The sequence below is a fragment of the Sphingomonas sp. genome, assembly GCF_019746665.1.
GTDB lineage: Bacteria > Pseudomonadota > Alphaproteobacteria > Sphingomonadales > Sphingomonadaceae > Sphingomonas.
Window position 1 is genome coordinate 1 of record NZ_JAIERS010000004.1, and the last position, 100,528, is coordinate 100,528.

Annotated in this window: 102 protein-coding genes and 3 tRNA genes; 43 read left to right on the forward strand and 62 right to left on the reverse strand. The window is 68.0% G+C overall.

What is annotated here, in order from left to right; translation table 11 throughout:
• From rplB to rpsL, 10 genes are all read right to left on the reverse strand, one after another.
• On the reverse strand, positions 1-566 hold a 566-nt coding region (rplB, locus tag K2X73_RS02330), incomplete at its 3' end, for a 50S ribosomal protein L2 (RefSeq protein ID WP_294108218.1).
• 4 nt (positions 567-570) lie between these two features.
• Positions 571-882, reverse strand: coding sequence for a 50S ribosomal protein L23 (locus K2X73_RS02335; RefSeq protein WP_294108219.1), 312 nt, complete (start codon positions 880-882; stop codon positions 571-573).
• Positions 875-1,507 (reverse strand): 50S ribosomal protein L4, encoded by a 633-nt coding sequence (rplD, locus tag K2X73_RS02340; RefSeq protein ID WP_294108220.1) that lies wholly within the window; start codon positions 1,505-1,507, stop codon positions 875-877. Before rplD ends, K2X73_RS02335 begins: the two co-directional genes overlap by 8 nt.
• A gap of 2 nt (positions 1,508-1,509) precedes the next feature.
• The gene (rplC, locus tag K2X73_RS02345; protein ID WP_294108221.1) at positions 1,510-2,259 is read right to left on the reverse strand and encodes a 50S ribosomal protein L3; all 750 of its coding nucleotides are present in this window, start codon (positions 2,257-2,259) and stop codon (positions 1,510-1,512) included.
• A gap of 295 nt (positions 2,260-2,554) precedes the next feature.
• Positions 2,555-2,863 carry a 30S ribosomal protein S10 gene (gene rpsJ, locus K2X73_RS02350; RefSeq protein ID WP_007406109.1) on the reverse strand — a complete coding sequence of 103 codons (309 nt, stop codon included), beginning with the start codon at positions 2,861-2,863 and terminating at the stop codon, positions 2,555-2,557.
• A gap of 162 nt (positions 2,864-3,025) precedes the next feature.
• Positions 3,026-4,216: an elongation factor Tu gene (gene tuf, locus K2X73_RS02355; protein ID WP_294108222.1), complete on the reverse strand. Its 1,191-nt coding sequence runs from the start codon at positions 4,214-4,216 to the stop codon at positions 3,026-3,028.
• Between the two features lie 262 nt (positions 4,217-4,478).
• A complete protein-coding gene (locus K2X73_RS02360) occupies positions 4,479-4,982 on the reverse strand; it encodes a hypothetical protein (protein WP_294108223.1) in 504 nt (167 codons plus the stop codon).
• An 86-nt stretch (positions 4,983-5,068) separates the two neighbouring features.
• Positions 5,069-7,165, reverse strand: coding sequence for an elongation factor G (gene fusA, locus K2X73_RS02365; protein ID WP_294108224.1), 2,097 nt, complete (start codon positions 7,163-7,165; stop codon positions 5,069-5,071).
• A 121-nt stretch (positions 7,166-7,286) separates the two neighbouring features.
• Complete coding sequence (gene rpsG / locus K2X73_RS02370) at positions 7,287-7,757, reverse strand: 30S ribosomal protein S7 (RefSeq protein WP_294108225.1); 471 nt, start codon at positions 7,755-7,757, stop codon at positions 7,287-7,289.
• A gap of 56 nt (positions 7,758-7,813) precedes the next feature.
• On the reverse strand, positions 7,814-8,185 hold the full coding sequence (gene rpsL / locus K2X73_RS02375; protein ID WP_010545715.1) for a 30S ribosomal protein S12: 372 nt from the start codon (positions 8,183-8,185) through the stop codon (positions 7,814-7,816).
• A 275-nt stretch (positions 8,186-8,460) separates the two neighbouring features.
• Here rpsL and K2X73_RS02380 point away from each other — a divergent pair, with 275 nt between their 5' ends.
• Positions 8,461-8,892, forward strand: a complete 432-nt coding sequence (locus tag K2X73_RS02380; RefSeq protein WP_294108226.1) for a polymer-forming cytoskeletal protein — start codon at positions 8,461-8,463, stop codon at positions 8,890-8,892.
• Between the two features lie 12 nt (positions 8,893-8,904).
• Here the strand turns inward: K2X73_RS02380 and hflX are convergent, their stop codons facing one another.
• From hflX to K2X73_RS02400, 4 genes are all read right to left on the reverse strand, one after another.
• Complete coding sequence (hflX, locus tag K2X73_RS02385) at positions 8,905-10,218, reverse strand: GTPase HflX (RefSeq protein WP_294108227.1); 1,314 nt, start codon at positions 10,216-10,218, stop codon at positions 8,905-8,907.
• Complete coding sequence (hfq, locus tag K2X73_RS02390) at positions 10,215-10,706, reverse strand: RNA chaperone Hfq (protein ID WP_294108355.1); 492 nt, start codon at positions 10,704-10,706, stop codon at positions 10,215-10,217. Before hfq ends, hflX begins: the two co-directional genes overlap by 4 nt.
• Before the next feature lie 97 nt (positions 10,707-10,803).
• Positions 10,804-12,186 (reverse strand): sigma-54 dependent transcriptional regulator, encoded by a 1,383-nt coding sequence (locus K2X73_RS02395; RefSeq protein ID WP_294108228.1) that lies wholly within the window; start codon positions 12,184-12,186, stop codon positions 10,804-10,806.
• 2 nt (positions 12,187-12,188) lie between these two features.
• Positions 12,189-14,354 (reverse strand): ATP-binding protein, encoded by a 2,166-nt coding sequence (locus K2X73_RS02400; RefSeq protein WP_294108229.1) that lies wholly within the window; start codon positions 14,352-14,354, stop codon positions 12,189-12,191.
• Between the two features lie 419 nt (positions 14,355-14,773).
• Between K2X73_RS02400 and K2X73_RS02405 the strand changes: the two genes are divergently transcribed.
• Positions 14,774-16,138 (forward strand): insulinase family protein, encoded by a 1,365-nt coding sequence (locus K2X73_RS02405; protein ID WP_294108230.1) that lies wholly within the window; start codon positions 14,774-14,776, stop codon positions 16,136-16,138.
• Here K2X73_RS02405 and ntrC read toward each other — a convergent pair.
• From ntrC to dusB, 3 genes are read right to left on the reverse strand one after another with little or no spacing between them, the layout of a single operon-like run.
• Positions 16,104-17,525, reverse strand: coding sequence for a nitrogen regulation protein NR(I) (ntrC, locus tag K2X73_RS02410; protein ID WP_294108231.1), 1,422 nt, complete (start codon positions 17,523-17,525; stop codon positions 16,104-16,106). The two genes, K2X73_RS02405 and ntrC, sit on opposite strands and share 35 nt — an antisense overlap.
• The gene (locus K2X73_RS02415) at positions 17,522-18,589 is read right to left on the reverse strand and encodes an ATP-binding protein (protein WP_365980216.1); all 1,068 of its coding nucleotides are present in this window, start codon (positions 18,587-18,589) and stop codon (positions 17,522-17,524) included. Before K2X73_RS02415 ends, ntrC begins: the two co-directional genes overlap by 4 nt.
• Positions 18,565-19,563, reverse strand: a complete 999-nt coding sequence (dusB, locus tag K2X73_RS02420; RefSeq protein WP_294108232.1) for a tRNA dihydrouridine synthase DusB — start codon at positions 19,561-19,563, stop codon at positions 18,565-18,567. Before dusB ends, K2X73_RS02415 begins: the two co-directional genes overlap by 25 nt.
• 406 nt (positions 19,564-19,969) lie before the next feature.
• On the opposite strand from dusB, the gene K2X73_RS02425 reads away from it, so the two are divergent.
• Genes K2X73_RS02425 through K2X73_RS02435 form a run of 3 tightly spaced genes read left to right on the forward strand, consistent with a single transcriptional unit; the run spans position 19,970 to position 22,181 of the window.
• On the forward strand, positions 19,970-21,130 hold the full coding sequence (locus K2X73_RS02425) for a bifunctional 2-C-methyl-D-erythritol 4-phosphate cytidylyltransferase/2-C-methyl-D-erythritol 2,4-cyclodiphosphate synthase (RefSeq protein WP_294108233.1): 1,161 nt from the start codon (positions 19,970-19,972) through the stop codon (positions 21,128-21,130).
• Entirely contained in the window at positions 21,127-21,660 is a 534-nt protein-coding gene (locus K2X73_RS02430) for a hypothetical protein (protein WP_294108234.1), read from the forward strand. The genes K2X73_RS02425 and K2X73_RS02430 overlap by 4 nt, the downstream gene beginning before the upstream one ends.
• Entirely contained in the window at positions 21,657-22,181 is a 525-nt protein-coding gene (locus tag K2X73_RS02435; protein WP_294108235.1) for a CinA family protein, read from the forward strand. Before K2X73_RS02430 ends, K2X73_RS02435 begins: the two co-directional genes overlap by 4 nt.
• On the opposite strand, the gene K2X73_RS02440 is transcribed toward K2X73_RS02435, so the two are convergent.
• Both K2X73_RS02440 and lipA read right to left on the reverse strand, forming a co-directional pair.
• Positions 22,121-22,603, reverse strand: a complete 483-nt coding sequence (locus K2X73_RS02440; protein WP_294108236.1) for a type II toxin-antitoxin system RatA family toxin — start codon at positions 22,601-22,603, stop codon at positions 22,121-22,123. The genes K2X73_RS02435 and K2X73_RS02440 overlap by 61 nt on opposite strands.
• A 4-nt stretch (positions 22,604-22,607) precedes the next feature.
• The gene (gene lipA / locus K2X73_RS02445; protein WP_294108237.1) at positions 22,608-23,534 is read right to left on the reverse strand and encodes a lipoyl synthase; all 927 of its coding nucleotides are present in this window, start codon (positions 23,532-23,534) and stop codon (positions 22,608-22,610) included.
• A 92-nt stretch (positions 23,535-23,626) separates the two neighbouring features.
• On the opposite strand from lipA, the gene K2X73_RS02450 reads away from it, so the two are divergent.
• From K2X73_RS02450 to K2X73_RS02460, 3 genes are all read left to right on the forward strand, one after another.
• Positions 23,627-24,256 (forward strand): carbonic anhydrase, encoded by a 630-nt coding sequence (locus tag K2X73_RS02450; RefSeq protein ID WP_294108238.1) that lies wholly within the window; start codon positions 23,627-23,629, stop codon positions 24,254-24,256.
• Between the two features lie 137 nt (positions 24,257-24,393).
• Positions 24,394-25,377 (forward strand): aspartate carbamoyltransferase catalytic subunit, encoded by a 984-nt coding sequence (locus tag K2X73_RS02455; RefSeq protein WP_294108239.1) that lies wholly within the window; start codon positions 24,394-24,396, stop codon positions 25,375-25,377.
• On the forward strand, positions 25,374-26,588 hold the full coding sequence (locus K2X73_RS02460) for an amidohydrolase family protein (protein WP_294108240.1): 1,215 nt from the start codon (positions 25,374-25,376) through the stop codon (positions 26,586-26,588). The genes K2X73_RS02455 and K2X73_RS02460 overlap by 4 nt, the downstream gene beginning before the upstream one ends.
• Positions 26,589-26,600: 12 nt before the next feature.
• Here the strand turns inward: K2X73_RS02460 and K2X73_RS02465 are convergent, their stop codons facing one another.
• The 3 genes from K2X73_RS02465 to K2X73_RS02475 are packed head-to-tail and all read right to left on the reverse strand — an operon-like array spanning position 26,601 to position 29,186.
• Complete coding sequence (locus K2X73_RS02465) at positions 26,601-27,947, reverse strand: tetratricopeptide repeat protein (protein ID WP_294108241.1); 1,347 nt, start codon at positions 27,945-27,947, stop codon at positions 26,601-26,603.
• Positions 27,944-28,471 (reverse strand): hypothetical protein, encoded by a 528-nt coding sequence (locus tag K2X73_RS02470; RefSeq protein ID WP_365980220.1) that lies wholly within the window; start codon positions 28,469-28,471, stop codon positions 27,944-27,946. Before K2X73_RS02470 ends, K2X73_RS02465 begins: the two co-directional genes overlap by 4 nt.
• A 1-nt stretch (position 28,472) precedes the next feature.
• Complete coding sequence (locus K2X73_RS02475; protein WP_294108242.1) at positions 28,473-29,186, reverse strand: ParA family protein; 714 nt, start codon at positions 29,184-29,186, stop codon at positions 28,473-28,475.
• Between the two features lie 138 nt (positions 29,187-29,324).
• Here K2X73_RS02475 and K2X73_RS02480 point away from each other — a divergent pair, with 138 nt between their 5' ends.
• Entirely contained in the window at positions 29,325-30,308 is a 984-nt protein-coding gene (locus K2X73_RS02480; protein ID WP_294108243.1) for an SPOR domain-containing protein, read from the forward strand.
• Here K2X73_RS02480 and serB read toward each other — a convergent pair.
• Positions 30,305-31,174, reverse strand: coding sequence for a phosphoserine phosphatase SerB (gene serB, locus K2X73_RS02485; protein WP_294108244.1), 870 nt, complete (start codon positions 31,172-31,174; stop codon positions 30,305-30,307). The genes K2X73_RS02480 and serB overlap by 4 nt on opposite strands.
• On the opposite strand from serB, the gene miaA reads away from it, so the two are divergent.
• Positions 31,167-32,135, forward strand: coding sequence for a tRNA (adenosine(37)-N6)-dimethylallyltransferase MiaA (gene miaA / locus K2X73_RS02490; RefSeq protein ID WP_294108245.1), 969 nt, complete (start codon positions 31,167-31,169; stop codon positions 32,133-32,135). The two genes, serB and miaA, sit on opposite strands and share 8 nt — an antisense overlap.
• Before the next feature lie 175 nt (positions 32,136-32,310).
• Here miaA and K2X73_RS02495 read toward each other — a convergent pair whose 3' ends face one another.
• Positions 32,311-33,090, reverse strand: coding sequence for a queuosine precursor transporter (locus K2X73_RS02495; RefSeq protein ID WP_294108360.1), 780 nt, complete (start codon positions 33,088-33,090; stop codon positions 32,311-32,313).
• A gap of 69 nt (positions 33,091-33,159) precedes the next feature.
• On the opposite strand from K2X73_RS02495, the gene K2X73_RS02500 reads away from it, so the two are divergent.
• Positions 33,160-33,236 (forward strand) — tRNA-Arg (locus K2X73_RS02500).
• Positions 33,237-33,257: 21 nt separating this feature from the next.
• Here K2X73_RS02500 and K2X73_RS02505 read toward each other — a convergent pair.
• From K2X73_RS02505 to K2X73_RS02535, 7 genes are all read right to left on the reverse strand, one after another.
• Complete coding sequence (locus K2X73_RS02505) at positions 33,258-34,010, reverse strand: pyrroline-5-carboxylate reductase dimerization domain-containing protein (protein ID WP_294108361.1); 753 nt, start codon at positions 34,008-34,010, stop codon at positions 33,258-33,260.
• A gap of 32 nt (positions 34,011-34,042) precedes the next feature.
• Positions 34,043-34,546, reverse strand: a complete 504-nt coding sequence (locus K2X73_RS02510; RefSeq protein ID WP_294108246.1) for a YbjN domain-containing protein — start codon at positions 34,544-34,546, stop codon at positions 34,043-34,045.
• A gap of 105 nt (positions 34,547-34,651) precedes the next feature.
• Entirely contained in the window at positions 34,652-34,909 is a 258-nt protein-coding gene (locus K2X73_RS02515) for an accessory factor UbiK family protein (RefSeq protein ID WP_294108247.1), read from the reverse strand.
• 11 nt (positions 34,910-34,920) lie between these two features.
• The gene (locus tag K2X73_RS02520) at positions 34,921-35,475 is read right to left on the reverse strand and encodes a TspO/MBR family protein (RefSeq protein ID WP_294108248.1); all 555 of its coding nucleotides are present in this window, start codon (positions 35,473-35,475) and stop codon (positions 34,921-34,923) included.
• 70 nt (positions 35,476-35,545) lie between these two features.
• Positions 35,546-36,280 carry a TlyA family RNA methyltransferase gene (locus K2X73_RS02525; RefSeq protein WP_294108249.1) on the reverse strand — a complete coding sequence of 245 codons (735 nt, stop codon included), beginning with the start codon at positions 36,278-36,280 and terminating at the stop codon, positions 35,546-35,548.
• Positions 36,281-36,739, reverse strand: a complete 459-nt coding sequence (locus K2X73_RS02530; RefSeq protein WP_294108250.1) for a transcriptional repressor — start codon at positions 36,737-36,739, stop codon at positions 36,281-36,283.
• 38 nt (positions 36,740-36,777) lie between these two features.
• Entirely contained in the window at positions 36,778-37,104 is a 327-nt protein-coding gene (locus tag K2X73_RS02535; protein WP_294108362.1) for a MerC domain-containing protein, read from the reverse strand.
• A gap of 247 nt (positions 37,105-37,351) precedes the next feature.
• Between K2X73_RS02535 and K2X73_RS02540 the strand changes: the two genes are divergently transcribed.
• From K2X73_RS02540 to rpsI, 4 genes are all read left to right on the forward strand, one after another.
• Entirely contained in the window at positions 37,352-38,347 is a 996-nt protein-coding gene (locus K2X73_RS02540; protein WP_294108251.1) for a COX15/CtaA family protein, read from the forward strand.
• Positions 38,322-39,122, forward strand: coding sequence for a hypothetical protein (locus K2X73_RS02545; RefSeq protein ID WP_294108252.1), 801 nt, complete (start codon positions 38,322-38,324; stop codon positions 39,120-39,122). Before K2X73_RS02540 ends, K2X73_RS02545 begins: the two co-directional genes overlap by 26 nt.
• 114 nt (positions 39,123-39,236) lie before the next feature.
• Positions 39,237-39,716, forward strand: coding sequence for a 50S ribosomal protein L13 (gene rplM, locus K2X73_RS02550; RefSeq protein ID WP_294108253.1), 480 nt, complete (start codon positions 39,237-39,239; stop codon positions 39,714-39,716).
• A complete protein-coding gene (gene rpsI / locus K2X73_RS02555; protein ID WP_294108254.1) occupies positions 39,716-40,249 on the forward strand; it encodes a 30S ribosomal protein S9 in 534 nt (177 codons plus the stop codon). Before rplM ends, rpsI begins: the two co-directional genes overlap by 1 nt.
• A gap of 65 nt (positions 40,250-40,314) precedes the next feature.
• Here the strand turns inward: rpsI and K2X73_RS02560 are convergent, their stop codons facing one another.
• The 8 genes from K2X73_RS02560 to K2X73_RS02595 form a co-directional block, all read right to left on the reverse strand.
• Positions 40,315-41,043, reverse strand: a complete 729-nt coding sequence (locus K2X73_RS02560) for a metallophosphoesterase (protein ID WP_294108255.1) — start codon at positions 41,041-41,043, stop codon at positions 40,315-40,317.
• Positions 41,043-41,864: a diacylglycerol kinase family protein gene (locus K2X73_RS02565; protein WP_294108256.1), complete on the reverse strand. Its 822-nt coding sequence runs from the start codon at positions 41,862-41,864 to the stop codon at positions 41,043-41,045. The genes K2X73_RS02560 and K2X73_RS02565 overlap by 1 nt, the downstream gene beginning before the upstream one ends.
• A 48-nt stretch (positions 41,865-41,912) precedes the next feature.
• Entirely contained in the window at positions 41,913-42,365 is a 453-nt protein-coding gene (locus K2X73_RS02570) for a TspO/MBR family protein (RefSeq protein WP_294108257.1), read from the reverse strand.
• Between the two features lie 31 nt (positions 42,366-42,396).
• Positions 42,397-43,566 (reverse strand): geranylgeranyl diphosphate reductase, encoded by a 1,170-nt coding sequence (locus tag K2X73_RS02575; protein ID WP_294108258.1) that lies wholly within the window; start codon positions 43,564-43,566, stop codon positions 42,397-42,399.
• Positions 43,563-44,867, reverse strand: a complete 1,305-nt coding sequence (locus tag K2X73_RS02580) for a BCD family MFS transporter (RefSeq protein ID WP_294108259.1) — start codon at positions 44,865-44,867, stop codon at positions 43,563-43,565. Before K2X73_RS02580 ends, K2X73_RS02575 begins: the two co-directional genes overlap by 4 nt.
• Positions 44,864-45,808, reverse strand: coding sequence for a chlorophyll synthase ChlG (gene chlG, locus K2X73_RS02585; RefSeq protein ID WP_294108260.1), 945 nt, complete (start codon positions 45,806-45,808; stop codon positions 44,864-44,866). The genes K2X73_RS02580 and chlG overlap by 4 nt, the downstream gene beginning before the upstream one ends.
• A 61-nt stretch (positions 45,809-45,869) precedes the next feature.
• Positions 45,870-47,294 carry a transcriptional regulator PpsR gene (gene ppsR, locus K2X73_RS02590; protein ID WP_294108261.1) on the reverse strand — a complete coding sequence of 475 codons (1,425 nt, stop codon included), beginning with the start codon at positions 47,292-47,294 and terminating at the stop codon, positions 45,870-45,872.
• 59 nt (positions 47,295-47,353) lie between these two features.
• A complete protein-coding gene (locus K2X73_RS02595) occupies positions 47,354-48,085 on the reverse strand; it encodes a cobalamin B12-binding protein (RefSeq protein ID WP_294108262.1) in 732 nt (243 codons plus the stop codon).
• A gap of 406 nt (positions 48,086-48,491) precedes the next feature.
• Between K2X73_RS02595 and bchF the strand changes: the two genes are divergently transcribed.
• From bchF to hemA, 14 genes are read left to right on the forward strand one after another with little or no spacing between them, the layout of a single operon-like run.
• A complete protein-coding gene (bchF, locus tag K2X73_RS02600; RefSeq protein ID WP_294108263.1) occupies positions 48,492-49,025 on the forward strand; it encodes a 2-vinyl bacteriochlorophyllide hydratase in 534 nt (177 codons plus the stop codon).
• On the forward strand, positions 49,022-50,281 hold the full coding sequence (locus K2X73_RS02605) for a ferredoxin:protochlorophyllide reductase (ATP-dependent) subunit N (RefSeq protein WP_294108264.1): 1,260 nt from the start codon (positions 49,022-49,024) through the stop codon (positions 50,279-50,281). Before bchF ends, K2X73_RS02605 begins: the two co-directional genes overlap by 4 nt.
• Positions 50,282-50,294: 13 nt before the next feature.
• The gene (bchB, locus tag K2X73_RS02610) at positions 50,295-51,812 is read left to right on the forward strand and encodes a ferredoxin:protochlorophyllide reductase (ATP-dependent) subunit B (RefSeq protein WP_294108265.1); all 1,518 of its coding nucleotides are present in this window, start codon (positions 50,295-50,297) and stop codon (positions 51,810-51,812) included.
• Positions 51,802-55,374 carry a magnesium chelatase subunit H gene (locus K2X73_RS02615; RefSeq protein WP_294108266.1) on the forward strand — a complete coding sequence of 1,191 codons (3,573 nt, stop codon included), beginning with the start codon at positions 51,802-51,804 and terminating at the stop codon, positions 55,372-55,374. Before bchB ends, K2X73_RS02615 begins: the two co-directional genes overlap by 11 nt.
• A 10-nt stretch (positions 55,375-55,384) precedes the next feature.
• Positions 55,385-56,275, forward strand: a complete 891-nt coding sequence (gene bchL, locus K2X73_RS02620) for a ferredoxin:protochlorophyllide reductase (ATP-dependent) iron-sulfur ATP-binding protein (RefSeq protein WP_294108267.1) — start codon at positions 55,385-55,387, stop codon at positions 56,273-56,275.
• Positions 56,275-56,937, forward strand: coding sequence for a magnesium protoporphyrin IX methyltransferase (gene bchM / locus K2X73_RS02625; protein ID WP_294108268.1), 663 nt, complete (start codon positions 56,275-56,277; stop codon positions 56,935-56,937). The genes bchL and bchM overlap by 1 nt, the downstream gene beginning before the upstream one ends.
• Positions 56,934-58,364: a BCD family MFS transporter gene (locus K2X73_RS02630; protein WP_294108270.1), complete on the forward strand. Its 1,431-nt coding sequence runs from the start codon at positions 56,934-56,936 to the stop codon at positions 58,362-58,364. Before bchM ends, K2X73_RS02630 begins: the two co-directional genes overlap by 4 nt.
• A 4-nt stretch (positions 58,365-58,368) precedes the next feature.
• Positions 58,369-59,139, forward strand: a complete 771-nt coding sequence (gene puhA, locus K2X73_RS02635) for a photosynthetic reaction center subunit H (protein ID WP_294108272.1) — start codon at positions 58,369-58,371, stop codon at positions 59,137-59,139.
• On the forward strand, positions 59,136-59,756 hold the full coding sequence (puhB, locus tag K2X73_RS02640) for a photosynthetic complex putative assembly protein PuhB (RefSeq protein ID WP_294108276.1): 621 nt from the start codon (positions 59,136-59,138) through the stop codon (positions 59,754-59,756). The genes puhA and puhB overlap by 4 nt, the downstream gene beginning before the upstream one ends.
• Positions 59,753-60,232, forward strand: coding sequence for a photosynthetic complex assembly protein PuhC (gene puhC / locus K2X73_RS02645; RefSeq protein WP_294108278.1), 480 nt, complete (start codon positions 59,753-59,755; stop codon positions 60,230-60,232). The genes puhB and puhC overlap by 4 nt, the downstream gene beginning before the upstream one ends.
• On the forward strand, positions 60,232-60,522 hold the full coding sequence (locus K2X73_RS02650; protein ID WP_294108283.1) for a hypothetical protein: 291 nt from the start codon (positions 60,232-60,234) through the stop codon (positions 60,520-60,522). The genes puhC and K2X73_RS02650 overlap by 1 nt, the downstream gene beginning before the upstream one ends.
• Positions 60,519-61,586 (forward strand): magnesium-protoporphyrin IX monomethyl ester (oxidative) cyclase, encoded by a 1,068-nt coding sequence (gene acsF / locus K2X73_RS02655; protein WP_294108285.1) that lies wholly within the window; start codon positions 60,519-60,521, stop codon positions 61,584-61,586. The genes K2X73_RS02650 and acsF overlap by 4 nt, the downstream gene beginning before the upstream one ends.
• Positions 61,586-62,368, forward strand: a complete 783-nt coding sequence (gene puhE, locus K2X73_RS02660; RefSeq protein ID WP_294108287.1) for a putative photosynthetic complex assembly protein PuhE — start codon at positions 61,586-61,588, stop codon at positions 62,366-62,368. The genes acsF and puhE overlap by 1 nt, the downstream gene beginning before the upstream one ends.
• A gap of 2 nt (positions 62,369-62,370) precedes the next feature.
• Entirely contained in the window at positions 62,371-63,591 is a 1,221-nt protein-coding gene (hemA, locus tag K2X73_RS02665) for a 5-aminolevulinate synthase (RefSeq protein ID WP_294108289.1), read from the forward strand.
• Between the two features lie 301 nt (positions 63,592-63,892).
• On the opposite strand, the gene alaS is transcribed toward hemA, so the two are convergent.
• The 3 genes from alaS to K2X73_RS02680 form a co-directional block, all read right to left on the reverse strand.
• A complete protein-coding gene (gene alaS, locus K2X73_RS02670) occupies positions 63,893-66,544 on the reverse strand; it encodes an alanine--tRNA ligase (RefSeq protein ID WP_294108291.1) in 2,652 nt (883 codons plus the stop codon).
• A gap of 69 nt (positions 66,545-66,613) precedes the next feature.
• The gene (locus tag K2X73_RS02675) at positions 66,614-67,021 is read right to left on the reverse strand and encodes a hypothetical protein (RefSeq protein WP_294108293.1); all 408 of its coding nucleotides are present in this window, start codon (positions 67,019-67,021) and stop codon (positions 66,614-66,616) included.
• Positions 67,022-67,122: 101 nt separating this feature from the next.
• Entirely contained in the window at positions 67,123-68,352 is a 1,230-nt protein-coding gene (locus K2X73_RS02680; RefSeq protein ID WP_294108364.1) for a Xaa-Pro peptidase family protein, read from the reverse strand.
• Between the two features lie 86 nt (positions 68,353-68,438).
• Here K2X73_RS02680 and K2X73_RS02685 point away from each other — a divergent pair, with 86 nt between their 5' ends.
• Complete coding sequence (locus tag K2X73_RS02685; protein ID WP_294108295.1) at positions 68,439-69,698, forward strand: dicarboxylate/amino acid:cation symporter; 1,260 nt, start codon at positions 68,439-68,441, stop codon at positions 69,696-69,698.
• Here the strand turns inward: K2X73_RS02685 and K2X73_RS02690 are convergent.
• From K2X73_RS02690 to K2X73_RS02760, 15 genes are all read right to left on the reverse strand, one after another.
• Complete coding sequence (locus K2X73_RS02690; RefSeq protein ID WP_294108297.1) at positions 69,695-70,480, reverse strand: APH(3') family aminoglycoside O-phosphotransferase; 786 nt, start codon at positions 70,478-70,480, stop codon at positions 69,695-69,697. The genes K2X73_RS02685 and K2X73_RS02690 overlap by 4 nt on opposite strands.
• Positions 70,480-71,526 carry a Glu/Leu/Phe/Val dehydrogenase dimerization domain-containing protein gene (locus tag K2X73_RS02695; RefSeq protein WP_294108299.1) on the reverse strand — a complete coding sequence of 349 codons (1,047 nt, stop codon included), beginning with the start codon at positions 71,524-71,526 and terminating at the stop codon, positions 70,480-70,482. The genes K2X73_RS02690 and K2X73_RS02695 overlap by 1 nt, the downstream gene beginning before the upstream one ends.
• Before the next feature lie 29 nt (positions 71,527-71,555).
• Positions 71,556-71,632 (reverse strand) — tRNA-His (locus K2X73_RS02700).
• A 46-nt stretch (positions 71,633-71,678) separates the two neighbouring features.
• Entirely contained in the window at positions 71,679-72,401 is a 723-nt protein-coding gene (gspN, locus tag K2X73_RS02705; RefSeq protein WP_294108301.1) for a type II secretion system protein N, read from the reverse strand.
• Complete coding sequence (gene gspM / locus K2X73_RS02710; protein ID WP_294108303.1) at positions 72,401-72,877, reverse strand: type II secretion system protein GspM; 477 nt, start codon at positions 72,875-72,877, stop codon at positions 72,401-72,403. The genes gspN and gspM overlap by 1 nt, the downstream gene beginning before the upstream one ends.
• Positions 72,874-73,953, reverse strand: coding sequence for a type II secretion system protein GspL (gspL, locus tag K2X73_RS02715; RefSeq protein ID WP_294108305.1), 1,080 nt, complete (start codon positions 73,951-73,953; stop codon positions 72,874-72,876). The genes gspM and gspL overlap by 4 nt, the downstream gene beginning before the upstream one ends.
• Complete coding sequence (gene gspK / locus K2X73_RS02720; RefSeq protein WP_365980231.1) at positions 73,950-75,164, reverse strand: type II secretion system minor pseudopilin GspK; 1,215 nt, start codon at positions 75,162-75,164, stop codon at positions 73,950-73,952. The genes gspL and gspK overlap by 4 nt, the downstream gene beginning before the upstream one ends.
• Entirely contained in the window at positions 75,076-75,714 is a 639-nt protein-coding gene (gene gspJ, locus K2X73_RS02725; protein ID WP_294108307.1) for a type II secretion system minor pseudopilin GspJ, read from the reverse strand. The genes gspK and gspJ overlap by 89 nt, the downstream gene beginning before the upstream one ends.
• Positions 75,715-75,854: 140 nt before the next feature.
• The gene (gene gspI, locus K2X73_RS02730) at positions 75,855-76,331 is read right to left on the reverse strand and encodes a type II secretion system minor pseudopilin GspI (RefSeq protein WP_365980232.1); all 477 of its coding nucleotides are present in this window, start codon (positions 76,329-76,331) and stop codon (positions 75,855-75,857) included.
• 10 nt (positions 76,332-76,341) lie between these two features.
• Positions 76,342-76,800: a GspH/FimT family pseudopilin gene (locus K2X73_RS02735; protein ID WP_294108311.1), complete on the reverse strand. Its 459-nt coding sequence runs from the start codon at positions 76,798-76,800 to the stop codon at positions 76,342-76,344.
• Between the two features lies 1 nt (position 76,801).
• The gene (gspG, locus tag K2X73_RS02740) at positions 76,802-77,260 is read right to left on the reverse strand and encodes a type II secretion system major pseudopilin GspG (protein WP_294108313.1); all 459 of its coding nucleotides are present in this window, start codon (positions 77,258-77,260) and stop codon (positions 76,802-76,804) included.
• An 8-nt stretch (positions 77,261-77,268) separates the two neighbouring features.
• On the reverse strand, positions 77,269-78,495 hold the full coding sequence (gene gspF / locus K2X73_RS02745) for a type II secretion system inner membrane protein GspF (protein ID WP_294108315.1): 1,227 nt from the start codon (positions 78,493-78,495) through the stop codon (positions 77,269-77,271).
• Between the two features lie 3 nt (positions 78,496-78,498).
• Positions 78,499-80,037: an ATPase, T2SS/T4P/T4SS family gene (locus K2X73_RS02750; protein ID WP_294108318.1), complete on the reverse strand. Its 1,539-nt coding sequence runs from the start codon at positions 80,035-80,037 to the stop codon at positions 78,499-78,501.
• Positions 80,034-82,265: a type II secretion system secretin GspD gene (gene gspD, locus K2X73_RS02755; RefSeq protein ID WP_294108323.1), complete on the reverse strand. Its 2,232-nt coding sequence runs from the start codon at positions 82,263-82,265 to the stop codon at positions 80,034-80,036. Before gspD ends, K2X73_RS02750 begins: the two co-directional genes overlap by 4 nt.
• Complete coding sequence (locus tag K2X73_RS02760; protein ID WP_294108325.1) at positions 82,262-83,095, reverse strand: type II secretion system protein N; 834 nt, start codon at positions 83,093-83,095, stop codon at positions 82,262-82,264. Before K2X73_RS02760 ends, gspD begins: the two co-directional genes overlap by 4 nt.
• 141 nt (positions 83,096-83,236) lie before the next feature.
• Here K2X73_RS02760 and K2X73_RS02765 point away from each other — a divergent pair, with 141 nt between their 5' ends.
• The 4 genes from K2X73_RS02765 (at position 83,237) to K2X73_RS02780 (ending at position 89,550) form a co-directional block, all read left to right on the forward strand.
• Entirely contained in the window at positions 83,237-83,896 is a 660-nt protein-coding gene (locus tag K2X73_RS02765; RefSeq protein WP_294108327.1) for a 2OG-Fe(II) oxygenase, read from the forward strand.
• Between the two features lie 283 nt (positions 83,897-84,179).
• The gene (locus K2X73_RS02770) at positions 84,180-85,850 is read left to right on the forward strand and encodes a hypothetical protein (protein WP_294108329.1); all 1,671 of its coding nucleotides are present in this window, start codon (positions 84,180-84,182) and stop codon (positions 85,848-85,850) included.
• A gap of 84 nt (positions 85,851-85,934) precedes the next feature.
• A complete protein-coding gene (locus K2X73_RS02775; protein ID WP_294108331.1) occupies positions 85,935-88,679 on the forward strand; it encodes a TonB-dependent receptor in 2,745 nt (914 codons plus the stop codon).
• A gap of 493 nt (positions 88,680-89,172) precedes the next feature.
• On the forward strand, positions 89,173-89,550 hold the full coding sequence (locus K2X73_RS02780) for a hypothetical protein (RefSeq protein WP_294108333.1): 378 nt from the start codon (positions 89,173-89,175) through the stop codon (positions 89,548-89,550).
• Positions 89,551-89,717: 167 nt separating this feature from the next.
• On the opposite strand, the gene K2X73_RS02785 is transcribed toward K2X73_RS02780, so the two are convergent.
• The 4 genes from K2X73_RS02785 to lon all read right to left on the reverse strand — a co-directional run bounded on the left by K2X73_RS02785 (position 89,718) and on the right by lon (position 93,360).
• Positions 89,718-90,221 (reverse strand): hypothetical protein, encoded by a 504-nt coding sequence (locus tag K2X73_RS02785; RefSeq protein ID WP_294108335.1) that lies wholly within the window; start codon positions 90,219-90,221, stop codon positions 89,718-89,720.
• A 111-nt stretch (positions 90,222-90,332) separates the two neighbouring features.
• Positions 90,333-90,407, reverse strand: a tRNA-Val gene (locus K2X73_RS02790).
• A gap of 74 nt (positions 90,408-90,481) precedes the next feature.
• Positions 90,482-90,754: an HU family DNA-binding protein gene (locus tag K2X73_RS02795; RefSeq protein WP_294108337.1), complete on the reverse strand. Its 273-nt coding sequence runs from the start codon at positions 90,752-90,754 to the stop codon at positions 90,482-90,484.
• Positions 90,755-90,948: 194 nt separating this feature from the next.
• On the reverse strand, positions 90,949-93,360 hold the full coding sequence (gene lon, locus K2X73_RS02800) for an endopeptidase La (protein ID WP_294108339.1): 2,412 nt from the start codon (positions 93,358-93,360) through the stop codon (positions 90,949-90,951).
• Between the two features lie 97 nt (positions 93,361-93,457).
• Between lon and K2X73_RS02805 the strand changes: the two genes are divergently transcribed.
• Together K2X73_RS02805 and K2X73_RS02810 are read left to right on the forward strand one after the other, a co-directional pair.
• A complete protein-coding gene (locus K2X73_RS02805) occupies positions 93,458-95,146 on the forward strand; it encodes a M1 family metallopeptidase (protein WP_294108341.1) in 1,689 nt (562 codons plus the stop codon).
• 53 nt (positions 95,147-95,199) lie between these two features.
• Complete coding sequence (locus K2X73_RS02810; protein ID WP_294108342.1) at positions 95,200-95,784, forward strand: isoprenylcysteine carboxylmethyltransferase family protein; 585 nt, start codon at positions 95,200-95,202, stop codon at positions 95,782-95,784.
• Here K2X73_RS02810 and K2X73_RS02815 read toward each other — a convergent pair.
• Positions 95,742-96,311, reverse strand: a complete 570-nt coding sequence (locus K2X73_RS02815) for a topology modulation protein (protein ID WP_294108343.1) — start codon at positions 96,309-96,311, stop codon at positions 95,742-95,744. The genes K2X73_RS02810 and K2X73_RS02815 overlap by 43 nt on opposite strands.
• A 22-nt stretch (positions 96,312-96,333) precedes the next feature.
• On the opposite strand from K2X73_RS02815, the gene K2X73_RS02820 reads away from it, so the two are divergent.
• From K2X73_RS02820 to accD, 7 genes are read left to right on the forward strand one after another with little or no spacing between them, the layout of a single operon-like run.
• Positions 96,334-96,969 (forward strand): phosphoribosylanthranilate isomerase, encoded by a 636-nt coding sequence (locus K2X73_RS02820; RefSeq protein ID WP_294108366.1) that lies wholly within the window; start codon positions 96,334-96,336, stop codon positions 96,967-96,969.
• Positions 96,966-98,195 (forward strand): tryptophan synthase subunit beta, encoded by a 1,230-nt coding sequence (gene trpB, locus K2X73_RS02825; protein WP_294108345.1) that lies wholly within the window; start codon positions 96,966-96,968, stop codon positions 98,193-98,195. The genes K2X73_RS02820 and trpB overlap by 4 nt, the downstream gene beginning before the upstream one ends.
• Entirely contained in the window at positions 98,195-98,437 is a 243-nt protein-coding gene (locus tag K2X73_RS02830; protein ID WP_294108347.1) for a hypothetical protein, read from the forward strand. The genes trpB and K2X73_RS02830 overlap by 1 nt, the downstream gene beginning before the upstream one ends.
• Positions 98,434-98,589 (forward strand): hypothetical protein, encoded by a 156-nt coding sequence (locus tag K2X73_RS02835; RefSeq protein WP_294108349.1) that lies wholly within the window; start codon positions 98,434-98,436, stop codon positions 98,587-98,589. Before K2X73_RS02830 ends, K2X73_RS02835 begins: the two co-directional genes overlap by 4 nt.
• The gene (locus K2X73_RS02840) at positions 98,586-98,789 is read left to right on the forward strand and encodes a hypothetical protein (RefSeq protein ID WP_294108350.1); all 204 of its coding nucleotides are present in this window, start codon (positions 98,586-98,588) and stop codon (positions 98,787-98,789) included. Before K2X73_RS02835 ends, K2X73_RS02840 begins: the two co-directional genes overlap by 4 nt.
• The gene (trpA, locus tag K2X73_RS02845) at positions 98,782-99,573 is read left to right on the forward strand and encodes a tryptophan synthase subunit alpha (protein ID WP_294108352.1); all 792 of its coding nucleotides are present in this window, start codon (positions 98,782-98,784) and stop codon (positions 99,571-99,573) included. The genes K2X73_RS02840 and trpA overlap by 8 nt, the downstream gene beginning before the upstream one ends.
• Complete coding sequence (gene accD / locus K2X73_RS02850; protein WP_294108353.1) at positions 99,570-100,424, forward strand: acetyl-CoA carboxylase, carboxyltransferase subunit beta; 855 nt, start codon at positions 99,570-99,572, stop codon at positions 100,422-100,424. The genes trpA and accD overlap by 4 nt, the downstream gene beginning before the upstream one ends.
• Positions 100,425-100,528: the final 104 nt, after the last annotated feature.

A 100,528-nucleotide genomic window follows, 5' to 3' on the forward strand; every position in this document is an offset into this window, starting at 1 on the left:
ATATAGCGCTGCTCGCCCGAGTTCAGGCGGATCATCACCATGCCCTTGTCGCGGCCGACGATCTGCACATAGGTGCCGGCCGAGCGCGCGAGCTGGCCGCCCTTGCCCGGCTTCATCTCCACATTGTGGCAGATGGTGCCGACCGGCATCTGGCCAAGTTCCATCGCATTGCCCGGCTTCACGTCGGTCTTCTTGCCGGCGATCACCTTGTCGCCGACGGCAAGACGCTGCGGCGCGATGATGTAGGCCAGACGCTCCTTGCCGGCTTCGTCCGCGCCATAATTCACCAGCGCGATGAAGGCGGTGCGGTTGGGATCATATTCGATCCGCTCCACCGTGCCTTCCACGTCCCACAGACAGCGCTTGAAATCGATGAGGCGATAGCGCTGCTTGTGCCCGCCGCCGATGCCGCGCGAGGTGACATGGCCCTTGTTGTTGCGGCCACCGGTCTTGCGCTTGCCCTCGGTCAGCGCCTTTACCGGCGCGCCCTTGTGCAGCCCGGCGCGATCCACCAGGATCAGGCCGCGCCGCGCGGGGCTCGTCGGGTTATAATGCTTGAGTGCCATCGCCTCAGATCCCCGTCGTCACATCGATCGACTGGCCCTCTTGCAGGGTGACGATCGCTTTTTTCACGTCAGACCGCGTGTAGGGCGCGCCCTTCCACTTCTTGGTCTTGCCCTTCTGGACGATGGTGTTCACCCCCGTCACCGACACATCGAACAGAGCCTCGACCGCGGCCTTGATCTCGGGCTTGGTCGCGTCGCGCGCGACCTTGAAGACGACCGCGTTATGCTCGCTGAGCAGCGTCGCCTTTTCGGTGATGTGCGGGGCGACGATCACGTCATAATGACGCGCGTCGACCGCCTTGCCCTTCTTAGCCATTGAAGCGCGCCTCCAGCTTTTCGACCGCGGCGCGGCTGAGCACCAGCGTATCGGCCTTCAAAATGTCGTACACATTGGCACCCATCGCCGGCAGCACGTCGATCGCGTGGATATTGCCGGCGGCCAGCGCGAAGCTGGGCTCGACCACATCACCGTCGATCACCAACGCGTGCTTGGCGCCGATCGACTGAAAGCTCTTGGCGAGCGCAGCGGTCTTGCCGCCATCGATCGCGAGCGAGTCCATCACGATCAGTTTGCCGTCCTTGGCCTTCGCCGAAAGTGCCATCTTCAGGCCAAGCGCTCGGATCTTCTTGTTGAGCGACGGGTTGAAATCGCGGACGCGGGCGCCGTGCGCCTTACCGCCACCGATGAATACCGGGGCGCGGCGATCGCCGTGGCGGGCGGTACCGCCGCCCTTCTGGCGACCGAACTTCTTACCGGTGCGCGCGACATCGGCACGCTCCCGCGTGCCGCGCGCGGTACCTCGGCGCTTCTCGAGCTGCCAGGTGATGACGCGGTGCAGAATGTCGGCGCGCGGCTCGAGCCCGAAAACATCATCCCGAAGTTCGATCTCGGCGGCGCCGTTCGCGCAATCGCCTTCGAAAGTGGAGACCTGGATTTTCATGTTCAGCCCTCCTGGCCGTCGGTGGCGTCCGCCGCCGGCGCTGCTTCAGCGGGCGTATCGGCTGCCTGGTTGCTGTTGGCGGCCTTGATCGCGGCCGGATAAGGTACACCCTCGGGCGCCTTCACCTTCACCGCGTCCTTCACGATCAGCCAGCCGCCCTTCGAGCCCGGCACCGAACCCTTCAGGAAAATCAGCCCGCGCTCGACATCGGTCGAGACGACTTCGAGATTTTGCTGGGTGCGCTGACGGTCGCCCATATGGCCGGCCATCTTCTTGTTCTTGAAGACCTTGCCGGGATCCTGACGGTTACCGGTCGAGCCGTGCGAGCGGTGCGAGACGGAAACACCGTGCGTCGCGCGCAGACCACCGAAGCCCCAGCGCTTCATCGCGCCGGCGAAACCCTTACCCTGGGTATAGCCCTGCACGTCGACCAGCTGCCCCGGGACGAAATGGTCGGCAGCGATTTCCGCGCCAACATCAAGCAGCGCGTCCTCGCTCACGCGGAATTCGCGGACGATCGCCTTGGGCTCGACTTCGGCCTTGCCGAAATGGCCACGCTGCGGCTTGGCGACATTCTTCGCCTTGGCGGTGCCGGCACCGAGCTGGACCGCGACATAACCGTCACGATCGGTCTCGCGGCGCGCGACCACCTGAAGCTTCTCAAGCTGGAGAACGGTTACCGGCACGTGCCGGCCGTCCTCCTGAAACAAACGGGTCATCCCCATTTTCTTCGCGATCACGCCAGTGCGCATGATCTCACCTCCAAATGCAGAGGCCCGCCCGGAACCATTTCCCGGCGGGCATACCAGCCCAAAATTCTAAGCGAGCCCCGTCCCGGGCTGGTGCCCGGTTGCCCGGGCGCGACGGGGGACGCTGTCCCGGTGCCCAGGGGCGCCGGCGGTATCCCGAATAAAGCCTTGGTTCGTCCCCCCGCTGGCGGGGTCTCTTGAAGCCGGGCGAACCCGGAGGCTAGAGGCCCTGGCTTTCGCCGGGGCGACGCGCGCCATACATGGCGCGAATCCTTGTTCCCGTAGGAGAGCGGCGCGCTTACGCCAGCTTGATCTCCACGTCAACGCCTGCCGCGAGATCAAGCTTCATCAGAGCGTCGACCGTTTGCGGCGTCGGCTGTACGATGTCGAGCATGCGCTTATAGGTGCGCACCTCAAACTGCTCGCGCGACTTCTTGTCGATGTGCGGGCCACGGTTGACCGTGAACTTCTCAATGCGCGTCGGCAGCGGGATCGGACCGCGAATGAGCGCGCCGGTGCGTCGCGCGGTGTCGGCGATGTCGCCGGTCGCTTGATCGAGCACGCGATGATCGAACGCCTTCAGGCGAATGCGAATATTCGAGTCCATTGTCCCTACCGATGCGAAAGAGCAGCGGAGCTAAGCGTCACAAGCGTCACATGGGCATGCGGCCCGGCGACGGAGTGGGCTCCACTCCAAAAAAATAAGCCTTACACAAATAGCAACCGCCCGACTCCCCTGCCGGGGAATCGGGCGGTGCGATGCGCTATATTACTTCGTGATGCCGCTGACAACACCCGCGCCGACGGTCCGGCCGCCTTCGCGAATGGTGAAGCGCTGGCCGACGTCCATCGCGATCGGCGCGATCAGCTTCACGCCGAGTGCAACGTTGTCGCCGGGCATGACCATCTCGGTGCCCGCGGGCAGCTCGACGGTGCCGGTCACGTCGGTCGTGCGGAAGTAGAACTGCGGACGATAGTTGGCGAAGAACGGCGTGTGACGGCCACCTTCGTCCTTCGACAGCACGTAAACTTCCGACGAGAACTCGGTGTGCGGGGTGATGGAGCCGGGCTTCGCGAGCACCTGGCCGCGCTCGACTTCGTCACGCGCCACGCCGCGCAGCAGCGCACCGATATTGTCGCCGGCCTGACCCTGATCGAGCAGCTTGCGGAACATTTCGACGCCGGTGACGGTCGTCTTGCGCGTGTCGTGGATGCCGACGATTTCGACTTCCTCGCCCACCTTGATGATGCCGGTCTCAACACGGCCGGTCACCACGGTGCCGCGGCCGGAGATCGAGAACACGTCTTCGATCGGCATCATGAACGGCTTGTCGAGCGGACGCTCGGGCTGCGGAATATAATCGTCGACCGCGCGCATCAGCTCGAGCACGGCGTCGTGGCCAAGCTTGGTGTCGCTGCCGTCGAGCGCCTTAACCGCCGACCCCTTGATGATCGGAATATCGTCACCCGGGAAGTCGTAGCTGCTCAGCAGTTCGCGGATTTCCAGCTCGACGAGCTCGAGGATTTCCTCGTCATCAACCAGATCAACCTTGTTCATGAACACGACCATCGCCGGCACGCCGACCTGGCGGGCGAGCAGGATGTGCTCGCGGGTCTGCGGCATCGGGCCGTCGGTCGCCGACACGACCAGGATCGCGCCATCCATCTGCGCGGCGCCGGTGATCATGTTCTTCACATAATCGGCGTGGCCGGGGCAATCAACGTGCGCATAGTGGCGCGCCGAGGTCTCGTACTCGACGTGCGCGGTCGAGATGGTGATGCCGCGCTCGCGCTCTTCCGGGGCCTTGTCGATGTTCGCATAGTCGACGAACGTCGCGCCGCCGGTTTCAGCGAGAACCTTCGTGATCGCCGCCGTCAGCGAGGTCTTGCCGTGGTCGACGTGGCCGATCGTCCCAATGTTCAGGTGCGGCTTGGTCCGCTCGAACTTTGCTTTCGCCATTTCTTCCTCTGTCTATCAAACCGAACCGCCGCCGGGCGAACGGCCTTTTGAACCCGTCTTCATCTCTGGATCAGGGCTTGGCGGCCCCAAACGACAAGCACCGGCCAAACCCAGGCCGGCGATGAAGGCGCGCCTTTAGCCCAAGCGCGCCGGGATGGCTAGAGCGAATTTCGCCTTCGACTCCACAGCGCGCGAGGCGGCGATATGGAGGGCGGAACGGCACTTGTCCAGCGGCAGACCACCAGTCTTGGCGGGTAGGAGCTCATTGCTTCATCCCCGCGACGACGGCGACTTGAGTCGCACCGTCCTCGCTCGTCGCCGAAACGCTGAGCGAGCGCTTGCTGGTGTCATCTGTCGCGCTGAACTGACGGCTGCCGCCCGCCTCGGTCGTGGTGACGACCCTGATCCCGGCGGCTTCGGCCCGCGCCCGGTAGAACGCGATCACCTTTTCCGCCGAATCACCGGTGGTGAAGCTCACCATCCCGCCCTTCCCGTCTTTGCTGGTCCCGCCCATGCTGGCCTGTACCTTGGCGCCAGGATAAGCCGGCGCGAAATCGGGCCAGTCATTCGGCCAGCGAGCGCTGTCGCCTGCGGTGAAGCTCGCCTGCTCGCCATTGGCGCCGGTGAGGTTAAGCGTCGCCGCGCCGCCATCGTCGTGCGTCGTCACCTCGGCTCGACCGCCATCGGCCGTCACCACCGTCTGCCGCCGCTCCTCGCCACCGCACGCGCCGAGCGCCATTAGGCCAATCAGCACCAGTTTGCGCATCGTCCGCTCCCCAAGACGCAGAAACGGGCGTGGATCGCTCCACGCCCGTCCTCAACGTCTCACGATGCCCCGAAGGGGTCAACGCATCAGGCGAACTTCGCCTTCACCTCGTCGGCGACATTCTGCGGCACTTCGTCATAGTGCGAGAACTGCATCGTGTACTGCGCGCGGCCCTGGGTGAACGAGCGCAGCTGGTTCACATAGCCAAACATGTTGGCAAGCGGCACCATCGCTTCAACCGCCTGCGCGTTGCCGCGCGTATCGGTGCCCTGGATTTGGCCGCGACGACTGTTCAGGTCGCCGATCACGTCGCCCAGATAATCTTCGGGCGTGACCACTTCCACGCGCATAATCGGCTCAAGCAGCTTGATGCCCGCCTTCGCCGCCGCTTCGCGCATCGCGCCGCGACCGGTGATTTCGAACGCCAGCGCCGACGAGTCGACGTCGTGATACTTGCCGTCGACCAGATGCACTTCGAAGTCGATGATCGGGAAGCCGATCAGATGGCCGCTCTCGGCCGATTCGCGCATCCCCTTCTCGACCGAGGGGATATATTCCTTGGGAATATTGCCGCCCTTCACTTCGTCGAAGAACTGATAGCCCGAACCGCGCTCGCCCGGCTTCAGCTGGACGCGCACTTCACCGAACTGGCCCGAACCGCCCGACTGCTTCTTGTGAGTGTAGGTCAGCTCGACTGGCTTGGCGAGGTACTCGCGATACGCCACCTGCGGCGCACCGACATTGGCCTCCACCTTGAACTCACGCTTCATGCGATCGACGATGATTTCGAGGTGGAGTTCGCCCATCCCCTTGATGATCGTCTGGCCGCTTTCCGGGTCCGAGCTCACGCGGAACGACGGGTCTTCGCGGGCGAGGCGGTTGAGCGCGACGCCCATCTTCTCCTGGTCGGCCTTGGTCTTGGGCTCGACCGAGAGCTCGATCACCGGCTCGGGGAATTCCATCCGCTCCAGGATGATCGGCGCCGCTGGCGTACAGAGCGTGTCGCCAGTGGTCGTGTCCTTCAGCCCCGCGAGCGCAACGATGTCGCCGGCATAGGCCGCCTGGATGTCCTCGCGGCTGTTCGCATGCATCAGCAGCATGCGGCCGACCTTTTCCTTCTTGTCCTTGACCGAGTTGGTCACGGTCGAGGCGCCTTCGAGCTTGCCCGAATAGATGCGCACGAAGGTAAGCGTGCCGACGAACGGGTCGTTCATGATCTTGAACGCGAGACCCGAGAAGGGCGCTTCGTCCGAGGCCGGGCGCTCGTCCGGGGTTTCGCCATCGAGCTTCAAGCCCTGCACCGGCGGAATGTCCAGCGGGCTCGGCAGATAATCGATTACCGCGTCGAGCAGCGGCTGGACGCCCTTGTTCTTGAACGCCGAGCCGCACAGCACCGGCACGAAAGCGAATTCGAGCGTGCCCTTGCGGATCAAGCGCTTCAGGGTGGCGGTGTCGGGCTCATTGCCCTCCAGATACGCCTCCATAATTTCGTCGTCCTGCTCGACCGCCATTTCGATCAGCTCGGCGCGCGCCGCTGCAGCGGCATCCGCCAGCTCGGCCGGAATCGCCTGATATTCGAACTTCGCGCCGAGGCTTTCTTCGAGCCAGATGATCGCGCGATTCTCGACGAGATCGACAAGGCCCTTGAAATCGCTCTCAAGACCGATCGGGAGGTACAGCACCAGCGGCCGCGCGCCGAGCCGGTCCTTGATCATCTGCACGCAGCGGTCAAAGCTCGCGCCGGTCCGGTCGAGCTTGTTGACGAAGCACATGCGCGGCACGCGGTACTTTTCCGCCTGGCGCCATACCGTCTCCGACTGCGGCTCAACGCCCGCGACGCCGTCGAAGCACGCGATCGCGCCGTCGAGCACGCGCAGCGAACGCTCGACTTCGATGGTGAAGTCAACGTGGCCAGGGGTGTCGATGATGTTGATGCGGTGCTCTTCGCCCTTGCCGTCCTCGGCCCGCCAGAAGCAGGTGGTGGCGGCCGACGTGATCGTGATCCCGCGCTCCTGCTCCTGCTCCATCCAGTCCATCGTCGCGGTGCCTTCATGCACCTCGCCGATCTTGTACGACTTGCCGGTGTAATAAAGGATACGCTCGGTCGTCGTCGTCTTGCCGGCGTCGATATGCGCCATGATGCCGATGTTGCGATAGCGTTCGAGCGGATGGCTGCGGGCCATGACAGGTCTTCCTTGGATGTGCGGACACCCCAGGGCGACCCCCGGGGCGCGCGCGATATAGAGGCGATGCGCGAGTTACGAAAGCCAAAAGGCGACGCTGGTCCGCGTCGCCTTTCGACCTTTACCAGCGATAGTGCGAGAAGGCGCGGTTGGCCTCGGCCATGCGGTGCGTGTCTTCGCGCTTCTTGACGGCGTTGCCGCGGTTGTTCGCGGCGTCCATCAGCTCGCCCGACAGCCGGGCGGCCATCGTCTTTTCGGCGCGCGCGCGCGCGGCCGAGATCAGCCAGCGGATCGCGAGCGCCTGAGCGCGCTCGGGGCGGACTTCGACCGGCACCTGGTAAGTCGCGCCACCGACGCGGCGGCTGCGGACTTCGATACCCGGCTTCACATTGGTGAGCGCATCGTGGAACACGCCGAGCGGCTCGCGCTTCGCGCGCGCCTCGATCGTGTCGAGCGCACCATAGACGATCGCTTCGGCAACCGATTTCTTGCCATCGAGCATGACCGAATTCATGAACTTCGACAGCACCACATCCCCGAACTTCGGATCGGGCAGAATTTCCCGCTTTTCGGGACGACGACGACGCGACATTGCTTGTTTCCTTTATGCTTCAGCCGGTCCGGAACCTGTCCGGGGCTTACTGTGGATCACTTCGGACGCTTGGCGCCGTACTTCGAACGCGACTGCTTGCGGTCCTTCACGCCCTGCGTGTCGAGCACGCCGCGCAGCACGTGATAGCGCACGCCGGGAAGGTCGCGCACACGGCCGCCGCGAATCAGCACCACCGAGTGCTCCTGCAGGTTGTGCCCTTCACCGGGGATGTAGCTGATCACTTCGCGGCTGTTGGTCAGGCGAACCTTCGCCACCTTGCGCAGCGCCGAATTCGGCTTCTTCGGGGTCGTCGTGTAGACGCGGGTGCAGACGCCACGCTTTTGCGGGTTCTGCTCCATCGCAGGGACCTTCGACTTGGCCTTCTGCGGCTCGCGGCCCTTGCGGACCAATTGGTTGATTGTCGGCATGAAGCCCTTCACCTTATGTTACCGGCAAACCCGGCGGTTACTTTGCTCGCGGTTCCACGAAAAATAGGCCCGACGGGCGATCGCACGCGATCCCCTGGGCCTGTTCGCTTGCCGCTGGCAATGTTCAAGCACCCCGACGATGGATATCCGTCGGAGCAGCGGGCGCCTATACGGGGCGCCGGGTGCCCCGTCAACTGCCCTGCTACGCCGAACGCGGGGTTGCGCCACCGTCCCCCTTCCGGGCTAGAAGGCGACCGAGAGCGAAAGGATCGGCGATGTTTAGCAACAACCGGCAACGCGAGGCGAGTTCCCTGGCGACCACCAATGGCGGCGGCAAGCGTCAATTCTCGGTATTAGGGCCGGATGTACGAATCATCGGGAACCTGAGCGCCACCGCCGACCTTCATCTCGACGGCACGATCGAGGGTGATCTCGCCTGCGCGACCCTGGTTCAAGGCACCGAGGGTCGGGTGATCGGCAATGTCCGCGCGGAAACCGCGCGCATCGCCGGCACGATCGAGGGCGGCGTTTCGGCGCGCAACATTACGATCGAGCGCAGCGCCCGGATCACTGGTGATGTCGAGTACGAGACGATCGAGATCGAGAACGGCGCGCAGGTCGACGGTCGGCTGACGCATCGCGACGCGACCGCCGCGAGCAAGCCGGTACTGGTTGAGGTTCTGCCGCCGATCAACCAGAGCGAATAGCGAAATCGCCGATCAAACGGGAGAGGACGGACCGCGCTCCATCAGCTGTTCAAACCGCTCGTGATCGGCAGGCGACAGGCGTACCTCGTACAGAGCGCGCGCCTCCTCCAACCAATGATCGAGCACCTCACCGTGCTGATGAAGCCACGCCGCCCCCGCGCCATCCGCCAAATCAAGCGCAATTGTGTAGCGGCGATGGCCAGCGGTAAGCTTTTCCGCGACCGAGCGGAGTAACGCGTCCGCCCCCTCCCCCGTAAGCGCCGACAGCGGCATCACATCTTCGCGCTTGGCCGCATCGGCAAGCAAGGCCTCGCGCGCATCCGTGTCGAGCAAATCCAGCTTGTTCCACGCCTCGAAGCGCGGAGTCGCCTCGGCGACGCCAAGCTCGAGCAGCACTGCCTCGACATCGGCGCGCTGCGCCTCGCTATCGGGGTGAGCGATGTCACGGACATGGATCAGGATGTCGGCCGAGACGACCTCCTCCAAAGTCGCGCGGAAGGCAGCGACCAGCTGCGTCGGCAGGTCCGACACGAAGCCCACCGTGTCGGACAGGATCGCCTTGTCGATCCCCGGCAGCGCGATCTGGCGCAACGTCGGGTCGAGCGTGGCGAACAGCATGTTCTCCGCCATAACCTGCGCGCCGGTCAAACGGTTGAACAGCGTCGACTTGCCGGCGTTGGTATAGCCAACCAACGCGATCACCGGCCAGGGCGCGCGCTGTCGGCGGTCCCGATGAAGCGTGCGGGTGCGGCGCACCTGATCGAGCTCGCGGCGCAGCTTCGCCATGCGGTCGCGGATCAAGCGCCGATCGGCCTCGATCTGGGTTTCGCCCGGGCCGCCCAGAAAGCCGTAGCCGCCGCGCTGGCGCTCAAGGTGGGTCCAGCTGCGCACCAGCCGCCCGGCCTGATAGTCGAGATGGGCGAGCTCCACCTGCAACCGCCCTTCGGCTGTCGCCGCGCGCTCACCGAAAATCTCCAGGATCAGCCCGGTGCGATCGATTACCTTGGCTTCTAGCGCGGTCTCCAGATTGCGCTGCTGGACCGGGGTGAGGCTGGCGTCGAAGATCACCAGCTGGGCGTCTTCCATCCGCGCCGTGGCGGCAATCTGCTCGATCTGCCCTTGGCCGATCAAGGTTGCCGGGCGGGGCGTCCGCAGCCGCAGCGCGACCTTATCGGTGACGACCAGACCGATAGCCTCGGCAAGGCCCGCCGTCTCCGCCAAGCGCGCCTCGCTGTCCCGCGCGGCGCCGCCCTGATCGGGCAGCACCACCACCGCCTTGCCGCCGCGAGCGAACTCGCCGCGATCGCGCTCGAACCCGCTACTCAATCGGCTTCCGCCTCATCCGCCAAGTTGAGCGGGTGCGCCGGCTGCACGGTGGAAACGGCGTGCTTATAGACAAGCTGCGCCAGCCCATCGCGTTGCAGCAACATGCAGAACAGATCGAACGCCGAGATATAGCCCTGAAGCATGACGCCATTGACGAGGAACATCGTCACGGGTTCCTCGGACTTGCGCACCGCGTTCAAAAAAATCTCCTGGAGCAGCGGCGCTTTCTTCTGCGCCTCACCGATCGTCTCCAGGATCGAGTCGAGGTCGATCGGCTGGGCGGGCATGATCGTGGAGATGGCGTGCTTGTAGATCAGCTGCGACTGACCGTCGCGACGCAGCAGCACCGAAAAGTTATCGAACCAGGTGACGATGCCCTGCAGCTTCACGCCCTTAACCAGGAACATGGTGACCGGGGTTTTCGAGCGGCGGAGCGAATTGAGAAACAGATCCTGAAGCGAGGGCTGTTTGTCGGCCATGATCGGTATCCTTGTTCTTGGCGGGGTTTGCCCGCGATGCGCCGTATTGTTTCAGCGTCGAATTGAAGTGGCTCGTCTCCAATGTAGGAACCGATAGGCCAAGCGTCTACTCCTCGCTTCGGGTGTCGGTGATGCCGAGCAGCTTCAGCTTGCGGTGCAGCGCCGAACGCTCCATCCCGATGAAGCTCGCGGTTCGCGAGATATTGCCCGAGAAGCGCCGGATCTGCACCCGCAGATATTCGCGTTCGAACGATTCGCGCGCCTCGCGAAGCGGCGCCCCCATGATCGCCTGTGTCGCCGCCCCCAGCCCCGCGTCCCGCGGATCACCAAGAACTTCGGCGGGCAGCAGATCGAGATCGATCCGACCGATCCGGTCACCCGGTGCGAGGATCACCGTCCGTTCGACCACGTTGCGCAGTTCGCGCACATTTCCCGGCCAGTCATAGCTTTGCAGCGCAACCATCGCCTCTGGCGCGATTTCCGGCGTGGGCACGCGGCGCTGCGCGGCATAATGCGCGACGAACTGCTCGACCAGCGGCGGAATATCCTCCCGGCGTTCGGTCAACGCTGGCATCGTTACTGGCACCACGTTCAGCCGATAGTAGAGGTCTTCGCGGAACCGACCCTCGGCGATCTCGGCGGTCAGGTCCCGCGCCGTCGCCGAGACGACTCGGACATCGACGCGTACCTGGCGCTGGCCGCCGACCCGCACGAAGCTCTGGTCGGTCAGCACTCGAAGAATGCGCGCCTGGGTCGCCACCGGCATGTCGGCGATTTCGTCAAGGAACAGCGTGCCGCCATGCGCCTGTTCAAGCAGCCCAGGCCGCGCGACCTGCCCGCCCTCCTCCACGCCGAACAATTCTTCCTCGACGCGCTCGGGCGTCATCCGCGCGGCGCTCACCACGACGAACGGCGCGCCGGCGCGCGTGCTCCAGCCGTGGAGCAGCCGGGCGGCCACCTCCTTGCCGGTACCGGCGCCGCCCATGATCATCACCCGGCTGCCGGTCGCCGCTACCCGTTTCAGGGTGGCGCGCACGCCGTTGATCGGCGCGGAGTTGCCCGTCAGTTCATCCTCGCGCCCGGCGGCGGCACGGAGCGAGGCGATCTCGCGCTTCAGCCGCTCGGTCTCGGTCGCACGCTCGACAAGCAGCAGCAAACGCTCGGCCTCGAACGGCTTCTCGATGAAATCGGCCGCGCCCCGCCGGATCGCCGCGACCGCGGTATCAAGGTTGCCGTGCCCTGAGATCACGATGACAGGTAGACTGGGATCGCGACGCTTGAGCTCATCGAGCAGATCGAGCCCGTCGAGCCGCGAACCCTGCAGCCACACATCGAGCAGGACGAGCGATGGGCGCCGCGCGGTGAAGGCTTCGAGCGCGGCGTCGCTGTCGGCGGCGAGGCGGGCCTCATAGCCTTCATCCTCCAGCACGCCGGCCACCAATTCGCGAATGTCGCGTTCGTCGTCGACGACCAGGATATCGAGAGTCATAGCTACTTTCGAAGGCGGGTGAGCTGTGGCGGGGTTGCCTCCTCCGCGACACAGGGTTGTTCAGGCGTGCCGCAGGCGAGGGCGGCGAGCGCGACGGTATCGAAAGCGAGCGTTACGATCGTGCCCCCCTCCGACCGATCGGCGAACGTCATCGCGCCGCCATGCTCCTCGACAATCTTCTTCACGATAGCGAGGCCAAGCCCCGTGCCGCGCGCCCGCGTCGTCATATAGGGTTCAACGATGCGATCGCGTTCGATCGGCAACCCAACGCCGCTGTCCGCGATCGTAATTGTAATCGCACCGGGAGTTTCGTCGAGCCGCATCTCGACCAGCTTCTCGCCATTATCATTTTTAGCTTCAATGGCTTCCACAGCGTTCTTGACCAGGTTTGTCAGCGCTTGACCCAGTTGGCGACGGTCGCAGCGCATTACCGGCGGCGGCTCGTCGTACTGCAGTCGGAAAGCGATGGCGCCATGCGCGACTTCATGGAGGAACATCACCTGACGCGCGATGTCCAGCAACGACTCGTCACGGAACACCGGCTTGGGCATCCGAGCAAAGGACGAGAATTCATCGACCATCCGCCGCAAATCGCCGACCTGGCGGACAATCGTCTCGGTCAGCCGGGCAAAGGTGCCGTCGTCCGCCGGCACGCTCTTGCCATAGCGCCGCTGCAGCCGTTCGGCCGCGAGCTGGATCGGGGTGAGCGGATTCTTGATCTCATGCGCGATCCGCCGCGCCACATCGGCCCAGGCGGCGCGGCGCTGGTCGAGCAATTGCTGGGTGATGTCGTCGAATGTCAGGATCGGTCCGGCATTGGCGCTTGCGACCTTTACCGCCAGCGTACGCGCCTCGCCACGGACGACGATCTGCACCACCGCCTCACGCGCGTCCCCATCAAGCAGCGCGTCGAGCTCGGGCGATAACGCCGCCAGCGGCCGTCCCACCGCGCCGCCCTGCACCGCGAGCAATGCTTCGGCCGAATCGTTGATCAACCGCACCTGGCGAGCGCGATCGATCGATATCACCCCGGCGGACACGCCGGACATCACCGCCTCGATCAGCGCGCGGCGGCTTTCGAGCTGATCATTGGCTGCAACCAGCGCCCCGGTCTGCGTCTCCAGCTGGCCGGTCATCGCATTGAACGCCCGCGCGAGCGTGCCGATCTCGTCGCGGCGGCGCGGCTGGCGCACCCGCGCCGACAAATCGCCCTCGGCAACCGCCCGCGCGGCCGCGACAAGCTCGCCCACGGGCCGCACCAGTCGATCCGCGACAGCGAGCGCCACCCAAACCGCGATACCCACGATCAGAAGCGAAATCAGCAGCAGCGCCGCGTTGAACTGCAGCTGCAGCGAGCGCGACCGGCCGATCAGCGTGCGATAGTCAGACACGACACGCTCACTGCGCCGCAACTGCGCGTTGATCTGCGGATCGAACACGCGCGCGGCATAAAGATAACTGCCCGCGCGCGCATCGAACACGGTCAGCAGGCCGATTCGGTCGCGCTCGGGGATCAGCACAGCGGGCGCTCCGGCGCGGAGTTTGGCGACTAGCGCTGGGGTGATCAAACGCTCGATATCGTTGCGCTCATAGGGATTGACCATGATCAGCCGACGCGCAGGCTGACCAGGTGCTACCTGCACAATCATGCTTTCGGAAAGCTCGCGGCGCAGCACCTGCACAGCATAACCCTCTTGGAATTCACGGCTTTCCATTGGAACGAGGCGCAAATAGCCGCGCAAATCATCGCGCATCGTTAGCGTCTCGCGGGTGTAATGATCTACTTCGGTCTGATAGACGTAGCGCGCGATCGCATAGCTGTTCTCGAGCACGCCACGTGCCCGGTCCGAGAACCAAAATTCGACGCCATATTGGAACAGCAGCGAGGCGAAGATCACGACCAGCAAGGTCGGCACCGCCGCCACCGCCGAGAACAGCGCGACGAGGCGCACATGTAGCCGCCCCTCGCCCCCGATTGGCGAGGCGGCCGCGCGCCGCATCGCGATCCGGCGTCCGAGCAGCACCAGCAATGCCATGCCCGGCAGCAGGTTGGCGACGAGCATCAGCGCGACGAGCGGCGGCGTGAGCAGAACCACCGAATTCGCGCCGCGCGAAATGATCCACCAGCTGGCAAGCGGCACCGCCAGGCCGAGCGCTAGCACGGCCATCTCTACCCAGCGGACGAACGCTTGACGCGCGGGCGCTCCCAACGGGCTAGCAGTCAGAGTCGCGGGCGCGTCCATCGTGGCACCAATACAACAGTCAAGCTGCAGCCGGTAGCCAAGAGTGACATAAAAGCCGCATAGCTCTTCTATCGCGTGCCGAGATGGCAGGAAAAAGGCCGGGTAGAGCAACGACGCCAAGGCGCCCCGCTTTCGCCTTAATGCTTGGTGAGGCTGCCGCTTGCTAGAGGGCTCCCGGCTCTCGGGGAGAGCGAACGGTGCGTGCGATTATAGCCCTGCCCCTTCTCGCACTGTTGCTGGGTGGCGCCGGCGTTCCGCGCGAGGGCGCGCTGCGCCATGGGCCAGCCGGAAGTTGGCGACCGATCCTCCAGGGTCGATTGGCCAACGGCCTTCGCTACGCGATCTTGCCACGCCCCACCAAGGAGCCCGGCATCGCCCTGCTGATGCGCGTCGAAGGCGGTTTCATCGCTGAACGACGCCCCGGTGAGCGGGGCCTCGCGCATCTGATCGAACATCTGGTATTTGACAGTCCCACGCACCGAGCGCCAGGCGAACGCGCGCATTTCGTCAAGGTCGGCCTGCCCCTTACTTTTCCCGCGCCACGCGCCGGCACGACAGATTGGCGCGAGAGCCGTTATTTTGTCAGCACCCGCACCCGCCGCGTCGCCGATATCGATCGGCTGCTCGCCCTGTTCCGGGAAGGCGCGCAAGACCTGACCTTCCGCGCAGACGCGGTCGACGCGCAGCGCGCGGATGTGATGCGCGAAATGGCGGACAAACGGCCCGGCAACATCATTTACGCACGCTATATCGCCGCCGTCGCGCCGGGCACGCCAACCGACGTGATCGACGCACAAAATTCCGACGACGTCCCAAACGCCAGCATCGCGACCATCCGCGCGCTCTACAGCCGACTCTATCGCCCCGAGCATGTGACGATCGTGATCGTGGGGAACGTCGATCCCGCGGAGATAGCCACCCTGATACGCCGCCATTTCGGTAATTGGCGCGGCACAGGGCCTGCCACGAGGCCTTGGCCAATTCCCCCGCTCCGCCCGGCCCGCATTGCCCCGCTCAGCTTCGCCGCTGAGGCACCCGGACGCCGCGGTGCCATCGTCACGGTCGCTCCGGCGCCGCCACTGCCCGCGCGGAGCGCTGCCGAACAGATCGAACGCGACCTGATCGATCGGCTGATAACCCGGATCGTCACCAGGCGGCTGACGCGTCTTCAGGGCGAAAGGCCGCCTGGCCAATTTGGCATGTTCATCGAGACGGGCGCCCACGGCCAGACCGGCGGCCGGCGGTTGGCGCTGTGGGATAACTTCGAACCCGGCCAATGGCGCATGGCGACCGCGCGGCTCGTTCAGACGGTTTGCACAATCAGCGGCAGCGGCTTCGCCTCGGACGAGATCGCTGCCGCGAAAACCGCGTTGATCGAGGAGTTGGCGAGGGCTGATGCCGATGCTCCCGCCGAGGAGAATGTCGCCATCGCGCAGCGGCTTGCGGATGCGGTTGCGAATGGCGCGCTCCTCCCCGCGCCTGGCGCCCTGCTCCGCCATGCCCGCATCTGGCTCCCTATGGTAGACACGCCGATGCTCGATCGCTGGTGGCAGGCGCAGTGGCGATCGGGCCTGCCGCATGTGCGCGTGGAAACGTCCGAGCTTCAGGAAATAGCGTCGCCGGCGACCGCGATCGGCGAGGTGATCAAGGAATGGGGCGCGCCTGGCTGCCCGCTCACCCCCGACCCGGCACCATCCCCAGATCGTTGAGCCGCTTGCGCAGCGTATTGCGGTTCAACCCCAAGGCACGCGCCGCCCGCAACTGATTGCCGCCATGGCGGGCGAGCATCGCCGCGATCAGCGGGCGTTCGACTTCGGCGATCACCCGACCGTACAGGCTGCCATCATCAAGCGCGTGCGGATTTTCGCGGGCAAGGCGCTCGACCAGCGCTTCGACGGCGACGGTGAGATCGGGCGCTTTACCATCTTGCGGCGGAGACGCGCTCGGCGCGCCCAGCAGCGCCGCCATCTCATCGCCCGAGATCACCGCATCCCGCCCCAGCGCGGCCGCGCGGCGCATCGCATTTTCCAGCTCGCGGACGTTGCCAGGCCAGTCATACGCCTCCAGCACGCCCGCCGCTTCGTCGCTAAGCGCCTTAGCCGGCAAGCCCTCCGCCGCAGCGCGATCGAGGAAATGGCGCGCGAGCAGTGGCACGTCCGTGCGGCGCTGGCGAAGGGGGGGCAGCGCGATCGGCACGACGTTCAGTCGGTAGAACAAATCCTCGCGGAACAGCCCGGCGCGCACCTGCGCCTGGAGGTCGCGATTGGTCGCCGCCACGATGCGGACATCGGCACGGATCGGGCGTGCACCGCCAACACTGGTGAACTCGCCCGATTGCAGCACGCGCAGCAGCCGGGTCTGCGCTTCCATGGGCATGTCGCCGATCTCGTCGAGAAAGAGCGTGCCGCCATGCGCCTGCTCGAACCGTCCCGCCATCCGCGCCTGCGCACCGGTAAAGGCGCCGCGTTCGTGGCCGAACAGCTCGGCCTCGATCAGCTCGCGCGGAATCGCCGCCATGTTGAGCGCGACGAATGGCCCATGCGCCCGCGCGCCCAGCTCGTGCAGCGCGCGCGCGACGAGTTCCTTGCCGGTCCCCGATTCGCCCGTCACCAGCACGGTCAGGTCGTTACCAACGACCCGCGCGATCAGCCGGTACACCTCCTGCATCGCCGGCGAGCGGCCGATCAGGGGCAGCTCGGGCTCCACCTCGGACACCGACGACGGCGCCGCCGGGCGCCGGGCCAGCGCCGCGCGCACCGCCGCGTCGAGTGTCGCCAGGTCGAACGGTTTGGGCAGATAGTCGAACGCACCGACCTCGGCTGCCTTGACGGCCGTCGACAGCGTATTGCGCGCCGACAGAATGATCACGGGCAGCTCTGGTCGTTCTTGACGGAGCGCGGCCGCGCGCTCGATCCCATCACCATCGGGGAGCACGACATCGGTGATCAGCACGTCCGGCACCGCCGCGGCGAGCGCGCGGTCGAGCTCGGCGAGGCTGGCGGCGGTGCGCACCTCGTGCCCGGCGCGGCGCAGCGCGGCAGCGACGACCGTGCGGATCGCCGCATCGTCATCCACCATCAATACCCGCGCGCTCATGCCGCCCTCGGCAGCAGCAGGCGGAATACGGTCTGACCGCCTTCGCGCGCATATTGGGCGATGCCGCCCATGTCGCGCATCAGCTTATCGACCAATGCAAGGCCCAGCCCCTGCCCTTCGGGCTTGCCGGAGACGAAGGGATCGAACAGGTGATCCGCAATGTCGGCGGGGGCGCCGGGGCCGTTATCGATCACGCTTAGCTCGATGGGTAGTGGCTGTCGTGGCCGCCCAGGTGCAACGCTCGCCGCCATGCCGTGGCGATAGGCGGTGGCGAGCGTCACCCGTCGATCGGCCTGGTCGGCGGTCGCCTCGACCGCGTTCTTGACGAGGTTCAGCACAACCTGCACCAGCGCGCCCCGGTCCGCGCGCACGGGAGGTAGCGAGGGATCGAAGCGCTCCTCCAGGCGCACCCCGCGCGCGAAACCCGCGAGCGCCACACGGCGAACATCGTCGAGCAGCGGATAGATGTTGAGCGCCTCAGGCGTGAGCGGGCGCGTGTCGGTGAAGCCCTCCATCCGGTCAATCAGCGCGGCGACGCGGTCGACCTCTCGCACGATTAGCGCGGCGAGCGCCGCCTCCTCGCCCGCGACCGCGCCCTGCAGCAACTGCGCGGCACCGCGGATGCCGGAGAGTGGGTTCTTGATTTCATGCGCGAGCATCGCCGCCGCGCCGATGGCCGCGCGCGCCCCGCCGCCCGGGGGCGTCGCGATCCGGCGCGCGGCGGTCTCGGCCAGCGTCACCAGCCGCCACCCGGGCTGATCGGGCACCGGCGTCTCGGCGAAATCGACCCGCAGTGTCCCGCCGCGCGGCGCCCGAAGTTCGGTATCGAACGCGGCAAAGCCCCGCCCCGCGCGCGGCCGGGCATAATCATCGGGCAATTGGATCACCTGCGGCAGCTCGGCCCCCAGCATCGCGCGTTCCGATTGGTTAAGCAGCCGCTCCGCGGCGGCATTGGCATAGGCGATCCGGTCATCGGGGCCGAGCAGCAGCACCGCCATGGGCATCGCGCCGATCAGCTCGGCGAAGCCCGGCGGCGCGCTCAGGCCGCCGCTTTCGTCCGCCACGGCGCATAGAATTCGGCAAGCATCGCCTGCACCCGAACCGGATCGGGCTCCGCATTCACCCGGTTGCGGAATTCAGCCGAGCCGTGCAGCCCGCGCGTGTACCAACCAATATGCTTGCGCGCGAGATTGACGCCGGTGTCCTTGCCATAAAGGCTGAGCATCGCCTGATAATGTTCTATGATCAGGCGATATTGTTCCTCGATCGAGGGATCGGGCAGGCGTCGGCCGGTGCGGAACCACTCCATCACCTGCCCGAGCAGCCAGGGCCGGCCATAGGCGCCGCGCCCAATCATCACCCCGTCCGCACCCGAAAGTTCGAGCGCGCGCTCGGCATGCTCGATCCCGCAGATATCGCCGTTGACGATCACCGGCAGCGAGACCGCCGCCTTCACGCGGGCGACGAATGCCCAATCGGCGCTGCCCTTATACATTTGGTTGCGGGTGCGGCCGTGGACGGTGATCAGTTTCACGCCCAAATCTTCGGCGATGCGCGCGAGCTCGGGAGCGTTGAGGCTCGCATGGTCCCACCCCATCCGCATCTTGAGCGTGACGGGCACTTTCACCGCCTTGACCGTCGCGTCGATCAGCGACGCGGCGTGCTGCAGGTCACGCATCAGCGCCGAGCCCGCGAAGCCGTTGACGATCTTCTTCACCGGACAGCCCATGTTGATGTCGATGATCGCCGCGCCGCGATCCTCGTTCAATTTGGCGGCCTCGGCCATTTCGTGCGGGCTGCAGCCGGCAAGCTGCATGGAGATCGGCTCCTCCGCCGCGTCCCACGCCGCCTTTTGCAGCGACTGGCGGGTCTCCCGGATCATCGCCTGGCTCGCGATCATCTCGGTGACGTTGAGCCCTGAGCCATACCGGCGGACGATGCGACGAAACGGCATGTCGGTGACGCCGGTCATCGGCGCCAGAATTACCGGCGTTTCGATCCGCACCGGACCGATCTGGATGGGGGCGAGCTTGGTCATCATCTGCCTAAAAAGTGGGCAGCATCTAGAGGGGGTGGGGCGGGAGCGCAAGAGAGAGCACGGGCAATGTTCTTTGTTCGCGCAGACACACAGCGGGCGCAGCGATACGTGTTTGAATTACCCTTGTCGCCCCCGCGAAAGCCGGGGCTCTGCTTTTTTCGGTCCCACGTGGACGGCCTCGTGCCTAGCCCAAAAAGTTGCACGACAACCCCTTTCCTTCCCGCGCGAAGGCAGGCGACTAGTTGCGCCGCCGCCGATATCTATCCGCAGCAAATAGGCGCCCCAGCGAATCTGGACCCCGGCCCGCGCCGGGACAGGGTTGGATGAAGGCCGGAAAAGGATTGGAGGAAAGGAGCAAGCTTGCGACCACTGGCGAACGCCAAAACCATCGGCTAGGCGCCCGCCCATGAGCAAGACCATCGCGCTGATCGTCGCCGCGGGAAGCGGCACGCGGATCGGCGGTATCATCCCCAAGCAGTTCGCCCTCCTTGCCGGCAAGCCTATGCTCGCGCACAGCCTTGCGGCGCTGCGCGCGCATCCGGAGATCAATGAGGTCGTCGTCGTCATCGGCGCCGGGCAGGAAGCGCTGCTCGCGGCTGCGGTAGGCGAGGTTCGCCATGTCACCGGCGGCGCCACCCGCCGCGAGTCGGCGCGCAACGGACTGGAGGCGATCGTCGGAGAGGCGCCGGCGCGCGTCCTAATCCACGACGCCGCCCGCCCCTTCCTGCCGCACGCCGTAATCGACCGGCTGCTCGCCGCGCTTGAAAGTATGCCCGGTGCGATCCCCGCCCTGCCCGTCGCCGACACGCTCGCGCGCGGCGGAGGCGAACTCGGCGACATCGTGCCGCGCGACGGCCTGTGGCGGGTGCAGACGCCGCAGGCGTTCCGCTATGACGCCATCCTCGACGCGCACCGCCGCTGGCCGGCCGATGACGAAGCAACCGATGACGCACAGATGCTTCGCCGTTTCGGCGGCGCCGTGACGCTGGTAGAAGGCGATATCATGCTCGACAAAGTGACCTACCCCGCCGACATCGCCGCCGCCGAGGCGCGCCAGGCCGCAACGCTGATCAGCCGCAGCGCGACCGGCTTCGACGTCCACCGGCTGGAGGCGGGCGAGGAGCTTTGGCTCGGTGGCGTGCTGATCCCGCACGACAAGGGCCTGTCGGGCCACAGCGACGCCGATGTCGCGCTCCACGCGCTCACCGACGCGCTGCTCGGCTGCACCGGCGAGGGCGATATCGGCACCCACTTCCCGCCGAGCGATCCGCAATGGAAGGGCGCGGCCTCTTACAAATTCCTCCAGCACGCCGCGCGCATCATCGCCGAGAAGGGCGGCTTGATCGATTTCGTCGACCTGACGATCATCTGCGAGGCACCGAAGATCGGCCCCCACCGCGCCGCGATCCGCGCGCGGATCGCCGAGCTGCTGAACCTCGCGCCCGAACAAGTGAGCATCAAGGCAACCACCACCGAGCGGCTGGGGTTTACCGGACGCGGCGAGGGCATCGCGACGCAAGCCTGCGCCACGGTGCGTCTGCCGCTCGCCGCAAAGGGTGCCGCATGAAGAAGCTGATCGCCGCCGCCTTGCTCTGCATGGGATCGGGCGCGAACGCCGCGCAGACGATCACGATGCAGCTCCCTTGCGTCTCGGCACCCGAGGCGGAGGCGTTGATCACCTCGATCCTGCCCGAGACGATTGAGCAACTGGGCACCAGCTGCGCCGGTCAGTTGCCGCCCGGCGCCCTGCTGCGCCAGCCGCCCACGGCGCTGATCGCGCGCTATCGTGCCGATGCTGACGCCGCTTGGCCCGGTGCGCAAAAAGCGGTGCAACGGCTGGCGGGCGATAACATCGGCGGCCTGCTTTCGGGCAGCCTCGCGCGGCCGCTCATCGCCTCCTTGCTCGCGCCCGCCATCACCCGCGCGGTGCAGCCGGCGGACTGCCCGGCCTACGACCGAATCGTGACGCTCGCCCAGCCGCTGCCGCCGCGCAATCTCGCCGGGCTGCTCGTCGCCGCCTGGGAACTCGCCGACGCGCGCAAGAAGCCCGACACGACCGCGCCGGTGCGCGGCGGCCTGTCGATCTGCAAGCCATGACCGACACCATCCTGCTCCCCGAACTGGTCGACGCCGCGCGCCGCGTGCTTCACGCCAACCGAGCCGCAGGCCGCAAGGTCGCGGTGGCGGAAAGCTGCACCGGCGGGCTCGTTGCCGCCGCGCTCACGGAATTGGGCGGAGCGTCGGACGTGTTCCACGCGGGCTTCGTCACCTATTCCAACGAAGCCAAGATGCGGACCTTAGGCGTCTCCGCCGACATCATCGAAACCTTCGGCGCGGTGTCGGTGGCGACCGCCTGGGCAATGGCACAGGGCGTGCTGGAGGTGAGCGACGCCGATGTCGCGGTGGCCATTACCGGCGTCGCCGGGCCGGGCGGCGGATCGGTCAAGAAGCCTGTGGGCACGGTCGTGTTCGCACGCGCGATCCGCGGCGAAGATCCTGCGCAGGTCGTGGCCGACAAGCGCCACTTTGGCGATCTGGGGCGCGGCGGGGTGCGGCTTCAGGCGGCGCTATGCGCGCTAGAACTGTTGCTGCCCGGCGCGACCTTGGGCGCGCCGTAAAGCGTCGCCGCGCGTGCCTCGAAGGCCCCGATCATCTTCTTCAGCGCCCGATCGAAAACCTGGCCCGCGATCATCTCGAACACCCGGTTCTTGAAGGCGAAATCCACCGAGAAATCGACCAGGCACCCGCCTTGACCGTCGTCGCGGAAACCCCAGTCGTTGTTGAGATATTTCAGCGGGCCGTCGAGATAATCGACATGGATCTTGCTCGGCGCTTGCTTGGTGACGCGCGAGGTGAAGGTTTCGCGCAGCCCTTTGAAGCCCACCACCATGTCCGCGACCATCAGCGTCGGGTTGTCCGATCGCACCCGAATGGCGGAGACCCAGGGTAGGAAGTCGGGATAGCGCGCAACATCGGCAACCATCGCATACATTTGTTCGGGCGCGTAGGGGAGCGCGCGCGTCTCGCTATGCTTGGGCATCGGCTCAGGCCGGACGCCCGGCGGCAAGCTGCATTTCGCGTGCCGCGCGCAGCTTCGCGAAATCGTCCCCGGCGTGATAGCTGGAACGGGTGAGCGGCGAGCTCGCGACGAGCAAGAACCCCTTCGCGCGAGCGATCTGCGCATAGGCGCCGAACGCCTGCGGCGTGACGAACTCGGCGACCTTCGCATGGCGCGGGGTCGGCTGGAGATATTGCCCCATCGTCAGGAAATCGATGTCGGCGGAGCGCATATCGTCCATCACCTGATGGACCTCCAGCCGCTCCTCGCCCAACCCGAGCATAATCCCCGATTTGGTGAAGATCGAGGGATCAAGCCGCTTCACGCTCTCCAGCAGGCGCAGCGAGGCATAATAGCGGGCGCCGGGGCGAATTGTCGGGTAGAGCCGCGGAACGGTTTCGAGGTTGTGATTGTAAACATCGGGCCGCGCAGCGACGATCGCCTCGACCGCCGCCTCATGTTTGTTGCGGAAATCAGGCGTAAGAATTTCGATCGTGGTGGCAGGCGTGGTGCGGCGCAGCGCTTCGATCACCTTGACGAACTGCTTCGCCCCGCCATCGGGTAGATCGTCGCGATCGACCGAGGTGATGACGATATGTTCAAGGCCCAGCTCGGCGGCGGCATCGGCGACGTGCTGCGGTTCGAAGGGATCGACCGCGCGCGGCATCCCGGTCTTCACATTGCAGAAGGCGCAGGCGCGGGTGCAGGTGTCGCCCAGGATCATCACCGTCGCGTGCTTCTTGGTCCAGCATTCGCCGATGTTCGGACAGGCGGCCTCCTCGCAAACGGTGGCGAGGTTAAGGCGGCGCATCAGCGCCTTGGTTTCGGCGAAGCCGGTGCTGGTCGGCGCCTTCACCCGGATCCAATCGGGCTTGCGCGTCCGCGGCCGGGCGAGCGGAGCAATCTCGGTCATAGCCCGCGAGATAGCGACCGCTCCGCCACCGCACAACCTTCCGTCGCCGGCCGCGCTTGCCCGCGCCGCGCCCCTCCCCTAGGCGATCCATGATGAGCGCGTTCGACGATCTGATGGCGGGCTATCGCCGCTTCCGTAAAGCCGGCTGGGCCGGCCAACGCAGCCGCTGGGCGGAACTTTCGCAAGGCCAAGCCCCCAAGGTGATGGTGATTGCCTGCTCCGACAGTCGGGTCGACCCCGCACAGATTTTCGATGTCTCGCCGGGCGAGATTTTCGTCGTGCGCAACGTCGCCAATTTGGTGCCGCCGTTCGAGCCGGACACTGCTCGCCACGGCGTTTCCGCCGCGCTGGAATTCGCGGTAACGCAGCTCGAAGTCGCCGAGATCGTGGTGATGGGGCATGGCGCGTGCGGCGGCGTCGCGGCGGCGCTTACCCGCCGGTTCGAAGGCGCAGCGCCGGGCGCGGGCGGCTTCATCGCGCATTGGATCGACCTGCTCGACGACGCCCGCGATCGGGTGATCGCCAAGCATGGCACCGGACCGGAAGCGGTACGCGCGCTGGAGCTGGAGGCGGTTCGCGTCAGCCTCGCCAACCTGCGCACCTTCCCGCCGATCGCTACTCGCGAGACGGCGGGGAAGCTCACCTTGCGCGGCGCCTATTTCGCGATCGCCGACGGCGTTCTGCACGTGCTGGGGGCGGATGGGCGGTTCGTGGCGGGTTAGGCTTTCGGCGGCGCCAAGCACCTGAAGCCCTCTCCCCTGAAGGTGAGAGGGCTACGATTAACCGGCCACGTCCTCGGCGTCTCCGCGTGAACCAAAACCTTGCGCCGTCTCCCGCCCCGGTCTAGCCAGCCGCTTTAATGCCAGCATCCGATCACCGCCCCGCGACTCTCCTACCCGGTCGCGCCGTTTTCCCGCACCCGCATCTGACCGGGATCGCCGGGCTACAGCCGCACGAGATCATGTTCCTGCTCGACGAGGCCGAGCAGTGGATCGACGCCAACCGCGCGCGCCGCAAGAGCGACAAACTGGCCGGGCTCACCGTGATCAATGCCTTTTTCGAGAACAGCACCCGCACGCTGCTGTCGTTCGAGATCGCCGGCAAGCGGCTTGGCGCCGATGTCGTCAACATGCACGCGGCGCAATCGAGCGTGAAGAAGGGCGAGACGCTGCTCGACACCGCGATGACGCTGAACGCGATGCGGGCGGACGCGATCGTCATTCGCCACCAAAGCTCGGGCGCGGTGCAGCTGATCGCGGACAAGGTCGATTGCCCGGTGCTCAACGCGGGCGATGGGCGGCATGAGCACCCGACCCAGGCGCTGCTTGACGCGCTCACCATCCGGCGGCGGCGTGGCGACATCGCCGGGCAACGGGTGGTGATCTGCGGCGACTTGCTCCACAGCCGGGTCGCACGCTCGAACATTCTGGCGCTCACCGCGCTCGCCGCCGAGGTGCGCGTCGTCGCGCCCTCCACATTGATGCCGGCGGCGATCGAGGCAATGCACGTGACCCCCTTTACCGACTTCGACGCGGCGCTGGAGGGCGCTGACGTCGTGATGATGCTGCGGCTGCAGAATGAACGGATGGACGGCGCCTTCATCCCTTCCACTCGCGAATTCCATGCCCGCTACGGCCTCACCCCCGAACGCCTCGCGCTCGCGAAACCCGACGCGCTGGTGATGCACCCGGGGCCGATGAACCGCGGGGTGGAGATCACCTCCTCGGTCGCCGATCATGAACGTTCGGCGATCACCGAGCAGGTGGAAATGGGGGTCGCCGTGCGCATGGCCTGTCTCGATGTGCTGACGCGACAGGCGCGCGCCGTGGAGGGCTGGGCATGATCGCCTTCACCAACGCTCGCTTGGTGACGCCTGAGGGAGAGCGGCCCGGCGCGCTGCTGATCGAGGGGGACCGGATCGCCGCGCTCGGCACCGTCGCGCTGCCCGAGGGGGCGGAGGTGATCGATCTGGGCGGGCAACTGCTTGCACCCGCGATTGTCGATCTGGGGGTATTCGCGGTGGATGTGGCCGCGTGCCATGCCGGTGGCATCGCCCGGATTGCGCTGATGCCCGATCAGTCGCCGGTGCTCGACGATCCGGGCGTGGTGCAGCGCGCGGCGCTGATCGGGCGGCCCAAATTGTGGATTCACCCGATCGCCGCGGCGACGCGCGGGCTCGCCGGGCGCGAGCTGGCCGAAATGGCGATCTGCGCGGAAGCCGGCGCCAAGGCGGTTGGCACCGGGCGCGGCTGGATCGCGGATGCTGGCGCGATGCGCAAGGTGCTCGGCTATGCGCGCGACCTTGGGCTCACGGTGATCGCCCACGCCGAAGACGGGGGCCTCGCCGCTGGTGCGCTCGCCACCGAGGGCGAAACCGCGACCCGGCTCGGCATCCCCGCCGCGCCCGCCATCGCCGAAGCCTTGGCGGTCGCGCGCGATGTGATGCTGGCGGAGGAAACCGGCGCGCGGCTGCACTTCCGCCAGCTGACCACGGCGGCCGCGTTCGATCTGGTGCGCGCGGCAAAGCGCCGCGGCGTCGCGGTGACGTGCGGGATCACGCCCGCGCATCTGCTGCTGTCAGACATCGCGATGGCCGATTTCCGGACCTTCGCGCACCTCTCCCCGCCGCTTCGCGCCGAGGCCGACCGTCAGGCGGCGCTCGCGGCATTGGCGGATGGGACGATCGATGTGCTCTGCTCGGGCCACGATCCGCGCGGGCCGGAGGAGAAGCGGCTGCCTTTCGCCGATTCGAGCCCGGGCGCGGCGGGGGCGGAGACGTTGCTGGCGCTCGCGCTCGGCTTGGTGCGTGATGATGTGATCACGCTGCCCCGCTTGTTCAACCTGCTCAGCGCCAATCCAGCGCTGTTGCTGGGAGTGGACGCCGGCGTGCTCGCACCCGGTATGCCCGCCGATCTTGTCGCAATCGATCCCGAAACGCCCTGGCGGATCAGCGCCGATCAATATCTCGGCAAGGCGGGAAACACACCGTTCGATGGGCTTCCCGTGCAGGGAAAAGTAACGGGGCTGTGGAAGGGGGGAACGCGGCTGCTATAGGGCCAGCCAGGCTCAGCGCGAGGCTAGTTCTCGCCCCGGCTTGACCCAGCTCGCCAGCTGGTCGCCCGCGCCCAGGCGTACGAAGCAGCTGCCGCCCTTGGCACGATAGGCGGTGCACAGCGCGACCGCTTCGCTCCGAGCAAACCCGCCGAGCGACAGGCGGTAGAAGCTGCCACCGGCCGTCTTCACCGCCATGCCCGAAGGCGTATGGCCGCTGAAACCGGCGAAGCGGCGCGTCGCTCGCAGCCAGCCGTCGCGGGCGACGGCCGCATTCTCGTAAGCGCCGAGCTGGAGGTAGAAATTCCCCGAAGCTGGCGCCTTGGCCGGCGCCGGTTCGGCCTTGGTAGCGACCACCGCCACCACCGGCTTGCTCGCCACGGGCGTTGCGATCCCCTTGGCGGCGACCGCCTTGGCGCGCTTGCCGACGGGGAGCGGCTGGACGACCTCCTGGCGCGGCGCGAACACGATCGCCGGGCGCGCATCGGCCTGGGCGACGACCGGCGCCGCGGCGGGCGCGACTTCGGCCACGGTAACCGGCGCAGCTTCGGCGGCCGCGACGACGGGCGGCGTTGGTTCGGCCGTGGGGGTTTCAACGGTGGCAACCGCCGGCACATCGGCCTTGGGCGCGAGCGCCAGCGCGACCGGCATCCCGGCATCGACCACGGGCACTACTCCGAGCAGGCTTGCGACCTGATCGGCGGCGCCCTGGGGCCGGGCAAACTGCGCCCACTGCGCGATCCGCGCATCAAGATCCTGCGGCGCGACATCGAGCGAGGCGACCGCGCGTGCCTGCGGCCAATTGCCGGCAAGCGCCAGCGCCAGCGCGAGATTCTGACGGGTCTTGGCGTCTGCCCCCGGCGCACGTGCCGCCGTCGAAAGCAGCTCGACCGCGCTCACCGGATCGCCCGCAAGCGCGATCGCGAGGCCGCGATCGGCAGCCGGGATCAGCGCCTCATGCGCCGCCAGCGTCTCGCGCGCGCCGCTCCAGTCGCCCGCCGCGATCTGCGCGAGCGAAAGCGCCAGCGCCGAGCGCGCGTCGTTGGGGGCGAGCGTCAGCGCATCGCGGAGCGCGTCACGCGCCGACACGAAGCGACCCGCCATCAGATAAGCCTGCCCGAGCAGCGCGCGATAGCCTGCATCCTGAGGCGCCGCCTTCACCGCTTGCTCGGCGAATTCCGCCGCGCGGGCATCCCGCTTGGCGAGCGCCTGCCGGGCCTTGGTCGCATAGCTCGCGGCGGTCTTCGCCGCCTGGGTTTCGGTTGGCGCACCGGCATAGGCGGTGCCCTTGATCGTCACCACCGCGCCCGCGCCCATCAGCAATGCCGATGCGCTAAGCATCAAATAAACCCGGCCGTTCATGCCGCATCCCCCTGTACGTCGTCCGGTTGTTCGATCTGCCGCGCCATCGCCTCGACTTCGGGCATGGTGCTGAGAAACTGGTCGAGCGCCTCGGTCACCAGCCGCTGCGACGAATGGCGCTTGAGCGCGCTCGCCAGCCGCAGCCGCAGATGGCGCGCCGGATCGAGCCGCAACGTGAACGCCGCCTTGGTCTTCGCCGTACCCGCCACGACGGGGTTGGCCTCCGTCTCGGCGGCGACAGGCTCCGGCGTGGCCGGCATTTCGACCTCGGCCTGCAACCGGGCGCGCTGGCGCAGCACCGGCGGCGTCTCGACGGGCGGGGCCATTTCGGCGACCGGCGCGGTGAGCGGAACCACGGGCGCAGGCGCCGTGGGATCACCCATGTCGTTCCAGCCGAGATCCTCCAGGCTCGTGCCACCGGTGCCGAAGGCGAGACTTTGCGGGCGCATCGCCGGGCGCGCATGGCCCTTGCGCGCGAGTAGCCCCGAAGAGAGCGAGGCGAAGGGCTTGGGGGTGCTCATCATCTCAGCTCACCACCCGGCGGCCGAAACCGCCTGCCTGACGATTGGGCACGAAGCCCCCCGGCGCGCTGGGCGCACTGAACACGGTGCGGCGGAAATTCTTCTCCAGCCGATCGGAGATATAGGTCCACAGCGCGGTGACCTCGGCGGCGGATTTGCCGTTGGGGTCGACCTCCATGACCGTCCGCCCGTCGATCATCGACGCGGCGAAATCGGTGCGGTGGTGGATGGTGACGGGCGCGACAGTGCCGTGCTGCGACAGCGCGACAGCCGCTTCCGAGGTGATCTTGGCCTTGGGAGTCGCGGCGTTCACCACGAAGATCAGCGGCTTGCCGGCGCGGTCGCACAGATCGACCGTGGCGCCCACCGCGCGCAGATCGTGCGGGCTGGGGCGGGTCGGGATCACGATCAGCTCGGCGACGGCGATAACGCTCTGGATCGCCATGGTAATCGCGGGCGGCGTGTCGATCACCGCCAACCGGAAGCCCTGCTGGCGCAAAATCTCCAGATCGGCGGCGAGCCGCGCGACGGTGGTTTGGGCGAAGGCCGGATAATCGCCGTCGCGCTCGTTCCACCAATCGGAGAGCGATCCTTGCGGGTCGATATCGATCAGCACTACGGGCCCTGCGCCCGCGAGCTGCGCTTGCACCGCGAGATGGCCGGACAAGGTCGTCTTGCCCGATCCGCCTTTCTGCGATGCCATTGCCAAAACGCGCATCATGCCCCCTGGGTGGATTTCCGATTGGGGTGATCGCATGGCGAGTGATAAGAACTGGTAAACGCAGCGGAACGATCCTGCGCTGCGTTAACCATCAAGTGAACGGCGGGGCCGATAGTTAAGGGCGGAGGACAGCGGGTGAAGCTAGGATTTGGGGCGGCGGTGGTGGCGCTGGCGGGGCTGCTGGCGGCGGGCGGCGCGATGGCGCAGAGCAAGCAAAGCGTGAAGGACGGGGTCGATGCCTATCAACGCGGCGAATTCCGTCGCGCGGTCGACATCTGGCGCCCCTTCGCGATCAAGGGTGATGCCGATGCCCAGTTCAACCTGGGCCAAGCCTATAATTTCGGGCGCGGCGTGCCGGTCGATCTGGGGCTCGCCGAGCAATGGTATGGGCGCGCCGCCGCGCAGGGGCATGAAGCGGCGACGCTGAACTACGGGTTGATCCTGCTACGCAACGGCAAGCGCGACGAGGCGGTGCCGTGGCTGGAAAAGGCGGCGAGCCGTGGCCAACCGATCGCGCAACTTCAACTCGGCACGATGCTGTTCAATGGCGATTCGGTGCCGAAGGACTGGGTGCGTGCCTATGCGCTCGTCACCCGCGCCGAGGCGGCCAAGGCGCCCAAGGCGAGCGAAACGCGGGCGCAGATGGATCAGTATATCCCGGCCGATGTCCGTCAGCGCGGACTGGCGCTCGCCAAGCAATATGAAACCCAAGCGGGCACCCCCGCGCTTGCCGCCGCGCCCGTCGAAGCCGCGCCGGGCGACACGGCGCCGACGATCCAGGCGACCGACCTCCCGCCGTCACGCCCAGCCCTTGCCGCGACGCCGGCAGCCCCGCCCGCGCACGCCAAACCCGCGCCGCGCCAAGCCGCGGCAGCACCGGGCGGCGCCTGGCGCGTCCAATTCGGGGCGTTTCAGGACGAGGGCAACGCCAGGCGGCTCTGGCAAAGCCTCCAGCCGCGCGTCGGCGGCCTCGCGGGCTTGCAGCCGTTCCTGGTTAAGGCCGGGGGCTTCACCCGGCTCCAGGCCGGGCCGCTCGCAAGCCCCGCCGCCGCGCAACGCCTTTGCGCCGAGGTGCGGGGCAAGCAGCCCGGCCAGGCCTGCGTGCCGCTAAAGCCCTAAACGGTCCAATCGCGCCGGGCGATGCCCTGGGCGTAGAGCAACGCCGTCAGGTCGCCTCGCTCCACGCGCATATCGGCCTCCGCCGCGACTTTGGGCTTGGCGCGATAGGCGACGCCGAGCCCGGCCGCGCGCAGCATTGGCAGGTCATTCGCGCCATCACCAACCGCCAGCGTCTCGGCGAGCGGCAGGCCGAGCGCCGCGGCGGCGGCGCGAAGTTCCCGTTCCTTGGTAGCGGCATCGACGATCGGCGGCATCACCCGACCCGTCAGCCGCCCGTCCGCCACGTCCAGGCGATTGGCGACGATGCGTGAAAAACCGATCTTGGCGCCGACCGGCTCGGCAAAGGCGGTGAACCCGCCCGAGACCAGCACCGCCTCCGCCCCCCTCGCCCGCATCGTTCGCACCAGCGTACGCGCGCCGGGGCTCAGCCGCACGCGCTCGGCCAGGCACCGCGCGATCACCGCCTGATCAAGCCCCGCGAGCAACGTCACCCGCGCCGCGAGCGCGCCCGCGAAATCGAGCTCGCCGCGCATCGCCGCTTCGGTGACCGCCGCGACCTGGGGCTTGATCCCGGCATAATCGGCCAGCTCGTCGATGCATTCGACCGTGATCATCGTCGAATCCATGTCGGCGACGAGCAACCGCTTCTCGCGCCCCGCCGCCGGCTGGACGACCCAATCGAACGGCGCGCCGCCCAGTGCTGCTTTCGCCGCTTCGGGGTGGCGCGCGAAGGGCAGATCGGCGGCGGCGCCCCGGTCGAGCCAAGCAGGCGCATCGGGCAAGCACCCCGCCGCCGCCAGCGCGTCCTGCGCGGCGGCCACCTGCCCTTCGCCAATACCTTCAGCTATGAGCGTCGCGATGAACATGCTTCCTCCGCTCGCGCTCATCGCAGGGCCTACCGCGAGCGGCAAGTCCGCGCTGGCGATGGCACTGGCCGAAACCACTGGCGGGACGATCATCAACGCCGATTCGGCGCAGGTTTATGCCGAGCTGCGCCTGCTCACCGCGCGCCCCAGCCCGGCAGAGGAAGCGCGGGCACCGCATCACTTGTTCGGTCATGTCGCCGGAGGTGACGACTATTCCGCCGCGCGCTGGGCGGCGGAGGCGCGCGCGGTGATCGCCGAAGCACATCGGGAAGGTCGGTTGCCGATCCTCGTCGGCGGCACCGGGCTTTACCTGCGCACGTTGCTCGACGGGATCGCGCCGGTGCCCGCGATCGACCCGGCGATCCGCGGCGAGATCCGCGCGCTGCCCGTCGCCGAGGCGCACCGCGCGCTCGCCCTGCTCGATCCGGCGGCGGCTGCGAAACTCAACCCCGCCGACACCACCCGCGTCGCCCGCGCGCTCGAAGTGGTGCGATCGACCGGGCGGCCGCTCGCCGAGTGGCAGCGCGCGCGCGCGGGCGGCATCGGCGACGCGGTGAGCCTCCACGCGCTGGTGCTGCTCCCGCCGCGCGACTGGCTCTCCGAACGCATCGACGCCCGGCTCGAGGCGATGGTCGCGGCGGGCGCGGGCGAGGAAGTGCGCGCCCTGCTCGCTCGCCACGATATCCCCTCCAACGCACCCGTGCGCCGGGCGATCGGCGTCGCCGAACTCGCTGGCTGGATCGAGGGACGTTGGTCGCGCGGCGAGGCGATCGCACGGGCGCAGCTCGCCACCCGGCAATATGCCAAGCGCCAATACACCTGGTTCCGCAACCAGCCCCCGCCAGCATGGCACCGCTGCGAGACGACCGAAACCGCCGCGCGGCTCGCGATGCTAAAGTCGTTCTCAGCTTCGCTGAATCGGCGCCAGCCCACGCCTCCACCCGGCCTCCCAACAGCGTAATCCATGGGAGGTCGGGTGGAGGCGTGGGCTGGCGCCGCTCCTGTTTCAGCTCTGCCGAAGCAGACGCTAGAGCGGTTTTCGATCCGATAAAATCGGATCGCCGCTCCAGGCCTTTGTTTATCCGCGATTTCCGAGCCGGCAGGTGATTCCACCTGCCTGGAAATCGCTTTAGCCCTCAAACGTCCGCGCTGAACGGGGTGAAGTTGGTGCCCTCGTCATACACGTCCACGCCCTCGGCGCGTTTCAGGAAGCCGACCACGGCATAGGTGACGGGCGTCAGCACCACTTCCCAGCCCACTTTCAGCAGGAACTGGCTGAGCATCACCGCGAGCAGCGCCTGCACCGGCCAATCGGGCAGGCCGTAGAATGCGAGCGGGTAGAAGACGAGGCTGTCCGCCCCCTCGCCCACGATCGTCGAGCCGATCGTGCGGGTCCACAGCATCTTGCCGTTCGTCCAAATCTTCATCTTGGCGAGCACGACCGAGTTCAGAATGTCGCCAACCCAGAAGGCGCAGAGCGAGGCGAAGGCGATCCGTCCGCCGATCCCGACGCTGACATAGGGAAATTGTTCGACGCGGTGCGGCGGCAAGCCGAAAACATATTCGTAAGCCGCTTGCCCACCCCAATCCTTGGCCGGCGGCAGCGCGACCGTGACCCACTCCATCAGCACCAGGAAGACGAGCGCCGCGAAACCCGCCCAGATCACGCGCCGCGCCCGGGCATAACCGTAAACCTCGGTCAGCACGTCATCCAGCAGATAGGAAAGCGGGAAGAACAGGATGCCGGCCCCGAACGGCCACAGCCCGACGAACGGCAACTCCACCGCCGCGCGCTTGCCCGCGCCAACGACGTTCGACAGCACCAGGATGACGACGAACGCCGCCATCACGAAATCATAGTAACGGAAATGCGCGCCATGAACGTCGCGCGCGATCACCTTCTTAAGCAAAGCGATTCCCCCGCTTGGGCTCTGCCGTCTTATCGCTGTTTCGCGGCCGCGCAATCCGCGCTATCGCACGCGCGGGCGCCCGTAGCTCAGCTGGATAGAGCACGAGCCTTCTAAGCTTGGGGTCGCAGGTTCGAACCCTGCCGGGCGCGCCAATCTAATGCTCGAGGATGGCGCTACCCGCGCGCGGCCGCCGCCATCTCGCGGTTGCGGGCCTCGGAAGCGCGCAGCGTCACGACCAAAAGTTCAACCAACGCCTGGTCATCATCCAGCACATCCAGCCCCTTGCGGGTCGAGCCGCCGGGGCTGGCGACCTGATCGGCGAGCGCGCCGGGCGATACCGGGGCAGCCGCCGCCAGCGCCGCCGCGCCCTCGACCGTCGCCAGGGCGAGCCGCGACGCTTGTCCGGCCGGTAGCCCGAGCCGGGTGCCGGCGACGGAAAGCGCATCGATGAAGCGATAGAGAAAGGCCGGCCCGGAGCCGGCGAGCGCGGTCACCAGATCGAACCGTTCGACCCATTCGACCAGCCCGAGAGGCCGCATCAATGCCTCGACCGCCCCGCGCGCCGCGTCCGACACCGCGCCGTCGAGCGCGACCACGCCCTTGCCCAGCGCCACGGGCAGATTGGGCATTGCCCGCACCACCGCCCCGGCCGCGAAGCGCGCCGCGACCGCATCGGTCTCGACCCCCGCCAGGATCGAGATCAGCAGCGGCACGCCCGTCAGCCTCGCGGCATGGGCCTCCGCCGCCGCATCCAGCTGCTGCGGCTTTATTCCCAGCAGCACCGCGTCGGGCGGCGGCCCTTCCGGCAGCGCGCGTCCCTGCGCCACGCCCTCGGGCAGCGCGCGATCACCACGGTTGGCGACGAATACATCGCCCGGCGCGAGCGCGCCGCTCTCGATCCAGCGCCGCAGCATCGCCCCGGCCATCGTGCCGCACCCGACGAGCCAGAGGCGGCGGATCACGCCTCGCCCTGGGTCTCGGTGAGCGAGGCATCGAGCGCCTCGCGCGGGGTCTTGCCGCCCCACAGCACGAACTGGAACACGGGGTAGAAGCGCTCGCACTCGTCGATCGCCGATTCGACGATCATCTCGGCCTGTTCGAGCGCCAGCGTGCCGCCCTCGCTCGGATCGAGCATCGCCGCGTGGCGATAGAGCAGGATGCCGCTCGACGACCACAGCTCGAAATGGCCGAGCCATAGCTGCTCGTTCACCAGCCCGATCGCCTCATAGACACTGGCGCGGCGTTCCTCGGTCACGCGGATGTCGGGGAAGGCGAGGAACTGGAGCACGCCATCATCCTCGCGCCACAGCGCGCGCAGCTCATACTCGGTCCAGCTGCCCTTTACCTGCGCGACGATCTCATCGTCGGTGCGCTCATGGTTCCAGCCATGCGCCGCGTAGTAATTTTCGAGCATGTCGATCGGGGCGGCATCCTCGCGCTCGTCATCCTGTTCGTGGAGCATGGTCAATTCCCCTCGGCGAGCGTGGCGCCGGACATGGCGTGCCAAGCAACGCGCGAACCGGCAAGAGCGGGTCCGCGGTGCGGCGCACAAAATTGTGGACAAGCCTCAGGCGTCGCTGTTGCCCTGCGCTCTTTCCAGCGCGTCGAGCCGGGCGCGCAACGTCTCGGCCTCGTCGCGCGCAGCGGCCGCCATCGCCTTCACCGCCTCGAACTCGTCGCGCGAGACGAAATCGAGCCCGCCCAGCCACTCCTTGGTACGCGCGCGAAACCCCGCCTCGGCCTCGCGGCCCATGCCGGCCAGGGTGCCGGCGGCGCCGTTCACCAGCTTGGCAAGATCATCGAACAGGCGGTTTTCGCTTTGCATGGGCAGGTCCTTCACAGCCCTATCTGGGCACTCGATCCGGGCGCGACAAGCGCCTCGGCATTGGGATTGAGCCGATCGATCTTGTAGGTCAACAGCCCCGCGAAGCCGATCCAGGCGAGATAGGGCAGCATCAGCAGCGCGGCCGTGGCGCGGATGCGCGCGAAGACGATCGTGGCGGCAAGCGCCAGCACGAACATCACGCCGATCGTCACCAGCGACCAGAACACCAGATGCGCGCCGAAAAAGATCGGCGACCAGGCGAGATTCACGGCGAGTTGCGCCGCGAACAGGCCGATCGCCAGCCCGCGCGCCCGCGCGCCTCGCGCGTTGACGATCACCGCGATCGCGAGCCCCATCAGGATGTAAAGCGTCGTCCAGGCGACCGGGAACACCCAGTTGGGCGGCGTTTCCGCGGGCTTGACCAGCGCCTGATACCAGGCGTTCTCGCCGCCCGTCGGCACCAGGCGTGCGGCAGTGAACCCCAGCAACAGCACCAGCGGCACCGTGACCAGCGCCACCCGCATGAATTCCAACCACAATTGCCGCTTGGAGGCGACTTCGCGCACCGGCTGCTCCCGCTTCAGACCGCCGGGCTCCTAGTCTAATTGCCGGGGATCGTGAAGGCACCTTGATGGTTTACCGCCGCACCGCCGCGAGCAGGAACTCGACATTACCCTCGGGGCCGGTGATCGGGCTGGGGGTGATCCCCTCCACCAACCAGCCCTGCGCCGTGAACCACGCGGCCGCCTCGGCGCAGACCCGGGCATGAACGGCGGAATCGCGGACCACCCCGCCCTTCCCCACTTCCGCGCGGCCCGCCTCGAACTGCGGCTTCACCAGCACGAGCGCGCGCGCCGCCGGCTTGGCGAAGGCGATCGGGCGTTCAAGCACCTTGGCGAGGGCGATGAAACTCGCATCGCACACGATCAGGTCCACGGGCTCAGGGATATGCGCCTCGCTCAGCAGCCGGGCGCTGGTCTGTTCATGGACAATCACGCGCGCATCCTGGCGCAGTTTCCAAGCGAGCTGGTTGGTGCCGCTGTCGACCGCATAGACCCTGGCGGCGCCGCGGGTGAGCAACACATCGGTGAAGCCCCCGGTCGAGCTGCCGACGTCGATCGCGACCGCACTTGTCACGTCCCAGCCAAAATGATCGAGGCCATGCGCGAGCTTGATCCCGCCGCGTGATACCCAGGGATGATCGCGCCCGCGCACATCGAGAGGCGCGTCCTCGGCGAGTTGCACGCCCGGCTTGTCGAGCTTGCGTTCGGCGGAGAACACCAGCCCCGCCATCACCAGCGCGGCGGCGCGCGTCCGGCTTTCGGCGAGCCCGCGATCGACGAGCAGCTGGTCGAGTCGGCGCTTGGCCAATCAGGCGCAGGCGGCGCAGCGGCCGCGTACTTCGATCACCGGGCGTTCGGCGATGAAGCCGGCACGGCTGGCGGCGGCACGCACGCCGCTCGTCAGCGCGTCATCGTCAAGATGCTGGCTGCGACCGCACTGGTCGCATACCAGGAAGATGCAATCGTGCCGGCAGCCGGGATGGGTGTTGGCGACATAGGCGTTCGCGCTTTCCACCCGTCGCGCCAGATTGGCGCCCACGAACAGGTCCAGGATGCGGTAAACGCTATTGGCCGCCACCCGCCGCCCCTCTCGCTGGGAGACGGCATCGGCAATGTCATAGGCCGAGGCCGGCCGATCGAAGCCCTGCAGCGCCTCGAACACGCTGCCCCGCATCGCCGTCCATTGCTCGCCCGATCGTTCGAGCGTCGCCTGCGCGGCCTGGCGGAGCGCGCTGCTATCGGGTTCGTGATGATCGTGCTTAGCCATGGGTGGAGGCTATCGCCGGCAGCACGTGCCGGCAAGGCTTAGGCGACGGCGCGCCGGTTGAGATCGTGCCCCAAAGCGAGGATCGCGACGCCGATCAATGTCCACAATGTCTCGCCGCTACCGTCATGCGGCAGGCTGATCGCCCCGGCCATGATGCCGAGCCCCAGCCCGCCCATCGCCGCCGGCTGAATGAACCGATGGCGCAGCCCACCCAGCACCAGCGCCACCGCGCCAAGGACGATGGCGATCGCCAGCCCGACCTCATGAATCAGCGGATTGAGCAACAGACCGCCCACCGACGCCGCGAGCGCGACCAGCACCGCGGTCGTCAGGCAATGAATCGCGCACAGACCAGACAGCGCCATCGCCGCCCAATCGGCATGGGCTAGGCGAAGCTCGGGCACGCGCCAAATCGGTTGCCAGGTCCGTTCCATGGCCGGCTATATGCGCCGGTCCAAGCTAAGTTACAACATAACATCAGCGTTAAATTTCGCCTACGCGCATTTTTGCCCTGTGCGCGGTCGACGACGTGACGAACGCGATGCACGCTAGTAAAGGCCAACCATGCTTATGGATTCTCCAGCCCGGCTCCGCACCCGGCCGGGCGCGTTGATGTGGTGGCTTTACAGCGTGGCCGCGCTGATCGTGCTGATGGTCGCGGTCGGCGGCATCACCCGGCTTACCGAATCAGGCCTGTCGATCACCGAGTGGAAGCCGGTGACCGGCACCCTGCCGCCCCTCACCGAACAGGCCTGGGCGACCGAGTTCGCCAAGTATCAGCGCATCCCCCAATTCCGCGCGCACAACGCGGCGATGACGCTGGCCGGCTTCAAGGCCATCTATTTCTGGGAATATGTCCACCGCCTGCTGGGGCGGGCGATCGGCATGGCGTTTGCGCTGCCGCTGCTGTGGTTCGCGCTGCGCCGGCAGATCCCGGCGGGCTATGGCTGGCGACTGGTCGCGCTGCTGGCGCTGGGCGGGCTGCAAGGCGTGTTCGGCTGGCTGATGGTGCGATCGGGTCTCACCACGCGAACCGAGGTCGCGCCGCTTTGGCTCGCGACGCATCTGCTCACCGCCCTGTTCACGCTCGGCGGCATCATCTGGACCGCGCTCGACCTGCGCGCGCTGAAACAAACGCCATTCGCCCGGCCCGCGCGGCTGACGCCGCTCGGTGCAGGCGCGCTGGTGCTGCTCGGCATCCAGCTATTCTATGGCGCGCTGATGGCGGGCCTGCGCGCAGGCCATGCCGCCGCCGACTGGCCCTTGATGAACGGCCGCTTTTTCCCGAGCGAGGTGTTGGGCACGAAGCCGCTTGGCGCCCTGCTCGTCGACGATCCCTTCCTCGTCCATTTCATCCATCGGTGGTGGGCCTGGGTCGCGGTGGCGGGGCTGATCCTGCTCGCGCGCGGCGCGCGGCGCGCCGGCAGCCGCGCCGCCTCGGTCGCGGTGCATAGCGCGTTCGGGGTGCAAATCCTGCTCGGCATCGCGACGGTGATGACCGGGGTGAGCCTGTGGCTCGCGGCGCTGCACCAATTGGTCGGCGCGTTGCTGGTGGTGATGACGGTTTGGGCGGCCCATGTTAATGGCATACGCACCCGCACCAGCTGAACGGGCGTTGCTCGCGCTCGCCGCGCCGCTGCTCGTTGCCGCGTTCGCGCCCGCCGAGGGCGTCACCTATCAGCTGCGCCTGACCGAGCAGCGGATCACCGCGCGTGGCCAAACCGAGTTCGTCGCCGAGCGGCGGCTGCAATTCACCCGGGAGGGTGACGGTTATCGGGCCGTGGTGACGATCGGCCCCGCGCGCGCCGCGGGCGGCCCGCTCGCAGGGCTGTTTCTGCGCGGCGCCCAGGGGCTCGTGGGGCGAACGCTGGTGATGCATCTGGACGCGAACGGCACGGTGACCGCGATCGACGATCTGGCTGATCACTGGCGCACTTATTGCGATGCCCTCGCCGCGCCAGGCACCGACGCGCCGTTGCCCGCAGCGGTGACGGCGATGATCGCCGGGCTACGTCAGGCGAGCGAGCCTCAGCAGCTCCGCACGTTGGGTACGCTCGTCACCAGCGTGATCGCCGGCGCGCGTGAAACCGCCCTGGACGGCGATCGCCCGGTCCGCCTGCCGGCGCGGGACGGGGCGGGTATGCTCGACGGCCAGGAAAGCGTGACGCGCGATCCGAGAGGGCTGACCATCCTCACCAGCGCTACTGGTCCGCTCGCCCGCGGCGACGCCCAAGGCCGCGTCGCCTTGGAGCGCGAGGAGCGCATCGAGCGCGGCCTCGTCGTCCGTACCCGCGAGACGCGTCGGCTATGGCCGCAGGGTGGCGACGCCGAACCGAGCCTGACGATCATCAGCGGCGGCGAGCTGAGCCTTGCGGTAAAATAATACCCGTCAGCAAAGCCGCGCGTTACTTGACTTTCTGGACACCCTCCGTAGAGAGGCCGGCGTTCCGCCGCCCCTCATCCGGGCGGCGCTTCGTATTTTGAAAGGGTCTGCCCGATGAAGGCGCTGATGAAGACCACCAAGGCGATCAAGCCCGCCGAGGTGGAAAAGAAGTGGCATATCGTCGATGCCGACGGCCTGGTGGTCGGTCGCGCGGCGACGATCATCGCCAATGTCCTGCGCGGCAAGCACAAGCCGAGCTTCACCCCGCACGTCGATTGCGGTGATAACGTGATCGTGATCAACGCCGACAAGGTGCGCTTCACCGGCCGCAAGCTGGGCCAGAAGGTCTATTACAAGCACACCGGCTATGCCGGCGGCATCAAGGGCATCACCGCCGCCAAGGTGCTGGAAGGCCGTTTCCCCGAGCGTGTGCTGGAAAAGGCGATCGAGCGCATGATCTCGCGCGGGCCGCTGGGCCGCCAGCAGATGCGCAACCTGCGCATCTATGCCGGCGCGACGCATCCGCACGAAGCGCAGAACCCCGAAGTCCTCGACATCGCGGGCATGAACCGCAAGAACAAGGTGGGCCAGTAATGTCCGACAATCGCCAGTCGCTTTCCGATCTCGCCGCGCTCGCGAGCGCGCCGCGCCCGGCCGCCGCGCCCGTCGCCGGTGAAACCGTGGCGGCCGCCCCGGTGCAGGCCGAACCCACGCCGCTCCGCCCGCAGCAGCTCGACAAATACGGCCGCGCTTACGCCACCGGCCGCCGCAAGGACGCGGTCGCGCGCGTGTGGCTGAAGCCCGGCAGCGGCAAGATCGTGATCAATGGGCGCGATCAGGAAATCTATTTTGCGCGCCCCACGCTGCGCCTCGTCATCAACCAGCCGTTCGGCGTCGCCGAGCGCGAGGGGCAGTATGACGTGATCTGCACCGTGAAGGGTGGCGGGCTTTCGGGCCAGGCGGGCGCCGTGAAGCACGGAATCGCCCAGGCGCTGACTCGGTTCGAGCCGGCGCTGCGCTCGCCGGTGAAGGCCGCGGGCTTCCTGACGCGTGACAGCCGTACCGTGGAGCGCAAGAAGTACGGTCGCGCCAAGGCACGCCGCAGCTTCCAGTTCTCGAAGCGCTAAGACGCTCTTCGTCGCAAGGCAAAACCGGGGGGCGGTGCTGGCAACGGCGCCGCCCTTCGCTTTGGTCAACGCATCTCCCGCACACGCACATCCAGCCGATCCCCCGCGATCACCAGCTCGTTGAACGAGGGCCGCGTCGCGCGTACGCGCTCCGAAAGGGTGCCCGCCCCGATCAGCCGTACCGTGCCCGCCGCCACCTCGTGCGCCACGTCATAAGGGTCATGGACATGCCCCGTGAGCACCGCCCGCGCGCCGGCGGCGGCGAGTTCGACCAAGGCGCCCGCCCCGCCCCGCGTCCGCGCGGTACTGTGCGTTCCCGCCTCGACCAGCGGATGGTGGCAGGCGACCAGCATGAACGCATCCTCGGGTACCGCCTCGGCGAGCGCCAGCGCCGCCGCCAGCTGCGCGCGGCTGATATGGCCTTTTGACCAGTTGATCCGCCACTGGAAGCGCGCAGTCGTCCGCAACGGAACGATCGCGACGCCCTTTACCGCGAGTGGCCGCTCAACCAGCCGTTCGAGCCGGGAATAGCGCGCATAAGGCTGGGCGAAGCGCGCCCAAGGGTTGAAATAAGGCAGATCGTGATTGCCGGGCTCGACCGTGACCGGCACGCCAAGCCCTTCGAGCCAGCGCGCCGCCGCTTCGAACTCATGGCGGCGGGCGCGCATGGTGAGATCTCCGGTCATGATGACGGCATCGGGCCGTTCGGCGCGGACGGTGTCGGCGAACCAGGCGACGGCGGCCTTGTCCTCGGCACCGAAATGCACGTCGCTCACATGGAACAGCCGCGCCATCAGGCGGTCTTCAGGAACTGCGGCCGGGTCTCCCCCGCGCGGATCACGAGATCGGGCTCGATCATCACCGGCTCGCCATCGAACAGCGCCAGCACGGGCCGGCGTTCGGCGGTGCGGAGTTCGGGTGCCTTGATTTCGGTGACGGCCGCGGCGTTCACCCAATCGCCGGTGAGAAATTCCCAGCCGAGCGCGAGGATCGATCCCCAGTCGCGCGCATCGATCGCGGCAATCCGCAAACGCCCCCCGACCGCCTGGACGAATACCGCCTGCACGCGGCGCGGCAGGCCCGCGAGCCCGCGCAACCGCAGCCCCTGGCCAAAGGTCCGTCCCCACGCGCCCCGCGCGGCGCGCAGCATCTGGCGCAGCTTGCCGGCGCGCGCCGCCTCCCGCGCGCGGACCCAGCTCGCGGCAGGCCCCAGAATAAGCCCGACAAACGCGCGGTGCTGTCCTGCCTCGACATAAGGCAGCGCGATACGTTCGGCACCCTGGTGCGCCGCATGGATGATGTCGGCGGGCTCGGCCTCGCCATGGAGCAGCTTGGCGAGCAGGTTCATCGTACCCCCGGGTAGGATCAGCAGATCGCCCCGCCAGTCCGCGAGCGCGCAGGCCGCCGCGTTGATCGTGCCGTCGCCAGCGAACAGCACCACCGTGTCGATCCCGGCGGAATCGAGCGTGCCCGGCTGCGGCAAATCCTCGTCCGGAAAACGCGTTCGTCCACCGAGCTGCAGCCCGCGCTCGCCGAACAGCGCCTCGAGCGCCTCGCATTTCTCTTCGCTCGCCGAGCCGGAACCCGGATTGGTGATGAACCATAATCGCTGCATGGCCGGCTAAACGCGGCGCCGGCCGGATAGTGCCATGGCTCGCTGCGCTTAAAGTCCCGGATTGAGCCGAACCACGTCCCAGGTGAACCAGGCGGCGAAGCTCACCCAGCCAACATAGGGAAGAAGCAAGACCGCGCTCCCCCGCGAGAAGCGCATCGCCTGAACCACCAGCGCCAGCGCCGAGGGCAGCAGGAACAGGCATTCCATCAACGCCCAGCGCGGCGCCTGGAAGTGGAAGAACAAATAGCTCCAGCCGATGTTGAGGAAGCCGGTGAGCGCGAGCGAGGCGATCAGCAGATCGCCCTCGCGCGGCGGGCTCGCACGCCAGGCGCTGGCGCCGGCGATCGCCGAGAGGCCATAGATCGCGGTCCAGCCCAGCGCGAACAGCCGCCCATTGGGCGCATAGTCCGGCAGGTTGAGCGCATAGTACCACGGCCCGGTGACGCTGATCGTCGCCCCGATCGCGACCACCAGGCCGGCAACGAGCGCGCCGACCGCCATCGGAAACAACCAAGCGCGGCGCGGCGGTCGCTCAGCGTGCGACGCCAAGGAGGTGCCCCATGTCTTTGACGAAGATGCGGAAGTGCGCGAGGGGTTCGGCACGGACCAGCTCCTTGTTCATATAGGCCTGCCAGGTGAGCTTCTGGACGTCCTTGTCTTCGCAGATCTTCACGAAGCGCTCGCGGCGCTTGTCGCTGCGATACCAGAAGTGCTGCATCATCCGCAGGATGAAGAAGACCCGGCCATGCGCCTTCATGAACGCGCGGCGCGCCTGGGCGAGCGCCTTGGGGTTGCCGGTCGCGAGGAACGCGTCGATCGCTTGCGCGGCGCAGCGGCCGCACGCCATCGCGTAATAGATGCCCTCGCCCGATGCCGGCGCGACGACGCCCGCGGCATCGCCGGCGACGAGCACGTCGCGGCCATTGTCCCAGCGCTTCAAGGGCTTGAGCGGGATCGGCGCGCCTTCGCGGCGTACCGTCGGACAATCGTCCAGCCCCGATTGCGCCCGCAGCCGCGCGGTCGCGTCGCGCAGCGCGAAGCCCTTATGCGCGCTGCCAACACCGATGCTGGTCTGCGGCCCGTGCGGGAACACCCAGCCGTAGAAGTCCGGCGAGATATGGCCCTGATAGACGACGTCGCAGCGCGCCGGATCGAAGGCGGCGCTGGCGGGCGGGGATTCGACCACTTCGTGATAGGCGAAGACGCATTTGCTGCGCGCGCCGGGCAACGCCGTGCGCGCCACGGCCGAGTTGGCGCCGTCCGCGCCGATCACCGCGCGCGCCCGGACGCGCTCCTGCGCGCCGCCGCGTGCATCGCGATAGACGACGACCGCGGTGCCATCCGCGTCGCGCTCGATCCCCTCGAACGCCCCGGTCCGCCGCTCGGCGCCCGCGAGCGCGGCGCGGCCGCGCAGCCATTCATCGAACGGCCCGCGATCGACCATGCCGACGAAACCATCGCCCACCGGCATCTCGACCGCCTTGTGCGAGGGCGCGATCATCCGCGCCGCGGTCGCGCGGGCGACGAGCAGATGGTCGGGAATGTCGAAATCGCGGATCAATCGTGGCGGGATCGCGCCACCGCATGGCTTGATTCGCCCGGCGCGATCGAGCAGCAGCACCCGCCGCCCGGCCCGCGCCAGATCGGTCGCGGCGGTCGCGCCACTCGGGCCGCCGCCTACCACCACCACATCATAGGTCATAGCATCGCCTCCCGAAACTTGGGGGAACCGGCGCGCATCCCGGTCGCGAGCAGCGCCGCGAGCAGGAACAGGCCGGCCTCGACCGCGAACACGCCGGCGAACGATTCCGCCCCCGCCCCCATCGCGCGGAGAAGATCGACGCCCAGCGCGCCGCTCAGCCCGCCCAGGCCGAAGGCGATCGCCTGCGCCGCGCCCCATACGCCGAGCCGCAGCCCCTCGCGCGCCGGGCCGGCACTACTCGCCAGCCCCATCATCGCGCCGATCGCCGCCACCGCGAACACGCCATTGGCGAAGCCCAGCAACCAGACATTCGCGGCGAGCGGCCAGGCCGGGCCAATCCGCGCGGCGATGCCAAGCCCCGCCAGCGCCAAGGCCGATCCCATGCAGCCGCCGACGATCCAGCGCCGCAGCGCCGCCGGCGCGCCGCCGCCAAAGGCCGAACCGCCGATCCCGGCGAGCAGCATCCCGACGAGAACCCCGCTATGCTGCAGCCCCGACAAGCCGGTCGATTGGCCAGGGGTGAAGCCGAACACCAGCCCCGCGAACGGCTCCAGGATCAAATCCTGCATCGAATAAGCCAGCATCGACAGGAACACGAAGCCGGTGAAATGCCGCGCGTCACGCTCGGCCAGCATCTCGGCGAGCGCCGCGCCGAAGCTCTGTGTCGGCACTTCCTCCGCCGGCACCACCCGTCCGCGCGGCTCGACGCCTCGCACCGCCCCCCAGGCGAGCAGGAACGCGCCAACCGCGATACCACCCGAGACCATCGCCAGCCGGAACGGGGAGAAGGGATCGACCAGCTTGCTCGCGATCGCGGCGGTAACGACGATGCCGGCGATCATCATGATCCAGCTCGTCGCCGCCGCCGCCGCGCGGCGCTCGGGCGCGACCAGCGTCGCGAGCAGCGCGAGGAGCGAGGTGCCCGCCGCCCCTACCCCGGCGCCGATCAGCGCATAGGCGGTAATCGCCATCAGATAACCCAGTGGCGCGCCCGCGGCGAGCATCCCCAGGCTATCGACCGCAAGCAGGCTCCCCAGCATCAGGGTCGCCATGCCGCCGACGATCCAGGGGGTGCGCCGCGCGCCCCGGTCCGATCCATGCCCCCAAAACGGCCGGGCGAGCTGCACGCCATAATGCCAGGCGACCAGCCCCGCCGGCAGCGCCAGCGGCAGGGCAAGCTCGACGGTCATGATTCGGTTGAGCAGCGAGGTGCTGAGCATCACGCTCGCGCCGATCGCGCTCTGCACGAGTCCGAGCCGGACGATCCCGCCCCAGCCCAGCCCGGGCACGCCCGCGCTCACCAATGCACCCCGCCGGCAAGCCCGAGCGCCGCGACGAGCATCCCGAGCACCGACAGCCCCGTTCCGGTCGCGTTATACCAGGGCGCGCGGCCGACCGGATTGGCGATCAGCTTGGGCATCAGCGCGAGCTGTGCCGCGAGCAGGCCCGCGATCACCAGCGCAGCGAGCAGATGCCCCAGCGCGGCGAGCAGCAGCACGACCACCAGTTGCGGCACCGCCATCACCACACAGGCCACCCAGGCGGCGCGCACCGGGCCGATCGTGGCGGGCAACGAGCGGATGCCGCAGGCACGGTCCCCCTCGATCGCCTTGAAATCGTTGAGCGTCATGATGCCATGCGCGCCGATGCTGTAGAGCAGCAGCACCGCGAGCACCGGCGCCGAGGGCATCGCCCCCGCCGCCACCGCCGCGCCGGTGAACCAGCTCAGCCCTTCATACGTGAAGCCGACGACGCCCGGCCCCCACAGGCCGCTCAGCTTCAACCGGGCGGGCGGGGCGCTGTAAGCCCAGGCGCAGATGAGCGCGAGGACCGTCGCCGGCACCACCCAGCGGCTGGCGAAAGCGGCGATCAGCGCGGCGAGCGCGAGCGACACCGCGCTCCCGATCAGCGCGATCCACAGCCCCCAACGCCCGCCGATCCGCCCCGAGGGGATCGGTCGCCCGGGCTCGTTGATCGCGTCGACATCGCGATCGAACCAATCGTTGATCGCCTGGCTGGTGCCGCATACCACCGGCCCGGTCAGCACGATGCCCAGCAGAATGAAGGGTAGCTGCGCCCGCAGCGGCGCGCCGGCGGAGATCACGCCGCATAGGAACGCCCAGATCGGCGGAAACCACGTGATCGGCTTGAGTAGCTCGAGGACATCGCCCGCTTTGGGCACGGCGCGGCCGGGGAGCGGCGAAAGGGGCGCGAACGCGGTACGCTGAGTCGACCGGGCCATGCGCCAAGGCTACGGCCGTCAACATTTCACGTCAATTATGATTGTCTATTTAACTAGACAGTCAGTCCTCGTCGGACATCAGGTTGCCGAGCCCGTGGCGGTGCAGCTTGGAATAGAGGCTCTGCCGGCTCACCCCCAAAACTTCCGCCGCCGAGGCGCGATTGTCGGAGGTGTAGGCAAGTGCCGCTTCGATACACAGCCGCTCGATCAAGTCGGTCGATTCGCGCACGATTTCCTTGAGCGACATCCGCCCGACCAGTTCGGTGAGCTGCTCGACCGAGCGCGGCAACGGCTTGTCGCCCGCCGTCGGCATGTCGCGCAGCCGGCGCCCGACCGCGCGGATCGTGAAGCCAAAGCAATCGCCCTCGGCGCCCGGCGCGAGCACGCCCGAAATCTCGATCTCCTCCTGCCCGCCATCCAGGCCGCGGAGCACCGACGCAACATTGCGCACCGAGCCATGCTCGCGCAATTGCCCCGCGATCAGATCGACATCGACGCCGGGGCGGCCGACCCAGGTATCGAGCCGCGCCCCCTTGGCGCGCTCGATCGTCGGCAATTGCGCCAGTTCGAGGAAAGCGGCGTTGGCGGCGCGCACCACCAGCTGCCGATCGGTGAGCACGAAGCCATCGGGCATCCGTTCCACCACCTCGCCCCAATCGGTATCCGATGGGCTTTCGACCGGCGCGGGCTCGGCGGGCGCGAGGCGGACGAGCAGCAGCGCCGAGCGGGCCTGGCGGAACAGCCGCGCCGCGACCTGTACCGCGCCACCGCCGCGCAGCCGGACCGCGATCGGCGGCACCTCGTCCGACGCCTCAACGGCGCCGAGATGCGCGATCAACGCCTCGCGCTCGGCCGGGTCGACGATCGTCGATACCGGCTGGTCGACCAGCGCGCCGGGCTTCACCGCCAGCGCGCGCGTCGCGGCACTGTTGGCCTCGCGGATGCGGCGGGTGGCGGCGTCAACGATCAGCACGGGTTCGTTCGCCATATCGAACAGCAGGCGATAGCGCGCCTCGGCCTGGCGCAATCGCAGATAGTCGCGCTCCAAAGACTGTTGCGCCTGAAGCAGCCGCTGCTGCAGTGCCGCCGCCTCGCGCAGGTCGCGGCCGATCGCGGCGAACCGTCCGTCGCTGATCGCGACGATTAGATAACGGACCGGCAGCTCGCCGATGACGGTCGCATGCGTCACCTGACGCCAACGCGCGGGCACGCCGAGCGCCGCTTCGCTCAGCATCTCGACGACCTTGCCGCGCCCCTCGATCATCACGGTGTCGATGAAGGGTTGGCCGATCGCATCGTGAAAGCCATAGCCCGCCAACTGCGGGTCGCCGATCGCCAGATCGATGATGCGGCCATCGGGATCGAGCACGAAAGTCAGATCGCCCACCGCGGCCAGCAGCCCGGCAACCGCCGCGCTGTTCAATCCGCCAAGCGCTGCTGCATCGCGAAACGCGCGCGGCTCGATCGAGAGTTCAGCCCTATTCACGTGGCACGACTGCCCTTTGTAAGCATGGAGACGCGGTTACGCCTTACTCGCCCAACGCCTCAGGCGGCGGCGATCACGCCCCTGGCCCGTGCCGACACCAGCCGACTTGCGAGCGCAACCGCCAGCCGCGCATCGGCTGCGGTCCCATCGGCCCCAACCTGGCCGGCGAGTTCGGGATCGTCTAGAAAGACCCGGCCGCCGACCATCACGCACAGCCGCGGATTGCACGACACATTGCGCATCGCCGTGATCAACGCGGGAAGCGGGCGAATATGGCAGTCGCAACTCACGGTCAATCCGACAAGATCGAACGGGGTCGTCGCGAGCCGGGCGAGCAGTTCGGGGGTGGTGGCCTCGGTCAGCCGTTCGGTGGACCAGCCATCCCGCGTGAAGATCTCGTCCATCACCACCGCGCCGAAGCTATGTTGATCGCCCGGCATCGGCGCGAACAGCGCGCGGCGCCCCGGCGCACCGCTATCCGCGACCGGCACCCGCGCGGCGAGTTCGTGCACCACTTCCTGCAGCCGCCACAGCGCCATCGTCACATCGATGAAGTCGCAATAATCCTGCTCCCAGAACTCGCCGAGCCGGCGCGCGGTGGGGGCCAGGAGTTCGACGAGCACCGCCTCGGCGCCGATGCCGCGCGCGCAGATCTGGTCGACATAATCGAGCAGCACATCCGCTTCGGCGGTAAGCACGAGGCTGGTGAAACTTTCCACCTCGCCGCGCAGGATCGCGGGCGTGGTGCCGCGCACCGGTGCGCGCGACTCGCGCGGGTGCGCGGCGACCAAGGCGCGGAATAATCTCTCGCTCGACGACCGCCGAAAGCGATCCCTTGCCGGCGACGGAAATGTCGGTGCCATTTTCCTGCGGACCATTGGAGCGCGGGCGGAACACGCCACGCCCCGCCCCCTTCCGCCCGGCGATACCGGCGAAGGGACGTCCGAAAGAAAACAACGAAGCCATGGCTGGCTCTCCTAACCCGGCAATGTCGACGCTCAAGCAATCGCAGCGCGCGATAAGCATGGTCGAGTCCTTGCCGGACGTATTGTGGAAAGTACGTCCTTTACGCCGACGTGACAATAGGGGAGTGCCACAGCGAAACGGGTTCGTCCAGCCAGATTGACGTAAAATCGAATTGACACTGTTCCGCGTGCAGGCCTAATCTTCGCTTTGCCTCGAGCAAAGGGCACAGCGGTGACAAGAGCGCGGCATCAGGGCCAGAAAGACGCGGAGCGGCGCGCGCCCTCGGCGCTCTACACGCCCGAAGAACGCCGCCGCCGCGACGCGAGCGGGTGGACCATCGTTCAAGGCGTGCTGGCGCCGATCCAATTCCTCGTGTTCCTGGTGAGTCTGGCGCTGGTGCTCCGCTACCTGGCGACGGGCCAGGGCGAGCAGGCGGCGGCGCTCTCGGTCGTGGTCAAGACGCTCACGCTCTACGCGATCATGATCACGGGCTCGATCTGGGAGAAGGTGGTGTTCGGCCGTTGGCTGTTCGCCCCCGCCTTTTTCTGGGAAGACGTGTTCTCCATGCTCGTGCTGGCGCTGCACAGCGCGTATCTGGGTGCGCTCTACGGCGGCCTGCTCAGTCCCCGCGCGCTGATGCTGCTCGCGCTCGCGGCCTATGCGACCTACGTGATCAACGCCGGCCAGTTCGTGCTGAAGCTGCGCGCGGCGCGGTTGCAGGCGGCGCGGGAGGCGGCGCCCGGCGGGGCGCTGGCGGCGGCATGAGCACCCGCCCCCTCGACCGCGCCGATTGCCGCCCGGTGCTGCGCGAGCGCGGCCAGCGTGAAGTATTTTGCGGGCTCACCGGCATCATCTGGCTGCACCGCAAACTGCAGGACGCTTTCTTCTTGGTGGTCGGCTCGCGCACCTGCGCGCATCTGCTGCAATCGGCGGCCGGGGTGATGATCTTCGCCGAGCCGCGCTTCGGCACCGCGATCATCGAAGAGCGCGACCTCGCCGGCATGGCCGATGCGCAGGAAGAGCTCGACCGGGTGGTGAGCGAGCTGCTCGCGCGCCGCGGCGACATTCGCCAGCTGTTCCTGGTCGGCTCGTGCCCGTCGGAGGTGATCAAGCTCGATCTCGCCAAGGCGGCGGCGCGGCTCGACGCGCGGCACCCGGGCGTGCGGGTGCTGAGCTATTCGGGCAGCGGCATCGAGACGACTTTCACGGAGGGCGAGGATGCCTGCCTCGCCGCGCTGGTGCCGACGCTGCCACGCGACGAAGCCGCGCAGCTGCTGGTGGTCGGCACCTTGCCCGACATTGTCGAGGACCAGTTCAGCCGACTGTTCGCGACGCTCGGGATCGATCGCGTACGCTGGCTGCCGGCGCGGCGCGCGGCCGAATTGCCGGCCGTCGGCACCGGGACACGCTATCTGCTCGCCCAGCCCTTTCTCGGCGAAACCGCGCGCGCGCTGGAGGATCGCGGCGCGGTGCGGATCGACGCGCTGTTCCCGCTCGGCGCCGAGGGCAGCACCGACTGGTTCCTGGCCGCCGCGCGCGCGTTCGGCATCGATGAGTTGCACGCGCGCGGCGTGCTCGCCCCGCACCGCGAACGCGCCAAGCGTGCGCTGGCGCGCCCCGCCGAGCGGCTCGCCGGCAAGACCTTGTTCCTGCTGCCCGACTCGCAGCTCGAAATACCGCTCGCGCGCTTTCTCGCGACCGAATTGGGAATGACGCCGATCGAGGTTGGCACGCCGTATCTCCACCGCCGCCACCTCGCGCGCGAGCTGGAACTGCTGCCCGAAGGCGTCCAGCTGAGCGAAGGGCAGGATGTCGAGCGCCAGCTCGACCGGGTGCGCGCGACGCGGCCCGACCTGACGGTGTGCGGCCTCGGCCTCGCCAACCCGCTCGAAGCCGAGGGCTTCACCACGAAATGGGCGATCGAGCTGGTCTTCTCGCCGATCCACGGCTTTGACCAGGCGGGCGACCTCGCCGAGCTGTTCGCGCGTCCGCTACGGCGGCGGGAGGTGCTGCGGGTATGAACGGAGAGCGTCCATGCAGCTGACCGTGTGGACCTATGAAGGCCCGCCGCATGTCGGCGCGATGCGCATCGCGACCGCGATGGAGGGCGTCCACTACGTCCTCCATGCGCCACAGGGCGATACCTACGCCGACCTGCTGTTCACGATGATCGAGCGTTCGCGCCGGCGCCCGCCCGTCACCTACACCACCTTCCAGGCGCGCGACCTGGGCAAGGACACCGCCGAGCTGTTCCAGCAAGCGGCGCGCGAGGCCCATGCCCGCTTCGCCCCGCAGGCGATGCTCGTCGGCAGCAGCTGCACCGCCGAACTGATCCAGGACGATCCCGCCGGCCTCGCCTCGGCGCTCAGCCTCCCGTGCCCGGTCATCCCGCTCGAACTGCCAAGCTATACCCGCAAGGAGAATTGGGGCGCGGGCGAGACCTTCTACCAGATCGTCCGCCACCTTGCCGACAAGAGCGTCACCCCGCCCCCGCGCGAGGGGCGCCGGCCGCGCGCCAATCTGCTCGGGCCGACCGCGCTCGGTTTCCGCCACCGCGACGACGTGATCGAGGTGACCAAGCTTCTCGACCAGCTCGGCATCGACCTCCATCTTGTCGCCCCGCGCGGCGCGACGCCCGCCGAGATCGCGACGATCGGCGCGGCCGACTTCAACATCCTGCTTTACCCCGAGATCGGCGACACCGCCGCGCGCTGGCTGGAGCGCAGCTTCGGCCAGAAGACGGTGCGCACCGTGCCGATCGGCGAAGGCGCGACGCGCGATTTCATCGCCGAGGTCGCCGCGGTCGCCGGCGTCGATCCCGCCCCCGCGCTGCCCAGCAACCTGCCCTGGTGGAGCCGTTCGGTCGATTCGACCTATCTCACCGGCAAGCGCGTCTTCATCTTCGGCGACGCCACGCACGCCATCGCCGCCGCCCGCGTCGCGCGCGACGAGCTGGGGTTCGAGGTCGTCGGGCTGGGTTGCTACAACCGCGAATTCGCCCGCGAGATCAAGGCGGCGGCACGCGACCACGGCCTCACCCCGCTCGTCACCGACGATTATCTCGCGGTCGAGCGCGCGATCCAGGAAGCGCAGCCCGAACTGGTGCTCGGCACGCAGATGGAGCGCCACATCGCCAAGCGTCTGCGCATCCCCTGCGCGGTGATCTCGGCGCCGGTCCACGTCCAGGATTTCCCCGCGCGCTATTCGCCGCAAATGGGGTTCGAGGGCGCCAACGTGCTGTTCGACAGCTGGGTCCACCCGCTCGTCATGGGGCTGGAGGAGCATCTGCTGACGATGTTCCGTGACGATTTCGAGTTCTCGGACGACGCTGGCGCCAGCCATCTCGGCGCCCACGCCGCCCCCGCCGAACCCGCGCCGACAGTCGCCGAAGCAACCCACTGGGCGCCCGAGGCCGAGCAGGAACTTCGCAAGATCCCGTTCTTCGTGCGCGGCAAGGCCCGCCGCAATACCGAGGCGTTCGCCGCCGAGCGCGGCATCGCCCACATCACCTTGGACACGCTCTACGAGGCGAAGGCGCATTATGCCCGGTAGCGCCCCCTATCGCGTCGTAATCGTGACGCTCGACAACCACCTCGCCGGTGCGGTCGAACGCGCGCGGGCGAACCTCGCGCACCAAGGCATCAGCGTCGGCTTCCACGCTGCGAGCGATTGGGAGCGCGTCGACGGCGCGCTCGAGGCGGCCCGCGCCGACATCGCCCAGGCGGACATCATCATCGCGACGATGCTGTTCCTCGACGATCATATCCGCGCCGTGCTCCCCGCCTTCCAGGCGCGGCGCGAGGAGTGCGATGCGTTTGTCGGACTGATGTCGGGCGCCGAGGTCGTGCGGCTCACTCGGCTCGGTGGCTACCGCATGGACGCGCCCGCCAAGGGACCGCTCGCCTTGCTCAAGAAGCTGCGCGGCTCGGCCAAGCCTGGCGCTTCTTCGGGCGCGGGGCAGATGAAGATGCTGCGCCGCCTGCCGAAATTGCTGCGCTTCATCCCCGGCACCGCGCAGGATGTGCGGGCCTATTTCCTGACGCTGCAATATTGGCTGGCGGGGTCGGACGACAATGTGCTCGCGATGATCCGCGCGCTGGTCGATCGCTATGCGAGCGGCGCGCTGAAGGGTGCGTGCCGCGCCGAGCCGCCGCGCGATTATCCCGAAGTCGGCGTCTATCACCCCGCCTGGCCCGATCGCCTGCGTGAGCGGGCCGAGGCGCTGCCGGTGCCCGCCGGGGCGAAGGGCCGGGTCGGGCTGCTGCTGCTGCGCTCCTATCTGCTCGCACGCGACACCGCCCATTATGACGGGGTGATCGCGGCGCTGGAGGCGCGAGGGTTGGCGGTGGTGCCCGCCTTCGCGAGCGGGCTCGACGCGCGGCCGGCGGTCGAGCGCTTCTTCATGGAGGGCGGCCGGGCGAGCGTCGACGCGATCGTCTCCTTGACCGGCTTTTCGCTGGTCGGCGGGCCGGCGTATAACGATGCGCACGCCGCCGAGGAAATCCTGGCGAAGCTCGATCTTCCCTATGTCGCGGCGCACCCGATCGAGTTCCAGACGCTGGAGCAATGGGGCCGGGGCGAGGCCGGGCTCCTCCCGCTCGAGGCGACGATGATGGTCGCCATCCCCGAGCTTGACGGTGCTATCTCTCCAAGCGTGTTCGGCGGCCGTAGCGACGGCGCGGGGGTGGCGTGCGAGGGGTGCGCCAAGGCTTGCGTTCACCCCGCCGGGGGCGTGGCGCGGGCAATGCGGGGCTGTCCGGAGCGCGCCGAAGCCCTTGCCGCGCGCGTCGGAGGCCTTGTCGCGCTGCGCCGGGCAGCGCGCGCCCAGCGCAAGCTCGCGATCGTGCTGTTCAACTTCCCGCCCAATGCCGGCGCCGCCGGCACCGCCGCGCATCTGGCGGTGTGGGAATCGCTCCACGCGACACTCCACCGGCTGGCGGCCGAGGGTTACCAGCTGACCCCGCCGCCCTCGGTCGAAGCGCTGCGCGCGGCGGTGCTGGAGGGCAATGCCACGCGCTACGGCGCCGATGCCAATGTCGCCGCGCGGGTGAGCGCCGACGAGCATGTCCGCCGCGAGCGCCACTTATCGCTGATCGAGGCCGCCTGGGGACCGGCGCCGGGCAAGCAACAGGCCGATGGCGGCGCGATCCAGATCCTCGGCGCGCAATTCGGCCAAGTGTTCGTCGGCCTGCAGCCCTCGATGGGCTATGAGGGCGATCCGATGCGGCTGCTGTTCGAGCGCCGCTTCGCCCCCACCCACGCCTTCAGCGCCTTCTATCGCTGGATCGCGGAGGATTTCGGCGCGGACGCCGTGCTCCATTTCGGCACGCATGGCGCGCTCGAATTCATGCCCGGCAAGCAGGCGGGGCTTTCCGCCGAATGCTGGCCCGAACGGCTGATCGGCGCGCTGCCCAATTTCTACCTCTACGCCGCCAACAACCCGAGCGAAGGGCTGCTCGCCAAGCGCCGTTCAGGCGCCACCCTCATCAGCTACCTGACCCCGCCGCTGGCGCAGAGCGGGCTCTATAAGGGGCTCGCCGAGCTGAAGGGGTTGATCGAACGCTGGCGCGGCTCGCCCGACGCCGCCGAGCGCGACCGGCTCGAACCGCTGATCGCCGAGCGCGCCACCGCGATCGATCTGGAGGGCGATATCGAAAGCCTCGCCGGGCGGCTCTACGAAGTCGAGCGCGAGCTGATCCCGCACGGCCTCCATGTGCTGGGCGAGGCTCCCGCTCCCGAGGTCCGCGCGGGCTGGGTCGAGACGATCGCCACCGCCTCGCCCGATGCCGACCGCGCTGCGATCGACCGCGCGCTTGCCCATAATGATGAGCTTGGCGCGCTGATCCATGCGCTCGATGGCGGATTCGTCCGCCCCGCCCCCGGCGGCGATCTGGTGCGCAACCCGGCGGTGCTGCCCACGGGCCGCAACCTGCACGGCTTCGATCCCTTCCGCATCCCCAGCGCCTTCGCGCTGAGCGAGGGCGCGGCGCAGGCCGAGGCGCTGCTCGCCCGCCACCAGGTGACCAGCGGCGCGCTCCCCAAGAGCCTGGCAATGGTTCTGTGGGGTACCGACAATCTGAAGTCGGACGGCGCGCAGATCGCCCAAGCGCTCGCGCTGATCGGGGCGCGGCCGCGCTATGATGGCTATGGCCGGCTGGCGGGTGCCGAGCTGGTGCCGCTAAACGAACTCGGCCGGGCGCGGGTTGATGTCGTCATCACCCTGTCGGGCATTTTCCGCGACCTGCTGCCGTTGCAGACGCGGATGCTCGCCGAGGCGGCGCTGCTCGCGGCGCAAGCCGACGAACCGCTCGACCGGAATTTCGTTCGTGCCCACGCGCTTGCCTATCAGCAAGCCAATGGCTGCGACCTGGAAACCGCCGCGCTGCGCGTCTTCTCCAACGCGCAAGGAGCCTACGGCGCCAACGTCAACCTGCTGATCGACAATGGCGCCTGGACCGACCCCGACGAACTCGCCGAGGTGTTCGAGCGCCAAAAGGGCTTCGCTTACGGTGTGCGCGGCACGCCCGAGCGGCGGCCCGAATTGCTCAAGGCCGCGCTCGCCGATGTCGAGCTGGCGTACCAGAATCTCGACTCGGTCGAGCTCGGCGTCACCGACATCGATCAATATGTCGATACGCTGGGCGGGATCAGCCGTTCGATCGCGCGGGCGCGAGGGCAAGAAGCGCCGGTCTATATCCTCGACGCGACGCAAGGGTCGGCCAAAGTCCGCACGCTCGGCGAGCAGGTGGCGCTGGAGACGCGCACCCGCCTGCTCAACCCCGTATGGCACGAAGGGATGCTGCGCCACGGCGCCGAAGGCGTGCGCGCGATCGAAGCGCATATGACCGCGACGATGGGCTGGAGCGCCACGACCGGCGATGTCGCCCCCTGGGTCTATCAGCGCGCCGCCGAAACCTTCGTGCTCGACGCCGAGATGCGCGATCGGCTCGCCGCGCTCAACCCGAAGGCGGCCAACCGGCTCGCCCAGCGGCTGCTGGAGGCGAATGACCGCGCCTATTGGCAGCCCGACCCCGAAACCCTCGCCGCGCTGCAAAATGCCGCCGACGATCTTGAAGACGCGCTCGAGGGGCTTGCCCCCGCGGCCGCGGCATGAGGAGCTAAGTATGGCGTTGCTCGATCCCCCTATCAGTCGCCCCGATGGCGAAGGCAGCGTTCAGGTGCGGATCGATCCCGCCGACCGGATCGGCACCGCCAAAGTGTTCGCGGTCTATGGCAAGGGCGGGATCGGCAAGTCGACCACCTCGTCGAACCTTTCCGCCGCCTTCTCGCTGCTCGGCAAACGCGTTCTGCAGATCGGCTGCGATCCCAAGCACGACAGTACCTTCACCCTCACCAAGAAGCTGATGCCGACGGTGATCGACGTGCTCGAACAGGTCGAGTTCCACAGCGAGGAACTGCGCCCCGAAGACTATATGTTCGAGGGCTTCAACGGGGTGATGTGCGTCGAGGCGGGCGGTCCCCCGGCGGGCACCGGCTGCGGCGGCTATGTGGTGGGACAGACGGTGAAGCTGCTGAAGCAGCACCATCTGCTCGAGGATACCGACGTCGTGCTGTTCGACGTGCTGGGCGATGTGGTGTGCGGCGGGTTCGCGGCGCCTTTGCAACATGCCGAGCGCGCGGTGATCGTGACGGCCAATGATTTCGACAGCATCTTCGCGATGAACCGGATCATCGCGGCGATCGGCGCCAAGGCCAAGAATTACGATGTCCGCCTCGCCGGCTGCATCGCCAACCGCTCCGCCGCGACCGACGAGATCGACCGCTTTTGCGAGGCGACCGGGCTCGAACGGCTCGCGCATCTGCCCGATCTCGACGCGATCCGCCGCTCGCGCCTGAAAAAGTGCACTTTGTTCGAAATGCCCGACAGCCCGGAAGTGGAGGCCGCGCGGCAGGAATATCTGCGGCTCGCCGCTACGATGTGGGCGGGGATCGAACCCTGCCAGGCGCAGGCGATGAAGGACCGCGACATCTTCGAATTCCTGGGGTTCGAGTGATGGCGAGCACCCCCTTCCTCGCCCGCCGCGACGCGCTCGAAACCTATTTCGATCGCACGGCCGCGCAGGCGTGGGAGCAATTGACCAGCGACGCGCCCGTCTCCGGCGTCCGCGCGACGGTGCGCGCCGGGCGCGACCGGATGCGCGCGACGCTGCTCGATTGGATGGGCGCCGATCTCCGCGGCGCGCGTCTGCTCGACGCCGGGTGCGGCACCGGCGCGCTTTCGATCGAGGCCGCCGCGCGGGGCGCCGATGTCGTCGCGATCGACATTGCCGGGAATCTGGTCGATGTCGCGCGCCGCCGCGCCGGGGGCCTGCCGATCGACTGGCGGGTGGGCGACATGCTCGATCCCGCGCTTGGCCGCTTTGATTTCGTCGTCGCGATGGACTCGCTGATCCATTACCGCGCGCAGGATATCGCGGCGACCGCGGCGGCGCTCGGCGCGCGAACGCAGGCGCTGCTGTTCACCGTCGCCCCGCGCACCCCGGCGCTCACCGCGATGCACGCGGTGGGCAAGCTGTTCCCGCGCGGCGACCGCTCGCCCGCGATCGAGCCGATCGCGCCTGCCCGGCTCAAGGCGATGCTGCCCGGCAATGTGCGGCGCGAGATGCGCGTGACGAGCGGCTTCTACATCAGCCACGCGCTGGAGTTGCGGCCATGACCGGGCTCTGGGTCCGCCTCGGCACCAAATTCCTCCCCTTCGCCGACGCGGCGAGCGAGGATCTGCCGCTGCCCCGGCTGCTGCGGCTGTCGTTGTTCCAGGTGTCGATCGGGCTCGCCTTCGTCCTGATCAACTTCACTCTCAACCGGGTGATGATCGTCGAGATCGGCGTGCCGGCGAGCCTGGTCGCGGTGCTGGTCGCGCTGCCGCTCCTGTTCGCCCCGGCGCGCGCGCTGATCGGTTATAAGTCAGATAATCACGTCTCGATCCTGGGCTGGCGGCGCGTGCCCTATATCTGGTTCGGCGCGCTGATGCAGTTTGGCGGGCTCGCGATCATGCCGTTCGCGCTGATCCTGCTCACCGGACGCGGGGAGCTGGCCGGCGCCTGGGCGGGGGTGATCGGCGCGAGCATCGCGTTCCTGCTGGTTGGCGCCGGAATGGCGACCGCGCAAACCGCCGGCCTCGCGCTCGCGACCGACCTTTCGCCGGCGGACAAGCGCCCGCGCGTCGTGGCGCTGCTGCAGGTGATGCTGCTGGGCGGGATGGCGCTCGCCTCGCTGCTGTTCGGCCAGCTGCTCGGCGATTTCGAGCCCACCCGGCTGGTGCAGGTGATCCAGGGGACAGCGGCGCTCTCGATGCTGCTCAACGTCGTCGCCCTGTGGAAGCAGGAGGCGCGCGTCGTCGGCGGGCGCAGCCGGGCGAGCGTCGACACGGTCGACTTCGCCGGGCGCTGGCACGAACTGGTCGCGGTGCCGCGCGTGCGCCGGCTGCTCGTCGCGATCGCCTTGGGCGCGGCGGGCTTCACGATGCAGGACATTCTGCTCGAACCCTATGGCGGCCATGTGCTCGGCCTGAACGTGGGCGAGACGACCGCGCTTTCGGCGCTCTGGTCGCTCGGCATGATCGGCGGCTTCGCGCTCGCCGCCCGCGCGCTGGCGCGCGACGCGGTGCCGACCGCGCTCGCCGGCTGGGGGATGCTGATCGGGATCGTCGCCTTCGCGGTCGTGGTGATGTCCGCGCCGCTCCATTCGGTGCCGATGCTCTGCGTCGGCGCGGGCGGGATCGGCTTTGGCGGCGGGCTGTTCGCCGTGTGCACCTTGCTCGCGATGATGAACCTCGCCGCGCCCGGCCAGGCCGGCCTCGCGCTCGGCGCGTGGGGCGCGGTGCAGGCGAGCGCGGGCGGGGTCGCGATCTTCGTGTCCGGCGCTTTGCGCGATGGTTTCGGCGCGCTCGCCATGGCCGGGCGCTTCGGCCCCGGGCTCGTCGATCCGGCGAGCGGCTATAGCTTCGTCTGGCATTTGGAGATCGCGCTGCTCTTCGCCGGTCTCATCGCCATTGGTCCGCTGGCGCGGCGGATCGACCTTACCCCCCGCGCTCTGTCCCCGCGTCCGGTGCCTGCCGCCTATCCGGCCTTCGAGAAGGACTGATATAATGACCTACCATCTCACCCCCAATGTCGATTGGGCGCTCGTCGTCCTCGACGCCTTCTTCATCTTTTTCCTGGGGCTGATCATCTATCTGCGCCGCGAAGACCGGCGCGAGGGCTATCCGCTCGAGGACAATGTCACCGGCGAGCCCGAAAGCTATGGCACCGCGCTGCTGATGGCGCCGGCCAAGTTCTTCAAGCTGCCCTTCGGCCACGGCACCGTCGCCACCCCGACCAAGGGCCGCGAGCCGGTGAACATCGCCGCGCGCCGCACCGATCCCTCGCCGGGCTCGGGCTATGTGCCGACCGGCAACCCGCTGATCGACGGCATCGGCCCGGCCGCCTATGCCGAGCGCGCCAAGCGCCCCGACCTTGACTGGGAGGGCCATCCGCGCATCGCCCCGCTTTCCGCGCTCACCGACTTCTATGTCGATCGGGAGGACGCCGATCCGCGTGGCTATCGGGTGGTCGGCGCCGATGGCCGGGTCGCGGGCGAAGTGACCGATCTGTGGGTCGATCGCGCCGACCGGCTGGTGCGCTACCTCCAGGTCGCGCTGCCGAGCGGGCGCAGCGTGCTCGCGCCGATGTTCATGGCGAGCGTGCGCCGCGCCAAGCAGACGGTCACCGTCACCGCGATCACCGCCGCGCAGTTCGCCGATGTGCCCGGCATCGAAGGCGACGGCGTGATCACGATGTACGAGGAAGAGCGCATCCAAGCCTATTTCGGCGGCGGCTATCTCTACGCGCTGCCTGAACGAGCGGAGCCCTGGCTGTGATCGAATATGAAATCGAGCCGATCCCCGGCCTGCCGGGGCGGCTGCCCCCCGGCGAGCGTGTATTGTGGCAAGGGCAGCCGGCGTTCGGGGTGCTCGCGCGCAGTGCCTTCCACACCGGCGCGGTGGCGGCGTATTTCGCCGCCCTGGTCGCCCTCGCACTGATCGGCCGCGCGCCGACGGGCGCGGTGCTGACGACGATCGCCGGCGTGGCCGGGGTCGGCTTGCTTTATCTGCTCGCCTGGGTGTGTGCGCGGACGACGCGCTACACGCTCACCAACAAGCGGCTGGTGCTGCGCATCGGCATGGCGGTGCCCAAGTGCATCAACCTGCCGCTGTCGCAGATCGTCGCGGTCGATTTCCGCGCGCGGCCGCATGACACCGGCGATCTGGTGATCCGACTCGATCGCGCGCGCGGCGTCGGCTATGCGCTGCTCTGGCCACATGCCCGCGCGTGGCGCTTCAACAACCCCCAGCCGATGCTGCGCGCGGTGCCGGAGGCGGCGCGGGTCGGGATGCTGCTCGCGCGCACCGTGCAGGCCGCGCAGGGCGGCGGGGCGCTGAGCCCGGTCACCGGCCCGCAGGCCGCGACCAGCGGCGGCAAGGCGGTGGCGGCATGAGCCATGTTCACCAGAACCCGATCCCCGAAGGCGCGCTGACGCTGATGGGGCTGATCGTGGTGACGGCGCTCACCGTCACCACCGGCGCGCGCGTGTTCCAGCTCCCGCCCGCCGCCCAACCGGCGGCCATTCGCGCAGCCGATGGCGGTTCGGTGCGCGTGAGCGAGCGCCAACTGCGCTTCGCCGACCGGGCCGATGGCGCGGTGGTGGTCACCGATGCGGCGACCGGCCGGACCGTCGCGGTCCAGGCGCCCAATTCGAACAGCGGCTTCATCCGCGGCGTGCTGCGCGGCTTCGCCCGTGACCGGCATTTGCGCGGGCTCGGCCCCGATGCCCCCTTCACGCTTACCTTGTGGCGCGATGGGCAATTGACCTTCACCGATCCCGCCACCGGCCGGGCCGCCGAACTGGGCGGCTTTGGCGAGACCAACCGCGCCGCGTTCCTGGCGCTGCTCACGGCCAAGGAGGCCAAGTGATGTTCACGCGTACCCGCTTCGACACGCCCTGCCGGATCGAGATCGATAACAGCGACAAGGCGTGCCACGCGCATGTCGAGCTCGCCGGCGGCTATTTGATCCAGCCCGGGGACAAGGTGCGGGTGCATGGCGATCCCATCCACGTGCCGTTCGGCGGCCATGCGGTGATCGAGCGCACCGCAACGATCGAGCGCGCGCGCTGGTTCGAGCGCGCCTGGACGCGCCTCGCCGGCCATTTCGAAATGACCGAACTCTACGAAGTCAGCTTCACCCCGGGGAGGATCGCATGATCGCGCTCGACGCCACCACGCCCACGCCCGAGGACACACTCGCCATCGCGCGCGAGGATACCGTGCTCACCCCGCGCTTCTACACCACCGATTTCGACGCGCTCGACCGGATCGACGTCTCCAGCGTGCGCCGCGAATGGGATGCGCTGATCGCCGAGATGGAGAGCGATCCCAACAAGCGCCATTTCCGCCGCACGGAGAAGTTCGACGGGCTGATCGAAAGCCTGCCGATGCCGCTGCGCGCCGAATTCATCGATTTCCTGGTGAGCTCGCTCACCGCCGAATTTTCCGGCTGCATCCTCTATGCCGAGATCGCCAAGCGGGTGAAGAACCCCGACATCAAGCAGCTGATGAAGCTGATGAGCCGCGACGAGAGCCGGCACGCGGGGTTCATCAACGATACGCTGAAGGACGCCGGGATCGGGGTGAATCTGGCGTTCCTCACCAAGACCAAGAAATACACCTACTTCCGCCCGAAGTTCATTTTCTACGCGGTCTATCTTTCCGAAAAGATCGGCTATTCGCGCTACATCACCATCTATCGCCATCTCGCGCGCCACCCCGAGCTGCGCTTCCACCCGATCTTCGAATGGTTCGAGGAATGGTGCAACGACGAGTTCCGCCACGGCGAGGCGTTCGCGCTGCTGATGCGCAACCAGCCCGAACTGCTGCGCGGCCACAACAAGCTGTGGATCAAGTTCTTCCTGCTCGCGGTGTATGTGACGATGTATATCCGCGACCATGGCCGCCAGAGCTTCCACGCCGCGCTCGGCATGGAGCCGACCGATTATGATTACCGCGTCTATCGCATCTGCTCCGAAATCAGCCGCCAGGTCTTCCCGCTGACGCTCGACATCGACGCGCCCGCCTTCCGCGCCGGCATGGAGCGGATGCGGCGGGTGAGCGAGGCGATGGACGCCGCCCGGCGCCAGGGCGGGGTGCGCGGCTGGCTGAAGCACAAGGCGCTCACCGTCGCCGCCGGCTATGGCTTCCTCCGGCTGATGCTGGTGCCCGCCGAAAAGAGCGCGCTCCCCGCCACCGTCCGGCTGCAGCCCGCCTGGTGATGAGCGTGCCGCCCCTCCTCGTCGCGCTTGCCTGCTGGTTCTTCGGAACAGCGGCGATCGTGTGGCTGGACAGTCGGCCACGCTGGACGTGGAAGTGGAGCTTTGCGGCGCTGGGGCTCGCCAGCATCGCCGCGCTCGTCGCGATCGCGCTGCTTGCCCGCTCGGCGAGCGTCGGCGCGGTCTATGGCAGCGTGGCGAGCGCCATTCTCATCTGGGGCTGGCACGAGCTCGGCTTCCTGACCGGCCATGTCGCCGGCCCGCGCCGCACCCCCTGCCCGCCGGAGCTTGCCGGCTGGGCGCGTTTCAAGGCGGCAAGCGCGACGGTGATCCACCACGAAATCGCCCTCGCCCTAACCGCGCTGCTGCTCATCGCGGTCAGCTGGGGCGGGCCGAACCAGGCGGGGCCGCTCGCTTTCCTGCTGCTGTTGGGGATGCGGCTGTCCGCCAAGCTCAACCTCTATCTTGGCGTCACCAACCTGTCGGACGAGGTGTTTCCGGCGCATCTTGCTTATCTGAAAAGCTATTTCGGCGCGGCGCGGTGGAACGTGCTGTTTCCCTTCTCGGTGCTGTTCGGGCTGGGGACGACCTGGCTCGCCTGGCACGCCGCCGAAGCCGCGACCCTGCCGGGCCTCGCGGCCGGCTATACGGTGCTTGCCGGATTGGCTTTCCTCGGTGTGATCGAACATGCGCTGCTCATGCTCCCGGTGCGCGATGCCGTACTGTGGGCCTGGGCGGCGCAACCCCAAGCGGCAAAAGCCGTACCTTCAAAGCGGAGACCCTAGAAATGAACTACGATGCTTTCTTCGCGGAGAAGCTGGACGAGCTGAAGGCCGATGGCCGCTATCGCATCTTCGCCGAGCTGGAACGCCGCGCCGGCGCCTTCCCGCGCGCCGCGCACTACCGCGACGATGGCGTCGGCGAAGTGACGGTGTGGTGCTCGAACGATTATCTCGGCATGGGCCAGCACCCGGCGGTGACGAGCGCGATGCACGAAACGATCGACGCCTGCGGCGCGGGCGCGGGCGGCACGCGCAACATCTCGGGCACCTGCCACGCGCATGTCGAGCTGGAGGCGGAGCTCGCCGATCTGCACGGCAAGGAAGCCGCGCTGCTGTTCACCTCGGGCTACGTCTCCAACTGGGCGGCGCTCTCGACGCTCGCCGCCAAGCTGCCGAACTGCGTGGTGCTGTCCGACGCTTTAAACCACGCCTCGATGATCGAGGGCATCCGCCACAGCCGCGCCGAATGCCGCCGCTGGAAGCATAACGACGTGGCCGACCTCGACCGGCTGCTGAGCGAGGTCGAACCCGGCCGCGCCAAGCTGGTCGCGTTCGAAAGCGTCTATTCGATGGACGGCGACATCGCCCCGATCGAGCAAATCATCGAAGTGTGCGAAAAGCACGGCGCGCTCTCCTATATCGACGAGGTCCATGCGGTGGGGCTCTACGGCCCGCGCGGCGGCGGCGTGGCGGAAGCGCGCGGGCTGATGGACCGCATCGACGTGATCGAGGGCACGCTCGGCAAGGCTTATGGCGTGATGGGCGGGTACATCACCGGCTCGGCGGCGCTGGTCGACTTCGTGCGCAGCTTCGCGAGCGGGTTCATCTTCACCACCGCCCTGCCCCCCGCTTTGGCGGCAGCGGCGACGGCGAGCATCCGCCACCTGAAGACCAGCCAGGTCGAGCGCCAGCGCCACCAGGAGCGCGTCGCGACGGTGCGTCGCCGGCTCCACGCGATCGGCATCCCGACGCTCGAAAACCCCAGCCACATCATCCCGGTGATGGTGGGCGACGCCAAGAAGTGCAAACGCATCTCCGATTGGTTGCTCGATCATCACGGCATTTACGTGCAGCCGATCAATTATCCGACTGTGCCGGTAGGTACCGAGCGGCTGCGCATCACGCCCTCGCCGGTGCATTCGGACGCCGATATCGACAAGCTGGTATCGGCGCTGAGCGAGATCTGGTCGATGTGCGAGCTGGCGCGGCGGGCGGTGGCGGCGTGATTTGGGTTCGCGCGGCGGCGCGGAGGACGCGGAGCGGGCGCTGAGAATTTTCTTCTGCCCTTGATGGGAATGTCATGCCGGACTTGTTCCGGCATCTACCGCTGCGCCCGGCGTCACGCCGGCAAGACGACGCCCGCGGTGGACGCTGGAATAAATCCGGGGTAACGGCGGAGCCCAGGCTCCGGCACCTCGAACCCAAACCGAGTCGCTCCGGCCTCCCGGCCGAGGCCAGGCTCCGTTACGAAGGTCGACAAAGAAGCGCCGCGCCGGCTCGGGGGCCGGGACGACGCGAGGGGAAATATCAGGCGGCGCCCCCCAGCACCGCCCTAACCGCCGCCACCGCGTCCGCCGCCTTCGCGCCGTCCGGTCCGCCGCCTTGCGCCATGTCCGGGCGACCGCCGCCGCCCTGGCCGCCGAGTGCCGCCACTGCCGCCTTCAGCAACGTCACCGCGTTATGCGTCCCCGTCAGATCCTCGGTCACGCCGACCGCGACCGAGGCGCGGCCTTCGTTCACCGCGACGATCAGCGCGACGCCCGAGCCGAGGCGCGCCTTCAGCTCGTCAACCGCGCCGCGCAAGCCTTTGGGATCGAGCCCTTCGACCACTTGCCCCAGGAAAGCGACGCCGCCCACGCTCTCCGGCCCCGCCGGCGCCGCGCCCGCGCCGCCGCCCAGCGCCAGCGCTTTCTTCGCCTCGGCCAGCTCGCGCTCCAGCCGGCGCCGGTCCTCGACCAAGGCGGCGACGCGCGCCGGCACCTCGTCGGGCGCGGCCTTGAGCACGGCGGCGGCCTCGCGCAGCTTCTCGTCGCGCCCGGCGAACCAGCGGCGCGCGGCCTCGCCGGTCAGCGCCTCGATCCGGCGCACGCCCGAGGAGACGGCGCTTTCGCCCACCACCTTGAACAGCCCGATCTCGCCCAGTGCGCGCACATGCGTGCCCCCGCACAGTTCGAGTGAATAAGTGCGGCCATCCTCGCGCGTACCCATCGAGACGACGCGCACCTCATCGCCATATTTCTCGCCGAACAGCGCCATCGCCCCTTCCGCGATCGCTTCGTCGGGCGTCATCAGCCGCGTCTCGACCGCGCCATTGGCGCGGATATGCGCGTTGACATCGGCCTCGACCTCGGCGAGCCGCGCCGCCTCGATCGCGACCGGCTGCGAGAAATCGAAACGCAGCCGATCGGGGGCGACCAGGCTGCCCTTTTGCGCGACATGCGCGCCAAGCCGCTCACGCAGCGCCTCGTGCAGCAAATGGGTGGCGGAATGGTTCGCGCGCAGCGCCGATCGCCGCGCGCCATCGACCAGCAAATGGAGCGCATCCCCCACCGCGATGCTGCCGCTTTCCACCGTTACCCGGTGGGCGAAAACGCGGCCGAGATATTTCTGCGTATCCTCCACCCGTGCGGCCTTGCCCTCGGCGAACAGCCGGCCGGTGTCCCCCTGTTGGCCGCCGCTTTCGGCGTAAAAGGGCGTCTGGTTGAGCACCACGTCCACCGTCTCGCCCGCCTCGGCGCGGTCGACGCGTACACCGCCGCGCACCAGCGCGAGCACGGCGCCCTCGCCCTCTTCGGCCGCATAACCGGTGAATTCGGTGCCGCCGAACTCCTCGGCGATGTCGAACCAGATGTCGTCGGAGGCGCGCTCGCCCGATCCCTTCCAGGCGGCGCGCGCCATGCGCTTCTGCTCGGCCATCGCCGCGTCGAACCCGGCGCGATCGACGCCGAAGCCTTGGGCGCGCAAAGCGTCTTCGGTCAGGTCATAGGGAAAGCCGAACGTGTCGTAGAGCTTGAACGCGGTTTCGCCCGGCAGCGTGCCGCCGGGGGCCATGCCGGCGGTCGCCTCGTCGAGCAGCTTCAGCCCCTTGTCGAGCGTTTGGCGGAAGCGGGTCTCTTCCTGGGCAAGCGTCGCCTCGATCAGCGGCTGGGCGCGGACCAGTTCGGGGTAAGCCGCGCCCATTTCGGCGACGAGCGCAGGCACCAGCCGGTGCATCAGCGGGTCTTTCGCCCCCAGCAGATGCGCGTGGCGCATCGCCCGGCGCATGATCCGGCGCAGCACATAGCCGCGCCCCTCGTTCGCGGGCAGCACCCCATCCGCCACCAGAAAGCCCGCCGAGCGCAAATGATCGGCGATCACCCGGTGGCTCGCGCGCGCCTCCCCTTCCGGCGCGCGACCGGTGAGCGCGGTGGAAGCGGCGATCAGCGCCTTGAAGGTATCGGTATCATAATTGTCATGCACGCCCTGCAGCACGGCGGCGACGCGCTCGATCCCCATGCCGGTGTCGATCGATTTCTTGGGCAGCTCGCCGACAATCTCGTTCGCCGCCTGCTCGAACTGCATGAAGACGAGATTCCAGATTTCGACGAAACGGTCGCCATCCTCATCCGGTGATCCCGGCGGGCCGCCCGGAATGTGGCTCCCGTGATCGTAGAAGATTTCGGAGCACGGGCCGCACGGGCCGTTATCACCCATCGCCCAGAAATTATCCTTGGTCGGGATGCGGATGATGCGTTGATCGGGCAGGCCGGCGATCTTGCGCCACAGCTCGAACGCCTCGTCATCGGTGTGATAGACGGTCACCACCAGCCGATCGGCGGCGATGCCCCATTCGCGGGTGATGAGGTTCCAGGCGAGGCTGATCGCGCGTTCCTTGAAATAATCGCCGAAGGAAAAATTCCCCAGCATTTCAAAGAAGGTGTGGTGGCGCGCGGTATAGCCGACATTGTCGAGATCATTATGCTTGCCGCCCGCGCGCACGCACTTCTGCGAACTGGTCGCGGTGACGTAGGAGCGGCTCTCCAGCCCGGTGAAGACGTTCTTGAACGGCACCATGCCGGCGTTCACGAACATCAGCGTCGGGTCGTTCTGCGGCACCAGCGGCGCCGAGGGCACGCGGGCATGGCCCTCCCGCGCGAAATAATCGAGGAATGAGCGGCGAATGTCGTTGGTCGAAGTCATGCGCTCCGTCTAGGCGGCGCGGCGCGCGCGCTCAAGCGAAAGCCGGGCGCGGTGAGCTGATTTGCGTGCTTACCCGCCGACCTCAAGCGCGAACCAGCGCTGCTCGGCGAGCAGCAGATCGTGCATCATCCCCTGGCAGATACGCGACTCGCGGCAATAACCCTTCCAATCGGTGGCGATGGTGGGCAGCGACCAGCGGCAAATCTGTTCGCGCAGCCGATTGTCATAGGGGCGGCGCAGCGCGAGCAATGCCAGCGCCTGGCGGCGGGTGAGGAACGGATCGAGCTCGGCGCGGCGGGCGAGTTCGGAACGCTGTACGACGAGCCGCGCCTTGGTGACCGCGCTCAGCGCCGGCACCTCGGCCCGGGTCAACCGGCCGAGCACGTCGAGCGCATCGAGCACCGGCAGCGCCGCCAGCCGCTGGCGCTCACGCCACTCGGCGACCGGCGAGCTGCGCCCTCCCCCCGTCATGTCCATCGCCAGGCAAGCCATGCTCTTCCCTTTCGCCAGCCTTGAATTAGGCCGGCGATACCGATCAAAACCTTGCCTAACCTCCTCGTAAAACTGCGATCTAGGGTTTATCCCAAGGGCGCGTCGAGGCTTTGCGGCGGGGTGCTGAACCAGCGCGGACCGGCGGCGGTCATGTAGAAACAATCCTCCAGCCGCACCCCGAACTTGCCGGGCAGATAGAGCCCCGGCTCGTTCGAGAAGCACATGCCGGGCGCGAGCCGAGTCGCCTCGCCGCGCACCAGATTGACGGGCTCGTGCCCGTCGAGCCCGATGCCATGCCCGGTGCGGTGCGACAGCCCGGGCAGGCGATAATCGGGGCCATAGCCCCAGCCGGTGTAGCGCCGACGGACCGCGTCATCGACGCTCCCCGCTGGAGCCCCGACTTGCGCCGCCTTGAGGGCGATCTGCTGCCCCTCGCGCACCTGGTCCCACACGCGGCGCTGCTCGGCGGTGGCGGTGCCGAACACCAGGCTGCGCGAAATGTCGGACTGATAGCCCTCGACCGCGCAGCCGCAGTCCATCAGCACCATCGCTCCGGGCGCCACGCGCTGCGGCTCGCGGCTGCCATGCGGGAGCGCCGAGGCCGGGCCGATCAGCACCAGCGCGAATTCAGGGCTGCCGCCGAGCTTCGCGGTCGCCGCGTTGACCAGCGCGGCGATGTCCCCCGGCGCCATGCCCGCCTCGATGCGGGGCACGGCGAAACGGAGGGCAGCGATGGTGATGTCCGCCGCCTTCTGCATCAGCGCGATTTCGGCCGCGCTCTTGATCATCCGGCAACCGCGCACCACCGGGTTCGCGGAAGCGATCCGTGCCCCCGTCGCCCGCGCGAGCCCGTCGCTCGCGAAGAAGCGCGCGCTCTCCTCGATGCCGATCACCCGCGCGGGGAGCCGCTTGTCGCGCAGGAAGCCCGCGATCAGCGCGAACGGGCTTTGGTCCTCCTGCCACACCCGCACCTCGGCCGGGATCGCGAGCGTCTGGCGGACCGAAGGTTCCTCGAAAAACGGGGTGACGACCAGCACCGGCCCCTCGGCGGGGATCAGCGCCGCGGTCAAACGTTCGCTCCGGTGCCATTCGATGCCGGTGAAATAGACCAGGCTCGCGCCGGGTTCGATCAGCACCGCGTCGAGCCCGTGCGCCTTCATCAGCGCGCGCGCGGCGTCGATCCGCTGGGCGCGTTCGGCGGCGTCGATCGGGCGGACATCGCCGGTCATCGTGGCGAGCCCGCGCAGATCGCGCTCGGCGGCGCGCGCCGCCCCCAGCCACAGCCCCGCGGCCCCCATCAGGCCCAGCCCCATCATCCGCCGCCGATCGATCATCTTGCCTCCGTGCCCGCTTTCGATAGGACGGGGACCGGGTTGGGGGCAAGCTGGACGGGATTTGGGGCATGGCCAATCGGTTGACCATTTACATCGTAATCGCGCTGATCCTCGGCCTGTTCACCGGCTGGGCGATGCATGAAGCGATCAAGGCCAGCGCCCCGGCCACCGCCGCGGTGCTGAAGGACGCGACCCAGGTCTTTCCCATCCTGACGACGATTTTCCTGCGGCTGATCAAGATGATCATCGCGCCACTCGTGTTTTCCACGCTGATCGTTGGCATCGCGCATATGGGCGATAGTTCGGCGCTCGGCCGGGTGGGCCTGCGCGCGCTGACCTGGTTCATCGGCGCGAGCCTCGTCTCGCTGACGCTGGGGCTGATCCTGGTCCATCTGCTCCAGCCGGGCGCCGGCCTCGCGCTCGCGCTGCCGCCGGTGAGCGAGGCGAGCGGGGTGGACAAGGCCGCGTTCAACCTGAAGGATTTCGTCACCCACATCGTCCCCGCCTCGATCGTCGAGGCGCTGGCGAAGAACGAGATCATCCAGATCGTCGTCTTTTCGGTATTCGCCGGGGTCGCGATCACCTCGCTGGGGGAGCGCGCGGCGCCGCTGGTGCGCGGAGCGGAGGCGCTCGCCGAGGTGATGCTGAAGGTCACCAACTATGTGATGGCGCTCGCCCCGGTCGCGGTGTTCGCCGCGGTCGCCAACAGCCTGGCCGAGCGCGGGCCGGAGGTGATCGGCAATCTCGGCTACTTCATGGCGAGCTTCTACCTCGCGCTGATGCTGCTGTGGACGGTGCTGATCGCGATCGGCGGCCTGTTCCTGGGGCGCGACGTGGTGCCGCTGGTCCGCGCGATCCGGGCGCCGCTGCTGCTCGCCTTCTCCACCGCCTCGTCGGAAGCGGCTTATCCCAAAACGCTGGAAGCGCTGGAGAAATATGGCGTTCCGCCGCGCATTGCCAGCTTCATGCTGCCGCTCGGCTATTCGTTCAACCTCGATGGTTCGATGATGTACATGACCTTCGCGTCGCTGTTCATCGCCCAGGCTTACGGCATCCAGCTGACGCTGAGCGCGCAGATCACGATGCTGCTGGTGCTGATGGTGACCTCGAAGGGCATCGCCGGCGTGCCGCGCGCGAGCCTGGTGGTGGTCGCGGCGACATTGCCCTTGTTCGGTATTCCCGAGGCCGGGCTGCTGCTGATCCTGGCGGTCGATCAGTTCCTCGACATGGGGCGTTCGGCGACCAACGTGGTGGGCAACGCGGTCGCGACCGCGGTGATCGCCCGCTGGGAGAGTGGCCGCCCGGCGCGCGCGGAAGCGGTCGGCTAGAACAGTTCGTCGAGCAGCAGATGCGCCTCGATCCGGCGGGGATCGGGTGTTTCGCCGTAAGCCTCGAACAGCACCGCGCCGAGCCCAGCGTCGAATTCGCCGAGACAATTGAGCAGGATCGACAGATCCTGATAGCGGTCCGCTACGCCCAGCCGACCGAGATCGATCACCCCCGTCACCTCGCCGGCTTCATCGAGGAAGATATTGTCGAGCGAATAGTCGCCGTGCGTCACCACGGGGTCGCCTTCGATCGGAAGGAGCGCCTGGAGCGCATCCCACACCTGTTCGGCGCTCCAGCCGGCGCGCGCGTCATCGAACTCGTCCTCGGGAACGCGGCCCGCGTCGATGTTCGCGCGCGCGGCGACCAGCCGCACGGCCAGCGAGGCATCAAACGGGCAGTGCGCCGCCGGCAGCGCGTGGAGCCGGCGCAGGAAGCGTGCCATCCCGGCAACCGCCTCGGCCTCGCGGCCAGGATTGCCCTCCAGCCAGGCATAAGCGGCGGTGCCGGGCAGCCCCTCGCTCAGCAGCCAGGCCTTGCCCGCCTCCTCGGTGAAGGCGATCAGGCGCGGCACCGGCAGCCGGCCTTGCAGCCAGCGCAGCCGGGCATGTTCATCCGCGATGTCGGTCGCGACCTGCCCGCTGCCCTGCTTTAGATACAGCGAGGGGATGCCCGGTGCGTCGAGCCGGTGGATCACCGCGCCCGACTCGCCGATCGCGTCGCGGGTCGCGCGATAGCCGTCGATCAGCGCCGCGATCCCCTTCGGGAGCGGCGCGGGGAACATCAGGCGCGCCCGATCAGTCGCTGCGCAATCATGTCGGCGACTTCAGCCGCCGGCGCGCCGCTGCGCGCGCTCTCGTCCCACACCTGGTCGAGCCGCTCGGGAATCTTGTGGATGCGCGCTTCCACCTCGGCGCGGTTGCCATTGCCGAAATATTCGAGGCACACGTTGATGATGCCACCCGCGTTGATCACGTAATCGGGGGCATAGAGAATGCCGCGCTCGTGCACGCGGCGGCCGTCCTCGGGCGTCGCGAGCTGGTTGTTGGCCCCGCCCGCGATCACCTTGGCCTTGAGCGCGGCGATCGACGCCTCGGTCAGGATCGCGCCGAGCGCATTGGGGCTGACGATGTCCGCATCGGCCGACAGCACCTCGCCCGCGTCCACCGCGCGCGCGCCAAGCTCGGCGGCGAGTGCCTGGGCGCGGCCGGCGTCGACATCTGCCAGGATCAGCTCGGCGCCATCCGCCGCCAGCAGCCGCGCGAGCCCGCCGCCGACCGAGCCGACGCCCTGGATCGCGACGCGCACGCCCTTCATGTCGCCGGCGCCCAGCCCGCGCGCGGCGGCCGCCTTGACGCCAAGATACACGCCAAGCGCGGTCGAGGGGCCGGGGTTGCCGCCCGCCTGCCCGCTTTCCACCGGCAGCCCGGTGACGAATTTGGTCTCGCTGGAGATGACGACCATGTCCTTGTCCGACATGCCGACATCCTCGGCGGTGACATAGCGCCCGCCGAGCGATTCGATCGCGCGGCCGAACGCCTTCAGCATCGCCTCGCTCTTGGTGCGATTGGCGTCCGCCAGCACGACGGCCTTGCCGCCGCCCATCGGCAACCCGGCCATCGCGTTCTTGTAGCTCATGCCCCTAGACAGGCGCAGCGCGTCGGTGATCGCCTCGCCGCTGTTGGCATAATGCCAGAAGCGCACGCCGCCGCCCGCCGGCCCCAGCGCGGTCGAGTGGATGGCGATGATGCAGTGCAGGCCCGAGGCGGGATCGGTGAAGAGGTGGACGCCCTCATGCTCGTCGAAGTCTGGAAAGCCCCAGGTCGTCACGCCCTACCCCTTATGTTGGCTGCGCTTCGTGGGGCGACCGACGGGACTTGAACCCGCAACCCCTGGTACCACAAACCAGTGCTCTAACCGATTGAGCTACGGTCGCCGTGAAGCGCGGCGGATAGGGCCGCATGACTACAGCGTCAACCCTATCAGAGACGCCCTTCCACCGAAAGCCGGTAGCCGCCACCCACCGCGACGAACCCCGCCTGGGTGAGGCGCTCGACCGTCGCCGGATCACCGCCCTGCACTTCCAGCAGCGCGCGATACTGGCCATCGCCCTCGATCGTCAGCGCGATCTTCTCCGCCCCCGATTGGCTGGCGAGCGGCAGGCTGAGCGCGCCGGCGACGCAGCGCGCCTCGCCGCTCATCCCCTGATCGAGCGCGATCCCGGCGATGCCGGCGCCGAGCATCGCCTTCACCCGGCCATTGGCACGCGCGCAGCGGCCACGATCGAAGCGCACCGACAAGTCGTTCAGATCGAGCTGCGTGATCGGCAGCGGCGCGAACAATTGCCCGACCGGCACCGCCGCCGTCGTATCGTCGATGCCGAAGCTCGCGGCGGACACGCTGAACGCGCCGCGCAGCGGTGCGCCCTGGCCCAGTTGCGCGCCGCTCAGGTCCACCCGCGCGCGTCCGACGAGGAGCTGGATCGGCGACAGCGCGGCATAGCTGTCCCCCAGATCGACATCGCCCCAATGCACCTCGCGCAGCGTCGCCGCCCACACCGAATCGTCGGCCGCGCGCAGGCTCAACCCCTCGCGGTCGAGCCCGAGCATCCCCAGCGCGAGCCGCATCGGCAGCGTGCCGATCAGCGCGATGACGAGGAACAGGCCGAACAGCACACGCGGCCGGGCGTTGATCCGAAAGCGCATCATGTCCCCCGCGCGCGCAAGGTGAGCGCGACCGACAGCGTGCCGTCGCCATTGTCGGTCGTCTGCAACTGGTCGACCAGAATGCCCTGCTCCTCCAGCTCGGCGATCCAGGCGAACAGCGCGGCCGGGCGCGCCGAGGCCATCGCGATCGCGACTGCATTGTCCGATTGCGGATTGACCGTCGACAACACGAAGCCGGCGGTCGTCGCGCGCTCGCGCACCACCGCCTCCAGGCTGCCACCGCGCTCGGGCGCGGATGCCTTGGCGAGCGGCTCGACCGCCGCGACCGCGCCGCGCACGCCCGCGAGCCGGGTCGCCGCGTCGAAGGTCCGGTCGCGCGCGGCGTCGAGCCCCTCGCTCACCGGACGAAGGATGCCGAACCACATCACCACGACCAGCGCGAGCGCGGCGGCGACGCCGATCAGCAGGCGCTCGCGCGGCGAAAGCCCGGTAAGCCAAGCACGGAGCGCGCTCATCGCGGCGCCACCGTCAGTTCGCCCTGATAGCGCCCGGCCGATCCGGCGAACGGCCCGGGGGTAACCGTCAGCCCCAGCGCGCGCAGCCGCAGCAGCACATCGGTGATCTGGCCCTCGGTCTGCGTCACCAGCGTCATCCGCAACACACCCTGCTGATCGAAGCTCAATGCGCGCAATTCGCTTCCCGGCACCGCGCGCACCGCCGCGAAGGCCGAGGCCGCCGTCTGGGTGAAGCCGAGCCCCGCGCCGCGCAGGCCCGCGAGCCGGGCGGTGAGCTGACGCTGCGCATCGTTCACCGTCTCGCCGCGCGGCAGCCCGGTCGCGGCGAGCACGTCGGCGCGGTGCTCAAGCTCGGCGGCTTCCAGATTGTAGCGCAGGATCAGCACCAGGTTGAGCGCGAGCGTCACCACCAGGGTCGCCGCGATCAGCCACAACGCGCGCTTGGCCTGGCGCCAGTCGAAATCGAGCTTCTCGCGCCGCGCGAACGTGCCCTGGCGCAGATCGAGCGGCGGGTTGGCGACGGCGGCGACCAGCGCGGCCTCGATCGCCTCTCGCTCGATCGTCTCGACGGGCGCATCGCCCAGGATCAGCTCGGTGAGCCCGGCTTCCTCGGCGAAGCCGCTGGTCGCGCCGCGCAGCACCACCTCGCCGCCCAGATCGGCGCGGACATAGCCCGTCTCGGGTCGCGGCAGCAGCAGCGCGGCAGGGACGATGGCGGCGGGATCGATGCCCTCGCCCGCGAGCGCCGCGAGCCAGCCGGCGATCCGCGCCGGCTTCACCACCGCGATCGGTCGCTCGCCATTCGCCTCGGGCGCACCGACCGCGACATGCTGTTCGGCCGCACCACCGAGCACGACATCGCCCACCAGCAGCCGCGCCGCCGCGAGTGCCTGCGCCGCCGAACGCGCCGGCACCTCGGCCCAATGCAGCGCCACATCGGTCGCGGGCGCGATCGCGACCACGGTTTCGCCAGCCGCGGGCTGAAGCGCCCCCCGCGCCACCACCACGCCGCCGTCGATCCGCAGCCGGCGCGCCGCGCCCTCGCCCTCGCTCGGCAGGAACACGACCAGCGTCATGACGGGTCGCTCCAGCCGCGCGACACCAGGCGCACCGGAACTTCGGTCGCGTCGATCAACGCGCTTTCGCTCAACTGCGTGCCCCCCAGCTCAACCTCGATATCGAGCGCGAACCATTTGGTCGTCACCGCCGTCTGGGCGGGTCCTTCCTGGCCCGGGCTCACCCCCTGTGCGCTCAGCCCCTGCCAGAAGCTGACGGTGCTGGTAAAGCCCAAGGGCGGCCGCGACGCGAGCAAAGCGCGCGCGCGCCCGACATCGAGCGTATCGGGCAGCAGCATCGCGAGCAGCGGCGCCTGTTCGGGCATCAGCGTGTTGACATTGAGCTTCACCGGGTCCGCGCGCGGCAGGGCGCAGAGCCAGGGGCGGAGCTGGGCGTAGAGTTCGGGCGTCACCCCCGCCACCGCGCGCAGCTCGCTCACATCCGCCATCAGCGCGCCCGCCGTGCGATAGCGCGGGCTACGGCCGGCATAGTTGCTGTCCTCGGCGCCATTGGGCTGGGGCGCATCGTCGCTGTCGATCCAGTCGGCGGTCGCCGCCGCGACGCCGGCCGCATTTTGCGCGCCGACGCCGAGCAGCCGCATCAGCCGCGCGAACTGCTCGATCGCCGCCGGGCGGGCGAGGTACCGGCCATCGCCGCCGCGCAGCACCAGGCCGTTGAGATTGAAGCAATTGCCGCCGTCCCGCACCCGCGCGGTCGCGCTGCCCTGCGGCACCGGCAGCGGGATCGGCCGGTTCGCCCAATCGCCCTGCAGCGTCACCCGCGCCGGATCGCGCGCCAGGATCGCGCTGATCCGCGTCGTCGCCATCGTCTCGGTCGCCATCGCATAAGCGCGCGCCTGATCGAGCGCGACGGCGTTCTGCGCGAGCCGCGTCGACAGCCGCATCCGCTCGAGCGCGGTCGCCGCGAGCACCGCGATCACCGCGACGATCAGCAGCACCGTCAGCAGCGCCGCGCCGCGTTCATCGGACGCAGCGAACCACTCGGCTCCTCCCCTGGAAGGGGAGGTGGCAGGCGCGCTAGCGCCTGACGGAGGGGTGACACCCTTTAGCGGCCGGAGAAACCCCTCCGTCAGCGCTTCGCGCTGCCACCTCCCCCCCTGGAGGAGGAGCTTCGCGTATTTCCTAACTTGCCGGGGCACTCGGCCCTCCCTCCGGCAAGGGCGGGACATAGCCCGCGCCGACCAGGAACAGCGCCCGCAAAGCGACGCCATCCTGCCGGACGAATTGCAGCTCGACCGCCTGGGGCAGCGGCGCGTCGGGCCGGCTGTCCCAGCGCTCGCTCCACGCGCCTTGCCACCGATAGCGCATCTTCAGCTGGCGCACGCCCACCATCATCTCGGTGCTGGCGAGCGGCGCGGCACCATCGACCGCGCCATAGGCCTCGCGGCGGAGCACGCCATTGTCGAGCCGATATTCCACCTTTTGCAGCTCGGCGCGCGGCGCGTCGTCGAGGTTGGTCCAGCCGCGCCGGACGAGCCCGAGCAGTTCCGGGCCGCTGCCCTCGCCCCGAAAGGCGGGGAGCGGCACGCCATTCTCGTCGCGCGCCGGTCGCTCGACCGCCTGCGCCAGATCGGCGGTGAGCGCGGCGTTGAGCCGGCCGAGCGCGGCCATCTCGTCGAAGCGCGCGCTGGTCGCGGTCTGGGCGCGGACGCTAACACTGAGCAGGGCGACGCCGGCCGCGGCGAGCAGCCCGAAGATGAACAGCGCGACGACGACTTCGATCAGGGTGAAGCCGGCTTGGTTTGCTTGTGTCTCATTCAAGCCCCTCCCCTTCAGGGGAGGGGATGGGGGTGGGGGCGGTATAGCCGGCGCCGCGCCCCGTTCTGACAGCCCCCTCCCCAACCCCTCCCCTGAAGGGGAGGGGCTCAGGTTCATCATTGCGTTACCGGCTGTAGACCGCATCACGTCCTCCCCGCCGGGGGCGGCGTGCCGCCCGCGGGGGGCACAAGCGGCGATTTGGGCTGGCGCGGCGGGATCGCGGGCGGACGGACCGCGCTCAACCGGCCAAGCACGCCACCTTCAGGGCCGGCGACCGTCACATCGACGCGGAACGCGCCCTGGTCACCGAGCGGCTGCACGTCGCGCCGCCAGCGCCACGCGCGCCCGCCATTCTGCTCGACGCCCTGCGCCGTGCCTCGCGCCGGCACGCGCGCATCGGTGATCGCCTCGACCACCAGATTGCGCGCCACCATCTGCGCGACCATCGTGTCATCAAGGATGCGCGCGCTCAGCACCGTCTGCCCCTCCAGCCGCAGCAGCGCGAGCGCCGCCAGGCTGAACACCGCGAGCGCGACGATGATTTCGAGCAGGGTGAAGCCGTTCTTCCGGCCATCCCGGTCGCCGGCTACGATCGGCAGACGGCGAGGGACAGATCGCACCGCGCGCCCCTCACCCATTGATCGTCACCCGGCCATCGGCGCCGATCGTCACCACCGCCGCCGCGTCCGCGCCGCGCCGCAGCTGCACACGCATCGGCGCGCTCGCGAGGCCGGTCGAATCGAAGATGATCCGCGCCCGCGCTTCGTCGAGCACCGGGCGCACGTCGCGACCCCAGCGGGTCACCGTCATCGCCTTGTCGCCCATCGGCACCCATTTGCCGCCCTCGCGCCGATCGAAGCCATAGCCGCCGGGGCTCACCCAGATACTGGTCGAGCGGCCCTCGACGATCGCCAGATCATGCGCCGTCCGCGCGCGCGCCGCGAAGCGTTCGGCCTCGTCGATCAGCCGGCCGCGCGGATCGGGGAAGGCGAGCACCACCAACGCCGACATCAGCGCGATCACCGTGATCACGATCATCAGCTCGATGAGCGTGAAGCCGGCCTGGGCAGGGCGCGACGCCGCGACCATGTTACTTCGCCGCGGACTCCGCCGGCCAGTTGCCGATATCGGCATCCGGCCCCTCGCCGCCCTGCTTGCCATCGGCGCCGAGCGTGTAGATGTCATAAGCGCCGTGCTGCCCGGGCGCGGCATAGAGATAGTCGCGGCCCCAAGGGTCCTTGGGCAGCTTCTTGATATAGCCGCCCTTTTGATAGCGCGACGGATCGGTGAGCGAGGCGGGCGGCGCGAGCAATGCGTTCAGCCCGTCGGTCGTGGTCGGATAGTTGAAATTGTGGAGCTTGTAGAGCTCGAGCGCCTGGTCGATCGTCTCGATATCGGCGCGCGCCTTCTCCACCCGCGCGCGGTCGCCCGAAGGCAGCACGTTCAGCACCACGATCGTCGCGAGCAGGCCGATGATAACGATCACCACCATCAGCTCGACCAGCGTGAAGCCGCCCTCGCGGCGGCGGCGGTTCTTCGGTTTAGGCATGGTCTTCCTCATTGCCCGGCAAGCGTGTTGAGCTGCAAGATCGGCAGCAGGATCGATAGCACGATCGTCGCCACCACGCCGCCCATCACAACGATGATCGCCGGTTCCAGCAGCGACAAGGCGGTGGCGGTGAAGCGATCGAATTCGCGCTCCAGATAATCGGCGGCACGCTCCAGCATCTCGTCGAGCCGACCCGCCGCCTCGCCCGACGCCGCCAGATAAGTGAGCAGCGGCGGAAACACGCCCGAGCGGCGCATCGCGGCGGAGAGGCTTCCGCCCTGGCGGATCGCGTCGGTGATCTCCTCGCTCGCCTGGCGCAGCCTGGCGTTGTGGATCGTCGCGGCGGTAAGGTTCAGCCCTTCGAGCAAAGGCAGCCGGCTCGCCACCATTGTCGAGAGGGTGCGCGCCATCCGCGCGGCGTGCAGATCGCGCAGCAGCCGCCCGATCAGCGGCACGCGCAGCACCCAACTGTCGAACGCGAGCTTGATCGCCGGCTGGCGCAACGCGGTCCGCCAGCCGAACGCCAGCAGCACCAGGCCGATGATCACCGCCCACCAATAGCCGGCGAGGAACGCCGAGATCGCGATGACGATGCGGGTGAGCAGCGGCAAGGCCTGCCCCACGGTATCGAATTGCTGCACCACCTGCGGCACGACGAAGATCATCAACGCCGCGACCACCCCGATCGCGACCGTCGCCAGCACGCCGGGATAAGCGAGCGCGGTGATGAGCTTGCCGCGAATTTCCGCCTGGCGTTCGAGCAGCGCCGATAGCCGCTCGAGGATCGCCGGCAGCGAGCCCGAGCTTTCGCCCGCCGACACCATCGCGCAATAGAGCGCGGGGAAGCTCTTGGGCTCGCGCGCCATCGCCTCGGCGAGCCGCCGCCCCTCCACCACCCCGGCATGGACGCGCCCGACGATCTCGCGGACATGCGCCGCTTCGGTCTGGCGGCTGATCGTGCGCAGGCTTTCCTCGAGCGGGCTTACCCGGCTCAAGGTCGCGAGCTGGCGGGTGAACAGCGTCAGTTGCTTGGGGCTCAGCCGCTGGCCACGCAGCTGGACCAGCAGCGACGGCTTGGCGGCGACGCCCTCGCTCGGCTTGCCCGGCTCGATCCGCACGACGAACAGCTTCTTCGCGTCGAGCAGGTCGCGCGCGCGGTCGATCGTCTCGGCCTGCACCGCGCCGCGCTTTTCGCGGCCCTGGGTGTCGATGGCGAGATAATCGAAATCGGCCACGTCTTACGCCTCGGCCATGTCGCTGCGCGAAACGCGCACCGCTTCCTCGGGCGTCGTCACGCCCTCGCGCACCATCGCGCGGGCGGCCGAGCCAAGGTTGGGCGCGTTGACGAAGGCGTGGCGGGCGATGATCGCCTCGTCGCCGCCATCGTTGATCAGCCGGCGGATGGTGTCGTCCACCCGGATCGCCTCGAACACGCCGATGCGGCCCTTATAGCCGCTATGCCCACACGCCTCGCAGCCGACCGGCTCGTACACGATCGTGCCCGGATCGAAACCGAGCAGCGCCGAGACCGAGCCGGAGGCCTGCACCGGGCGCCGACATTCGGGGCACAGCCGCCGCACCAGCCGCTGCGCGATCACCCCGCGCAGCGTGGAGGCGAGCAGGAACGGCTCGATCTTCATGTCGCGCATCCGGGTGATGGCGCCGACCGCGTCGTTGGTGTGGACGGTGGAAAGCACCAGATGCCCGGTGAGCGAGGCCTGCACCGCGATTTCCGCCGTCTCCCGGTCACGGATTTCGCCGACCATCACCACGTCCGGGTCTTGCCGCAGGATCGCGCGCAGGCCGGCCGCGAAAGTGAGGCCCACTTTCGGGTTCACCTGCGTCTGGCCGACGCCTTCGATCGCATATTCAACCGGGTCTTCCACGGTCAGGATGTTGCGCGTGCCATCGTTGAGCAGACGTAAAGCCGCGTAGAGCGTCGTCGTCTTGCCCGAGCCGGTCGGCCCGGTGACGAGCACGATGCCGTTGGGCTCGCCGATCGCGCCGCGCAGCATCGTGTTGATCGCCGGGCTCATGCCGAGCACGTCGAGGTCGATCGCGGCGTTCGCCTTGTCGAGGATACGCAGCACCACCCGCTCGCCGGCGCGGCTGGGGAGCGTCGAGACGCGCACGTCGAGCAGCTTGCCGCCCAGCGACAGCCCCATGCGCCCGTCCTGCGGCACGCGCCGCTCGGCGATGTCGAGTCGCGCCATCACCTTCACGCGGCTGACGACCACGGGCGCGACGTGCGGCGGCATCCGCAGCGTTTCGCGCAGCACACCGTCGATCCGCATCCGCACGACGAGGCCGGTTTCATAGGGCTCGATATGAATGTCGGACACGCCATTGCGCGCGGCATCGGCGATGATGCCGTTGATGAGGCGGATGGCGGGGGCGTCATCGGCCGAATCGAGCAGATCCTCGGCGGTCGGGATGTTGCCCGCGATCAGATCGAGCTCGTCGCCCAGCCCCAGCGAACCGGCGGCGGCGGCGGCGGCCTGCCCGTCCATCGCGTATTTCTCGGACAAGAGCCGATCGAACGCCTCGGGGGCGGCGAAGCGCACGTCGAACGGGCGTTCCAGGAAGCGGCGCAGCTCAATCAGCACCTTGGGATCGGCGCCCTCACGCAAGGAAACCGCGAAATGCCCGTCCTCGCCGGCATCGAGCACCACCCCGAACTTGCGCGCGAAGGCGTAGGGAATGGCGACGATCGAGGGCGGCAGCGATGCCGGTTCCTCGACGGTGAGCACGGGCAGGTCTTGCGGCTGGCCGATCATCGCGGCGCTCCCTCCTGCGGCCGCAACGGAGCGGCGGGTTCCTTCAGCACGGGCACGGGGACGCGCGGATCCTCGATGCTGCCCGGAGTGCCCGGCGGCGGCAGCGGTGGCTCGGCGCCGAAGTAATCGCGCACCAGCTGGTCGATCGTCGGCTCATGCCCGCCGGGCTGGATGCCCTGTTGCAACCGGACATAGCCGTAACGCTGCTCGGCGAGCTTGCGGGCATCCTCGGCGGTGCGCAGGATCGTCGGGCGGATGAAGATGATCAGGTTGGTCTTGGTCCGCGTCTTGGCGCGCGAGCGGAACAGCTGCCCCAACGCCGGGATGTCGCCGAGCAGCGGCACCTTCTCCAGCGTGCGCCGCTCATTATCGTCGAGCAGGCCGCCGATCACCGCGATCTGGCCGTCATCGACGGTCATCGTGGTTTCCACCTCGCGCTTGTTGAGGATCAGGTCGCTATTGTCCTGCGACACCGGCCCCGCGATCGAGCTGACCTGCTGGCGCAGGAACAGCTTCACCGATCCCGACGAGTTCACCTGCGGCCGTACTTCCAGCTCGATGCCGACATTCTCGCGCTGCACCGTGCGGAAGGCATTGTCGAAATTCTGGCTGAGCGCCTGCCCGGTGGTGATCGGCACTTCCTGGCCGACCAGGATGCGCGCCGGCTGATTGTCGAGCGTCACGATGTGCGGCGCCTGCAACAGGTTGGAGGTGGTGTCGCTCTTCACCGCGTTGACGATGCCGGCGAACACCCCGTCGCGGCCTATCCGCGTCGCGAAGCCGCCAAAGCCGCCCGAGGCGCCGATGATCTCGTTGAGCGCGCTCTGCGCCAGCGCGTCGCTGACAGTGCTGTTGACCGAGGTGGTCGTGCCGCCGGCGTTCGTCGTCGTCGTTCTGGTGTTCAGCTGGCGCGCACCCACCGCGCCCGCGATTTGCAGCAGATTGGGCGCGGCGTTGCTGAACGAGGTGGTCGCGATCGGCACCCCGCTGCCGCCCAGTGAGCCGATCAGGAATTGCAGGCCGAGCCGGTTCGCGGTCTGGTCCGAAACCTCGGCGACGATCGCCTCGACCAGCACCTGCTCACGCCTTGTGTCGAGCTGGCGCACTACTTCGGCAAGCTGGCGCTGCACTTCGGCCGGGGCGGCGATCACGATCGCGTTGGCGCCGGCGAAGCGGGTGACGACCGCCGCCGTCCGTCCGCCCTCGGCGACGATCGCCGGCGGGGCATTGGGGTTGACCCCACCTTGCTGCGCCGCGCCCGGAAATTGCTGCGCCTGGGGCGCGACGATGTTGCGCGCGTTCGCGCTCGATCCGCTGTTCGAATTGCCGAAGCCGCTCGATTGGCTGAGCTGCTGCGGTTGAGTCGGCGCGCTCGGCTGCTGGCCGACAAGCTGTTGCAACACCGGCAGCAACTGTTCGGCATCGGCGTTCTGCAGGAACACGACCTTCACCTCGGTGCCGAGCGAGGCGCGGCGATCGAGCTCGGCGGCGACCTCGGCCAGGCGCGCGACCGATGCCGGATCACCCCGCAGCGCGACCGCGTTCGAACTCGTCACCGGCACCACCGACACGGTTGATGCACCGGGCGCCCCCTGTTGCTGGCTGCCCTGCACCAGCTGCTGCAACGCGGTCGCGATCTCGCGCGCGCCGGCGTTCTTCAGCGCGACCAGCCGGGTCGCGGCATTGTCCGTATCGATCTGGCGCAGCACCTCGCGCACGCGGCGGACATTGTCGGCGAAATCGACGATCACCACCGAATTGCCGCCGCGATTGGCGGTGACGGTGCCCTGAGGGCTCACCAGGTTGCGCACGGTATCGACCGCCGAGGCGGCGTCGATCGAGCGCAGCCGCACGATTTCGGTGACGAGCGTGTTGCGCGCCGCCGCCCCCGCGCCGCCAACCCGCGTCGGCTGCTGCGCCGCGCCCTCGATCGGCTGCACCCGGAAGGCGCCGTTCGCGGTCGGCACCGCGACCAGCCCATTGGCGCGCAGCGTCGAGAGGAACACCTCCAGATATTCGGAGCGCGACAGCGGCCGGTCGGTCACCACCGTCACCTTGCCCTGCACGCGGTTGTCGATGATGAACGTGCGCCCCGTCGCCTTGGCCGCATCGGCGATGAAGGCGCGGATGTCGGCGTCGCGGACGTTGAGCGTCATCTGCGACAGCGCGGGCGCGGCGAGGGTCAGCGCCAGCGCGGCGGCGCCCGCCAGGCGGTGGCGGCGGATCATGCGCCGGTCACCGCGATCACGATCGGCAGCACTTCGGCGCCGCGCTCGACCGAAAGCGGAATGTTGCCGCCCTTGGCATATTGCCCCGCCAGCTTGTCGATATCCCCCGGCCCGGTCACCGGCCGTCCCCCGATTTGCGTCACGATATCCCCGTCCTTCAAACCCACTTGGCGGAAAAGTTGCCCCGATCCCTGCGGGCGCACCACCAGCCCGGTCACCTGGCCATTGTCGATGCGCGGAATGAAGCCGATCTCCGCGCGCAGCCGGGCGAGCGACACCCCCGGCGCGGTGGGAGCGTCGACCATTTCGCCGGGCGCTGCGCCGTCGGCCGCGACCGTCCCGCCGCCCCCCGCCGACTGATCGAGAAACAGCTGCTCGTCGCGCCCGCCCCGCGTGAGCGTCACATGATCGAAATAGACCGCCTTCAGCGTTACCCCCGGCGCGACCTCGTCGCCGACCGCGAAGCTCGCCTGCACCCCGTCGGCGCCGGCGATGATCGCCGAGCCGCGTCCGCTGGCTTCGTTGAGCCGCGTGCCGAACAGGGTGAGCTGGAGCGCGGTTACCGCGACCGGCGCCGCCGCCGTCGGGCCGCCGCCCAGCCGGAAGAACGGATCGAACCGCGCGAGCAGTTCGGGCGCCGCCGCGCCGACGCCCGCTGGCGGCAGGCGCCAATCACCGAGCGGGCCGACGGGGGTGACGATCGCCCAGATCAATCGCGCCGCCTGGACCGCCAGCAGCGCCATCAGCGCGAGTTCAAGCGCGCTGTAGGCGATGTTGAGCGGCAGCCGCCGCAACAGACCGCGCGCCCGCGCGTCGATCGACAATCGCATTTCGTGGTCCCCTAGCCCGCCGGGCCTAGGCGGCAGGCTTTACGGCAAGGCTTCAATTTGGTGTCGTTTTTGTGACTATCGTCACGGTCTCGCGGTCGATCAAGCTAAAGCTGGCGCATGGTGTCGGCCTTTGGCAACGTTATGGCTATGAAAGTTCATCCCTGCGGTAATGGCTTCCCACCCGATGCGCTGATCGCCCGGCTGGCGGCGCTGCCCGGCGTGCAGAGGGTGCCCAGCCCCAAGCTCACCCTGTTCATCAAGCGCGGCTTCGCCGGGCCCGAGCTGTGCGCGGCGCTGATCGACCGCATCGACGCCGAGCGCCGCCCCTCGACCGTGTCCGACGATAATGGCGACCCAGGCTATCGCACGAGCGAGACGTGCGATCTGCGCGCGGACGAGCCGCTGACCCAGCAGGTCGAAGCCGCGCTCGCCGAACTGCTCGGGCTCGATCCGGCGTTCGGCGAGCCGCTGCAGGGGCAGCGCTACGCGGTTGGCCAGGAGTTCAAGCAGCATACCGATTATTTCGAGCCGCTGAGCCCCGATTATGAGCGGTTCTGCGCGGTGGCGGGGCAGCGGACCTGGACGGCGATGCTCTATCTGAACGCGCCCGAGGCGGGCGGCGCGACCCGGTTCAAGACGATCGACAAGATCGTCCAGCCCGAACCCGGCAAGCTGCTGCTGTGGAACAATCTGCGCCCCGACGGCAGCGGCAACCCCGCGACGCTGCACCAGGGGATGAAGGTGCGCGCCGGCACCAAATATGTCCTCACCAAATGGTATCGGCAGCGTCGCTGGGGGTGAGACGATTCGGCAACACGCCACGGCCAATTTCCCGAAATGACGCACGCCCAATGCTGAATGGCCAAAGCTTACCGTTTTCCTAAGACGATTCACGGGACTGTAATTTTTTGTCCGTCAACTTGTAACAGTTTCCCAATCTTAGCGTCATGGAGCCCGCCTAAGCGCCGTCCGACGACTGCGCGAGGGGGCGAACCGACTCGTGGCGACATCGTCGTGGCACAGACCCAAGCCGGTCAGAAAAACGCTGGAGACAGGGACCATGAACACCATAAATCTTCGTCGCATGCTGATCGCGACGTGCTCGGTCGCCGCGCTGAGCGGCTGCGGCGCCAACGACATCGCCTCGCCCGGCACCGGCGGCAACGTGACGATCAACAACGTCACGCCCGCGCCGACCCCGACGCCGACCCCCACGCCGACCCCGACCGCGACGCTGGTGACGCCGGCCGCCGGCTGCCCGACCATCGCCAACGACGCGCAGTTGACCGCCGCCGGCACGCTGAGCGGCCCGACCGGATCGTATCTGGTGTGCAACATGCCGGCGCGCATCACGCGTTCCTCGACGCTGCCCTTCGTGCGCGGCGTGCTGTACCAGCTCAACGGCCGCGTCGATGTCGGCAACGACCAGGGCCCCTCGACCACCGGCACCAGCAATGTCGTGCTGACGATCGAACCGGGCGTGATCGTGATCGGCGCGCCGGGCGCTTCGTGGCTGGGCGTCAACCGCGGCAATCAGCTCCAGGCGGTCGGCACCCCCACCCGCCCGATCATCTTCACCAGCCGCGACAACGTGCTTGGCCTGAACACCGATAGCTCGGCCGGCCAGTGGGGTGGCGTGGTGCTGCTCGGCCGCGGCCAGATCACCGATTGCGCCGCGACCGGCGCGCAGCCGGGCACCGTGGCGTGCGAGCGCCAGACCGAAGGCGCCGCCGATCCGTCGCTCTATGGCGGCGCGAACAACACCGAAAGCAGCGGGCGCATCCAATATATGCAGATCCGCTATTCGGGCTTCGTGCTCTCGGGCAACAGCGAGCTTCAGGCGCTCACCACCGAAGGCACCGGCAGCGGCACCCAGATCAGCTTCGTCCAGTCGGTCAACAGCTCGGACGACGGCGCCGAGTTCTTCGGCGGCCGGGTGAACTTCCGCTACTACATCTCGATGGGCGCGCTGGACGACAATCTCGACACCGACACCGGCCTGAAGGGCAACTTCCAATATGTGATCGTCGCCCAGCGTGACGGTTCGGCCGCGCTCGGCGCCGACTCGATCATCGAAGCTGATTCGGACAACGCCTTCGATCAGCAGCTGCCGCGTCAGAACACGATCATCTCGAACTTCGTGTTCCTCGCCCGGGTCGCCTCGGCCAACAACTCGACCGCGATCCTGCTGCGCGGCGGCACCGACTACACGCTCGTCAACGGCTTCATGGACGCGCAGAACTCGCAATCGTGCCTGCGCATCAGCCGCACCGCGACCGCCGACACCACCGCGAGCCTGGGGGTCAATGCGACCAACCTGGTCGTCGCCGGGGCGACGACGGGTAACGACGAACTGGGCGCGCCGGTGTTCCGCTCGGTGCAGTTCCGCTGCCCGACCACCGCGCTGCAAGGCATCAACGGCGTGACCGATGCGCAGGTCGCGACGATCTTCGGCGCCGGCACCAACAACAACAGCATCACCTATGTGCCGACGCTGACCAACGGCTTCATCAACGGCGCGACCGAAACCGCCGTGCCGGTGTTCAACCCGACCACGCTCAACGCCGCGTCGGGCGTCGCTTCGACCAGCGGCAGCCTGAACGGGGCGGCGGCGTTCTTCGACAACGTCACCTATGCCGGCGCCGTGCGCGACGCCAACGACACCTGGTACACCCAGTGGACCTGCACCAGCTCGGTGCTGAACCTCGGCACCAACAACACGGGCGCCTGCACCGCGCTGCCGGTCTTCTCCTGATCCTCGGCAGGCACTGATGGGGCGGGGCGTCGCCGCAAGGCCGCGCTCCGCCCCCATTTCAAAAAGATTTCAAGGGGGTTGGAAATGTCGAGGTCGTTCGAACTGGCGAGTCTGCTGCTCGTTTCGTCGGCACTGGTGTCACCTTCGGTCGCCCGCGCGCAGAGCACGCCGGCCGCGAGTCAGAGCGGCCCCGCGACCCCGGCGCCCGCCCAGACGGGCACCGCGCAGCCGGGCGACCAAGCCGCCCCGGATGCCGCCCAGGCGCCCGCCGAGCCCGCCGCCGAGCCGGTGCCCGAGGTTTCGGTCCCCGGCGGCGAAGTCGTCGTCACCGGGCGGCGCGGGCGCACCAACGTGCTGCGTTCGAGCACCCAGGCGCTGTCGCTGCTGTCGAGCGAGGACATCGCCCGTACCGGTGAGGGTGATATCGCCGGCGCCCTGTCGCGCGTCACGGGCCTGAGCGTCGTCGGCAACGGCTTCGTCTATGTCCGCGGTCTCGGCGACCGTTACTCGCTCGCGCTGCTCAACGGCCTGCCGCTGCCCAGCCCCGAACCGCTGCGCCGCGTGGTGCCGCTCGACATTTTCCCGACCAACGTCATCGCCTCGTCGCTGGTCCAGAAGACCTATTCGACCAACTTCCCCGGCGAATATGGCGGCGGCGTCATCAACCTCACCACCAAGTCGGTGCCGAAGGAAGGTTTCTTCAGCATCGACGCGGGCATCGGCGCCGACACGGTGACGACCGGCCAGCTCGGCTATACCTATTTCGGCACCGCGAGCGACTGGACCGGCTTCGGCAATGGCGGCCGCCTGCCGCCGCCGGCGCTGCAGAACTATTTCAACAACGGCGTCCGGCTCAGCCAGCTGCCGTTCGCGCAGAATATCGAGATCGCCTCGCAGCTGATCAACGGTCGCAACGCGGTCGTCCAGCGCAACGGCGCGCTGCCGCCCAATTGGTCGCTCGGCTTTTCGGGCGGCAAGTCGTGGGACATCGGCGACACCACGCTCGGCGTGATCGCGGCGTTCGGCTATAGCAACAAGTGGCGCACGCGCGACAACACCCAGCAGCTGGCGAGCTCGGGCGATCTCAGCCAGTTCGCGGAGAATTTCCGCCGCGTCATCACCGACAACCGGCTGGTGGTCGATGGCCTGATCGGGGTGAACCTCGACATCGGCGAGCAGAAGCTGCGCTGGACCACGCTCTATATCCGCGACACGCTGAAGCAGGCGCGGCTCGGCGAGGGCACCCGCCCCGCCCAGCAGCCCGATCTCATCTTCCGCGATCAGGACACCGCCTGGTACGAGCGCCAGCTGCTCGACACCCAGCTGGTCGGCGAGTTCAAGATCGGCGATCTGTGGCGGGTCGAACTGCGCGGCTCGTTCGCCAATTCGCGCCGCAACGCGCCGGCGGAGCTGAATTTCGAATATTCGCGCAACACCAACAACCCGATCGTCGATTTCCGCAACGTCTTCCTGAACCAGTTGAACAACCAGAATGGGAGCGCGACGATCGCCTATTCGCAGCTGCGCGAAAATCTGTACGCGGCGGGCGTCGACGTTACCTACAAGCCGCAGGACAATCTGACCGCGTCGTTCGGCTACAGCTTCAACGACACGGGCCGCACCACCGAACGGCGCGATTTCCGTTATAACGGCCTTAACCTGCCGCTCGGCGTCGGCGCGTTGCGCCCCGATCTGCTGCTGAGCCCGGCGCCGGTGCGCGCGTTCGGCATCTTCCTCGAAGACCTGACCGAAGGCGGCAACGCGCTGTTCGGCGCGGGGCTCACCACCCATGCGAGCTATGGCCGGCTCCAGCTCGATCTGTTCGACAAGCTGAACCTCGACGTGGGGTTCCGCTATGAAAATGGCAGCCAGTTCACCCGCGCGATCCCGGTGTTCACCACGGGCGGCGGGATCGGCATTCCGCAGACGCGGATCGACCGTGATTACTGGCTGCCCGCGGTGACGCTCACCTACAAGCTCAACCCGCAAATGCAGTTCCGGATCAGCGGATCGAAGACGATCGCGCGGCCCCAGTTCCGCGAGCTGATCTTCCAACCCTATTACGATCCCGAATATAACCGCACCTATCGCGGCAACCCGCTGATCAACGACAGCCAGCTCTATAATGCCGAGGCGCGCTACGAGTGGTATTTCGCGCGCGATCAGCGCTTCACGCTCGCCGGCTTCTACAAGCGGATCGAAAATCCGATCGAGCCGTTCGTCTCGCTGCTCAGCGATAACGACTATGTCGTCAGCTTCGCCAACGCCCCGCGCGCGCAGCTCTACGGGGTCGAAGTCGAGACTCAGAAGTACTTCAACCTCGACGGGCTGTTCGGCAATTCGGCGTTCTTCGGATCGCGCCGCGCGGTGGTGATCGCGAACTACACCTATACCAGTTCGGAAATTCAGGTCGGCGCCAACGATCCGGCGCAGGTGTTCCCGCTCAACATCACCCGGGCGACCCAGCTGTTCCGCAACGGCGTGCCGCTCACCGGCCAGTCGGACCATCTCGCCAATCTCGAGATCGGGCTGGAGCAGAAGGACGGGCTCTCGCAGCAGACCATCCTGTTCAACTATGCCAGCCGCCGGGTGACGCAGCGTGGCGGGCCGAACCAGCCCGATGTCTATGAAACCCCCGGCATCCGGCTCGATTTCGTGGCGCGCCAGGGCATCAAGCTGGCGGGCGTGATGACCGAGCTGAAGTTCGAGGCGCGCAACATCACCGGCACCATCTTCCGCGAGTTGCAGGAGAACGGCCCGAACCGCATCTTCTTCAACCGCTATAACCAGGGCACGCAGCTGAATCTGTCGCTGGGCGTGAAGTTCTAAACGGCAGCGGGCCACAACCGCCGTCCCTTGAAAGAGGTGCGGCGGCTTTTTTGTTTTCGGAAACTAAGCCCAAGTCGCTGGGACCAATGCTGCGCAGTGATTTGGCTTGATTGGTCAAGATCGTCACAAAAAGCTTTCAATCGACGCCGATTTCATGAACCGGCCAACGTTACCGGCCGCGGCAAGAACGGTCTCATGGATAATGCCAAAGCCGTAGCGAGCGACTGCATTTGCGCTTTAGCGGCAGCAATTATAGCCTCGTCCCATACGGCCGAAGCTGGCCTTGACAAGCTTGCTCGCACTGGCGGCGCGCTTGGGTGGTGCCCACGGGGGATTGATGCCACCAAGGCCGGCTTCGATGCCGGAGGCGCGGGGGGGCGAACGGCGGCCACGGCGCCAGCGCGCCCGTAACTGTGGATTGGTCCGTTGACTTGCTTGTGCAAGCCGCCGACACGTCGCCACGCGCCTTGATCTGGGGAAAGAATGTTTCCCAATGGCAATGAACTGGCTTCGATTTTTGAGCGATCGGTTCAGGAAGCCCAAGCGGCTTCATCCCGAAAGCCTATGGCATGTCGCAGCCGACGCATACGGTTTTCGCGCGACCGATCAAACCGGCAAGACAATGGTCGCCCCCCGCGAGAATCTGGCCGCAATCGTCATTGAAACCAATGATAGCGGACCTTGGGGCGCGGATCTGTGGTGGCTGCTTTACGGTGTGGAAGGGAAACTCATCTGCGGCTTCCCTGAAGGTGCAACAGGCGAGGAAAGCGTTGTGCACGAGCTTCAGTCTTTATCTGGTTTCGACAATGTTGAGATGACCAAGGCGATGGGGTGCACATCGAACGCGACGTTCATCGTCTGGCGCCGATGACGCGCGCTTCCCGCCCCTTGCGGGCCGGTCGGCGACGAAGCCGAAAGCGGCGGAAAAGCCACCCCGCCTAGCGCGATTTCGAGGCAGGCGATCAACGGCCGGCTCGGAAATGCCCTTGAACCATCTTGTTGGGGCAATGATCCGACGCGATGGGATCGCGAACCGCGCTAGTGCCGAACGCGGATGTCGGTGGCCCAGATGCGCCAGTCACGCTTGGCCGGATCGGGGTCGTTCGGGTCGGCCGAGCGCCGCAGCATCACGAACCCTTCGCGCTCGGCGGTCGCGCCGGTGCCGCGCTGTTTCACGAACGCGCTTGCCGAGACGAGCACGAACTGGGTGCCATCGCGCACCGTCACCGCGGTCGCGCGGCCGACGCTGGGCTCATATTCGGCATAAGGGGCGAAGCTCGCCTTGAATTCAGCGAGCGAAGGGGCGGCACTGTGGCCGCCCTCGGTCCACATCGCATAGGCGGCGGCGTAATCGCCCGCCTTGATCGCCTTGAAATAGGTCTGCACCGCCGCCATCGCCGCGCGCGCGTCGGGTGAATTCGGCGCGGCGGGACCGCGCATTCCGGCGGCGGTCGCGGTCGGGCTTGGGGCGGGCTTGGGCGCGGCAGCGTTCTGGCCGCAACTCGCCAGCCCCAACGCCGCGACAATCAGCGCATGACGCACGTCTTTTTCCCCCGTGAATTGCTCGCGCCTCCCTTGCCCCAGCCGCCAGCCCCAGGCAACCGGGGTTGCCCCAAAAGCAAACGCCCCGGCCGTTGCGGGCCGGGGCGATGATGGTGGGCGCGGCTGGGATTGAACCAGCGACCCCTGCGGTGTGAACACAGTGCTCTACCACTGAGCTACGCGCCCGAAATTCGGGAGAAGCGGCAAGGCGCCGCCTCGCGGAGCGCCTCCCTACGGAGCGCGCTCCCTTTTGTCCAGCCTTAGTTGACCGAGTCCTTCAGCAGCTTGCCCGGCTTGAACTTGGGCTGCGCCGAAGCCTTGATCGTCATCGGCTCGCCGGTGCGCGGGTTGCGCCCGGTCGAGGCCTTGCGCTTGCTCACCGAGAAGGTGCCGAAGCCGACCAGCCGGACTTCCTCTCCCTTGGTAAGCGCGCCGGTGATGCTGCCGAACACCGCCTCTACCGCCTTGGAAGCATCGCCCTTGCTAAGGCCCGAGGCCTCGGCCACCTCCCCAATCAATTCCTGCTTGTTCATCCCTTTTGAACCCCCGTCCGGTGTATCGCGGCCTGGCCTGCGTGACTCGCGCCAGGCTGGACGGCCAATAAGGCGGTTTGCCCAGTGTTAGTCAAAACAAAAACGTCACAATCCGTCGCGAAACGGTCATTTCGCTGGTAACATGATTGGCCGGCGGAAGCCGATATAGCCTGCTCCCGCCGTCCGATGCCAAATTAGTGCGGAATTTCGGCCGCCGGCAACACGCCCGAGGGCGGCAGCGCGGCCAATTCGTCGGCCTCGGTCCAATCGATCGCGGCGAGCGGCGCGGTGAGCGCGAGCCGCAGCGCCTCGTCGACGTGCCGGATCGGGACGATCTCCAGCCCCTCGCGGATATTCGCCGGGATTTCGGTGAGATCCTTCTGATTCTCCTCGGGGATCAGCACCGTCTTGATCCCGCCGCGAAGCGCCGCGAGCAGCTTTTCCTTCAGCCCGCCGATCGGCAGCACGCGGCCGCGCAGCGTCACCTCGCCGGTCATCGCCACGTCGCGCCGCACCGGCACGCCGGTCAGCGTCGAGACGATCGAGGTGACCAGCCCGATCCCCGCCGAAGGGCCATCCTTGGGCACCGCGCCTTCGGGCAAGTGGATATGGATGTCCTTGCGCGCGAACAGGCTGGGCTTGATGCCATAGGTCGGCGCCCGCGCCTTGACAAAGCTGAGCGCGGCCTCGACCGACTCCTTCATCACGTCGCCCAGCTTGCCGGTGGTCTTGATTCCGCCCTTGCCGGCGACCGTCACGCTTTCGATCGTCAGGAGTTCGCCGCCCACCTCGGTCCAGGCGAGGCCGGTGACGGCACCGATCTGATGCTCCTCCTCGCTCATCCCGAAGCGATATTTGCGCACGCCGGCGAAGTCGGGAAGGTTATCGGGCGCGATCGTCACCGTCTCGGCCTTGCCCTCCAGGATGCGGCGGAGCGCCTTGCGCACGAGCTTGGCGATCTCGCGCTCCAGCGTGCGGACGCCGGCCTCGCGGGTGTAATAACGGATCAGGTCGCGCAGACCTTCATTGGTGAGGGTGAACTCGCCATCCTTCAGCCCGTGCGCCTCGATCTGCTTGGGCACCAGATGGCGCTCGGCGATCTCGACCTTCTCATCCTCGGTATAGCCCTCCAGCCGGATGATCTCCATCCGGTCGAGCAAGGGCTGCGGCAGGTTGAGCGTGTTGGCGGTGGTGACGAACATCACGTCCGACAGGTCGATGTCGATCTCGAGATAATGGTCCTGGAACTTGTTGTTCTGTTCGGGATCGAGCACCTCGAGCAGCGCCGAGGCGGGATCGCCGCGGAAATCCTGGCCAAGCTTGTCGATCTCATCGAGCAGGAACAGCGGGTTGCTGGCGCCGGCCTTGCGCAGGTTGGACACGATCTTGCCCGGCAGCGAGCCGATATAGGTACGCCGGTGGCCGCGAATCTCGGCCTCGTCGCGCACGCCGCCCAATGACTGGCGCACGAACTCGCGCCCGGTCGCCTTGGCGATCGACTTGCCAAGGCTGGTCTTGCCCACGCCCGGCGGGCCGACGAGGCACAGGATCGGCCCCTTCAGCTTGTTGGTGCGCGCCTGGACCGCGAGATATTCGATGATCCGGTCCTTCACCTTTTCCAGCGCATAGTGATCCTGATCGAGGATCGCCTGCGCGGAGGCGATGTCGCGCTTCAGCTTCGATTTCTTGCCCCAGGGCAGCCCCAGCAGCACGTCGAGATAGTTGCGCACCACCGTCGCCTCGGCGGACATCGGCGCCATCGTCTTCAGCTTCTTCAGCTCGCCCTGCGCCTTGGCGCGCGCTTCCTTGGAAAGCTTCAGCGTCGCGATCTTCTGGGTGAGTTCGGCGATCTCGTCGCCCTCGCCATCCTCGCCCTCATTGCCCAGTTCGCGCTGGATCGCCTTCAGCTGTTCGTTGAGGTAATATTCGCGCTGGGTCTTCTCCATCTGGCGCTTCACGCGGCTGCGGATCTTCTTTTCGACCTGCAGCACGCCCAGCTCGCCTTCCATGAAGGCGAACACCATCTCCAGCCGCTTCTGCGGGTCGCGCTCCATCAGCAGCGCCTGCTTGTCGGCGACCTTCACCTGAATATTGGCGGCGACCGAATCCGCCAGCCGCGCCGCGTCCTCGATCTCGCGCAGCTGCACCGCGGTTTCGGGCGGCAGCTTGCGGTTGAGCTTGGCGTAATTCTCGAACTGATCGACCACCGAGCGCATCAGCGCGACCAGCTCGCGATCCTGCTCGGCCAGATCCTCCTCGCCAGCCGTCCCTTCGAGCATCTCGACCTCGGCCATCAGGTGGCCGGGCAGCACATCGAGCCGCTCCAGCCGCGCGCGCTGCTTGCCGGCGACGAGCACCCGCACCGTGCCATCGGGCAGCTTGAGCAGCTGCAACACATCGGCGGTGACGCCGACATCGTAGAGATCGTCGCGAACGGGATCGTCCTCGGCGGGATCGAGCTGGGCGACCAGGAAGATCTCCTTGCTGTCGGCCATCGCCGCCTCCAGCGCGGCGACCGACTTGTCGCGCCCCACGAACAACGGCACGATCATGTGCGGAAACACAACGATGTCGCGCAAGGGAAGAAGGGGATAAACGGTTTTCATGAATTCTCCGAACACGCCTTACCGGCGCGGCAATTTTTCAACATATGGGGCGTCGCGTAAAGCCATCAACCTGTGCCGCTTGGTCGCCAGGGGGACAATGGCGCCGGCGGGAGCACTGGCGCTCGCCGCCAACGCGCCGGCGCCGCAAAAGGGCCTGCCCCCGCTCACCGCGCAAACCGCGCGATCGGGCGGCCCGGTCGATCCGCTGCAGGCAGCGCTCAATTTCGACGCGGTCGACCTTCAGATAGAGGTGTTTCCCGATCGCCAGGCGATCGCCGGCACCGCCACGCTCAGCTTCACCGCGCGCGCGCCGCTCGACACGCTGTTGCTCGATCTCGATCGCAATTTGCCGGTGCGCACCATCAGCATCGGCAACACCGCGCTGCGGCCCTCCGCCTGGAGCAATCCCGAAGGGCGGCTGCGCATCACCCTGCCCCGCCCGGTCGCCGCGGGCGAGCGCATCGTCGCGCGCATCCGCTACGCCGGCACGCCGCATGTCGCCGTGAACGCGCCGTGGGACGATGGCTTCGTGTGGAGCAAGACGCGCGACGGCAAGCCATGGATCGCCAGCACGCAGGAAGGCTATGGCTGCGATTTGTTCTGGCCGTGCCTGGATTTCCCCATGGGCGAGCCGGCGGTCGCCGATCTCCACATCACCGTCCCGCGCGGGCTGGTCGCGCCGGCGGGGGGCGTCTTGATCGGGCGCGAGGCGCTGCCGCGGGGCCGAACGAGCTGGCATTGGCGCATCAAACATCCCAACACCTATGCTCTAGCGTTGACGGTTGGGCCTTATGAGCTGCTGAGCGACAGCTACCACAGCCGCTACGGCAACTCGATCCGCTTAAACTACTGGTACTTACCGCCAGCGCGAGAGAAAGCGCGCGCGCTGTTCGCCGAGTTCGCCCCGACGCTCGACTTCTTCGAGCAAATAATCGGCCCCTATCCCTTCGCGGAGGAAAAATTGGGCGTCGTCGAGAGCCCGTATCTGGGCATGGAGCATCAAACAATCAACGCCTACGGTAATAATTATAAAAAGGCGCCGGAGGGGTTCGATTGGCTGTTTCAACATGAATTATCGCATGAATGGTTCGGCAATCAGCTAACCGCCGGCGATTGGGACGATTATTGGCTGCACGAAGGCTTCGCGCAATTCATGCAGCCGCTCTATGGCGAATGGCGGGAGGGTCGGGCGCGGTACGCCGCGATGATGGACGTTTATCGCAATCGGATCGAAAATCGCAGCCCGCTCGTCAGCGGGCGCGCGCGCACCGAGGAGGAGGTTTACGAAAGCGGCGCGGGCGGCCCGGGCACCGACATTTATTACAAGGGCGCCTGGGTGCTCCACACGCTGCGCGGCCTGATCGGCGACAAGGCCTTTTTCGCGAGCGTGCGCCGGCTGGTCTATGGCCGCGCCGATCCCGCGCCCGGCAATTTCGCCCCGCGCTATGGCTCGACCGCCGAATTCGAGGCGCTGGTGAAGGCCGAAAGCGGGCAGGATCTCGGCTGGTTCTTCGACGCCTATCTGCGCCGCGCCGCGCTCCCCGAGCTGGTCAGCACGCCCGAGCCCGGCGGGCTGAAGCTCGAATGGCGCGCCGGCGGCCCGTTCCCGATGCCGGTCGAGGCGCTGGTCGGCGGCGAGCGGGTGAGCGTGGCGATGCCGGATGGCGTGGGGCACCTGCCGGTGCCGCCGGGGGCGCATGTCGTGCTCGATCCCGACGCGCGGGTGCTGAAGCGGTCTATGGCGATCGAGGCTTATCAGGAGGGGCTGCGCGAGGCACAGCGCTGACTTGCCGACGACCGGCAAAGGTGTATTGTATCACTAACACTGATGGAGTCCGCATGTTCGCGTTACCGGTGGGATTGCCTGGCTTGATCGCGCTGGCGCTCGGCATCCTGGCCTTTTTCGCTTCCTTGTTCGTCGCCGGCCGCCGCCGCGCGGGGGAGCAAGGAAGCCGGCGCGACGGCGGTTCCTGGGGCTGGATCGCGCTGCAGGGTGTCGCGATCGGTTTCGCGGGGTTCGGGCCGATCCATGTCGCCCTCGCGCCCTTTTCGGCGGTCGCGCTGGCGCAAGCCACGGGCGTCGCGCTGCTGATCGGGGGCGCGGTGGCGCTGTTCGTCTGGGCTTCGCGAACGATGGGCGCGGAATGGGCGATCGTCGCGCGCACCCGCGCCGACGCCAGGCTGGTGACCGCCGGCCCCTTCGCTTATGTCCGCAACCCGATCTATGTCGCGCTCGGCCTGTTCATGCTGGCGATGGCGCTGGCCTATGGCCATCCCGGGCAGCTGCTGCTGGCGGTGCCGCTCTATGCCTTCGCGACGTCGCGGCGCGTGCATAGCGAGGAGAAGCTGCTGCTCGCCGCTTTCGGGGCCGATTATGCCGATTATCGCGCGCGCGTGCCGCGCTTCGTGCCGCGGCTCGCCTGAAGCGCGTCGAGCATGGCGGGGCGATCGATCTGGATCACCCTCCCGGTCGCGCTCGGTAAGGCGGCGAGCAGGCGCGATCGGCCATCGCGGCGGAAGCGCGCGACATACCAGACGAACCCCCAGTCGAGCTTTTCCGGGCACCCCGGCGCCATGTCGGGCCGCACCCGCCCATAGCCGCCGGCGATGCGCTTGCCGAGCCGCCACAGGCACAAGGCGGTCGGGAAATCGAGCCACAGCACCAGATCGGCACGCGCGAGGCGCGGCGCCATCGTGCCCCCGTAATTGCCGTCGATGATCCAGCTTTCGCCCTCCGCCGCCCGGGCGACACGAGCGCGCCAGACGCTTTCCTCGGGCTCGGTCCACCCCGCTTCCCAGTGGAGCTGATCGAGATGGACGAGCGGCAGCCCGGTGCGCCCGGCGAGCGCGCGCGATAGCGTGGACTTGCCAGCACCGGGCGAGCCGACGATCGCGATGCGCCGCGCGGCGTCGATCGCGGCCAATATCTGCTCGGGGTTTCGCGCCGCCATGGCCGCGCCTATAGCGCGGGCGATGCCGGTACGCGCCAAGATTTGTGGGCTCTCGACGCCCGAGACGCTCGACGCCGCGGTGCGCCACGGCGCGGCGGCGATCGGGCTGATGTTCTACCCGCCCTCGCCGCGCCATCTGGACTTCGACCAGGCGCGCGCGCTCGCCGTGCAGGTGCCGGGGCATGTCGCCAAGGTCGGGGTGTTCGTCGATCCCGAGGACGCGCTGATCGATGCCGCGATCGCCGCCGCCGGGCTCGATACGCTCCAGCTCCACAAGGTCGCGCCCGCGCGCGCGGCCGCGCTGAAGACGCGTACCGGGCGGGAGGTGTGGGCGACCGTCGCGGTGCGCACCCGCGCCGATCTCGCCGGGGCGGCCGCGTTCACGGGCGCGGCGGACCGGCTGCTCTATGACGCGAAGACGCCCGAAGGCGCGCTGCCCGGCGGCATGGGGGTGCGGTTCGACTGGCGGCTGCTGCAGGGCCACGCCCATCCCCTGCCCTGGGCGCTTTCGGGCGGGCTCGACGCGAGCAATGTCGCCGAGGCGGTGGCGACCGGCGGCGCGCGCTATGTCGATGTCTCGTCCGGGGTCGAAAGCGCACCGGGCGTGAAGGATGTGGACAAGATCGCCGCGTTCCTTAATGCGTTGCGGCCATTATGAACGCACCCAACAGCTTCCGCGCCCAACCCGATGATCGCGGCCATTTCGGCGCCTTTGGCGGCCGCTATGTCGCCGAAACGCTGATGCCGCTGATCCTTGAGCTGGAGGCGGAATATCGCCGCGCCCAGGCCGATCCCGCCTTCCAGGCCGAGTTCGACGATCTGCTCGAACATTATGTCGGCCGCCCCAGCCCGCTCTATTTCGCCGAGCGGCTGACCGATGCCCTGCGCGAGTCGGCGCCGGAGGGGATGGGCGCGCAAATCTGGTTCAAGCGCGACGAGCTGAACCATACCGGCGCGCACAAGATCAACAATTGCATCGGCCAGATCCTGCTCGCGCGCCGCATGGGCAAGACGCGGATCATCGCCGAGACGGGCGCCGGCCAGCACGGCGTCGCGACCGCGACCGTCGCCGCGCGCTTCGGGCTCCCTTGCGTCATCTACATGGGCGCGCGCGATATCGAGCGGCAGCAGCCGAACGTGTTCCGCATGAAGCTGCTCGGCGCCGAGGTCCGCCCGGTGACCAGCGGCGCGGCGACGCTGAAGGACGCGATGAACGAGGGGCTGCGCGATTGGGTCGCGAACGTCCACGACACCTTCTACATCATCGGCACCGCCGCCGGCCCGCATCCCTATCCAGAACTCGTGCGCGATTTCCAAAGCGTGATCGGGCGGGAGGCGCGCGCGCAGATGCTCGCCCGCACCGGCCGCCTGCCCGATCTGCTGGTGGCGGCGATCGGCGGCGGATCGAACGCGATCGGGCTTTTCCATCCGTTCCTGGATGACGCCGAGGTGAAGATGCTCGGCGTCGAGGCGGCGGGCGAAGGGCTCGACAAGCGCCACGCCGCGAGCCTCGCCGGCGGCGCGCCCGGGGTGCTGCACGGCAACAAGACCTATCTGCTGCAGGACGACGACGGCCAGATTACCGAGGCGCACTCGATCTCGGCGGGGCTCGATTATCCCGGCATCGGGCCGGAACACGCCTGGCTGCGCGACATCGGCCGGGTGGACTATACCGCCGTGACCGATGGCGAGGCGCTGGATGCGTTCCAGCTGCTGTGCCGGACCGAGGGGATTATCCCCGCGCTTGAGCCGAGCCACGCGATCGCCGCCGTGGCGAAGGTGGCGCGCGAGATGCGGGAGGACCAGATCGTGCTCGCGAATCTGTGCGGGCGCGGGGACAAAGATATCTTCACCGTCGCCGAAGCACTGGGGGTGGCGATTTAATGTTTCGTGGCGGCGGAGAGATAGCGCAACTGAAGGTGGCTTGGCGACGCGCCACGTTGGCCGAGTCATTTACAAGCGGCTGCATTTTATTCACGACCGTTATGATTTTCAATGTGATGGCCGCCGCCTTAGTAGGCGTTGAAGTGGATTTCAGGAAAGCTTTTCTCGCCGCTTGTGGTTTCGGTATCGGAGCCGCTGCTTCCAGCTTAATCTTCAAATCACGCATGATTGTTTTGCGATGACCCGCCTCGCCACCGCCTTCGCCGCCCCCCGCCCCGCCCTCGTCACCTTCGTCGCTGAAGGCGGTGGCCCGCCGCCGACCATGATCGACGCGCTCGCCGAGGCCAGACAGACCAAATTGGATGGCGCCAAGGCGCGAGCAGCGTCAGCGTGAAACTCAACTTCAAGCGCGGGCTGGTGTACGGCTCGGCCAACGCCTTATGCTTTGCGGCTGTATCGCCGTTCAACCACTATATGCGGGGCGAGCCGATCGTCTGGAACGAAGTTTGGGTAGGAACGGTGGTGGCCGGATTTTTCTTTGGCCTGCTCTTTACGCTCACGGACAAATTTGGTTCGGACGTTGGCGATGCCTGATCGCCTGAAGTCGGCCTTCGCCGCCCCCCGCCCCGCCCTCGTCACCTTCGTCACCGCGGGCGACGGCCCGACCCCTGCCATCCTCGACGCCCTCGTCGAAGGCGGCGCGGACGTGATCGAGCTGGGGATGCCGTTCACCGATCCGATGGCCGATGGCCCGGCGATCCAGGCGGCGAACCTGCGCAGCCTGGCCGCCGGCACCACCACGGCGGACATCCTGCAAATCGCCGCCGACTTCCGCACGCGCCACCCGAGCGTCCCGCTCGTCCTGATGGGCTATGCCAACCCGATGCTGCGGCGCGGAGCGGACTGGTTCGCGGCGCAGGCCGCGCAAGCCGGGGTCGATGGCGTGATCTGCGTCGATTTGCCGCCCGAGGAGGATGAGCTGGCCCCCGCGCTCGCCGCGCACGGCCTCGCCTTCATCCGCCTCGCCACCCCGACCACCGATGCCGCGCGGCTGCCGGCGGTGCTGAACGGGGCGAGCGGGTTCCTTTATTATGTCTCGGTCGCGGGCATCACGGGGCTGCAACAGGCGGCGCAAGCCTCGATCGAGGAAGCCGTCGCGCGATTGAAGAGCCAGACCGATCTCCCCGTCGCGGTCGGGTTCGGGGTGCGCACCCCCGAACAAGCGGCCGCCATCGCCCGCGTCGCCGATGGCGTGGTCGTCGGCTCGGCGATCGTCGAGCTGGTCGCGCAGCACGGCGCGCAAGCCCCGGAGGCGGTCCGCGCCTTCACCGCCGCGCTTGCGCAAGCCGTCCACGGCGCGCAAAAGGCCGCCGCATGAGCTGGCTTTCCAACGTCCGCAACGCGCTCTCGCTGGTCGTCACCAAGAAGGAGACGCCCGACAATCTCTGGCACAAGTGCAAGGGATGCGGGCAGATGGTGTTCACCAAGGAGCTGGCGGACAATCTCCACGTCTGCCCGCATTGCCGCCACCATGAGCGGATCGGGCCGGCGGAGCGCTTCGCGCACGTCTTCGATCCCGGCACCGCGCAGACGCTCGCCGCGCCCCGCGTGGCGGAAGACCCGCTGAAGTTCCGCGATACCAAGCGCTACCCCGATCGCCTGAAGGCCGCGCGCGCGGCGACCGGCGAGCAGGACGCGCTGGTCAACGCGCGCGGGCTGATCGAGGGGCAGCGCGCGGTGGTGGGCGTGCAGGATTTCGCCTTCATGGGCGGATCGATGGGCCAGGCGGTGGGCGAGGCGTTCATCGCCGGGGTGGAGGCGGCGATCGCCGATCACGCCCCTTATATCATCTTCACGGCCGCCGGTGGCGCGCGGATGCAGGAGGGCATCCTGTCGCTGATGCAGATGCCGCGCGCGACGGTCGCGATCCAGATGCTCCACGATGCCGGGCTGCCCTATATCGTCGTGCTCACCGATCCGACGACCGGCGGCGTCACGGCGAGCTATGCGATGCTGGGCGATGTCCAGATCGCCGAGCCGGGGGCGCTGATCGGCTTCGCCGGCCAACGGGTGATCGAACAGACGATCCGCGAGAAGCTGCCCGAAGGCTTCCAGCGCGCCGAATATCTGCTGGAGCATGGCATGATCGACATGGTCGTGCCGCGCCACGATCTGCGCGCGACGCTTGCGCGGCTGATCGGCTATCTGGGTACGCGCGAGGCGGCTTGAGGGCTGTTTGATCAAGCGGCGGCGGATTCGGTTCGCGCGGAGGCGCGGAGCGCGCGGAGGAGAAGGATCGAAAATCGCGCGCAGCGCCCTTCTCTCAATCTGCG

What these genes read in the sequence shown, in the direction of transcription:
- K2X73_RS02335 (WP_294108219.1), bottom strand. Translation starts at nt 882, where the DNA reads ATGGCTAAGAAGGGCAAGGCGGTCGACGCGCGTCATTATGACGTGATC.
- rplD (WP_294108220.1), bottom strand. Translation starts at nt 1,507, where the DNA reads ATGAAAATCCAGGTCTCCACTTTCGAAGGCGATTGCGCGAACGGCGCC.
- rplC (WP_294108221.1), bottom strand. Translation starts at nt 2,259, where the DNA reads ATGCGCACTGGCGTGATCGCGAAGAAAATGGGGATGACCCGTTTGTTT.
- rpsJ (WP_007406109.1), bottom strand. Translation starts at nt 2,863, where the DNA reads ATGGACTCGAATATTCGCATTCGCCTGAAGGCGTTCGATCATCGCGTG.
- tuf (WP_294108222.1), bottom strand. Translation starts at nt 4,216, where the DNA reads ATGGCGAAAGCAAAGTTCGAGCGGACCAAGCCGCACCTGAACATTGGG.
- K2X73_RS02360 (WP_294108223.1), bottom strand. Translation starts at nt 4,982, where the DNA reads ATGCGCAAACTGGTGCTGATTGGCCTAATGGCGCTCGGCGCGTGCGGT.
- fusA (WP_294108224.1), bottom strand. Translation starts at nt 7,165, where the DNA reads ATGGCCCGCAGCCATCCGCTCGAACGCTATCGCAACATCGGCATCATG.
- rpsG (WP_294108225.1), bottom strand. Translation starts at nt 7,757, where the DNA reads ATGTCGCGTCGTCGTCGTCCCGAAAAGCGGGAAATTCTGCCCGATCCG.
- rpsL (WP_010545715.1), bottom strand. Translation starts at nt 8,185, where the DNA reads ATGCCGACAATCAACCAATTGGTCCGCAAGGGCCGCGAGCCGCAGAAG.
- K2X73_RS02380 (WP_294108226.1), top strand. Translation starts at nt 8,461, where the DNA reads ATGTTTAGCAACAACCGGCAACGCGAGGCGAGTTCCCTGGCGACCACC.
- K2X73_RS02395 (WP_294108228.1), bottom strand. Translation starts at nt 12,186, where the DNA reads ATGACTCTCGATATCCTGGTCGTCGACGACGAACGCGACATTCGCGAA.
- K2X73_RS02400 (WP_294108229.1), bottom strand. Translation starts at nt 14,354, where the DNA reads ATGGCCGTGCTAGCGCTCGGCCTGGCGGTGCCGCTTGCCAGCTGGTGG.
- ntrC (WP_294108231.1), bottom strand. Translation starts at nt 17,525, where the DNA reads ATGAGCGCGCGGGTATTGATGGTGGATGACGATGCGGCGATCCGCACG.
- dusB (WP_294108232.1), bottom strand. Translation starts at nt 19,563, where the DNA reads ATGACCAAGCTCGCCCCCATCCAGATCGGTCCGGTGCGGATCGAAACG.
- K2X73_RS02425 (WP_294108233.1), top strand. Translation starts at nt 19,970, where the DNA reads ATGAGCAAGACCATCGCGCTGATCGTCGCCGCGGGAAGCGGCACGCGG.
- K2X73_RS02430 (WP_294108234.1), top strand. Translation starts at nt 21,127, where the DNA reads ATGAAGAAGCTGATCGCCGCCGCCTTGCTCTGCATGGGATCGGGCGCG.
- K2X73_RS02435 (WP_294108235.1), top strand. Translation starts at nt 21,657, where the DNA reads ATGACCGACACCATCCTGCTCCCCGAACTGGTCGACGCCGCGCGCCGC.
- K2X73_RS02440 (WP_294108236.1), bottom strand. Translation starts at nt 22,603, where the DNA reads ATGCCCAAGCATAGCGAGACGCGCGCGCTCCCCTACGCGCCCGAACAA.
- lipA (WP_294108237.1), bottom strand. Translation starts at nt 23,534, where the DNA reads ATGACCGAGATTGCTCCGCTCGCCCGGCCGCGGACGCGCAAGCCCGAT.
- K2X73_RS02450 (WP_294108238.1), top strand. Translation starts at nt 23,627, where the DNA reads ATGAGCGCGTTCGACGATCTGATGGCGGGCTATCGCCGCTTCCGTAAA.
- K2X73_RS02455 (WP_294108239.1), top strand. Translation starts at nt 24,394, where the DNA reads ATGCCAGCATCCGATCACCGCCCCGCGACTCTCCTACCCGGTCGCGCC.
- K2X73_RS02460 (WP_294108240.1), top strand. Translation starts at nt 25,374, where the DNA reads ATGATCGCCTTCACCAACGCTCGCTTGGTGACGCCTGAGGGAGAGCGG.
- K2X73_RS02465 (WP_294108241.1), bottom strand. Translation starts at nt 27,947, where the DNA reads ATGAACGGCCGGGTTTATTTGATGCTTAGCGCATCGGCATTGCTGATG.
- K2X73_RS02470 (WP_365980220.1), bottom strand. Translation starts at nt 28,471, where the DNA reads ATGATGAGCACCCCCAAGCCCTTCGCCTCGCTCTCTTCGGGGCTACTC.
- K2X73_RS02475 (WP_294108242.1), bottom strand. Translation starts at nt 29,186, where the DNA reads ATGCGCGTTTTGGCAATGGCATCGCAGAAAGGCGGATCGGGCAAGACG.
- miaA (WP_294108245.1), top strand. Translation starts at nt 31,167, where the DNA reads ATGAACATGCTTCCTCCGCTCGCGCTCATCGCAGGGCCTACCGCGAGC.
- serB (WP_294108244.1), bottom strand. Translation starts at nt 31,174, where the DNA reads ATGTTCATCGCGACGCTCATAGCTGAAGGTATTGGCGAAGGGCAGGTG.
- K2X73_RS02505 (WP_294108361.1), bottom strand. Translation starts at nt 34,010, where the DNA reads ATGGCCGGGGCGATGCTGCGGCGCTGGATCGAGAGCGGCGCGCTCGCG.
- K2X73_RS02510 (WP_294108246.1), bottom strand. Translation starts at nt 34,546, where the DNA reads ATGCTCCACGAACAGGATGACGAGCGCGAGGATGCCGCCCCGATCGAC.
- K2X73_RS02515 (WP_294108247.1), bottom strand. Translation starts at nt 34,909, where the DNA reads ATGCAAAGCGAAAACCGCCTGTTCGATGATCTTGCCAAGCTGGTGAAC.
- K2X73_RS02530 (WP_294108250.1), bottom strand. Translation starts at nt 36,739, where the DNA reads ATGGCTAAGCACGATCATCACGAACCCGATAGCAGCGCGCTCCGCCAG.
- K2X73_RS02535 (WP_294108362.1), bottom strand. Translation starts at nt 37,104, where the DNA reads ATGGCGCTGTCTGGTCTGTGCGCGATTCATTGCCTGACGACCGCGGTG.
- K2X73_RS02540 (WP_294108251.1), top strand. Translation starts at nt 37,352, where the DNA reads ATGTGGTGGCTTTACAGCGTGGCCGCGCTGATCGTGCTGATGGTCGCG.
- K2X73_RS02545 (WP_294108252.1), top strand. Translation starts at nt 38,322, where the DNA reads ATGGCATACGCACCCGCACCAGCTGAACGGGCGTTGCTCGCGCTCGCC.
- rplM (WP_294108253.1), top strand. Translation starts at nt 39,237, where the DNA reads ATGAAGGCGCTGATGAAGACCACCAAGGCGATCAAGCCCGCCGAGGTG.
- rpsI (WP_294108254.1), top strand. Translation starts at nt 39,716, where the DNA reads ATGTCCGACAATCGCCAGTCGCTTTCCGATCTCGCCGCGCTCGCGAGC.
- K2X73_RS02560 (WP_294108255.1), bottom strand. Translation starts at nt 41,043, where the DNA reads ATGGCGCGGCTGTTCCATGTGAGCGACGTGCATTTCGGTGCCGAGGAC.
- K2X73_RS02565 (WP_294108256.1), bottom strand. Translation starts at nt 41,864, where the DNA reads ATGCAGCGATTATGGTTCATCACCAATCCGGGTTCCGGCTCGGCGAGC.
- K2X73_RS02570 (WP_294108257.1), bottom strand. Translation starts at nt 42,365, where the DNA reads ATGGCGGTCGGCGCGCTCGTTGCCGGCCTGGTGGTCGCGATCGGGGCG.
- K2X73_RS02575 (WP_294108258.1), bottom strand. Translation starts at nt 43,566, where the DNA reads ATGACCTATGATGTGGTGGTGGTAGGCGGCGGCCCGAGTGGCGCGACC.
- chlG (WP_294108260.1), bottom strand. Translation starts at nt 45,808, where the DNA reads ATGGCCCGGTCGACTCAGCGTACCGCGTTCGCGCCCCTTTCGCCGCTC.
- K2X73_RS02605 (WP_294108264.1), top strand. Translation starts at nt 49,022, where the DNA reads ATGAGCACCCGCCCCCTCGACCGCGCCGATTGCCGCCCGGTGCTGCGC.
- bchB (WP_294108265.1), top strand. Translation starts at nt 50,295, where the DNA reads ATGCAGCTGACCGTGTGGACCTATGAAGGCCCGCCGCATGTCGGCGCG.
- K2X73_RS02615 (WP_294108266.1), top strand. Translation starts at nt 51,802, where the DNA reads ATGCCCGGTAGCGCCCCCTATCGCGTCGTAATCGTGACGCTCGACAAC.
- bchL (WP_294108267.1), top strand. Translation starts at nt 55,385, where the DNA reads ATGGCGTTGCTCGATCCCCCTATCAGTCGCCCCGATGGCGAAGGCAGC.
- bchM (WP_294108268.1), top strand. Translation starts at nt 56,275, where the DNA reads ATGGCGAGCACCCCCTTCCTCGCCCGCCGCGACGCGCTCGAAACCTAT.
- K2X73_RS02630 (WP_294108270.1), top strand. Translation starts at nt 56,934, where the DNA reads ATGACCGGGCTCTGGGTCCGCCTCGGCACCAAATTCCTCCCCTTCGCC.
- puhA (WP_294108272.1), top strand. Translation starts at nt 58,369, where the DNA reads ATGACCTACCATCTCACCCCCAATGTCGATTGGGCGCTCGTCGTCCTC.
- puhC (WP_294108278.1), top strand. Translation starts at nt 59,753, where the DNA reads ATGAGCCATGTTCACCAGAACCCGATCCCCGAAGGCGCGCTGACGCTG.
- K2X73_RS02650 (WP_294108283.1), top strand. Translation starts at nt 60,232, where the DNA reads ATGTTCACGCGTACCCGCTTCGACACGCCCTGCCGGATCGAGATCGAT.
- acsF (WP_294108285.1), top strand. Translation starts at nt 60,519, where the DNA reads ATGATCGCGCTCGACGCCACCACGCCCACGCCCGAGGACACACTCGCC.
- puhE (WP_294108287.1), top strand. Translation starts at nt 61,586, where the DNA reads ATGAGCGTGCCGCCCCTCCTCGTCGCGCTTGCCTGCTGGTTCTTCGGA.
- hemA (WP_294108289.1), top strand. Translation starts at nt 62,371, where the DNA reads ATGAACTACGATGCTTTCTTCGCGGAGAAGCTGGACGAGCTGAAGGCC.
- alaS (WP_294108291.1), bottom strand. Translation starts at nt 66,544, where the DNA reads ATGACTTCGACCAACGACATTCGCCGCTCATTCCTCGATTATTTCGCG.
- K2X73_RS02675 (WP_294108293.1), bottom strand. Translation starts at nt 67,021, where the DNA reads ATGGACATGACGGGGGGAGGGCGCAGCTCGCCGGTCGCCGAGTGGCGT.
- K2X73_RS02680 (WP_294108364.1), bottom strand. Translation starts at nt 68,352, where the DNA reads ATGATGGGGCTGGGCCTGATGGGGGCCGCGGGGCTGTGGCTGGGGGCG.
- K2X73_RS02685 (WP_294108295.1), top strand. Translation starts at nt 68,439, where the DNA reads ATGGCCAATCGGTTGACCATTTACATCGTAATCGCGCTGATCCTCGGC.
- K2X73_RS02690 (WP_294108297.1), bottom strand. Translation starts at nt 70,480, where the DNA reads ATGTTCCCCGCGCCGCTCCCGAAGGGGATCGCGGCGCTGATCGACGGC.
- gspN (WP_294108301.1), bottom strand. Translation starts at nt 72,401, where the DNA reads ATGCGCTTTCGGATCAACGCCCGGCCGCGTGTGCTGTTCGGCCTGTTC.
- gspM (WP_294108303.1), bottom strand. Translation starts at nt 72,877, where the DNA reads ATGAGCGCGCTCCGTGCTTGGCTTACCGGGCTTTCGCCGCGCGAGCGC.
- gspL (WP_294108305.1), bottom strand. Translation starts at nt 73,953, where the DNA reads ATGACGCTGGTCGTGTTCCTGCCGAGCGAGGGCGAGGGCGCGGCGCGC.
- gspK (WP_365980231.1), bottom strand. Translation starts at nt 75,164, where the DNA reads ATGGCGTCGCTTTGCGGGCGCTGTTCCTGGTCGGCGCGGGCTATGTCC.
- K2X73_RS02735 (WP_294108311.1), bottom strand. Translation starts at nt 76,800, where the DNA reads ATGGTCGCGGCGTCGCGCCCTGCCCAGGCCGGCTTCACGCTCATCGAG.
- gspG (WP_294108313.1), bottom strand. Translation starts at nt 77,260, where the DNA reads ATGCCTAAACCGAAGAACCGCCGCCGCCGCGAGGGCGGCTTCACGCTG.
- K2X73_RS02750 (WP_294108318.1), bottom strand. Translation starts at nt 80,037, where the DNA reads ATGATCGGCCAGCCGCAAGACCTGCCCGTGCTCACCGTCGAGGAACCG.
- gspD (WP_294108323.1), bottom strand. Translation starts at nt 82,265, where the DNA reads ATGATCCGCCGCCACCGCCTGGCGGGCGCCGCCGCGCTGGCGCTGACC.
- K2X73_RS02760 (WP_294108325.1), bottom strand. Translation starts at nt 83,095, where the DNA reads ATGCGATTGTCGATCGACGCGCGGGCGCGCGGTCTGTTGCGGCGGCTG.
- K2X73_RS02765 (WP_294108327.1), top strand. Translation starts at nt 83,237, where the DNA reads ATGGCTATGAAAGTTCATCCCTGCGGTAATGGCTTCCCACCCGATGCG.
- K2X73_RS02770 (WP_294108329.1), top strand. Translation starts at nt 84,180, where the DNA reads ATGCTGATCGCGACGTGCTCGGTCGCCGCGCTGAGCGGCTGCGGCGCC.
- K2X73_RS02775 (WP_294108331.1), top strand. Translation starts at nt 85,935, where the DNA reads ATGTCGAGGTCGTTCGAACTGGCGAGTCTGCTGCTCGTTTCGTCGGCA.
- K2X73_RS02780 (WP_294108333.1), top strand. Translation starts at nt 89,173, where the DNA reads ATGGCAATGAACTGGCTTCGATTTTTGAGCGATCGGTTCAGGAAGCCC.
- K2X73_RS02795 (WP_294108337.1), bottom strand. Translation starts at nt 90,754, where the DNA reads ATGAACAAGCAGGAATTGATTGGGGAGGTGGCCGAGGCCTCGGGCCTT.
- lon (WP_294108339.1), bottom strand. Translation starts at nt 93,360, where the DNA reads ATGAAAACCGTTTATCCCCTTCTTCCCTTGCGCGACATCGTTGTGTTT.
- K2X73_RS02805 (WP_294108341.1), top strand. Translation starts at nt 93,458, where the DNA reads ATGGCGCCGGCGGGAGCACTGGCGCTCGCCGCCAACGCGCCGGCGCCG.
- K2X73_RS02810 (WP_294108342.1), top strand. Translation starts at nt 95,200, where the DNA reads ATGTTCGCGTTACCGGTGGGATTGCCTGGCTTGATCGCGCTGGCGCTC.
- K2X73_RS02815 (WP_294108343.1), bottom strand. Translation starts at nt 96,311, where the DNA reads ATGGCGGCGCGAAACCCCGAGCAGATATTGGCCGCGATCGACGCCGCG.
- K2X73_RS02820 (WP_294108366.1), top strand. Translation starts at nt 96,334, where the DNA reads ATGCCGGTACGCGCCAAGATTTGTGGGCTCTCGACGCCCGAGACGCTC.
- trpB (WP_294108345.1), top strand. Translation starts at nt 96,966, where the DNA reads ATGAACGCACCCAACAGCTTCCGCGCCCAACCCGATGATCGCGGCCAT.
- K2X73_RS02830 (WP_294108347.1), top strand. Translation starts at nt 98,195, where the DNA reads ATGTTTCGTGGCGGCGGAGAGATAGCGCAACTGAAGGTGGCTTGGCGA.
- K2X73_RS02835 (WP_294108349.1), top strand. Translation starts at nt 98,434, where the DNA reads ATGACCCGCCTCGCCACCGCCTTCGCCGCCCCCCGCCCCGCCCTCGTC.
- trpA (WP_294108352.1), top strand. Translation starts at nt 98,782, where the DNA reads ATGCCTGATCGCCTGAAGTCGGCCTTCGCCGCCCCCCGCCCCGCCCTC.
- accD (WP_294108353.1), top strand. Translation starts at nt 99,570, where the DNA reads ATGAGCTGGCTTTCCAACGTCCGCAACGCGCTCTCGCTGGTCGTCACC.